Source organism: Rhodococcus sp. PAMC28707, assembly GCF_004795915.1.
In the GTDB taxonomy this organism is placed as follows: Bacteria; Actinomycetota; Actinomycetes; order Mycobacteriales; family Mycobacteriaceae; genus Rhodococcoides.
In genome coordinates this window covers 692,057-807,399 of the sequence record NZ_CP039253.1, presented here as the reverse complement: position 1 = coordinate 807,399, position 115,343 = coordinate 692,057, and the positions used below count along the sequence as shown (strand labels likewise).

Annotated in this window: 109 protein-coding genes, 1 pseudogene and 1 riboswitch (2 of these 111 running past the window's edge); of the genes and pseudogenes, 55 read left to right on the top strand and 55 right to left on the bottom strand. The window is 62.2% G+C overall.

What is annotated here, in order from left to right; all coding sequences use genetic code 11:
• On the bottom strand, positions 1-962 hold the start of the coding sequence (locus E5720_RS03725; RefSeq protein ID WP_136169527.1) for an SDR family oxidoreductase. The gene continues 1,036 nt to the left of window position 1, outside the view; 962 of the gene's 1,998 nt are visible here — the first part of the coding sequence; the start codon lies at positions 960-962; its stop codon lies off the left edge, out of view.
• 69 nt (positions 963-1,031) lie between these two features.
• Entirely contained in the window at positions 1,032-3,161 is a 2,130-nt protein-coding gene (locus tag E5720_RS03720; protein ID WP_168708272.1) for an MMPL family transporter, read from the bottom strand.
• Between the two features lie 127 nt (positions 3,162-3,288).
• On the opposite strand from E5720_RS03720, the gene E5720_RS03715 reads away from it, so the two are divergent.
• Positions 3,289-6,573 (top strand): error-prone DNA polymerase, encoded by a 3,285-nt coding sequence (locus tag E5720_RS03715; protein WP_136169526.1) that lies wholly within the window; start codon positions 3,289-3,291, stop codon positions 6,571-6,573.
• A 51-nt stretch (positions 6,574-6,624) separates the two neighbouring features.
• The gene (locus E5720_RS03710; protein WP_136169525.1) at positions 6,625-7,143 is read left to right on the top strand and encodes a metallophosphoesterase; all 519 of its coding nucleotides are present in this window, start codon (positions 6,625-6,627) and stop codon (positions 7,141-7,143) included.
• Here the strand turns inward: E5720_RS03710 and E5720_RS03705 are convergent.
• The 5 genes from E5720_RS03705 to E5720_RS03685 all read right to left on the bottom strand — a co-directional run bounded on the left by E5720_RS03705 (position 7,129) and on the right by E5720_RS03685 (position 11,661).
• Positions 7,129-8,055, bottom strand: a complete 927-nt coding sequence (locus E5720_RS03705) for a HAMP domain-containing protein (protein ID WP_247596152.1) — start codon at positions 8,053-8,055, stop codon at positions 7,129-7,131. The two genes, E5720_RS03710 and E5720_RS03705, sit on opposite strands and share 15 nt — an antisense overlap.
• A 115-nt stretch (positions 8,056-8,170) precedes the next feature.
• Complete coding sequence (gene ctaD, locus E5720_RS03700; protein WP_136169523.1) at positions 8,171-9,949, bottom strand: cytochrome c oxidase subunit I; 1,779 nt, start codon at positions 9,947-9,949, stop codon at positions 8,171-8,173.
• 122 nt (positions 9,950-10,071) lie between these two features.
• The gene (locus E5720_RS03695) at positions 10,072-10,548 is read right to left on the bottom strand and encodes a DUF6764 family protein (protein WP_136169522.1); all 477 of its coding nucleotides are present in this window, start codon (positions 10,546-10,548) and stop codon (positions 10,072-10,074) included.
• Between the two features lie 224 nt (positions 10,549-10,772).
• Positions 10,773-11,018 (bottom strand): hypothetical protein, encoded by a 246-nt coding sequence (locus E5720_RS03690; RefSeq protein WP_136169521.1) that lies wholly within the window; start codon positions 11,016-11,018, stop codon positions 10,773-10,775.
• 178 nt (positions 11,019-11,196) lie between these two features.
• Entirely contained in the window at positions 11,197-11,661 is a 465-nt protein-coding gene (locus tag E5720_RS03685; protein WP_210729955.1) for a tRNA (cytidine(34)-2'-O)-methyltransferase, read from the bottom strand.
• Between the two features lie 34 nt (positions 11,662-11,695).
• On the opposite strand from E5720_RS03685, the gene E5720_RS03680 reads away from it, so the two are divergent.
• From E5720_RS03680 to E5720_RS03670, 3 genes are read left to right on the top strand one after another with little or no spacing between them, the layout of a single operon-like run.
• Positions 11,696-12,304 (top strand): pentapeptide repeat-containing protein, encoded by a 609-nt coding sequence (locus E5720_RS03680; RefSeq protein ID WP_136169520.1) that lies wholly within the window; start codon positions 11,696-11,698, stop codon positions 12,302-12,304.
• 54 nt (positions 12,305-12,358) lie between these two features.
• Complete coding sequence (locus tag E5720_RS03675; RefSeq protein WP_210729954.1) at positions 12,359-13,228, top strand: bifunctional methylenetetrahydrofolate dehydrogenase/methenyltetrahydrofolate cyclohydrolase; 870 nt, start codon at positions 12,359-12,361, stop codon at positions 13,226-13,228.
• Positions 13,229-13,234: 6 nt separating this feature from the next.
• Positions 13,235-13,510, top strand: coding sequence for a DUF3017 domain-containing protein (locus E5720_RS03670; protein WP_136169518.1), 276 nt, complete (start codon positions 13,235-13,237; stop codon positions 13,508-13,510).
• A gap of 20 nt (positions 13,511-13,530) precedes the next feature.
• Here the strand turns inward: E5720_RS03670 and E5720_RS03665 are convergent, their stop codons facing one another.
• The gene (locus tag E5720_RS03665) at positions 13,531-14,670 is read right to left on the bottom strand and encodes a homoserine O-acetyltransferase (protein ID WP_247596151.1); all 1,140 of its coding nucleotides are present in this window, start codon (positions 14,668-14,670) and stop codon (positions 13,531-13,533) included.
• Positions 14,671-14,681: 11 nt separating this feature from the next.
• Positions 14,682-16,019: a bifunctional o-acetylhomoserine/o-acetylserine sulfhydrylase gene (locus E5720_RS03660; protein WP_136169516.1), complete on the bottom strand. Its 1,338-nt coding sequence runs from the start codon at positions 16,017-16,019 to the stop codon at positions 14,682-14,684.
• A gap of 159 nt (positions 16,020-16,178) precedes the next feature.
• Positions 16,179-16,305, bottom strand: a riboswitch (SAM riboswitch).
• Positions 16,306-16,649: 344 nt separating this feature from the next.
• Here E5720_RS03660 and E5720_RS03655 point away from each other — a divergent pair.
• The 5 genes from E5720_RS03655 (at position 16,650) to E5720_RS03635 (ending at position 22,644) form a co-directional block, all read left to right on the top strand.
• Positions 16,650-17,873, top strand: coding sequence for an NADP-dependent isocitrate dehydrogenase (locus E5720_RS03655; protein ID WP_136169515.1), 1,224 nt, complete (start codon positions 16,650-16,652; stop codon positions 17,871-17,873).
• Positions 17,874-18,158: 285 nt separating this feature from the next.
• Complete coding sequence (locus E5720_RS03650; RefSeq protein ID WP_136172425.1) at positions 18,159-19,310, top strand: MFS transporter; 1,152 nt, start codon at positions 18,159-18,161, stop codon at positions 19,308-19,310.
• A 102-nt stretch (positions 19,311-19,412) separates the two neighbouring features.
• The gene (locus E5720_RS03645; RefSeq protein WP_136169514.1) at positions 19,413-20,087 is read left to right on the top strand and encodes a response regulator transcription factor; all 675 of its coding nucleotides are present in this window, start codon (positions 19,413-19,415) and stop codon (positions 20,085-20,087) included.
• Positions 20,084-21,085: a HAMP domain-containing sensor histidine kinase gene (locus tag E5720_RS03640; protein WP_168708271.1), complete on the top strand. Its 1,002-nt coding sequence runs from the start codon at positions 20,084-20,086 to the stop codon at positions 21,083-21,085. Before E5720_RS03645 ends, E5720_RS03640 begins: the two co-directional genes overlap by 4 nt.
• 53 nt (positions 21,086-21,138) lie before the next feature.
• Positions 21,139-22,644, top strand: a complete 1,506-nt coding sequence (locus E5720_RS03635; RefSeq protein ID WP_136169513.1) for a DUF4173 domain-containing protein — start codon at positions 21,139-21,141, stop codon at positions 22,642-22,644.
• A 17-nt stretch (positions 22,645-22,661) separates the two neighbouring features.
• Here the strand turns inward: E5720_RS03635 and E5720_RS03630 are convergent.
• Positions 22,662-23,002 (bottom strand): annotated as a pseudogene (locus tag E5720_RS03630) (DUF2200 domain-containing protein).
• A 126-nt stretch (positions 23,003-23,128) separates the two neighbouring features.
• On the opposite strand from E5720_RS03630, the gene E5720_RS03625 reads away from it, so the two are divergent.
• Genes E5720_RS03625 through yhjD form a run of 3 tightly spaced genes read left to right on the top strand, consistent with a single transcriptional unit; the run spans position 23,129 to position 26,090 of the window.
• Entirely contained in the window at positions 23,129-23,935 is an 807-nt protein-coding gene (locus E5720_RS03625; protein ID WP_210729953.1) for an exodeoxyribonuclease III, read from the top strand.
• 45 nt (positions 23,936-23,980) lie between these two features.
• Entirely contained in the window at positions 23,981-25,021 is a 1,041-nt protein-coding gene (trpS, locus tag E5720_RS03620; RefSeq protein WP_136169511.1) for a tryptophan--tRNA ligase, read from the top strand.
• Positions 25,022-25,061: 40 nt separating this feature from the next.
• Positions 25,062-26,090 carry an inner membrane protein YhjD gene (yhjD, locus tag E5720_RS03615; protein ID WP_136169510.1) on the top strand — a complete coding sequence of 343 codons (1,029 nt, stop codon included), beginning with the start codon at positions 25,062-25,064 and terminating at the stop codon, positions 26,088-26,090.
• A 9-nt stretch (positions 26,091-26,099) separates the two neighbouring features.
• Here yhjD and E5720_RS03610 read toward each other — a convergent pair whose 3' ends face one another.
• The 10 genes from E5720_RS03610 to sdhC all read right to left on the bottom strand — a co-directional run bounded on the left by E5720_RS03610 (position 26,100) and on the right by sdhC (position 36,878).
• Entirely contained in the window at positions 26,100-27,401 is a 1,302-nt protein-coding gene (locus E5720_RS03610; RefSeq protein WP_136169509.1) for a D-alanyl-D-alanine carboxypeptidase family protein, read from the bottom strand.
• 90 nt (positions 27,402-27,491) lie between these two features.
• Positions 27,492-29,441, bottom strand: coding sequence for a 3D-(3,5/4)-trihydroxycyclohexane-1,2-dione acylhydrolase (decyclizing) (gene iolD / locus E5720_RS03605; RefSeq protein ID WP_136169508.1), 1,950 nt, complete (start codon positions 29,439-29,441; stop codon positions 27,492-27,494).
• Positions 29,438-30,334: a 5-deoxy-glucuronate isomerase gene (iolB, locus tag E5720_RS03600; RefSeq protein WP_136169507.1), complete on the bottom strand. Its 897-nt coding sequence runs from the start codon at positions 30,332-30,334 to the stop codon at positions 29,438-29,440. The genes iolD and iolB overlap by 4 nt, the downstream gene beginning before the upstream one ends.
• An 88-nt stretch (positions 30,335-30,422) precedes the next feature.
• The gene (gene iolC, locus E5720_RS03595; protein WP_136169506.1) at positions 30,423-31,382 is read right to left on the bottom strand and encodes a 5-dehydro-2-deoxygluconokinase; all 960 of its coding nucleotides are present in this window, start codon (positions 31,380-31,382) and stop codon (positions 30,423-30,425) included.
• Complete coding sequence (locus E5720_RS03590; protein ID WP_247596283.1) at positions 31,379-32,299, bottom strand: TIM barrel protein; 921 nt, start codon at positions 32,297-32,299, stop codon at positions 31,379-31,381. The genes iolC and E5720_RS03590 overlap by 4 nt, the downstream gene beginning before the upstream one ends.
• Before the next feature lie 11 nt (positions 32,300-32,310).
• Positions 32,311-33,318, bottom strand: a complete 1,008-nt coding sequence (locus E5720_RS03585) for a Gfo/Idh/MocA family oxidoreductase (protein WP_136169505.1) — start codon at positions 33,316-33,318, stop codon at positions 32,311-32,313.
• A 145-nt stretch (positions 33,319-33,463) separates the two neighbouring features.
• On the bottom strand, positions 33,464-34,243 hold the full coding sequence (locus E5720_RS03580) for a succinate dehydrogenase iron-sulfur subunit (protein WP_084349039.1): 780 nt from the start codon (positions 34,241-34,243) through the stop codon (positions 33,464-33,466).
• Position 34,244: 1 nt separating this feature from the next.
• Positions 34,245-35,996 carry a succinate dehydrogenase flavoprotein subunit gene (sdhA, locus tag E5720_RS03575; protein ID WP_136169504.1) on the bottom strand — a complete coding sequence of 584 codons (1,752 nt, stop codon included), beginning with the start codon at positions 35,994-35,996 and terminating at the stop codon, positions 34,245-34,247.
• A 16-nt stretch (positions 35,997-36,012) separates the two neighbouring features.
• On the bottom strand, positions 36,013-36,468 hold the full coding sequence (locus tag E5720_RS03570) for a succinate dehydrogenase hydrophobic membrane anchor subunit (RefSeq protein ID WP_136169503.1): 456 nt from the start codon (positions 36,466-36,468) through the stop codon (positions 36,013-36,015).
• Positions 36,468-36,878 carry a succinate dehydrogenase, cytochrome b556 subunit gene (gene sdhC, locus E5720_RS03565; RefSeq protein ID WP_136169502.1) on the bottom strand — a complete coding sequence of 137 codons (411 nt, stop codon included), beginning with the start codon at positions 36,876-36,878 and terminating at the stop codon, positions 36,468-36,470. The genes E5720_RS03570 and sdhC overlap by 1 nt, the downstream gene beginning before the upstream one ends.
• Positions 36,879-37,140: 262 nt before the next feature.
• Between sdhC and E5720_RS03560 the strand changes: the two genes are divergently transcribed.
• Genes E5720_RS03560 through E5720_RS03550 form a run of 3 tightly spaced genes read left to right on the top strand, consistent with a single transcriptional unit; the run spans position 37,141 to position 40,000 of the window.
• Positions 37,141-37,554 (top strand): cytidine deaminase, encoded by a 414-nt coding sequence (locus E5720_RS03560; protein ID WP_136172422.1) that lies wholly within the window; start codon positions 37,141-37,143, stop codon positions 37,552-37,554.
• The gene (locus tag E5720_RS03555; RefSeq protein ID WP_136169501.1) at positions 37,547-38,830 is read left to right on the top strand and encodes a thymidine phosphorylase; all 1,284 of its coding nucleotides are present in this window, start codon (positions 37,547-37,549) and stop codon (positions 38,828-38,830) included. Before E5720_RS03560 ends, E5720_RS03555 begins: the two co-directional genes overlap by 8 nt.
• Before the next feature lie 45 nt (positions 38,831-38,875).
• The gene (locus tag E5720_RS03550; protein ID WP_136169500.1) at positions 38,876-40,000 is read left to right on the top strand and encodes an adenosine deaminase; all 1,125 of its coding nucleotides are present in this window, start codon (positions 38,876-38,878) and stop codon (positions 39,998-40,000) included.
• Between the two features lie 7 nt (positions 40,001-40,007).
• Here E5720_RS03550 and E5720_RS03545 read toward each other — a convergent pair whose 3' ends face one another.
• Genes E5720_RS03545 through E5720_RS03525 form a run of 5 tightly spaced genes read right to left on the bottom strand, consistent with a single transcriptional unit; the run spans position 40,008 to position 43,373 of the window.
• The gene (locus E5720_RS03545) at positions 40,008-41,261 is read right to left on the bottom strand and encodes a primosomal protein (protein ID WP_136169499.1); all 1,254 of its coding nucleotides are present in this window, start codon (positions 41,259-41,261) and stop codon (positions 40,008-40,010) included.
• Between the two features lie 15 nt (positions 41,262-41,276).
• Positions 41,277-41,582, bottom strand: a complete 306-nt coding sequence (locus E5720_RS03540) for a YbaB/EbfC family nucleoid-associated protein (protein ID WP_247596150.1) — start codon at positions 41,580-41,582, stop codon at positions 41,277-41,279.
• Complete coding sequence (locus E5720_RS03535) at positions 41,579-41,902, bottom strand: hypothetical protein (RefSeq protein WP_136169497.1); 324 nt, start codon at positions 41,900-41,902, stop codon at positions 41,579-41,581. Before E5720_RS03535 ends, E5720_RS03540 begins: the two co-directional genes overlap by 4 nt.
• The gene (locus E5720_RS03530) at positions 41,899-43,077 is read right to left on the bottom strand and encodes a C40 family peptidase (RefSeq protein WP_136169496.1); all 1,179 of its coding nucleotides are present in this window, start codon (positions 43,075-43,077) and stop codon (positions 41,899-41,901) included. Before E5720_RS03530 ends, E5720_RS03535 begins: the two co-directional genes overlap by 4 nt.
• Complete coding sequence (locus E5720_RS03525; protein WP_136169495.1) at positions 43,074-43,373, bottom strand: type VII secretion target; 300 nt, start codon at positions 43,371-43,373, stop codon at positions 43,074-43,076. Before E5720_RS03525 ends, E5720_RS03530 begins: the two co-directional genes overlap by 4 nt.
• A gap of 97 nt (positions 43,374-43,470) precedes the next feature.
• Between E5720_RS03525 and upp the strand changes: the two genes are divergently transcribed.
• Positions 43,471-44,094 carry a uracil phosphoribosyltransferase gene (gene upp, locus E5720_RS03520; protein WP_136169494.1) on the top strand — a complete coding sequence of 208 codons (624 nt, stop codon included), beginning with the start codon at positions 43,471-43,473 and terminating at the stop codon, positions 44,092-44,094.
• A 53-nt stretch (positions 44,095-44,147) separates the two neighbouring features.
• Complete coding sequence (locus E5720_RS03515; RefSeq protein WP_247596149.1) at positions 44,148-44,993, top strand: DUF2797 domain-containing protein; 846 nt, start codon at positions 44,148-44,150, stop codon at positions 44,991-44,993.
• 7 nt (positions 44,994-45,000) lie between these two features.
• On the opposite strand, the gene E5720_RS03510 is transcribed toward E5720_RS03515, so the two are convergent.
• Together E5720_RS03510 and E5720_RS03505 are read right to left on the bottom strand one after the other, a co-directional pair.
• Positions 45,001-46,602: a phospho-sugar mutase gene (locus E5720_RS03510; RefSeq protein WP_136169493.1), complete on the bottom strand. Its 1,602-nt coding sequence runs from the start codon at positions 46,600-46,602 to the stop codon at positions 45,001-45,003.
• Complete coding sequence (locus tag E5720_RS03505) at positions 46,599-47,411, bottom strand: purine-nucleoside phosphorylase (RefSeq protein ID WP_247596282.1); 813 nt, start codon at positions 47,409-47,411, stop codon at positions 46,599-46,601. Before E5720_RS03505 ends, E5720_RS03510 begins: the two co-directional genes overlap by 4 nt.
• Positions 47,412-47,544: 133 nt before the next feature.
• Here E5720_RS03505 and E5720_RS03500 point away from each other — a divergent pair, with 133 nt between their 5' ends.
• The 3 genes from E5720_RS03500 to E5720_RS03490 are packed head-to-tail and all read left to right on the top strand — an operon-like array spanning position 47,545 to position 50,632.
• Positions 47,545-48,249 carry an enoyl-CoA hydratase/isomerase family protein gene (locus E5720_RS03500; protein WP_136169491.1) on the top strand — a complete coding sequence of 235 codons (705 nt, stop codon included), beginning with the start codon at positions 47,545-47,547 and terminating at the stop codon, positions 48,247-48,249.
• A 50-nt stretch (positions 48,250-48,299) separates the two neighbouring features.
• The gene (locus E5720_RS03495) at positions 48,300-49,472 is read left to right on the top strand and encodes a M20 family metallopeptidase (RefSeq protein WP_136169490.1); all 1,173 of its coding nucleotides are present in this window, start codon (positions 48,300-48,302) and stop codon (positions 49,470-49,472) included.
• A gap of 5 nt (positions 49,473-49,477) precedes the next feature.
• Entirely contained in the window at positions 49,478-50,632 is a 1,155-nt protein-coding gene (locus tag E5720_RS03490; protein ID WP_136172420.1) for a M20 family metallopeptidase, read from the top strand.
• A gap of 3 nt (positions 50,633-50,635) precedes the next feature.
• Here the strand turns inward: E5720_RS03490 and E5720_RS03485 are convergent, their stop codons facing one another.
• A complete protein-coding gene (locus E5720_RS03485) occupies positions 50,636-51,100 on the bottom strand; it encodes a gamma-glutamylcyclotransferase (protein ID WP_136169489.1) in 465 nt (154 codons plus the stop codon).
• A 172-nt stretch (positions 51,101-51,272) separates the two neighbouring features.
• Here E5720_RS03485 and E5720_RS03480 point away from each other — a divergent pair, with 172 nt between their 5' ends.
• The gene (locus E5720_RS03480; RefSeq protein ID WP_136169488.1) at positions 51,273-52,676 is read left to right on the top strand and encodes an NAD(P)H-quinone dehydrogenase; all 1,404 of its coding nucleotides are present in this window, start codon (positions 51,273-51,275) and stop codon (positions 52,674-52,676) included.
• 160 nt (positions 52,677-52,836) lie between these two features.
• Positions 52,837-54,018 carry a PLP-dependent aminotransferase family protein gene (locus tag E5720_RS03475; RefSeq protein ID WP_136169487.1) on the top strand — a complete coding sequence of 394 codons (1,182 nt, stop codon included), beginning with the start codon at positions 52,837-52,839 and terminating at the stop codon, positions 54,016-54,018.
• Here the strand turns inward: E5720_RS03475 and glpK are convergent.
• Positions 54,003-55,508 carry a glycerol kinase GlpK gene (gene glpK / locus E5720_RS03470; protein WP_136172419.1) on the bottom strand — a complete coding sequence of 502 codons (1,506 nt, stop codon included), beginning with the start codon at positions 55,506-55,508 and terminating at the stop codon, positions 54,003-54,005. The genes E5720_RS03475 and glpK overlap by 16 nt on opposite strands.
• A gap of 98 nt (positions 55,509-55,606) precedes the next feature.
• Between glpK and glpD the strand changes: the two genes are divergently transcribed.
• Positions 55,607-57,364: a glycerol-3-phosphate dehydrogenase gene (gene glpD, locus E5720_RS03465; RefSeq protein WP_136169486.1), complete on the top strand. Its 1,758-nt coding sequence runs from the start codon at positions 55,607-55,609 to the stop codon at positions 57,362-57,364.
• 43 nt (positions 57,365-57,407) lie between these two features.
• Here the strand turns inward: glpD and E5720_RS03460 are convergent, their stop codons facing one another.
• The 5 genes from E5720_RS03460 to E5720_RS03440 all read right to left on the bottom strand — a co-directional run bounded on the left by E5720_RS03460 (position 57,408) and on the right by E5720_RS03440 (position 66,171).
• On the bottom strand, positions 57,408-58,652 hold the full coding sequence (locus E5720_RS03460; RefSeq protein WP_210729952.1) for a cytochrome P450: 1,245 nt from the start codon (positions 58,650-58,652) through the stop codon (positions 57,408-57,410).
• Between the two features lie 82 nt (positions 58,653-58,734).
• A complete protein-coding gene (locus E5720_RS03455) occupies positions 58,735-59,994 on the bottom strand; it encodes a helix-turn-helix domain-containing protein (protein ID WP_136169484.1) in 1,260 nt (419 codons plus the stop codon).
• A 187-nt stretch (positions 59,995-60,181) separates the two neighbouring features.
• On the bottom strand, positions 60,182-60,724 hold the full coding sequence (locus tag E5720_RS03450) for a hypothetical protein (RefSeq protein WP_136169483.1): 543 nt from the start codon (positions 60,722-60,724) through the stop codon (positions 60,182-60,184).
• A gap of 79 nt (positions 60,725-60,803) precedes the next feature.
• Positions 60,804-61,613 (bottom strand): DNA-formamidopyrimidine glycosylase family protein, encoded by an 810-nt coding sequence (locus E5720_RS03445; protein ID WP_136169482.1) that lies wholly within the window; start codon positions 61,611-61,613, stop codon positions 60,804-60,806.
• The gene (locus E5720_RS03440; RefSeq protein ID WP_136169481.1) at positions 61,606-66,171 is read right to left on the bottom strand and encodes an ATP-dependent helicase; all 4,566 of its coding nucleotides are present in this window, start codon (positions 66,169-66,171) and stop codon (positions 61,606-61,608) included. The genes E5720_RS03445 and E5720_RS03440 overlap by 8 nt, the downstream gene beginning before the upstream one ends.
• A gap of 96 nt (positions 66,172-66,267) precedes the next feature.
• Here E5720_RS03440 and E5720_RS03435 point away from each other — a divergent pair, with 96 nt between their 5' ends.
• Complete coding sequence (locus E5720_RS03435) at positions 66,268-66,519, top strand: modification methylase HgiDII (protein ID WP_136169480.1); 252 nt, start codon at positions 66,268-66,270, stop codon at positions 66,517-66,519.
• A gap of 50 nt (positions 66,520-66,569) precedes the next feature.
• Here E5720_RS03435 and E5720_RS03430 read toward each other — a convergent pair whose 3' ends face one another.
• Both E5720_RS03430 and E5720_RS03425 read right to left on the bottom strand, forming a co-directional pair.
• On the bottom strand, positions 66,570-68,111 hold the full coding sequence (locus E5720_RS03430; protein WP_136169479.1) for an NAD-dependent epimerase/dehydratase family protein: 1,542 nt from the start codon (positions 68,109-68,111) through the stop codon (positions 66,570-66,572).
• Positions 68,108-69,337 carry an aminotransferase class I/II-fold pyridoxal phosphate-dependent enzyme gene (locus tag E5720_RS03425; protein ID WP_136169478.1) on the bottom strand — a complete coding sequence of 410 codons (1,230 nt, stop codon included), beginning with the start codon at positions 69,335-69,337 and terminating at the stop codon, positions 68,108-68,110. Before E5720_RS03425 ends, E5720_RS03430 begins: the two co-directional genes overlap by 4 nt.
• Positions 69,338-69,653: 316 nt before the next feature.
• Here E5720_RS03425 and E5720_RS03420 point away from each other — a divergent pair, with 316 nt between their 5' ends.
• On the top strand, positions 69,654-70,787 hold the full coding sequence (locus tag E5720_RS03420) for an acyl-CoA dehydrogenase family protein (RefSeq protein WP_136169477.1): 1,134 nt from the start codon (positions 69,654-69,656) through the stop codon (positions 70,785-70,787).
• 53 nt (positions 70,788-70,840) lie between these two features.
• Here E5720_RS03420 and E5720_RS03415 read toward each other — a convergent pair whose 3' ends face one another.
• Entirely contained in the window at positions 70,841-71,446 is a 606-nt protein-coding gene (locus E5720_RS03415) for a ribulose 1,5-bisphosphate carboxylase large subunit (protein WP_136169476.1), read from the bottom strand.
• A gap of 77 nt (positions 71,447-71,523) precedes the next feature.
• Between E5720_RS03415 and E5720_RS03410 the strand changes: the two genes are divergently transcribed.
• The 4 genes from E5720_RS03410 (at position 71,524) to E5720_RS03395 (ending at position 75,009) form a co-directional block, all read left to right on the top strand.
• Positions 71,524-72,708, top strand: a complete 1,185-nt coding sequence (locus tag E5720_RS03410) for an NAD(P)H-binding protein (protein WP_136169475.1) — start codon at positions 71,524-71,526, stop codon at positions 72,706-72,708.
• Complete coding sequence (locus E5720_RS03405; RefSeq protein WP_136169474.1) at positions 72,708-73,418, top strand: type II CAAX endopeptidase family protein; 711 nt, start codon at positions 72,708-72,710, stop codon at positions 73,416-73,418. Before E5720_RS03410 ends, E5720_RS03405 begins: the two co-directional genes overlap by 1 nt.
• A gap of 83 nt (positions 73,419-73,501) precedes the next feature.
• Entirely contained in the window at positions 73,502-73,939 is a 438-nt protein-coding gene (locus tag E5720_RS03400) for an Lrp/AsnC family transcriptional regulator (protein ID WP_136169473.1), read from the top strand.
• Positions 73,936-75,009, top strand: coding sequence for a YbhN family protein (locus E5720_RS03395; protein WP_136169472.1), 1,074 nt, complete (start codon positions 73,936-73,938; stop codon positions 75,007-75,009). The genes E5720_RS03400 and E5720_RS03395 overlap by 4 nt, the downstream gene beginning before the upstream one ends.
• Here E5720_RS03395 and E5720_RS03390 read toward each other — a convergent pair.
• On the bottom strand, positions 75,004-75,456 hold the full coding sequence (locus E5720_RS03390) for a MerR family transcriptional regulator (RefSeq protein ID WP_136169471.1): 453 nt from the start codon (positions 75,454-75,456) through the stop codon (positions 75,004-75,006). The two genes, E5720_RS03395 and E5720_RS03390, sit on opposite strands and share 6 nt — an antisense overlap.
• Before the next feature lie 59 nt (positions 75,457-75,515).
• Between E5720_RS03390 and E5720_RS03385 the strand changes: the two genes are divergently transcribed.
• From E5720_RS03385 to E5720_RS03370, 4 genes are all read left to right on the top strand, one after another.
• Positions 75,516-75,995 carry a DUF4188 domain-containing protein gene (locus E5720_RS03385; protein WP_136169470.1) on the top strand — a complete coding sequence of 160 codons (480 nt, stop codon included), beginning with the start codon at positions 75,516-75,518 and terminating at the stop codon, positions 75,993-75,995.
• Between the two features lie 78 nt (positions 75,996-76,073).
• Positions 76,074-76,703 (top strand): DUF2461 domain-containing protein, encoded by a 630-nt coding sequence (locus tag E5720_RS03380; protein ID WP_136169469.1) that lies wholly within the window; start codon positions 76,074-76,076, stop codon positions 76,701-76,703.
• 9 nt (positions 76,704-76,712) lie between these two features.
• The gene (locus E5720_RS03375; RefSeq protein WP_136172418.1) at positions 76,713-77,252 is read left to right on the top strand and encodes a nucleotidyltransferase family protein; all 540 of its coding nucleotides are present in this window, start codon (positions 76,713-76,715) and stop codon (positions 77,250-77,252) included.
• A gap of 60 nt (positions 77,253-77,312) precedes the next feature.
• The gene (locus E5720_RS03370) at positions 77,313-77,930 is read left to right on the top strand and encodes a class I SAM-dependent methyltransferase (protein ID WP_136169468.1); all 618 of its coding nucleotides are present in this window, start codon (positions 77,313-77,315) and stop codon (positions 77,928-77,930) included.
• Positions 77,931-77,997: 67 nt separating this feature from the next.
• Here the strand turns inward: E5720_RS03370 and E5720_RS03365 are convergent, their stop codons facing one another.
• Entirely contained in the window at positions 77,998-79,038 is a 1,041-nt protein-coding gene (locus E5720_RS03365; protein WP_247596148.1) for a hypothetical protein, read from the bottom strand.
• A gap of 538 nt (positions 79,039-79,576) precedes the next feature.
• On the opposite strand from E5720_RS03365, the gene E5720_RS03360 reads away from it, so the two are divergent.
• The gene (locus E5720_RS03360; RefSeq protein ID WP_136169466.1) at positions 79,577-80,554 is read left to right on the top strand and encodes a TIGR00341 family protein; all 978 of its coding nucleotides are present in this window, start codon (positions 79,577-79,579) and stop codon (positions 80,552-80,554) included.
• Between the two features lie 77 nt (positions 80,555-80,631).
• Here the strand turns inward: E5720_RS03360 and E5720_RS03355 are convergent, their stop codons facing one another.
• From E5720_RS03355 to E5720_RS03330, 6 genes are all read right to left on the bottom strand, one after another.
• Positions 80,632-81,336 (bottom strand): haloacid dehalogenase type II, encoded by a 705-nt coding sequence (locus tag E5720_RS03355; RefSeq protein WP_210729951.1) that lies wholly within the window; start codon positions 81,334-81,336, stop codon positions 80,632-80,634.
• Positions 81,333-81,761, bottom strand: a complete 429-nt coding sequence (locus E5720_RS03350) for a DUF1707 domain-containing protein (protein ID WP_136169465.1) — start codon at positions 81,759-81,761, stop codon at positions 81,333-81,335. The genes E5720_RS03355 and E5720_RS03350 overlap by 4 nt, the downstream gene beginning before the upstream one ends.
• A gap of 36 nt (positions 81,762-81,797) precedes the next feature.
• Entirely contained in the window at positions 81,798-83,591 is a 1,794-nt protein-coding gene (locus E5720_RS03345; protein ID WP_136169464.1) for an acetyl/propionyl/methylcrotonyl-CoA carboxylase subunit alpha, read from the bottom strand.
• A 147-nt stretch (positions 83,592-83,738) separates the two neighbouring features.
• Complete coding sequence (locus E5720_RS03340) at positions 83,739-85,214, bottom strand: condensation domain-containing protein (protein WP_136169463.1); 1,476 nt, start codon at positions 85,212-85,214, stop codon at positions 83,739-83,741.
• A 164-nt stretch (positions 85,215-85,378) separates the two neighbouring features.
• Positions 85,379-85,792, bottom strand: a complete 414-nt coding sequence (locus tag E5720_RS03335; protein ID WP_136169462.1) for a SufE family protein — start codon at positions 85,790-85,792, stop codon at positions 85,379-85,381.
• 2 nt (positions 85,793-85,794) lie between these two features.
• Positions 85,795-86,691, bottom strand: coding sequence for a sulfurtransferase (locus tag E5720_RS03330; RefSeq protein ID WP_136169461.1), 897 nt, complete (start codon positions 86,689-86,691; stop codon positions 85,795-85,797).
• 219 nt (positions 86,692-86,910) lie between these two features.
• On the opposite strand from E5720_RS03330, the gene E5720_RS03325 reads away from it, so the two are divergent.
• Positions 86,911-87,357 (top strand): flavodoxin domain-containing protein, encoded by a 447-nt coding sequence (locus E5720_RS03325; protein ID WP_136169460.1) that lies wholly within the window; start codon positions 86,911-86,913, stop codon positions 87,355-87,357.
• Here the strand turns inward: E5720_RS03325 and E5720_RS03320 are convergent.
• The 3 genes from E5720_RS03320 to E5720_RS03310 are packed head-to-tail and all read right to left on the bottom strand — an operon-like array spanning position 87,343 to position 89,901.
• On the bottom strand, positions 87,343-87,969 hold the full coding sequence (locus E5720_RS03320; RefSeq protein WP_136169459.1) for a nucleoside triphosphate pyrophosphatase: 627 nt from the start codon (positions 87,967-87,969) through the stop codon (positions 87,343-87,345). The genes E5720_RS03325 and E5720_RS03320 overlap by 15 nt on opposite strands.
• Position 87,970: 1 nt before the next feature.
• Positions 87,971-88,264 carry an acyl-CoA carboxylase subunit epsilon gene (locus E5720_RS03315; RefSeq protein WP_136169458.1) on the bottom strand — a complete coding sequence of 98 codons (294 nt, stop codon included), beginning with the start codon at positions 88,262-88,264 and terminating at the stop codon, positions 87,971-87,973.
• Positions 88,261-89,901 carry an acyl-CoA carboxylase subunit beta gene (locus E5720_RS03310; RefSeq protein ID WP_084346833.1) on the bottom strand — a complete coding sequence of 547 codons (1,641 nt, stop codon included), beginning with the start codon at positions 89,899-89,901 and terminating at the stop codon, positions 88,261-88,263. The genes E5720_RS03315 and E5720_RS03310 overlap by 4 nt, the downstream gene beginning before the upstream one ends.
• A 127-nt stretch (positions 89,902-90,028) precedes the next feature.
• Here E5720_RS03310 and E5720_RS03305 point away from each other — a divergent pair, with 127 nt between their 5' ends.
• The 5 genes from E5720_RS03305 to E5720_RS03285 all read left to right on the top strand — a co-directional run bounded on the left by E5720_RS03305 (position 90,029) and on the right by E5720_RS03285 (position 94,864).
• Positions 90,029-90,859, top strand: coding sequence for a biotin--[acetyl-CoA-carboxylase] ligase (locus E5720_RS03305; protein WP_136169457.1), 831 nt, complete (start codon positions 90,029-90,031; stop codon positions 90,857-90,859).
• Positions 90,860-90,952: 93 nt separating this feature from the next.
• Positions 90,953-92,212 carry an AI-2E family transporter gene (locus E5720_RS03300; RefSeq protein ID WP_136169456.1) on the top strand — a complete coding sequence of 420 codons (1,260 nt, stop codon included), beginning with the start codon at positions 90,953-90,955 and terminating at the stop codon, positions 92,210-92,212.
• A gap of 5 nt (positions 92,213-92,217) precedes the next feature.
• Positions 92,218-92,814, top strand: coding sequence for a PH domain-containing protein (locus tag E5720_RS03295; protein WP_136169455.1), 597 nt, complete (start codon positions 92,218-92,220; stop codon positions 92,812-92,814).
• A gap of 40 nt (positions 92,815-92,854) precedes the next feature.
• Positions 92,855-93,535, top strand: coding sequence for a response regulator transcription factor (locus E5720_RS03290; protein ID WP_136169454.1), 681 nt, complete (start codon positions 92,855-92,857; stop codon positions 93,533-93,535).
• Positions 93,536-93,538: 3 nt separating this feature from the next.
• Positions 93,539-94,864, top strand: coding sequence for a HAMP domain-containing sensor histidine kinase (locus tag E5720_RS03285; protein ID WP_136169453.1), 1,326 nt, complete (start codon positions 93,539-93,541; stop codon positions 94,862-94,864).
• 15 nt (positions 94,865-94,879) lie between these two features.
• On the opposite strand, the gene E5720_RS03280 is transcribed toward E5720_RS03285, so the two are convergent.
• On the bottom strand, positions 94,880-95,443 hold the full coding sequence (locus tag E5720_RS03280) for a GtrA family protein (protein ID WP_136169452.1): 564 nt from the start codon (positions 95,441-95,443) through the stop codon (positions 94,880-94,882).
• A 186-nt stretch (positions 95,444-95,629) separates the two neighbouring features.
• Between E5720_RS03280 and E5720_RS03275 the strand changes: the two genes are divergently transcribed.
• From E5720_RS03275 to E5720_RS03265, 3 genes are read left to right on the top strand one after another with little or no spacing between them, the layout of a single operon-like run.
• Complete coding sequence (locus E5720_RS03275) at positions 95,630-96,898, top strand: 5-(carboxyamino)imidazole ribonucleotide synthase (protein ID WP_136169451.1); 1,269 nt, start codon at positions 95,630-95,632, stop codon at positions 96,896-96,898.
• Positions 96,895-97,404 (top strand): 5-(carboxyamino)imidazole ribonucleotide mutase, encoded by a 510-nt coding sequence (purE, locus tag E5720_RS03270; protein WP_136169450.1) that lies wholly within the window; start codon positions 96,895-96,897, stop codon positions 97,402-97,404. Before E5720_RS03275 ends, purE begins: the two co-directional genes overlap by 4 nt.
• Complete coding sequence (locus tag E5720_RS03265; protein WP_210729950.1) at positions 97,404-97,799, top strand: hypothetical protein; 396 nt, start codon at positions 97,404-97,406, stop codon at positions 97,797-97,799. Before purE ends, E5720_RS03265 begins: the two co-directional genes overlap by 1 nt.
• Here E5720_RS03265 and E5720_RS03260 read toward each other — a convergent pair.
• Together E5720_RS03260 and E5720_RS03255 are read right to left on the bottom strand one after the other, a co-directional pair.
• Positions 97,796-98,503, bottom strand: coding sequence for a TIGR03089 family protein (locus E5720_RS03260; RefSeq protein ID WP_136169449.1), 708 nt, complete (start codon positions 98,501-98,503; stop codon positions 97,796-97,798). The two genes, E5720_RS03265 and E5720_RS03260, sit on opposite strands and share 4 nt — an antisense overlap.
• Before the next feature lie 20 nt (positions 98,504-98,523).
• Complete coding sequence (locus E5720_RS03255; protein WP_348769855.1) at positions 98,524-99,969, bottom strand: LCP family protein; 1,446 nt, start codon at positions 99,967-99,969, stop codon at positions 98,524-98,526.
• 303 nt (positions 99,970-100,272) lie between these two features.
• Between E5720_RS03255 and rfbD the strand changes: the two genes are divergently transcribed.
• From rfbD to E5720_RS03240, 3 genes are read left to right on the top strand one after another with little or no spacing between them, the layout of a single operon-like run.
• Complete coding sequence (gene rfbD, locus E5720_RS03250) at positions 100,273-101,145, top strand: dTDP-4-dehydrorhamnose reductase (RefSeq protein WP_136169448.1); 873 nt, start codon at positions 100,273-100,275, stop codon at positions 101,143-101,145.
• A 34-nt stretch (positions 101,146-101,179) separates the two neighbouring features.
• Positions 101,180-102,076 carry a glycosyltransferase family 2 protein gene (locus E5720_RS03245; protein WP_136169447.1) on the top strand — a complete coding sequence of 299 codons (897 nt, stop codon included), beginning with the start codon at positions 101,180-101,182 and terminating at the stop codon, positions 102,074-102,076.
• Entirely contained in the window at positions 102,066-103,151 is a 1,086-nt protein-coding gene (locus E5720_RS03240) for an NDP-sugar synthase (protein WP_136169446.1), read from the top strand. The genes E5720_RS03245 and E5720_RS03240 overlap by 11 nt, the downstream gene beginning before the upstream one ends.
• A gap of 5 nt (positions 103,152-103,156) precedes the next feature.
• Here E5720_RS03240 and E5720_RS03235 read toward each other — a convergent pair whose 3' ends face one another.
• The 3 genes from E5720_RS03235 to cofD are packed head-to-tail and all read right to left on the bottom strand — an operon-like array spanning position 103,157 to position 106,027.
• Positions 103,157-103,705 (bottom strand): NUDIX domain-containing protein, encoded by a 549-nt coding sequence (locus E5720_RS03235; protein ID WP_136169445.1) that lies wholly within the window; start codon positions 103,703-103,705, stop codon positions 103,157-103,159.
• Position 103,706: 1 nt separating this feature from the next.
• Positions 103,707-105,062, bottom strand: a complete 1,356-nt coding sequence (locus tag E5720_RS03230; protein WP_136169444.1) for a coenzyme F420-0:L-glutamate ligase — start codon at positions 105,060-105,062, stop codon at positions 103,707-103,709.
• Positions 105,059-106,027, bottom strand: coding sequence for a 2-phospho-L-lactate transferase (cofD, locus tag E5720_RS03225; RefSeq protein ID WP_136169443.1), 969 nt, complete (start codon positions 106,025-106,027; stop codon positions 105,059-105,061). Before cofD ends, E5720_RS03230 begins: the two co-directional genes overlap by 4 nt.
• An 821-nt stretch (positions 106,028-106,848) precedes the next feature.
• Here cofD and E5720_RS03220 point away from each other — a divergent pair.
• Positions 106,849-107,103, top strand: a complete 255-nt coding sequence (locus tag E5720_RS03220) for a WhiB family transcriptional regulator (RefSeq protein WP_136172414.1) — start codon at positions 106,849-106,851, stop codon at positions 107,101-107,103.
• A 26-nt stretch (positions 107,104-107,129) separates the two neighbouring features.
• Here E5720_RS03220 and E5720_RS03215 read toward each other — a convergent pair whose 3' ends face one another.
• Positions 107,130-107,618: a metallopeptidase family protein gene (locus E5720_RS03215; RefSeq protein ID WP_136169442.1), complete on the bottom strand. Its 489-nt coding sequence runs from the start codon at positions 107,616-107,618 to the stop codon at positions 107,130-107,132.
• Between the two features lie 75 nt (positions 107,619-107,693).
• Here E5720_RS03215 and E5720_RS03210 point away from each other — a divergent pair, with 75 nt between their 5' ends.
• From E5720_RS03210 to ahcY, 7 genes are all read left to right on the top strand, one after another.
• A complete protein-coding gene (locus tag E5720_RS03210) occupies positions 107,694-108,116 on the top strand; it encodes a DUF3499 domain-containing protein (RefSeq protein WP_186626909.1) in 423 nt (140 codons plus the stop codon).
• Between the two features lie 250 nt (positions 108,117-108,366).
• Positions 108,367-109,743, top strand: a complete 1,377-nt coding sequence (locus tag E5720_RS03205; protein WP_136169441.1) for a phosphomannomutase/phosphoglucomutase — start codon at positions 108,367-108,369, stop codon at positions 109,741-109,743.
• A gap of 68 nt (positions 109,744-109,811) precedes the next feature.
• Positions 109,812-110,987 carry a tobH protein gene (locus tag E5720_RS03200; RefSeq protein ID WP_136169440.1) on the top strand — a complete coding sequence of 392 codons (1,176 nt, stop codon included), beginning with the start codon at positions 109,812-109,814 and terminating at the stop codon, positions 110,985-110,987.
• On the top strand, positions 110,987-112,210 hold the full coding sequence (gene manA, locus E5720_RS03195) for a mannose-6-phosphate isomerase, class I (RefSeq protein WP_136169439.1): 1,224 nt from the start codon (positions 110,987-110,989) through the stop codon (positions 112,208-112,210). Before E5720_RS03200 ends, manA begins: the two co-directional genes overlap by 1 nt.
• Before the next feature lie 139 nt (positions 112,211-112,349).
• Positions 112,350-113,861: an amino acid permease gene (locus E5720_RS03190; protein ID WP_136169438.1), complete on the top strand. Its 1,512-nt coding sequence runs from the start codon at positions 112,350-112,352 to the stop codon at positions 113,859-113,861.
• 160 nt (positions 113,862-114,021) lie between these two features.
• Positions 114,022-115,218 carry an alkane 1-monooxygenase gene (locus tag E5720_RS03185; RefSeq protein ID WP_210730013.1) on the top strand — a complete coding sequence of 399 codons (1,197 nt, stop codon included), beginning with the start codon at positions 114,022-114,024 and terminating at the stop codon, positions 115,216-115,218.
• 65 nt (positions 115,219-115,283) lie between these two features.
• Positions 115,284-115,343: the 5' portion of an adenosylhomocysteinase gene (ahcY, locus tag E5720_RS03180; protein WP_136169436.1), read on the top strand. 1,461 nt of this gene lie beyond the right edge of the window; 60 of the gene's 1,521 nt are visible here — the first part of the coding sequence; the start codon lies at positions 115,284-115,286; the stop codon falls past the right edge of the window.

Genomic DNA, 115,343 nt, shown 5'->3' with positions numbered 1-115,343 from the left:
TTCTGGGTCGCTGCCGAGTCGAAGGTCGTCGGCAAGGTGAGATGTTCGAGCACTACCGGCGGTATGCCGAATCTGTCCAGGAGAGTGTTGCGTCCGGTGCGGACGATGTTGGCCTTCGGTGCTACGACGGCGGCAGCAACGGCCCCGGGAATGTCGATGACCTTCGCTTTCGAACCTGCGGCCTCGGAGAATGCGCGATACACCTCGTGCATCGACTGCGCTTGCGTATTGACCAGGTGGAACACTCGCTGATCGTCCTCGCCTCGGTGGATCAATTCCACGATCGCAGTGGCGACGTAATCGACCGGCACCAGATTGGTGGCCCCGATCTTCGGAACCGTGATGGGAAGCGCAGTAGGCAGTGTGGCCAACGCGGCGAAGAGGGGGAAGAAGAAGTATGGGCCGTCGATCTTGTCGATCGCCCCGGTTTCGGAGTGCCCCAGCACGACCGACGGACGATAGACGCGCCAATCGACCGAGGATTCACGCACGACCTTCTCGGATTCGAACTTGGTGCGGTGATACGCGGTTGGGAAGCTCTGTCCTTTGTCGAAGTCGTCTTCGGTGAATGTCCCTGCGTAATTTCCAGCAACGGCGATCGAGGAGATGTGGTGCAACCGGGCACCGGTCCGCTCGGCGAGTGCCACCACCGCACGGGTGCCCTCGACGTTGGTCGATGCTTGTTCGTCACCGGCGGTCATGTCGTAGATGGCGCCCAGGTGAACGATGTGGTCGATGCCGTCCGGGATGGCATCCAATCCAAGATCGGGTTCGGTGAGATCGCCGATCAACGGGTGAATCCGGGTCTTGTCGGCGAGCATGTCGACCTGCCGTTCGAGTTTCCCGATCGACTTCTGGCGAACCAACACGTGAATCTCGGCCGCTGGGTCGCGCTCGAGCAGCAGCGGGATCAGATTTTGCCCGAGGAAACCCGTACCGCCGGTGACAATGTAGTTCGACATGGACACAACTTACTCTGAAGTAAGTTGACGGGCCAGGTCGGTAGAACCCACCAGGGTGACCGGCGGCGCTCAGTGACCGATACCCACCTTCTCGTGCACCTTCTTCATCCACGCCGGAGCCCACCAGTTCGCCTCACCCATCAACTTCACCAGCGAGGGGACTAGCAGCATGCGGATGATCGTGGCATCGACGATGAGCGCGAGAATCATACCGAACCCCAGGAACCGCATGATCGACAATTCGGAGATGGTGAACGCGCCGGTGACGATGATGAGGATGAGTGCGGCCGCTGTCACGATTCTTCCGGTGCGCTGGGCGCCGATGACGACCGCCTCCTCCGTCGAAGCCCCGCCTGCGCGCGCCTCGACCATGCGCGACATCAAGAACACTTCGTAGTCGGTCGACAGGCCGAAGACCACAGCGAGGATGAGGACCACGAAGGTCGCCTCCAGTGGCGCGGGCGTCACCCCGAGAAGATCGGCGCCGTGTCCTTCCTGGAATACCCAGGTGAGAACTCCGAATGTTGCCCCCAGGCTGAGTCCCGCCATGAGGACGGCTTTGATCGGCAACACGATCGATCCGAATGCCAGGAAGAGCAAGATGAGCGTCGAGACGACCATGATCGCAATCATGACCGGAAGCCATGCGGCGATCGCCGCATTGCCGTCGTCGACGAGTGCCCGTGCGCCACCGACGAGCAACTCGGTTCCATCCGGTGGCGTCATCGCGCGCAGCCCTGCCACCGCAGCACTGGCTGCATCGGCTTCGGTACGACCGTCGCTCGGTTCACTGAAGATTGCTTCCAGAGCGACGATATCGTCTGTGGATCCGATGAACGACACTCGAGCGATGCCGTCGACGGATTCTGCTCGACGGGTGATGTCGGCTATCGGCGCGCCCTGGGGTTTGGCTCCATCGAGGCCCCGGAGTACGACCGTTGCGCTCTCACCCGAAGATTGGAACTCGGTGCCGAGGGTCTCGACGGCGACGCGAGCGGGATCGTCCTTGGGGAGCGCGGTGTAGTCGACCTCGCCGAGTGTGACCTTCAGTATCGGAGCCGACAGTACGAGAAGTCCGGCGATGATCACTGCCGCTACAATGCCTGGCTTGCGCATCACTCGGGTCACGACGCCGCCCCAGAACTTCTGGGCGCGCGCCTCACCTCGATCGGACGCGGTCCTGCTCCACGTCAGAGAATTGATGCGTGGTCCGAGGATCGCCAGCAATGCGGGCACCGCTGTCAACGACAGGATTGCGGCGCTGGCTACAGCGGCCATGGCCCCGAAACCGAGCGACTTGATCACCGGTTGTGGGAAGACGAGCATGCCGGCAAAGGCGCAGATCAGCAGCAAACCCGAGAAGACGATCGTTCTGCCTGCCGTCAGAACTGTACGAATCGCTGCATCGGCCGGTGTTGCACCGTCGCGCATTTCTTCTCGATATCGACTGACGATGAACAGCCCGTAGTCGATGGCGAGCCCGAGACCCAGAAGTGATGCGACGTTGATGGAGAACGAGCTGACTTCCGTGAACGAGGTAAGGGTACGCAGGATTGCCAACGCACTCAGGACACTCAGGATGCCGACGAAGACCGGGACGGCGGCCGCTACGACGCCACCGAAGATCACGATCAGCAGAACGAGCGTGATGGGGATGGCGATGGCTTCCGAGCGAACCAGATCTTCCTGGAGCGTTTGGCTGAAGGAGACCCCGACCACGGAGCCACCGGCGAACTGGGAGGTGACGCCCGGTACCTCGAGCTGCGGTGGGATCTCTCCGAACGTGGCGAAGGTGATGCCGGAGTCGGGGCCGAGAGTGACCGTCGCGAGTGCCTTCGTTCGGTCTTTCGAGACCAGGAATTGCTTCGTCCCGGTATCGGCTGTCCAGTAGGAGGTGACGTTCGCGACTGCGTACTTGTTCTGGAAGGCGTCGAGTACCGAGGTGACGTCCGGGGCGATGTCGTCGATGCTCTTGCCTTCGGGCGCGGTGTAGATGGCGACGATATCGGGGGTTTGCTGCCCCAATCCTGCGACGAGCTCCGAAACCTCCGCAGCTTCACTACCGGGGTCGATGAACCCGCCCTCGCTGAGCTTGCCGAAGACGCCGAGTCCCCATATTCCGCTCAGGGCTACGACCACCACCGCGATGGAGAGCACCCAACGCTTGTGGGAGACGACGAACGAGGCCCAACGATTCACATTCTTCTCCGGCTCTTTCGGCTGCTGTATGTCACGGCGAGCCTAACTGCCCCTCGAGGCAGATTGATTTGTGTCGTACCCACGAGGTCTAATGGAACATACGTTCGAACGAAAGTGAGGTGTCGGTATGGGATGGAACGACGGTCCGCCGACGTGGTCGGAAATGGAACGGGTGTTGTCCGGCCGTCCCTCACATCCGAAAGTCGTGGACATCGTCGGGGACGGTGGTGACAGTCCAGCGTGGTCACGCAAACGGGCGGCGTACGAGAAGACGATATCGAAACCTACGACGACGACGGCGTACGCGGAGCTACATGCGCATTCGGCTTTCAGCTTTCTGGACGGCGCCAGCCAACCGGAGGAGATGGTCGAAGAAGCAGTACGGCTCGGGCTCGAAGCCGTCGCCATCACCGACCACGATGGCTTCTATGGTGTCGTGCGCTTCGCCGAGGCAGCAAAGGCGCTGGGCATCAAGACCATTTTCGGCGCCGAGTTGTCGTTGGACACGACGATGTCGAGGACAGGTGAATTGGATCCGGAGGGTACTCATCTGCTGGTTCTCGCACGTGGGCAAGAGGGGTACCGACGGCTGTCGCGTGAAATTGCCGCAGCTCACCTTGCCGGGGGAGTCAAAGGAAAGCCCCGTTACGATTTCGACGCCCTGTCCGAGGCTGCAGGTGGCCATTGGCAGATTCTCACCGGATGTCGAAAAGGGCATGTTCGACGGGCGTTGGATGCCGGTGGCGTCGAGGCAGCAGGTGCGGCTCTGGCGGATCTGATCGAGAGATTCGGTGCCGGCCGAGTGACCGTGGAACTGACTCATCACGGCATCCCTGAAGACGACGAGCGCAACGATGCGCTCGCCGAATTGGCACGGAGATTCGGTCTTCCGATCGTTGCTACGACTGCGGCGCACTATGCGACTCCGCGGAGCGGGCGTTTGGCCATGGCGATGGCAGCGGTACGTGCACGCAGCAGTCTGGACGACGCCGCGGGGTGGTTGGCGCCCACGGGAGGTACGTATCTGCGATCCGGCGCGGAGATGGCTCGATTGTTCGAGCATCATCCCGGTGCGGTTCGTGGTGCCGTCGAACTGGGTCGAGAGTGTGCTTTCGATCTGCACCTGATCGCCCCACAACTACCGCCGTTCGACGTGCCTGCCGGCCACACCGAAGCCAGCTATCTACGTGCCCTTACGCTCGACGGTGCTGCGCGCAGATACGGCACACCCAGTGCGCACCCGGCCGCCTACTCGCAGCTCGAATACGAACTCGACATCATCGAGCGGTTGAACTTCCCTGGTTATTTCCTCGTGGTGCACGACATCGTGGACTTTTGTAAGACACACGACATTCTCTGTCAAGGAAGAGGTTCGGCAGCGAACTCGGCTGTCTGTTACGCCATCGGAATTACGAACGTCGATCCGGTGGCGAACAAACTTCTTTTCGAGCGTTTCCTTGCTCCGGAACGAGACGGACCTCCGGATATCGATGTCGACATCGAGTCCGACCGGCGCGAGCAAGCCATTCAGCACGTGTACGAGAAGTACGGGCGCGCGTACGCGGCGCAGGTGGCGAACGTGATCACGTACCGAGGTAAGTCCGCGGTACGTGACATGGCACGTGCGCTCGGGTTCTCGCAGGGGCAACAGGATGCCTGGAGCAAACAGGTCACCCGGTGGTCGGGCGTCGGAGATCAGGCAGACAGTGGCATTCCGAAGCCTGTTCTCGAACTTGCCCAGCAGATCGAAGGCTTCCCCCGTCATCTGGGTATCCACTCGGGCGGAATGGTGATCTGCGATCGCCCTATTGCCGATGTCTGCCCTGTCGAATGGGCGACGATGGCCAATCGTAGTGTATTGCAATGGGACAAAGATGATTGTGCTGCAGTAGGTTTGGTGAAATTCGACATGCTCGGTCTCGGTATGTTGTCGGCATTGCACTACATGATCGATCTTCTCGTCGAGCACAAAGGGCAACGCATCGACCTCGCGGACATCGATTTGAGTGAGAAAGCCGTCTACGACATGCTGCAGCGGGCCGATTCGATCGGTGTGTTCCAAGTGGAATCCCGAGCCCAGATGGCGACGTTGCCGCGGTTGAAGCCGAGTGAGTTCTACGACCTGGTGGTCGAGGTCGCACTCATTCGACCGGGTCCGATCCAGGGTGGATCCGTTCACCCGTATATCAAGCGCCGCAACGGAATCGAACCCGTCACATTCGATCATCCGTCGTTGAAGAAGGCTCTCGACCGCACGCTCGGAGTGCCACTCTTTCAGGAACAATTGATGCAGATGGCCATCGATGTGGCTGGATTCAGCGCTGCCGACGCCGATCAACTTCGTCGTGCGATGGGGTCGAAGCGTTCGCCGGAGAAGATGAACCTGCTACGTGATCGCTTCTACGATGGAATGCGAGACCTGCACGGCATCACCGGTGACGCGGCCGATCGAATCTACGAGAAGCTTTCTGCATTCGCCAATTTCGGTTTCCCCGAAAGCCATTCACAGAGCTTCGCCTCGCTGGTCTTCTATTCGTCGTGGTTCAAGCTTCACCATCCTGCCGCGTTCTGCGCAGGTCTGTTGCGTGCACAGCCGATGGGATTCTACTCACCGCAGTCTCTGGTGGCGGACGCTCGACGGCATGGAGTGCGTGTGCACGGCCCGGACGTCAATGCCAGTTCGTGGTATGCGGATCTCACTGCCGAGGGTCTCGAGATTCGTATGGGACTCGCTGACGTGAAGTACATCGGGCAGGATCTTGCCGAACGCATCGTCGACGCACGCACAGCAGGCGGTCCGTTCGTATCGTTCCTCGATCTCACGGGACGAGTCGAACTGTCCACTACACAAGCTGAATCACTTGCTACCGCAGGAGCATTGGGGTGTTTCGAGATCACTCGCCGGGAAGCGCTCTGGGCGGCAGGTGCAGCAGCAGGGGAGAGGGCGCATCTACTTCCCGGGCTCGGGGCATCCACTCGAGCGCCGGTATTGCCTGGGATGAGCGATCTCGATATGGCCTCGGCGGACGTCTGGGCTACTGGAGTTTCACCCGATTCGTACCCGACTCAATTTTTTCGTGAACAGCTGGATGCGCTGGGGGTGATTACGGCGAATCGTCTACTGCAGGTTCCCGACGGGGACCGGGTCCTGGTCGGTGGTGCCGTGACGCATCGGCAGCGACCGGCTACGGCTGCGGGGGTCACGTTCGTCAATCTCGAAGACGAAACGGGGATGGTCAACGTGGTGTGCTCGGTGGGATTGTGGGCCAAGTACCGGAAGTTGGCGCTGACGGCTCCGGCATTGCTCATCCGCGGGAAAGTCCAGAACGCCGAAGGTGCTGCGACGGTGGTGGCCGATCATCTGCAGCTCATGGACCTACGGGTGATGTCGAAATCCCGGGACTTTCGTTAGAGACCGGGCGGGATAATCTGACGCGATGACCGCACCTGCATTCGGTGAGATGTGAAACTGCTTCTGCTCGCGGACACCCATGTCCCCACTCGGGCTCGGGTGTTGCCGGAGCAAGTGTGGACGGCCATCGACGACGCCGATGTGGTGATTCATGCTGGCGACTGGGTCGATCTGACCGTGTTCGAGGAGATTTCTGCCAGGTCGAAGAGGTTGATCGCATGCTGGGGCAACAATGATGGTGACGATCTCCGTGCCCGGATGCCCGAATGCGCACGAGTCACGTTGGACGGGGTTCGGATTGCCGTCGTTCATGAGACGGGCAGCTCAGCCGGACGCGAACAGCGGATGGCAGCGAAGTACCCGAGCATCGATGTTCTGGTGTTCGGACACAGTCATATTCCGTGGGATACCGTGACGGACACCGGTGTGCGGCTGCTCAACCCTGGTTCACCTACCGACAGACGCAAGCAGCCGTTCTGCACCTATCTGACAGCCGAAATCAGCGACGGGATTTTGCACGACGTCGAACTGCATCGGCTAGATCCACGCCTTCGATCACGCGCTCGCTGACTCGGGGATGTCGCGCGCCTGATCCACCAGGTCGTGTACCAATCGGATGATGACGTCCATGTCCGACATGACTCCGGTACGCAACTCATCCTGCTCGGCAGGGGACAGGGCCGGTCCATCGTGTCCGTCGAGGGCCATCAGGACATCGATCTTTCCCCGAAGCGTATGCAACGGGCCCATCAGTTCCTCTGCCGCGTCGGTAATCAGACGGTTTTGGCGCGCACCGGATTGGGCAAGGGCAGCCAGCATGTCGTTGAAGCTCGTCGCCAGTGATGCAAGCTCGTCGTCACCGGTAACGGCGATCGGTTGCAAATCACCGGTGCGAGCTACCCGTTCGGTGGCGTTGCGCAAGCGTTTGACCGGACGCAGTCCGGTCCGAGCTACTGCTGTTCCGGCGATCCCGGCCAAGACGATGAGAAGGGTCCCGATCGCGACAAGCGCAAGCGTCAACTTGCCGAGTAACGGCGCATTGGACTGTAACGACTCTGCCACCATGACCGTTTCGCCCGATACGGTCCTCTTGGCCGACAGCATGTACCCGCGCACCTCGCGGAGCGATTGGTCGGTCGAGCCGGTTGCGACCGACTCTTCGGCGGCATCGAGAGTGCCGTCGGTGTTGGTGAACGGCCGAGATTCTGCGGTGAAGGTCACGAGTTCGCCGTCCGAGGTCACCAACGCAACTTTGATCGCTGGCCCGTCGGTCGTGCCGACTCCGAACCCGAAGAAGGTCGAGGGAACTCCGGACGTGGCACTTGCGATGAGCGCGTCGGCATTTCGAGACACTCGATCGGCCACCTGGGAGCGCAATGCTTGTTCGGTGACCAGGTAGATGGCCAGTGCGCTCACGGCAACCGCGAGTGCTGCCAGACTGATGATGAGAACCCGGATCCGGCTGTGGAGCGAGAAATTCAATTGCCGACCCCGAAGCGCCATCGCCGAACAGACGATGCCGTAGGCAGTGAATTCGACATCGCTGAAGTATTACTTCCAGTGCTGAGAACTGTCTGAGAGCAACTCTCCTCGGAGGTCAGTCCCCCGAGTGCTCGTCCTCGCCCGTTGCGATAGGTGCGCGGCGGGCCTTTTCGAGAACTTCGGTGGTCTGATCGCCATGACTGCCCGGGCCGACATGAGCCTCGGCGCGCATGCGCTCCACCATGTGGGGGTAGTGGAGTTCGAACGCCGGACGCTCGGAACGGATTCGCGGAAGTTCCGTGAAGTTGTGCCGCGGCGGTGGGCATGATGTGGCCCATTCCAGCGAGTTGCCGTAGCCCCATGGGTCGTCCACAGTGACGACCTCGCCGTAGCGATAGGACTTGAAGACGTTCCACACGAACGGCAGTGTCGAAGCGCCGAGTACGAACGCGCTGATGGTGGAGATGATGTTCAGCGTGGTGAATCCATCGGAAGAGAGATAGTCGGCGTAACGACGCGGCATGCCCTCGGCGCCGAGCCAGTGCTGGACCAGGAAGGTGCCGTGGAAGCCGAGGAACGTGAGCCAGAAGTGCCACTTGCCCAACCTCTCGTCCATCATCCGACCCGTCATCTTCGGGAACCAGAAGTAGATGCCGGAGAACGTCGCGAAAACCACCGTGCCGAAGACCACGTAGTGGAAGTGCGCCACCAGGAAATAGGTGTCGGTGACGTGGAAGTCGATCGGCGGGCTGGCGAGCAGGACACCGGAGAGGCCGCCGAAGAGGAAGGTGATCAAGAAGCCGATGGCGAAGAGCATCGGGGTTTCCAGTGTGACCTGACCTCGCCACATCGTGCCGATCCAGTTGAAGATCTTCACACCGGTGGGTATCGCGATCAGGAAGGTCATGAAGGAGAAGAACGGCAACAGCACCGCACCTGTGGCGTACATGTGGTGGGCCCACACCGCCACCGAGAGGGCACCGATGGCGATCGTTGCGTAGATCAAGGTGGTGTATCCGAACATCGGCTTACGGGAGAAGACCGGGAACACCTCGGACACGATCCCGAAGAACGGCAACGCGATGATGTACACCTCGGGGTGGCCGAAGAACCAGAACAAGTGCTGCCACAACAACACTCCACCGGTCGCCGGATCGAACAGATGCGCACCGAGATGTCGATCGGCCGCCACCCCCAACAGCGCGGCCGTCAACAGCGGGAAAGCAAGAAGAATCAGGATGCTGGTGACCAGGATGTTCCACGTGAAAATGGGCATCCGGAACATCGTCATACCAGGTGCTCGCAAGCAGATGACCGTCGTGATCATGTTGACCGCGCCGAGAATGGTGCCGAGACCGGCAATCGCGAGACCCATGATCCACAGGTCTGCACCGACACCTGGTGAGTACACCGCGCTGGAGAGCGGGGTGTACGCGGTCCAACCGAAGTCCGCTGCACCACCGGGGGTGACGAAACCGGAGGTAGCGACTATTGCGCCGAACAGGTAGAGCCAATACGAGAATGCGTTCAACCGCGGGAACGCCACGTCCGGCGCACCGATCTGCAGCGGCAGGATGTAGTTGGCGAAGCCGAACACGATCGGCGTCGCGTACAGCAACAGCATGATCGTGCCGTGCATGGTGAACAGCTGGTTGTACTGCTCCGTCGAGAGAAACTGCAAGCCCGGTAACGCCAGCTCGGCGCGAATGAGCAACGCCATCAAGCCGCCGATGAGGAAGAACGAGATGGAAGTCGCGATGTACATGATCCCCAACACCTTGGGATCTGTCGTCGTCACCGCCTTGTGAATGAACGAACCTTTCGGTCCCATTCGAGGTGGGAAAGGCCGCACCGCTTCCACAGTGGGGGTAGGTCTGGGCTCTACAGCGGTCACTGATCCTCCTGACGATGGAAGTGACAATAATCATAAACCGCTGGAGAAGGAGTTACTACCTTTCGTCGTAGATTGGGTCGGCCCGAACGCGCCTCGTGCGTGTACACGAGGCGCGCCAAGGGTCAACTTCCGAGGATGCAGAACTGTCCCGAGGCGAGGTTCAACGCGAGAGACAGTGGCCCGACGCAGTCGACGCCTGCAGCTTCGGCGGTTGCGCCGGAACCCCAACCGGCGATCGCGATGGTGGTCGAACCTGCGTCTGCCCAGGAATGTGCGATGCCGCCGCCGATTGCGCCCGCGTAAGATGTGCCGCCCGCGCGTGACGCGCCGAGGGCCGTTCCGAATCCCGTCGCGTAGGTGTTCGAGGTGCCACCGGTTTCGGCGACACTGACGGCCGTTCCACTATCTGCTGCCGTGGCGGTCGAACGCGATCCTTCCGCGGCCGTTGCCCCACAGCTCGCGGTTCCGTCGACGAGGATTTGATTGGCCGACGGTGGAGATACGCACGTCACCGGAGCTGCATTTGCGACGCCGGCTCCGGCGAATCCGGCAGCGACGAAGCCGCTGGAAACCGCGAGAACTGCTGCGGTACGGGACAATCGACTAGCCGACCGTGAAAGGCCCTGTGATGTCGAGGTGAACGATGCCGAGCGGACGAGCGAAGAAAAAGCGGAGAACAACAGGGGCTCCTTCAAGGAAACGAAATGGGTCGGTGCGGCACACCGTACCCCGGTTCTGGCCTGCGGTCATCAGTGAATTATCCCTACACCGTGTAACAATTCGGCACGCCTTTGCGGGCCTCGTTCGCTGTCGGGGAGTTGCCTTACGATCCTTCGACGAAGCGCACTCTGCTCGTCGCTTTGGTCGGGTTGTTCGTTCCCCTCGCCGGGTGCAGTGGGAGCAGTGGGGAAGGGCAGGTTCCGGCGTCGGATTCGACGTTCACGGCCTCTGGAGCAATGGATTTGTCCACTGTCACGGTCCAATTCAGTACCGAGGACCTCGCACCCTCACCGTGGCCGAACAACTTCTGGGACGGAATCGTCGCTGGATGGAATTCGCTTGTCGACACCGGGAGAGACTCGCTGGTGGCCCTCAGCGGGGCCATTTACGTGCTTGGGAACTCTCACAGTGAGTGCTCCGATCGTCTACGTCATCGTCAGGATCGTTTGCCGCGGCACCACCGAGAGGGTCGAACCAGAGGGTCGAGTCAGGGGAATGATGTCGAAGACGCAGAACCGACGTGACCGTCACACGCTCCCGGCGAATCCGTGTTGGCGCCATGCCTCGTACATGACGACAGCTGCCGCGTTGGCAAGGTTGAGCGATCGTCGACCCTCGATCATCGGAATACGCAACTGTTCGGTGACCAGCGGATCGCCGAGCACTTCCTCGGGAAGACCGGTCGGTTCGGGACCGAACAGCAACACATCACCCGGTAGGTACGACACGGCCGCGTGAAACTTGCTCGCATGCGCGGTATAGGCGAACACCCGTTCCGGCGCCAATGCCTCCCAGGCGGCATGCAGGTTCTCGTGGACGGTCACCGAGGCCAGATCGTGGTAGTCCAGTCCGGCGCGCTTGAGTTTGGGCTCGGACATGTCGAAGCCCAGCGGACCGACCAGGTGCAGTTCACATCCGGTGCCGGCGACGAGTCGGATCGCGTTCCCGGTGTTCTGAGGGATACGCGGCTGAAAGAACATGAGGCGAAACACCCGGCTTACTCTGCCATCAGCGGTACCGGGAACAATGGCAGAGGTGCACGAGAAACAGATTATCGGCGAGGACTACTCCGACGCGAGACTCGACCAACAGCAATGGGACGACCGTGAGTACGTGGCGTGCAACTTTCGAGACGCCGACCTGAGCGGCGTGAAGACCACCGCGGTGGTCTTCACGGAATGTGACTTCACCGGCACGGATCTGACCGAATCGGTCCATGTCAACGCGGCTTTTCGCTCCTGCACCTTCGCGCGGACCAACCTGCAACACAGCGTCTTCCGTCACTCGACCATGATCGGCTCGACGTTCGTCGATTGTCGGATGCGCCCGTCGACTTTCGACGAGGTCGACTTCACGTTGGTAGGAATGGGGGGAGCTGACATGCGCGGGATGGACTTGACCGACTGCCGCATGGTCGAGGCGAACTTGGTGAACACCGACCTGCGCAAGGCGATATTGCGTTCGGTGGATCTCAGCGGCGCAAGAACCGTAGGCGCCAAGATGCAAGAAGCCGATCTTCGCGGGGCCCGGATCGACGCACACCTCTGGATGTCTGCGACGGTGACCGGTGCCCGGATCGAGTTGACACAGGCGGTCGCCTACGCCCAGGCGCACGGGCTTTCGGTCGAGGGCTGACTACTTGCGGACCGGCGTCCGCTCCACCTGCCGGCACCTGGAACAATAGCAATCGTGACTGCGAAGATTCTGGACGGCAAAGCAACTCGAGACGAGATCTTCGTCGATCTCACTCAGCGAGTGACAAAGCTACGAGAACACGGGATCGTTCCCGGACTCGGCACGGTGCTGGTGGGCGATGACCCCGGCTCGGCGGCGTACGTCCGCGGCAAACACAACGACTGCGCCAAGGTCGGTATCACCTCGATTCGACGTGATCTGCCTGCAGACATCTCACAGGCGGAGCTCGACGCCGTGATCGACGAGCTCAATGCCAATCCCGAGTGCACCGGTTACATCGTGCAGCTTCCACTTCCGAAGCATCTCGACGAGAACGCTGCGCTCGAACGAATCGATCCATCCAAGGACGCCGATGGACTGCACCCGATCAACCTCGGCCGACTCGTCCTCGGCAAGCAAGCGGCGTTGCCTTGCACCCCACGTGGGATCGTCCACCTCCTCCGACGCTACGACGTCGCGCTCGACGGGGCCCATGCTGTCGTCATCGGTCGAGGGGTGACGGTTGGCCGTCCTATCGGTCTGCTGCTCACTCGCAAGAGCGAGAACTCCACCGTCACCCTGTGCCACACCGGGACCAAAGACTTGGCCGCGGAGGTTCGCCGCGCCGACATCGTCATTGCGGCCGCGGGTGTTCCCGGGATCGTCACCGCGGACATGATCAAGCCCGGTGCCGCAGTGCTCGACGTCGGGGTTACTCGAACGGATGAGGGACTGCGCGGGGACGTTGCGCCCGAGGTGGCCGAAGTCGCCGGTTTTCTCTCACCCAACCCGGGTGGAGTCGGGCCGTTGACGAGAGCGTTCCTACTTTCGAACGTGGTCGAGCGGGCCGAGCAGGCTCTCGCAACCACCACAGAAGCGGTCTGACCTTCGATGTGGTCCCAGATTCGCAAGAACCTGCCGTTCGTCATCGTGCTCGTGATCATTGCGGCGGCGCTCGTTCTCGTTCTTGCGGATCGGTGGCGCCGAGGTGCCTTCGTATTAGGTGTGGCGATGATAGCGGCCGCAGGCTTCCGGTTGTGCTTGCCGGAGAATCGCGTCGGCCTACTGCAGGTCCGAAGCAGGACCTTCGACGTCTCGGCTATGGCGCTGGTCGGGGGAGCGATCGTGTTGCTGTCGGCGTCGATCGATCCGCTCGGCACCGACTGAGTATTCGACCGGTCGAATACTCAGCTGGTGCGACCCGTCGACACGCGCGCATGCTTCATCGTCTCGCCGAGCAGTGCGGATACTGCGCTGGCTTCGGTCAGAAATCCGTCGTGGCCATCACGTGACTGAATGACCTCGAGGCCGCGGCATTCCGGGAGGCCGCGAGCGAGTTCCTTCTGTAGCCGCAACGGATAGAGTCGATCGGAGTCGACGCCGCCGACGATCGTCGGGACGGTTGCCATGGCCAAGGCCGCGTCGAATCCGCCACGCCCACGTCCGATGTCGTGCCGGTTCATGGCTTCGGTCAACAATACGTAGGTACTCGCGTCGAAACGGTCGACCAGCTTGCTCGCTTGGTGCTGTAGGTAGCTTTCGACCGAGTACCGTCCGCCCTGCCACGGATCTTCTTCACCTTGGCCGGAGTTGGCGAATCTCAGGTCGAGCTCGCTCTCGGTTCGGTAGGTCAAGTGTGCGATCCGGCGCGCTATGCCCAGTCCGACCCGTGGGGCCCGGCCGGTTCCGTGATAGTTGCCGCCCTGCCAGTCAGGATCGGACTTGATCGCCTCGATCTGAGTTGTCTGCGTACCGATTTGGTCGGCAGTTGCGCGACCTCCGACCGCGAGCACCAGAGCTGACGCGACGCGGTCCGGGTATCCGACTATCCACTCGAGGGTGCGCATGCCTCCCATCGAGCCGCCGACCACGGCTGCGCACCTTTCGATGCCGAGTACATCGGCGAGAGCTATCTCCGCGGACACTTGGTCGCGGATCGAGATCTCCGGAAAGGCACTGCCGTACGGGACTCCGCTCGAATTCAGCGAAGACGGTCCGGTTGTCCCACCGCAACCACCGAGCACGTTGGAGGCGATGACACACCACTCGTCCGTGTCGATCGGAGCACCGGGTCCGACCATCCCGTTCCACCACCCGGGCAAGGCATGAGCACCTCCGGCAGGTCCGGACACATGCGAGTCCCCGGTCAATGCATGCTCGACGAGCACCACGTTGTCGCGATTCGGGGACAGCTCACCCCAGCGTTGAACGGCGATGGTCACCTGTGGCAGTGACGCGCCGTTCTCGAGGTCCAGCCGACCGATGTCGATGTAGCCGAGCCGTCCGTCCGGCGCAGGAAAACCTGCGGCCGAACGGACGTCGTGCACTGAGCCGATGGTCAAGACGCCGCCGCAGCGAATCCGCGCTCGAGATCAGCGACGATGTCGTCGATCCCTTCGATGCCCACCGCGAGGCGCACCAGTCCCGGAGTGACGCCCGCCGCGATCTGCTCCTCGGGTGACAACTGCGAGTGAGTTGTCGATGCGGGATGAATCACGAGTGAGCGCACATCACCGATGTTAGCGACATGGCTGTGCAGGCTCAGTGCGTCGACGAACTTCTTGCCGGCGTCGATGCCGCCCTTCAGTTCGAAAGCGACAATTGCGCCCTGCCCCTTCGGTGCCAATTCCTGGCCACGTGCGAACCACGGGGAGGACTTCAGGCCTGCGTAATTGACGCTCACGACCTCGCTACGAGCCTCGACGAAGGCTGCTACCTTCTGAGCGTTTTCGACGTGGCGTTCCATCCGAAGGCTCAGCGTCTCGAGTCCCTGGCTGATCAAGAATGCGTTGAACGGTGCGACTGCGGCTCCGATGTCGCGAAGCAGTTGGACCCGAGCCTTGAGGGCGAAGGCCGGTGCACCGAGGTCCGCAAACACCACGCCGTGATAGCTCGGGTCGGGAGTGGTGAAGTTGGTGTGGCGCCCTTGGGTCCAGTCGAATGTGCCACCGTCGACTATGACGCCTGCGATAGCCGTGCCGTGGCCACCGAGGTACTTGGTGGCCGAATGGACGACGATGTCGGCGCCGTGCTTCAGCGGCTGGATGAGATACGGCGTCGCGACAGTGTTGTCGACGATGAGTGGAAGGCCGTTCTCGTGCGCGATCTTCGACACTCCGGGAATGTCGAAGATGTCGTTCTTCGGGTTCGAGATCGTTTCGCCGTAGAACGCCTTCGTCTTCGGCGTGATCGCGGAGCGCCATTGCTCGAGATCGTCCGGATCGGAGACGAAGCTGACGGTGATACCCAGTTTCCGCAACGTGTAATGAAAAAGGTTGTACGTCCCGCCGTACAAGCGCGGGCTGGAGACTATGTGATCGCCTGCTTCGGCGATGTTCAGAATTGCAAGAGTCTCGGCAGCTTGTCCGGAGGCCAAGAGCAGTGCCGCGACGCCACCCTCCAGCGCTGCGATGCGCTGCTCCACGGCATCCTGCGTCGGGTTCATGATGCGGGTGTAGATGTTGCCGGGCTCGGTCAGTCCGAAGAGCGCGGCAGCGTGGTCGGTGCTGTCGAAGGTGTACGACGTCGTCTGGTAGATCGGTAGCGCGCGTGCGCGTGTAACGCCGTCAGCGTTCTGGCCTACGTGGATTTGCTTGGTTTCGAAGCTCCACGACGCGGCGGGATCTTCGATGGGTGAGCCGGCGGCATCTACGACGTCGGGCGTGTTCTCGCTCATGGTGGGTAACTACTCCGTTTTCGGTTCAAGAGTGCGATTCGGCTGGGGCTCGGCGTAGCGAACCGGGCGGGGCGTATCGAAGCGACAACACATCGTGAACCTCCTAGGGGCTTGCAACCGAGCATGGCTGTGCTCGGTTGTTGGGTTCGCCCCTGGGCGAACCCGCGCTTGTTCTCCGACTACGCGAACGCAGTCGACTAACCAGGTCTTCTCACCCGGGGCACCCCACCGCGGTTGGAGGGTTGCCGGCCAGCAAGCCGGGGCTTTGACGCTGGCACTCATGACCTTCGCAGATCCTAGCGTGTCCTCCGACACGTGGAATAGCGACACCGGTGTGGATGCCGATCGGGCTGTGACCAGGGAGCACAGTGGTGGGCGTTCAGAGCTTCCCTGATAGGGGTACCAGCCGTGCCGGAGCGGTCAAGCAGTACGCTTGTCTTGTTTCCTCGCACGCTCACCGCACTACGCGCGCGGCGTATACGTTCGAGTCGAGTACACGCACTCGGCCCAGCATGGAAGAGGCGTACTACGGGTGGGACCGCTGATCGACCCACAACGTCGGTTCTGCGGCAACACTGACAGCTTCGGAAGACGAAAACGGCATACTTCCCAGGAGGACGCGAACCCCACATGTCCAAGATCAAGGTCGAAGGCAAGGTCGTCGAACTCGACGGCGATGAGATGACACGCATCATCTGGCAGTTCATCAAGAACAAGCTCATCCATCCGTACCTCGACGTCGATCTCGAGTATTACGACTTGGGAATCGAATCCAGGGACAAGACGGATGACCAGGTCACCGTCGATGCCGCGAACGCAATCAAGAAGCACGGCGTCGGCGTCAAATGCGCGACGATCACTCCGGACGAGGCTCGCGTCGAGGAATTCGGCCTGAAGAAGATGTGGCGTTCGCCGAACGGGACCATTCGCAATATTCTGGGTGGCACCATCTTCCGGGCACCGATCATCATCTCCAACGTTCCGCGTCTGGTTCCGGGCTGGACCAAGCCGATCATCATCGGCCGTCACGCCTTCGGTGACCAGTACCGCGCCGTCGACTTCAAGGTCCCCGGACCCGGCACCGTGACCATCACCTATATGCCCGAGGACGGCAGTGAGCCGATCCAGCACGAGTTGGTCAGGTTCACCGAGGAGAGTCTCGGCGGCGTCGTGCAAGGTCAGTACAACTTCAATCAGTCGATCATCGATTTCGCCCGTGCGTCGCTGAATTACGGTTTGCAGCAGAACTACCCGGTGTACTTGTCGACCAAGAACACGATCCTCAAGGCCTACGACGGCCAATTCAAGGACACCTTCCAGGATATTTACGAAAAGGAATTCAAGGCGGAGTTCGACGCTGCCGGACTGACGTACGAGCACCGCCTCATCGACGACATGGTCGCGTCGTCCATGAAGTGGGAGGGCGGATACGTATGGGCCTGCAAGAACTACGACGGCGACGTCCAGTCGGACACCGTCGCGCAGGGCTTCGGTTCGCTCGGCCTCATGACGTCGGTTCTGCTCACGCCGGACGGTAGGACGTGTGAAGCAGAGGCCGCACACGGCACGGTGACTCGCCATTTTCGTCAGCACCAGCAAGGCAAGCCGACCTCGACCAACCCGATCGCATCGATATTCGCGTGGACTCGCGGTCTCGAGCACCGCGGCAAGCTCGACAGCACTCCCGAGGTCATCGGCTTCGCTCAGGCATTGGAAGACGTCGTCGTCAAGACCGTCGAAGGTGGCCAGATGACCAAGGACCTAGCCGCGCTCGTCGGGGGAGATCAGGGCTATCTCTCCACCGAAGAGTTCCTCGGCGCACTCGACGAAAACCTGCAGAGGGCCCTGAAATAGTTCAGTTGCACAGCTGAGCACCTGCTCGGGTGAGGACAATCACCGGGCATGGACTCGGAAATAGAGTGCACGCGGGATGAGAATCGCAGAGGGGGACGTTCCCTACCGGGGGCGTCTTCTTCTTTATGTTCGACGCCGATCCGACTCCCATCTCGATGAAAAGGTTGTTCTGCTGTGACTGTCACCGATTCCGCGTTCGCCAAGAACGTCAGCGCTGTGCGCGGGCGGGTGTCGAACGGTCCGAGTGACGATCGCAGAACATTGTCCACTCGTCGACGGCTCGCGATGCTTGCCCTGTCCATCGGCGGCTTCGGCATCGGCACCACCGAGTTCGTGTCCATGGGTCTGTTACCCGAAATGGCAACGACCATGAACGTCTCCGAGCCGAGCGCCGGACATCTCATCTCGGCCTACGCACTCGGAGTGGTCATCGGCGCCCCCGTCATCGCAATACTGGCAGCACGCGTACCTCGCCGGGTGTTGCTGCTCGCCTTGATGGTCGCATTCACCCTCGGCAATCTCGGCACGGTCTTCGCGCCGAGTTTCTACGAGTTGATGGCGTCGCGTTTCGTTGCAGGCCTTCCGCACGGCGCCTATTTCGGTGTCGCGGCGTTGGTCGCCGCGCACCTGGCGGAGCCGGGCAAACGCGCCAAAGCGGTGGCCATGGTCATGATGGGTCTGTCGATCGCCAACGTCGTCGGGGTGCCGGTGGCCACGTGGGTCGGGCAGTCCTTCGGATGGCGCAGCGCCTTCGGCATCGTCACGGTCATCGGTGCCTTGACCGTCGCTGCGATCGTTGCGTGGATGCCACGCCTGAACGGAATGCCCACCACGCGGGCGATAACCGAGCTCGGTGCCTTGGGTCGTCCGCAAGTGTGGATGACACTGATCATCGCCGTCGTCGGTTTCGGCGGGATGTTCGCCGTGTACACCTACATCGCAACCACTCTCACCGACGTCTCGGGCCTGTCGAAGGTTTTCGTTCCCGTTGCGCTGATGATTTACGGGCTCGGCATGGTCGCAGGCAACTATGCGGGTGGCCATATCGCGGACCGCATGCTGATTCGGGGGATGTACATCTCGATGACCGCGATCGCCCTGAGTTTGTTCGGTTTCGTGTTCGCGGCGCAGAACCCGTACACGGCCTTGCTGTTCGTGTTTCTGATCGGCGCATCCGGTTCGTCGATGGTGCCTGGTTTGCAGACCCGACTCATGGACGTCGCAGCCGATGCACAGACTCTCGCCGCCTCGCTCAACCATGCCGCGTTCAACCTTGCCAACGCGATCGGCGCAGCCGTCGGTGGTGCAGTGATCGCTGCCGGCTTCGGATACACCGCTCCTGCGGCTGTCGGCGGTGTGTTGGCGCTCGGTGGCATGGTCGTGCTGACTGCTGCGGTCATGATGCAGAAGAAGTCCGACGCGAAAGCCGCGCTCTAGCCGAGACTCCGCCGGGCGGGTTGTGACTGTGCGGCGCGATCTTCACCGAACCTCCACATTTCCCGTCGTTCCCCTCCATAGCCGACCTCTAGGGTCAGGGGCATGAACCGCACAGTCCTGGTCGTCGACGACGAACCGACCATCTCCGACGCGCTTGCCGCGCGCCTGCGTGGTGAGGGCTTCGACGTCGTGACGGCTGCTGACGGTCCCACCGCAGTCGAGGTGTGCGCGAGAACTCGGCCCGACGTGGTGGTGCTCGACGTGATGCTGCCGGGCTTCGACGGGCTCGAGGTGTGTCGGCGAATTCAGGCACAGCGTTCGGTGCCGGTCCTGATGCTTACCGCGAAGTCCGACGAGACCGACATGTTGGTCGGCTTGGGTGTCGGTGCGGACGACTACTTGTCCAAGCCCTTCAGCATGCGTGAGCTGGTTGCCCGCGTTCATGCGCTCGTCCGGCGCTCGGAGCGCGTGATGGTCGACGAATCCGCTCCCACCCGTATCGGTTCCATTCGGATCGATCACGATGCGCGCCGAGTATCGGGCGCCGACGGTGAAATTCATTTGACACGAACCGAATTCGACATTCTGACGTATCTTGCCTCTCGCCCCCGGACCGCCGTCGGCCGTGACACGCTGCTGGCGGAATTGTGGGGATGGGAGGACTCGGCGAGTAGCCGTACCGTCGACAGCCATGTGAAGGCGTTGCGACGCAAGCTCGGTGGCGACCTCATCAGAACTGTGCACGGCGTCGGGTACGCGTTGGAGGTGCCGCGATGACCTCCGTGACCGACGCCTTCGTGTCGATGACGCGCAGGTTGCCGCGCCCGCTCGATCCGCTGGGTTCGTTCAAGTTGAAGGTGTCCTTGATCGTGGGTTTGGTGCTGGCGGCGGCAAGTATCACGTTCTGGTTCGGGGCGGGGTGGCAGTTTCGCTATGCGTTGTTGGCAGCACTTGTCATCTCGTTGGTGGCGACGCAGGTAGTGGCACACGGGATGACTTCGCCGTTGCGAGAAATGACCGTGGCGGCGGGGGCGATGGCGCGAGGAGACTATTCGAGACGGGTACGCGCGACTTCTCGGGACGAGATCGGGCAACTCGCTGCAGCCTTCAACACGATGTCGACAGATCTCGAAGCAGCCGAGAAGTATCGACGAGAGCTGATCGGGAACGTCTCGCACGAGCTGAAGACCCCTATCGCAGCGTTGCGAGCGGTACTGGAGAACCTGGTCGACGGGGTCAGTGAACCCGAACCGGCAACCCTGTCCGTTGCGCTGCGGCAGACGGAGAAGCTCGGTGATCTAGTGACCGAGCTACTCGACCTGTCGCGGTTGGAAGCGGGGGTCCTCACCCTCCACGCGGAACTCTTCGGGGTGTACGAGTTCCTGTCGGACACGACGAAGGGGCAACCCCGCGTGCACATCGACGTGGTGCCGCCGACCCTGTCGATCGTGGCCGACAAAGCGCGACTGACCCAGGTCGTGAACAACCTGGTGGACAATGCCGTTCGGCATGCATCGTCCGGAGCGGACGTCGCACTCTCGGTTCGACAGGTCGGTGGCCGACTTCTGTTCGACGTGGTCGACGACGGCCCGGGTATCGCACCCGAAGAACGGTCGAGGGTGTTCGACCGGTTCACTCGCGGTGGTTCCACCGATGGCGGCACCGGGCTGGGTCTGACGATCGCCCGCTGGGCGACCGAATTGCACGGCGGCACAATCGAAGTGCTCGATCGTAGTCCCGGATGTCATATCCGGGTATCCATTCCTTGTAACTGAAACGGAAATCAGCTCACCACCACCGCGGCTTACCAGTGCCGTGGAGCTCTGTCATGCCTGCAACAGAAAGAGGTCTACTCGTGATCATCGTAGAACAGCCCGAAGTCGTTGTGAAAAAGCAGAACTGGTCCCTATGGCCACGCCGAGTCTGGCCGGCACGCCGTTACGCGGCAGCGCCGCGCAATGCCTTGATCGGCGCGCTGGTCGTCGGGTGCATCGGTGCGGTCGTTCTCGGTGATCGCGGGATCGGCTACCCCATCACTGCCGTGGCGATCATCTTCGCGGCACTACGTGCATCGAAGGGCGCACCGACGCGGTGGCAGATGGTCGGCGCTGTTGGAGTCGTCGCCCTGAGTTCGATCGCCGCACTCCGTGCCGCGGAATGGCTCGTGACGCTCGCCGTCGTAATGGCCGTGCTCGTCGCCGGGGTCGTGCTCTCCCGCTCGTGGACGTGGACAGGGGTCGCTCTCGGTGCACTGATTCCCTTACTGGTGCCGGCCCGCGTACTGCGTTGGTGCACACGGGGATCGCGCAAAATCGACATGCGGGGATTTGCGCCTGGTCGAGTATTTCGCGTCGGCGCCACGACGGCCGTCCTGTTCCTCGTGTTCGCAGGTCTTTTCGCCGGAGCCGACCCGCAGTTCGCCGACGTCCTGTCCAGTGCGACACCGACAGTGCGATTCGACAGCGGGTTCGCCCGGATTTTCCTCTTCGCACTGGTTGCAGCGGGGACTCTCGCGGTGTCGTACGTCGTCGCCAATCCGCCCCGATTCGATGCTTTGGCTCGGCCGAGCGCCGGATCGCTCCGGCTGTGGGAGTGGACTGTTCCGCTGGGATCATTGGTCGTTCTGTTCACGATGTTCGTCTTCGTTCAGCTCCGAACCCTGTTCGGAGGGCAAGCACACGTCAGGACGACCGGCGGATTGACGAACGCCGAATATGCGCGCCAGGGGTTCTGGCAGCTTCTCGCGGTGACGGTACTGACTTTGCTGGTGCTCGCGGTCACGATCCGAAAGGCGTCCCGCGTGTCCGGATCCGACCGACTTGCACTGCGTCTGCTGCTCGGCGTGCTCTGTGTACTGTCCTTGGTGATCGTCGGATCGGCACTTCATCGCATGTCCCTGTACGAACAGCAATACGGATACACGACGCTGCGGGTGTTCGTCACCGCTGCGGAACTGTGGCTCGGGTCGGTGTTCGTTCTGTTGATGGCCACCGGAGTGTCGATGTCCGGCCGATGGCTACCCCGCGCGGTTGTGGGAAGTGCCGTCCTGGCCGTCCTCGCGTTGACAGTGATCAACCCCGACGCATATATCGCCCGGCAGAACGTGGATCGCTTCGAGCAGACGGGGAAGATCGACACGACATATCTTTCCCGTCTGTCCGCCGACGCCACCGAAGAACTCGACCGACTTCCCGAGCCGTACCGCAGTTGTGCGATCGGCAACGCGGTAGGAGCGCAGCGGAGTTGGAACGAATGGAATTTTGCCGACTCACAGGCCCGTCGAATTCTGATCGAACAACCGAGACGACAGTGCGCAACCCATGCAGTGCGGTGACATTTCGAAGCGCCGAACTATGCCCGTAGAACCTTCTCCATCGGCCGGCCCTTCGCCAACTCGTCGACCAACTTGTCGAGGAAACGAATCTTCTGCATCAGTGGATCTTCGACCTCTTCGACGCGCACCCCGCACACCTTGCCGGTGATCAGCGAAGAACCAGGTTCATCTCCGCGTCCGCGAAGAAGTCCTCGAACGTCGTCTCGGCGGCCAGATGAGCGTTCAACGCGGCTTCGTCGAAGCCGGTGAGCCACTCGATCACCTGATCGAGTTCGGCCTTGTTGCGCCCCTTGCGTTCCAACTTCTTCACATACAGCGGATACACGGCCGCAAAGCTCGTGGAGAAGATCCTGTGCATGTGTTCGAGTGTAGTTTCACGAGCTGGCGTTGCGGTTTCTCGAGAATTACCTCTCGAAGATCGTCGGTATGTGAAGCGATGGTGGCGGTGACGTGGAGTGTCGCTGGGCTCGGATACGGTGCCCACGTGCCTATCACCGTATCCACAGTCAACGTCAACGGAATTCGTGCTGCCACGCGTAAAGGAATGCTCCCGTGGTTGGAGGCGACCGACGCCGACGTGATCTGCCTGCAGGAGACCCGTGCGAACGACGGCGAGTTGACCAAGGCGCTGGCCCCGGCACTGGACGGCGGCTGGCATCTGGCGTCGGCTGAGCCGTCGATCAAAGGCCGTAATGGTGTTGCCATTCTCTCGCGTACCGCTCCGGACGCCGTTCGCGTTGGGATCGGCGCAGAGGAGTTTGCAGAGTCCGGCCGCTACATCGAGGCGGATTTTGCCGATGTGACGGTGGCCAGTCTGTATCTGCCGTCCGGTGAGGTCGGAACCGAGCGCCAGGATGAAAAGGAACGTTTCATGGCGGTCTTCGCGAAATATCTCGCGGAGACGGCGACGTCCGCGATCGCCGAGGACCGTGATGTCGTCGTGTGCGGAGACTGGAATATCGCGCCCACCGAACTCGATATCAAAGCGTGGAAGACCAACCGGAAGAAATCCGGATTTTTACCTGAAGAGCGCGAGTGGGTGGCCGCACTCCTTGCCCCGACGTCCCCGTGGACCGACGTCGTGCGCGAGCTCAACCCGGAGGTCGAGGGCCCGTACAGCTGGTGGTCGTATCGCGGCAAGGCCTTCGACAACGACGCGGGCTGGCGAATCGACTACCAGTTGGCCACGCCGTCACTGGCCGAGCGCACCAAAGACGCCGTCACCGAACGCGCCGAAGCATACGACCAGCGTTGGTCCGACCACGCCCCGGTCACCGTTCGCTACCGCTAGAACCTGCGCGAAATCCGGTTGTCACTACATGAAAAGATCGTGACCATGTCTGCTCCCGCCACCACCGATACACCGCAAGGACCGCGACAGCGCGTCCTGTCCGGAATCCAGCCGACTGCCGATTCTTTCCACCTCGGCAACTACCTGGGGGCAGTACGTCAGTGGGTGGCGCTCCAAGACGATTACGACGCGTTCTACTTCATCCCGGATCTGCACGCCATCACCGTTCCACAGGACCCGAAGGTGTTGCGTCAGCGGACTCGGATTGCTGCTGCGCAACTGTTGGCTGTGGGTATCGATCCGAAGCGATCCACCTTGTTCGTGCAAAGTCAGGTGCCCGAGCACGCTCAGCTCGCGTGGGTCCTCAATTGCATCACCGGGTTCGGTGAAGCCGGCCGCATGACGCAGTTCAAGGACAAGTCCGCCAAGCAGGGACGTGATCAGACGACTGTCGGGTTGTTCACGTATCCGGTTCTCATGGCAGCCGACGTTCTGCTCTACCGACCCAATCTCGTTCCGGTAGGGGAGGATCAGCGTCAACACCTCGAACTGACGAGAGATCTGGCACAGCGTTTCAACACGCGATTCAAGAAGACGTTCGTGGTGCCGGATGCTCACATCATCAAGGGCGCTGCCAAGATCTTCGACTTGCAGGAACCGACGGCCAAGATGAGCAAGTCCGGTTCCAATCCTGCGGGCATCATCAACATGCTCGACGACCCGGCTGTGTCGGCGAAGAAGCTTCGTTCGGCAGTCACCGACAACGAGCGCGAGATCGCGTTCGACCCGGAGAAGAAGGCCGGCGTGAGCAATTTGCTGGTCATTCAGTCGGCGCTGGGAGGCCGATCCGTGGACGCTCTCGTGGAGAGTTACCAGGGCAAGGGCTACGGCGACCTGAAGTCGGATACGGCAGAAGTGCTCACCGAGTTCGTCACGCCGCTTAAAGCCCGGGTCGATGGGTATATGTCCGATATTGCCGAACTGGACCGTATTCTCGCAGACGGCGCGGATCGGGCCAGGGAGGTAGCTTCACGGACATTGGCTCAGGTGTACGACCGCGTGGGGTTCCTGACTCCGCGCTCGTAACAGCTCGGGAGCACCGACCAGGCCAGAGACAGGCGAGAGGGTGATTGTCGTTCCCGACTTCACAGCGATACTGCAGCAACGCCGGGACAAGTGGCCGTGGCTCGACCATACGGTCAGGGCCGCACAGCGTTATCAGGCACAAATGGGCGACTACTACGCCGCCGGAATGACGTACTTCAGTGTGCTTGCGCTGTTCCCGCTGCTCATGGTGGCGTTCGCGATAGCTGGCTTCGTCCTCGTGGGGCACCCGGAGTGGCTGAACAGCATCAGTACTCAGATATCGGAGAGTATCCCCGGCAGCTTGGGCGAGACCGTCAATTCGCTCATCGAGTCAGCCATCGAGTCACGGGCAAGCGTCGGCATCATCGGTCTTTTGGGCGCGTTGTATGCGGGGCTGGGTTGGGTGGCGAAGCTTCGAGCTGCGCTGACTGCGATGTGGGAGAGTCAACGCGAGCAGGACGGTTTCGTCGCGACCAAGTTGAAAGATCTGGCGGCGCTCTTCGGTCTCGGTCTGGCTATCGTCGTTTCGCTCGGCTTGTCGGCGCTCAATGGCGGGTCGGTGATGCGGAGCCTACTCGAGTTCTTCAAGCTCGATAGTGTGCCGGGTGTCGGAATCTTCCTACGGGTCGTGTCGGTGCTGTTGGCGCTCATTGCGACGTGGGGCCTGTTCACCTGGGTGATCTCGCGTCTGCCACGGGAGCCGGTGCCGTTTCGTAGCGCCTTGATGGGCGGGCTGCTGGCTGCCATCGGTTTCGAGATCTTCAAGCAGATAGCGGCCATCTATTTGGCATCGGTGACCAGCGGGCCTGCCGGTGTGGTGTTCGGTCCCATCATCGGTTTACTCGTATTCGTCTTCACGACTTCACGGTTCGTGCTGTTCGCGACAGCTTTCTCGGCGACCACGAGTGAAAGCATGGCTATGGCATTCGTGCCGCCGCCTGACTCGGCGGTCATCACCACCCGCGTCGAGGTCAGCGACGGCCCGTCCCTCAAAGGCGGCATCGCCCTCGTCGGTGCGGGAGCACTCGCTGCGATAGGACTTACCGGGTTGCTCGGCCGTCGTAAATGACGGCCGGCCTCATCGGCGCCGGTTGAGTTGACGCGCCCCCAGCATCAGCCCGAGCACTACGAGTAGTCCGATCGCACCGATCCCAACCCGGACTGCCGTGTCGCCGCTCGTTTCCAGAGCGGACGCACGGGCGATCGACCCACCATCCGCCGGCGGAGCTGCAAGCGCAGGGACCGGGGCTGTCGCTCGAGTGCTCGTGACGTCGCCGACCGACTCAGGCTCCACCAGCGTGCCGACACTCGTCCCTGATGGAAGCGCAAATCCGTAGTCCAGCAGGCGTGCTGCTTGCTCCCAGGGCCGGATGGGTAAGACGTCGCCCTTCATGATCGTCACCGCCAGCCTTCTACCGTCCTTCTGTGCACCACCGACGAACGTTTGCCGAGCATCATCGGTATAGCCGGTCTTACCGCCGAGAGCGCCTTCGTAGTTGTAGAGAAGTTGATTGTCGTTGGACAGGATGAAACCCGGGCGATCTTGATCATCCGGGATGCTGGGGTCCTTGGGGAATCCTGGGAATTGAACGGTCTCGGTCGAGATGAGCGCAGCGAAGGTCGGATTTTCCAGTGCGGCACGGAAGAACAAGGCGAGGTCGTAGGCAGAACTGGACATCCCTGGTGCGTCGAGGCCGGACGGCGTTGCAGTGTGCGTGTCCAGCGCGCCCAGCGACTCGGCGAGCGCGTTCATCTTCTCCACCGCCGCGGCGTCACCACCCAATTGGGTCGCCAGAGCGTGGGCGGCGTCATTTCCCGAAGCCATCACGAGACCCTGCATCAGCTGAAAGTTGCTGTAGACGCCGTCTTTGCCGATTCCGACTGCGCTACCTTCGGCATTAGCGTCCTCTGCCGTCGCGACGACGACCTTGCTGAGGTCGAGTTCGTCCAGCGCCACCAATGCCAACAGGATTTTGATGGTGCTCGCGGGCCGATAACGGCCGTGTGGGTCCTTCGCGGCGATGACGTCGCCGGAATCGAGATCCGAGAGCACCCACCCGGTTGCAGAAATGTCGGCTGGAAGCGGAGGAGCGTCGTCCGGGGTGATGGTGCCACATCGGCTCAGCTGTGAGCCACCGACCGGGTCGGCAGGGACGGGTCGTGGGGCGGGAACAGTCTCGCCTGGCGTCGGTACCTCGGAGAGGTCGATTGCCGGAGGCGGTGACGTGGCGAACGGGCAGTCGTCGGTGTTCGGCGTCGTGAACGGTGGAGTCGTCACGGCCGGAGGCTCGGCGGCAGGCTGCGCGAGGGCAGGGCTGCTCGCGACGAACAGGGCAGCGGTCGTGGCGAGGGCAGCGGTCACCCGGAGGATCGTTCTCATCGCGAACCACGGTATGCGCTCCGATCGGCGAACCTGCGCCGACCCACCGAACGCCCCACTGCTGTTCGCCGCTGTATCGATTGCGCCGGGTCAGTTTCCTGACGGTCGGAGGAAAGGGCGCTGGATCTTCTTCCATTTCTCGTAGATTGCATGTGCGGCTCGAGTCGACTCGAGCGTCGAAGTGGCGCTGACCGGAACATCCCACCAGGATTCGGAATCGGGGGAGCCGACCAATGGGTCGGTCTCTACGTGGATGACGGTGGTTCTATCGCTCGCCTTGGCGGCCTCTATCGCATCGCAGAACTCGGCAGAGTTCCGCACGCGCGCCACCGCGACGCCCAAGCTTGCCGCGTTTGCCGCGAGGTCCACCGGAAGGACACCGCCACCCCGGTCGTCGCGATAGCGGTACGCGGTCCCGAATCGCTGAGAGCCGAGCGATTCCGACAACGAACCGATGGACGCGAACCCATGATTCTGCACCAGGATTACGATGATCTTGACACCTTCCTGTACGGCGGTGACCAACTCGGTTGCCATCATCAGGTACGAACCGTCGCCGACCATGACGAAGACGTCGCGGTTCGGCTCGGCCATTTTGGCTCCGATGCCGCCGGCGACCTCGTAGCCCATGCACGAGTAGCCATATTCGACGTGGTAGCCCTTGGGGTCCCGGACGCGCCAGAGCTTGTGTAGATCGCCGGGCATCGAGCCCGCGGCACAGACGACCACATCCGAAGGCCCGGACATCGTGTTCGTCAGACCGATGATCTGGCTCTGGTTCAGCGGTGCGGTCGGATCGTCGATCCGGTAAGCCGAAGCGACCGTTGCGTTCCATTCCTCGTTCAACGACGTTGTTCGCGTGCGATATTCGCTCGACACCTCGTAGTCGGCCAATGCGCCCGTGAGGGCCTCGAGTGCTTCGCGAGCGTCGGAGACCACCGAGAGTGCCCCCTGTTTGACCGAGTCCATGGACGCAACGTTGATGTTGACGAAGCGGACATTCGGATTGTTGAATGCGGTCCGCGACGCGCTCGTGAAATCGCTGTACCGCGTGCCGATTCCGATGACCACGTCAGCGTCGGTAGCCAATGCGTTGGCGGCAGTCGTGCCGGTGGACCCGATAGCGCCGACCGACTGTGGATGGTCGTACCGCAACGATCCCTTGCCTGCTTGGCTCTGACCCACCGCGATACCGGTCTGCTCACAAAACGCAGTGAGCGCGTCGGTAGCACCGGAGTAGACGACGCCGCCACCGGCCACGATCAACGGTCTCTCGGCCGTGCGGATCAGCTCGGCGGCTCGGGCGATGACCGACGGTTCCGGTAACGGTCGTCGGATGTGCCAGGTGCGCGGCGCAAAAAGTGACTCGGGCCAATCGAACGCCTCGGCCGCAACGTCTTGAGGAATAGCAACGGTGGCTGCACCTGTCTCGACCGGATCGGTGAGTACCCGCATCGCGCCGAGCAGTGCGCTCGGCAACTGCTCCGGTCGCCAGAGACGGTCGAAGTATCGAGACAGTGGCTTGAATGCGTCGTTGACGGTGATGTCACCGCTGGACGGGAGTTCGAGCTCCTGCAGTACCGGCGCGCTGACCCGCGTCGCGAAAGTGTCTGCGGGGAGCAGCAATACAGGCAATCGATTGATCGTCGCGAGAGCAGCCCCGGTGAGCATGTTGGTCGAACCCGGCCCGACGCTGGCGGTTACGGCCCACGTCTGCAACCGGTCCTTCTGACGTGCGTAGGCGACGGCGCTGTGCACCATGGCCTGCTCGTTTCGACCGAGGACGTAGGGCAGTTCCGATTCGGTGCCGGCTTCGGCGGCATCGATCTCGGCTTGCAGCAATGCCTGCCCGAGGCCGGCGACGTTGCCGTGCCCGAAAATGCCGAACGCGCCTGCGAAGAATCTGGTGCGGTGGCCGTCGCGTTCGACGAACTGGTTCACCAGGAACTTCACCACCGCCTGGCTCACCGTGAGATGAACCGTCCCTTCGGTGTTGTCGCACTTGTTCGCGGGGATCGGCACAGTGGGCACCACGGTCATGCTCCCTCGGATGCGGTGCGGGGTGTCGGGATTGACAGTGGAAGGCGGTTGTCGACGGCGCGATCGGCCCAGGTGCCTCGGATCCAGGAGTGCTCGGGATCGTCGACGATGTTCCAGGCGCGCACGGCACCCGCCCCGGCCATGACGTTGAGGTAGTACATGTCGTAGCCCGGCGCGGCGACCGACGGGCCGTGGTATCCGTGCGGCACCAAGACGACATCGCCGGTGCGGACCTCTTCGAGGACCTCGATAGGGCGATCTGTCGTGCCGTAGACGCGGTGATAGCCGAATCCTCTGCTTTCGCTGGGCCCTTCAGCGATTTCGAAGTAGTAGATCTCTTCCAAGGCAGACTCTTCGGCAGTGTTCTCGTCGTGCTTGTGGCCCGGGTACGAGGACCAGTTCCCGCCCGGAGTGATGACCTCGCACGCGAGGATCGAATCAGCATCGAAGGCGTCCGCTGTACTGAAATTGTGCACCTGACGGCTGCAGTTACCGGCCCCGCGCAGTTCGACCGAAACTTCCGCCGCAGGAACGTAGCGAAACGGCAACTTCGACGCTGCACGCGCGCCGCACAGTGCAAAACGCCCACCATCGACGCTCGAGACGGAGTACGAGGAGCCCTTGCCGACGTAGACGAAATCGGTGGGTCCGTCGAACACCGAACGTCGGCCCCGTAGTTCGAATGTGGTGCCGTCACTGGTCACGGCAGCAGATCCCGAAAGCGGCACGATCAGGATCTCGTCCCGCTCGGATAGCAGTTCCGCGGATCGGCCCGCAGCGAGATTCAGAATCCACAGGCTGGACTCGGTCCACCCCGCGGACGTCGGTGTCACGACGACGTCGAAGTCGCCGTGGCCGCCGGTGCCTGCGGCGATGTAGTACTCGGAATTCATATGTCATCTCACCACCTTTGGTGTGCGAATGGCGCTGACCTCAACATATGTATCGGCGGAGGATATCGAACCGGGTGAGCTGACGCGCTCAGACATCGAGAGACTCGGCAAGCGCAGCGACCTCGCTCGCGGTGGGCATCGCGGTGGAGCATTCGAGACGCGAAGCGACGATAGCTCCGGCCGCGTTGGCATAGCGAAGAATCATCTCCAGCGGCCAGTCTGCGAGGAGCCCGTGGCAGAGTGACCCGCCGAAACTGTCACCGGCGCCGAGACCGTTGACGACGTCGACGAAGTACGGCGGAACTGTCACCGTCTGCGACTTGGTCTTGCCGAGAACACCCTTGGCGCCCTGTTTGACGACTGCCAGTTCGACACCGAGATCGAGCAGTGCATCAGCGGCCTTGTGCGGATCGGTTTCGTCGACGGCGATCTCGCACTCTTCGATGTTGCCGACGGCAACCGTGACCTGGAGGAGCGCTCGCTGTACCTGCTCGGTTGCTGCCGCGGGTGACTCCCAGAACATCGGTCGATAGTCGAGATCGAGGACTGTCAACGGTGCTCGAGCTCGTGCCTCGAAAGCGGTGAAGTGTGCACTGCGGCTGGGCTCTTCGGACAGGCCGGTCACCGTGGACCAGTAGAGACGCGCGTTCGCCACGACGGCACAGTCGATGTCCTCGGGCCGGATGTGCAGGTCCGGGGCCGAGGGCTTGCGATAGAAGTACAGCGGAAAGTTCTCGGGAGGGAAGATCTCACAGAACGTCACCGGGGTGGCGAACTGGTGGTCGGTGACGACATAGCGAGTGTCGACGCCCAAACGAGCAAGTTCAGCGGAGACGAACCGTCCGAAAGGATCGTTGCCGACTCCTGAGATGAGCGCAGTTCTCGAACCCAGGCGCGCGGCCGCAACCGAGACGTTCGCTGCACTACCACCGAGAAATTTACCGAACGTCTTGACGTGTTCGAGGCCGACACCGGTTTGCAACGGGTAGAGGTCCACACCGCAGCGTCCAATGGCGAGCACGTCGATGGCACCGGCCGAGCTGGTCAAGATCTTGCTCCTGCGCGGTATGCGGCACGGTGACCAGGCCGCCTGCGCGAGTCGACGACGCTCCGCAGATACTCGGCGCAGGCGATCACTTCGGCGACCGGACCGGCGCCGGTAGGTTCGGACACGAGAACGGTGTCCTGCTCGAGCACGAACCAGCCGTCGTAGTCGACGTCGAGCAAGCCGTTGACGACTCCGGCGATATCGACGTCACCGGTACCCAACCGGGTGTACATCCCCTCGGCGACAGCGTCGGTATAGGTGAGCTCACCGCCGCGGACCCGAGCCGCGAGTGCGGAGTCGACATCCTTGAGGTGAACATGCGTGATGCGGTTCGCGTGCCCCTCGACGAGTTCGAGGGGATCGGTGCCACCGATCAGCAGGTGACCTGTGTCGAGGCACAAAGGAATCGCCGAACCTTCCAATACCCGGTCGACCTCCTCGCGCTTCTCGACGACCGTGCCCACATGTGGATGCAGAACGACACGAACCTTGCGCTCGGCACCCGCCTCCTGCATACGGTCGAGGTTCTCGAGCAACGTGTCCCACTGCGCATCATCGAGCTCGGGGCGCGAGTCGTAGCCGTCCAAGCCGGTCGCGGCAGCCAAGACGAGTACCTCGGCGCGGGAGGCGACGAACGCGTCGAGCAGTGGGGCAATCCCAGGAACCGGGTCGTGCTGAGCGTGATGCAGCAACACCGGCGCGAATCCACCGACGCACTCGAGATGATGTCGTTCCAGCGTTGCTGCAAGTTCACGTGGATCCACTGGCAGAAAACCCTTGGGCCCGATCTCGGTCGCAGTCAGCCCGGCGTCGCGCATCTCGCTCAGAACTCGCTCGGACGCCATCTGATATCCCCATCCGGGGACCTCGCAGACGCCCCACGAAATCGGTGCTCCGGCAATACGAATGTCGGCGATGTCGCTCGTGGTCACAGGCGGACCTCGTCTATTCGCACCGGGCGGTGCTGCTGTAGCGACAGGGTTGCGGCCTCCGCAATGAAAGCCACTTCGAGTGCATCGCTTGCGGTGCAGGGTGATTCGCGTCGGCCCACGATCACATCGACGAACGCGGTGAGTTCTGCCCGATACGCCGTCGTGAATCGGTCCATGAAGGAGGTATGGGGGATACCGCTGGGGAATCTCACGCCTACTTCCAGGTTGCGGACCGGAATCTGCTCATCCCAACCGGCGACGACGGAGTCTGTCGATCCGTGCACTTCGAGCCGACAGTCGTAACCGCGGGCGTTGTAGCGGGTGTTGGACACGACACCGATCGTGCCGTTGTCGAACGTGAGGATGATCGTGGCAGTGTCGACGTCACCGGCTACGGTGAACCGTGCATCACCCTGGTTGGCGCCCGCTGCGTACACCTCGATGACCTCGCGGCCGACGATCCACCGGACGATGTCGAAGTCGTGCACGCTGCAGTCGCGGAAGATGCCGCCGGAAACTGCGATGTACTCCATCGACGGGGGCGCTGGGTCCAATGTCGTGGAGCGGACGGTATGCAGCCAACCGAGATCACCGGAGACCACAGCGTCTTTGGCAGCGACGAAGGCGGGTGCGAATCTTCGGTTGTATCCGACCTGTACCGGGACGGAGGACATCGAGATCTTCTGCACGATGGCACGGCATTCACCGGGTGTCGCGGCAAGTGGCTTCTCGCAGAACACCGGAATTCCGGCGTCGACGCACGCGAGGACCAGTGATGCGTGCGACGGCGTGGCTGCGGCAACGACCACGCCGTCGACTCCCGATGCCAGCAGCGCCTGTGCGGAATCGACCGGCAGTGTGCCGAACTTCGCTGCGACAGTTGCCGTGAGGTCAGCGCGTGCGTCGGTGACGACGAGGCCGTCGACTCCGTCGAGTGTGCTCAGAGTGTCGGTGTGAAAAGCGCCGATCCGGCCGAGGCCGATCACACCGACTGTTACGCCCATGACGAGCCTTCCCTTGGAAAGTGTTCATGCCCAGTGTCGAAAGTATCAACTCGAGGGTAGATCTGCTGTCCGACCCGCAAACGCAAGAAAGGCGCATTCATACGATCGAATCGTATGAATGCGCCTTTCACGCGGTTGCGAAAATTTAGCGAGCGAAGAGCAGAGCCCGCTTGACTTCCTGGATCGCCTTCGTCACCTGAATGCCGCGAGGGCAAGCGTCGGTGCAGTTGAAGGTGGTGCGGCAACGCCACACGCCTTCGACGTCGTTGAGGATGTCCAGACGCTCGGATGCACCCTCGTCGCGGCTGTCGAAGATGAACCGGTGTGCGTTGACGATGGCGGCGGGTCCGAAGTAGCTACCGTCGCTCCAGAACACGGGGCACGAGGTGGTGCAGCAAGCGCACAGGATGCACTTGGTGGTGTCGTCGAACCGAGCGCGGTCGGCGGCGGACTGGATCCGCTCACGCGTCGGCTCGTTACCCGTAGTCATCAAGAACGGCTTGACGGCACGGAACGCGTCGAAGAACGGCTCCATGTCGACGATCAGATCCTTCTCGACCGGAAGACCCTTGATGGGCTCGATCGTGATGGTCAGCGACTTCGACGAATCCTTCGGAAGCATGTCGCGCATCAGCACCTTGCAGGCCAGACGGTTGACTCCGTTGATGCGCATCGCATCACTACCGCACACGCCGTGGGCGCAGGAGCGGCGGAAGGTCAGCGTGCCGTCGAGGTAACCCTTGACGTACATCAACAGGTTCAGCAGGCGGTCGGTCGGCAACGTCGGGACCTGAAAGCTGTCCCAGCGCTGTCCGTCGCCGCTCTCCGGATTGAAGCGGGCGATCTTGAGAGTCACCATGACCGCGCCGTTGGGAACGGGCGGCTGCGAGGACTGGTCTGCCTTGTCGAGAGTGGGGGCGCTCATATCAGTACTTCCGCTCCATCGGCTCGTAGCGGGTCTGCACTACCGGCTTGTAGTCCAGACGGATGTCGGTCAGCAGACCTTCGCCTTGCTTGTAGGCCATGGTGTGCTTCATGTATTCCGCGTCGTTGCGGTCCGGGTAGTCCTCACGAGCGTGTCCGCCACGTGATTCCTTGCGGTTGAGTGCACCGACGACGGTGACCTCCGCCATTTCGAGCAGGAAGCCGAGTTCGACTGCCTCGAGGAGGTCGCTGTTGTACCGAGCTCCCTTGTCCTGCACCGTGATGTGGTTGTAACGCTCCTTGAGGGCGCGAACATCCTTCAGTGCGGTCTCGAGTCGCTCCTCGGTACGGAACACCGAGGCGTTGTTGTCCATCGACTGCTGCAGTTCGGTCCGGATGTCGGCCGCACGCTCGTGGCCGTGATCGGACAATACGAGTGCGAGCCATTCTTGGACCATTTTCGCGGGCTCTTCGGGAAGAGGCGTGAAGTCGACCGAGTTGGCGTGCAGAGCTGCGGCGATTCCGGCGCGACGACCGAAGACGTTGATGTCCAGCAGTGAGTTGGTGCCGAGGCGGTTGGCGCCGTGTACCGAAACACATGCACACTCGCCGGCCGCGTACAGGCCGTGCACGATGTCGTCGTTGTTGCGCAGCACCTCACCGTTGATCTTGGTGGGGATACCGCCCATGACGTAGTGGCACGTCGGGTAGACCGGCACGGGCTCCTTGACCGGATCCACACCGAGATAGGTGCGGGAGAACTCCATGATGTCGGGGAGCTTCTCGTCCAGAACTTCTTCTGGGATGTGCGTGACGTCGATGTAGACGTAGTCCTTGTTGGGACCGCCGCCACGCCCTTCGAGAACTTCGAGAACCATCGACCGCGCAACGATGTCGCGGGGTGCGAGATCCTTGATGGTCGGGGCATAGCGCTCCATGAAGCGCTCACCGGATTCGTTACGAAGGATGCCTCCCTCACCGCGAACGGCTTCGGAGATCAGGATCCCAAGACCGGCGAGGCCTGTCGGATGGAACTGATGGAACTCCATGTCTTCGAGCGGGAGGCCCTTACGGAAGACGATGCCCATGCCGTCGCCGGTGAGGGTGTGGGCGTTGGACGTCGTCTTGTACATACGTCCCGAACCGCCGGTTGCGAAGATGATCGACTTGGCGTGGAAGATGTGCAGCTCACCGGTCGACAGTTCGTACGCGATGATGCCGGTGGCTACCGGGCCGTCTTCGGTCTCGGTGAGGCACAGGTCGAGTGCGTAGAACTCGTTGAAGAACTCGACGTCGTGCTTGACGCAGTTCTGGTAGAGCGTCTGCAGGATCATGTGTCCGGTGCGGTCGGCGGCGTAACACGCGCGACGAACGGGCGCCTTGCCGTGGTCACGGGTGTGGCCACCGAACCGGCGCTGGTCGATCTTGCCCTCGGGCGTGCGGTTGAACGGCAGGCCCATCTTCTCGAGGTCGAGAACGGCGTCGATCGCTTCCTTGGCCATGATCTCCACAGCGTCCTGGTCGGCGAGATAGTCGCCACCCTTGACGGTATCGAACGTGTGCCACTCCCAGTTGTCTTCCTCGACATTGGCCAGCGCTGCGCACATTCCGCCCTGAGCTGCGCCGGTATGCGAACGAGTGGGGTAGAGCTTGGTCAGAACTGCGGTGCGGGCGCGGGGCCCGGCCTCGATGGCCGCTCGCATGCCTGCGCCACCGGCGCCGACGATGAGCACGTCATAACGATATTCCTGCATGAATGCTTCAGTTCCCTTAGCTCGCCGAAATGTTCGGATCGAAGGTGAAGATGACGTACGTACCCAGTCCCATGATGAGAATCATGGACAGCACGAGCAGTGTCGTCAGCCAGAATCGCGTCGAATCCTTGCGTGAATAGTCCGCGATGATCGTCCGCAGACCGTTGCCGCCATGCAACTGAGCAAGCCAGAGCATGGAGAGGTCCCAGAACTGCCAGAACGGGCTCGACCAGCGGCCCGCTACGAATGCGAAGTTGATGCGGTGCACACCCTCGTCGAGCATCAGCATGATGAACATGTGGCCCAGGACGAGGACGACGAGCGCCAGCCCTGAGAAGCGCATGAACAGCCACGCGTAGAGCTCGAAGTTGCTCCTCGACTTACGGCGCGGGGAACGTGGGTTGTCCAGACTTGCCGGACGGTCGTAGATCCTGCCGAGGGACTTGGCCTCGGGTCCGTGTGTCATTGCCATCAGTGCCCGCTCGCTGTGAACATGTTGTAGAAGATTCTTCCTGCCCCCGGAACCATGACCGCGATCCATACCGCGGCGATGACCCACAACATCAGCTTCTGGTACTTCGGTCCCTTGGACCAGAAGTCCACCAGCATGACGCGAATACCGTTGAGTGCGTGATAGAGCACCGCAGCGACGAGACCGAGCTCCATCAAGCCCACGAGTGGGGTCTTGTAGGTGTCGATGATCGCGTCGTACGTTTCGGGGTTGACACGAACCATTGCCGTGTCCAAGACGTGGACGAACAGGAAGAAGAACGTCAACACGCCCGTGATTCGGTGTAAGACCCAGGACCACATTCCCGGATCACCGCGGTACAGCGACCGCTTTCGCTCCTTGGCCGGAGCGGCTTCCGTCGTGCTACTCATCGAGTGCAATGCCTCCAACGTCATTGATGGACGCATCGAGCCTGGGCCCCGGACTGTGACCGGCTCGATTTGTCTTACTCCGGCTCAACGGTTAAAGAAGAGCCTCCTTCTTCGAACTGTAATCCCCATGGAAACGCGGAACTAATTCGACTCGAGGTTCGTACCGACCCGAAAATCTTTGTTAGGTATGCCTTCCCAATTTTACGTGATGGGTTCAGTAGCGAGGCTGCACGTGACGAGTGTTCGTGATTTGATTGCAGGTATGCCGGAAATCGACTGGAAACCCTTGCGAGACAGCGCTCATCGGGTAATGAGGCAAGCCTATGCACCCTATTCGAACTACCCTGTGGGTGCGGCCGCGCTCGTAGACGATGACCGAATCGTGACGGGATGCAATGTGGAAAATGTCTCATATGGTTTGGGCCTGTGCGCAGAGTGTGGATTGGTCTCGAACTTGCATTCCACTGGCGGCGGACGTCTGATCGCCTTCACCTGCTGTGACAGTCGCGGAGCAAAGCTGATGCCGTGCGGCCGATGTAGGCAACTTCTGTTCGAGTTCGGTGGCGCACAGTTGATCGTCGACACCGACGCGGGCCCTGTGTCGCTGGGCGATCTACTGCCCTCCGCATTCGGCCCCGATGATCTCGCAGCGGGACGGGAGAGCGAGCATGTCTGACGCCGTATCGATCATCGCCGCCAAGCGCGACGGACACATACTGACCAAGCGGCAGATCGACTGGGTCATCGACGGGTTCACTCGCGGCACCGTCGCCGACGAGCAGATGTCCGCACTCGCGATGGCGATTCTCTGGCGCGGTCTCGACCGGAGAGAGCTGAGCGACTGGACGGCCGCGATGATCGACTCGGGCAGCAGGATGGACTTCTCCGATATCGCTCGACCGACCGTCGACAAGCATTCGACCGGAGGCGTCGGCGACAAGATCACCCTGCCGTTGGCTCCGCTCGTCGCCGCATGTGGAGCGGCGGTGCCGCAGCTGTCCGGTCGGGGCCTCGGCCATACCGGTGGCACCCTCGACAAGCTCGAGTCCATCGCTGGGTGGCGCGCCGATCTGAGCGCAGCGGAAATCCACTCGATTCTGGCCGATTCGGCTGTGGGCGCGGTGGTGTGCGCAGCGGGCGCAGACCTGGCGCCCGCGGACAAGAGGCTCTACGCACTTCGCGACGTCACCGGAACCGTCGAATCCATTCCCCTGATCGCCAGCTCGATCATGAGCAAGAAGATCGCCGAGGGAACCAGCGGACTGGTGCTCGACGTCAAGGTCGGGGCAGGCGCCTTCATGAAGAACATCGACGATGCTCGTGAACTCGCCACAGCCATGGTTGCTCTCGGCTCCGATGCCGGGGTGCGCACGGTCGCACTTCTCACCGCTATGGATGCCCCGCTGGGGATGACTGCGGGCAACGCTCTCGAAGTCGAGGAATCGCTCGAGGTGCTGAGCGGCGGCGGCCCCGCGGACATCGTCGAGCTGACGATCACACTGGCCCGAACCATGCTGACCGTGGCCGGTATCGAGGGAATCGACCCCGCGGACAAGCTTGCCGACGGCTCCGCCATGGATCGGTGGCGAGCGATGGTGGCCGCCCAGGGTGGCGATCCGGATGCGCCGCTTCCAGTGGCGAAGGAATCTCGGACCGTCACGGCAGAGCAGGACGGTTTCATCACCGAACTCGACGCCATGGCGGTGGGCGTCGCGGCCTGGAGGTTGGGCGCCGGACGTGAGCGCCAGGGCGAGCCCGTTCAGGCCGGTGCGGGGGTACGCCTGCATGCCAAGCCGGGGGATCGAGTTGTCGCCGGCCAGCAACTCGCCACGCTCTATACCGACACACCGGAGAAGTTCGACTATGCAACCGAGGCGATCAGTGCGGCCTGGAGCATCGGTCACTCCGCGCCCGGAATATCGCCCATCGTGCTCGATCGTGTCGGACGGTAGGTCGAGCCCAGGACAGCTCGGACTCGGCGGGCTACCGTTCACGGTATGAGCACCGCCGAGATTTTTTCGACACTTTCCGGCGGCGCGATGCCGCTCGACTCCAGTTCCATCAAGACTGCTCCGAAAGCGCTGCTGCACGATCATCTCGATGGTGGATTGCGCCCGCAGACGGTTCTCGAACTCGCCGATCAGTGCGGATACGACGGTCTTCCAGCGACCGATGGCGCGGCGCTGGGGGAGTGGTTCCGCAATGCCGCCGACAGCGGTTCGCTCGAGCGGTATCTCGAGACTTTTGCCCACACCGTTGCGGTGATGCAGACGCCCGAGGGTCTTTCGCGGGTAGCCCAGGAGTGCGCCGAGGATCTGGCCGACGACTCGGTCGTCTACGCCGAGGTTCGATTCGCACCCGAACAGCATCTCGAGCGGGGACTCTCGCTGGACGAGGTCGTCGAACATGTACTGGCGGGCTTTCGTGCCGGAGAATCTGCAGCGCAAGTGAAAGGCAAGCGAATTCGGGTGGGGTGCCTGCTCACCGCCATGCGACATGCCGCACGCTCGCGGGAGATCGCCGAACTGGCCGTACGGTTCCGTGACCGCGGCGTCGTCGGCTTCGACATCGCCGGTGCCGAGGCAGGGTTCCCTCCGAGTCGCCACCTCGCCGCGTTCGAATACATGCGAGCAGCCAACGCACACTTCACAATTCATGCCGGCGAGGCCTTCGGTCTGCCGTCCATTCAAGAGGCTGTCGCATTCTGCGGCACGGATCGGCTCGGTCACGGTGTCCGGATAACCGACGACATCACCGTCGCGCCCGACGGCACGGCATCACTGGGACTACTCGCCGCCTACGTTCGGGATACGCGGATGCCCCTCGAATTGTGTCCGAGTTCGAACGTGCAGACCGGAGCCGTGGAGAGCCTGCAGAAGCATCCGTTCGATCTGCTTGCCAGACTCCGGTTCCGTGTCACGGTGAACACCGACAATCGGCTCATGAGCGACACCTCGATGAGCCGTGAAATGCACAAGCTGGTCACCACATTCGGCTACGGATGGACCGATCTCGAGCGCTTCACCATCAACGCCATGAAGTCGGCCTTCATCCCGTTCGACGAGCGTCTCGAGATCATCGACGACATCGTCAAGCCCGGCTACGCAGTACTGATCGGCTAGCGGAACTTCACTCCTTGCGCAGACGACCCTCGAACTCGCGCTCGAGTTCACGCCACGCCTCCGACTCGACATGGAACGGGGCACTGGGCGCGAGCCTGTTCGGATCGGGCTCGAGAGTGTAGGACACGAACCAGCCCAGCGGGGTGGAACTCGCCAGTGCCGTTTCGACGGAATCGTCCTCCGCGAAGTCGGCTGCGTCGGTGAACAACTCCACTGCAAGATCGAGCTGATCCGCGTCGACGGCCGTGGGCCCGTCGGCCAGATCGTCCGCCAGTCCGGGAAGGACGTACACGTTCTCGTCGGTCACCTCGATACGGAGCGATCCGTCCACCGCGGCGGTCTGTACTTCGGCGTACGTACTCACCTTTGCCAGTTCGTGGTCATGGTCGTCGGCGAGGTAGCGAGCCAGTGCGCGTTCGGATCCGAAGACGGTGATGGCGCCTGCGCGGCCGAGGAAGATCGGATCGTCGTCGATGTAGCAGCGCAGTGTGTACAGCGTTTCGTCCGAGGTGATGATCCGGATCGGGTCGATGCCGACAGAGGTCCAGAAGCTCTCCTCCGCGGCTGCGTCGGCGATGGGATCCGGAGTTTCGTCGTCGGTCTCGTCGTCGTCATCGGTTTCGTCGTCGTTCGATACATCGTCGACATCGACGATGTTCTCCGCGGCCGCGAGCAGTTCCGCTTCGGCCACGTCGACGGCCGCGCTGTCGACATCGGGTGTCGTCACGACCGAGTCGATGGCGTCGATCACCGCACCCCAACTCTTCGCGATCGAGGTGCCGATCCGATCCCAGAGGTCCTGACCGTCCTTGCCCAGGTATGCCTCCACGCCCATTCCCACTGATCCCAGATGTGGGTTACCGGCGAAAAATGCGGTGACCGTGCTCAGTTCACAGACATCACCGAGGGTCTGGACCATTTCGAAGGTTGCCGCGAGCTCGCTGAGGACATCGGAGTCGGGATCCTCGGCGACCAGTTCGGGAACACCGACGAGGTCGAAACGGTGAAGATCATCGGGTTCGAGTTCATTGGCTGCGAGAGCCGAGACCACGGTCCACGAGGGGTGGTCGACGAGGTCGTTGTCGCTGTCGTTTCTGATGAACGCCGCGAGGTGCGCGACGGCCTCGAATCCGTAGAGGTCCTCGTCGCGTCCGAGGAATGCTTCCCACTCGTCGTCTCCTTCGTGCCACTCCGGAGCCCAGAGGGTGACGAAGTTGCCGCGGGTGAGACAGAGTTCGATCGGGATGATGTCGCCAGCCATGGCCGGAAGCCTATCTCAGGTCGCCGATAGTGAACTTCGCATCCGTTCGAGGATCCGCCGACGCTGGTCGAGTGCGTCGCGAGCAGCCGCGGCGGCGACTCCGGTGATGGACTCGGTGAGTTTCCGTGCGGACTGGCGAGAGAGATCTTCGGCCAATTCCAGACCCACCATGGCCCCGGTGCTGTCGACCGTCACACCGACCAGCCCATCTGCCGAATGCCTGGTGATACGCAGGTGTACGAGCCCCTCCGACGCGAGGTGCATGGTGTCCAGGGCGAGGTCGGCTCGGGACACAAGTGCTTCGACGGCGTTGTCGGTCATACCGACCTCAGCCAACTCGTCGGTGCAGGTTCTACGTCCAGTCGTCGATTTTCTTCAGCGGCTACCGTCGATGCCCGCGGCAGCCCGAGGCGATCGAGAATGTGGGCCTCCATACCGTCGTTTTCGAGAAGGGTGCGGCGCTCGGCTTGCGCGAGTTCGGTGGCACGCGCGCACAAGTGCAGGATTGTTCGGGCCAATTCTGTTCCACCGTAGTGGAATTCGCTTCGATCGACATGGATTTCCGTCGGGGTCCCACTTTCGGTGGCTCGGACGCGAACCGAGTCCGAGCGCGTGGCAGCAGTAGCCGAGATCTCGATCATTCGGTCGGCCTGTAGAAACCTTTGAAGCCCATACCGCTGTTGGTCGTTCGGATATCGCTGACCTGCACTGGATCTCCAGCTTCGACGAATTGTCCGTTACCGATCACCATGGCGACATGGCCGTCCCAGATTGCAAGATCTCCGGGCATGAGCTCGTCCTGGGTCACCGGGGTGCCGATATCTTGCTCCTGCGCCAGCCGGGGGAGCTCGACCCCCTGCTCCGCGTAGGCCCACTGAGTGAGGCCGCTGCAATCGAGGCCGCGGCCCGGTTCGGTGCCGCCCCACACGTACGGCGTGCCCTGTTGACTCAGTGCGTTTCGGACCGCGCCTGCTGCCTGTTCGTTCGGAGCCGTCACGACGCTTCCGTCAGGTAGCGCGACCTCGACGCCCGTGCCCTTCGCACCGACGTCACCGGGCTCTCGTGGTGTTGCGCCGCTGTACATCGCCGGCCCCTGATTCGGCATCGTTGCGGTGGGTGACGTCGTTGCGTTGGGTGAGGAAAGCAGGTTCGAGGCGCTGTCCGGGGTCATCGACGACGGGGGAGCGGACACCGATTGAGCGAAGTTGCGCACGAACTGGCCTGCAGGATCCGAACTCGCGGGTGCTGTCGGTGCAGGCCCGGCCGGTGGCGCTGCGGCAGGTGGTGTCGAAGCTTCGGTGCCTGCAGGGGCAGGTACCGAGGGCGGCGCGAGATAACGCCCGACCTCGGCTGCGTGCACTGCAAGCTCGGCTCGAACCCGCGCCACGACGGCAAGGGCGCGTTCCAAGTGCTCGATGGCTGCCGCGATGACCATCGACTGACCGGCAGGGGTGAACAGGACTGGGGCTGCCGCGACGGCAATGGACACGAACGACTGAAGTATTCCGTTCAGTTCGAGAATTCCGGTCTGGACCTTCTCACACGCTCGATCCACGACCGCAGCGATCTCGTTTCCGTGATCGGCAAGTGCGATGGCGCTCGTGTGGGCGGCCCCAGCCAGCTCGATTGCTGCTACTGCTGCGGGCCCGCTCCATGAACCTGCCAGCTCGGCCACAGCGTTCACCCCGATCCGCTCGACCGCATCCAATGCGGAGGAGGAAGAGCGAATGACGTCGGCGGGCCCACCGGTGGGAATCTCACCCGATCCGAAGGCGCCGAGGAGGTCGATGATCGGGCGAGTCAGAACGTCGATCACAGTAGGCGCCCGGCTGCCGCTGCGTCGGTTGCCTGATAACCGGCAGCCGAACCAGCGGCTGCGCTACCGATGCTGCCCAGTACTTCGGCCAGACGTGCCAACGCAGCGGTGTGGGCGGAGTGGGTGCCGGTGAATGCGGCGAGGAACTCACTGCCGATCGCCCCGAACACCGGCGTCAGGACGGCAGGACCGCAGGCTGTGGCCGCTGCGGCGGCGCTCGTCACTTGCGCGGACATCGTCCCGGCCGTCGCGGAATACGCGAGTATTCCAGCCGCTGTTGCCGATACTTCTGCCATCGGTGTTCCCCTCGGGACTGTTCTGCATCTGAAATGGATCTACACAGGTTTTGACGCAAGTGAGGCCCGATCGGTTCCCGCACTTATCCTTCTTCTCATGGATACACATGTCGTCGAACATCCCTTGGCTGCTGCCCTACTGACGACGATGCGCGACGAGCGCAGCGACAACGCAACTTTTCGGTCGGCGCTGCGCCAGCTCACCCACATGTTGGTGTACGAGGCCACCAGGGACGCCGCGATCACCACCTTCGAGGTGAAGACGCCGGTTGCTCTCACGCAGGGCACCCGTCTGTCGCAGCCGCCGCTGCTCGTGCCGGTCTTGCGTGCCGGGCTCGGCATGGTCGAGAAGGCGAGCAGCTTGATTCCTCAGTCCCGCGTCGGCTTCGTCGGAATGGCGCGCGACGAGAAGACCCATGAGCCGGTGCCGTACATGGAATCGCTGCCCGAGGATCTGTCGAGCACACCGGTCTACGTTCTCGATCCGATGCTTGCCACCGGTGGCTCGATGGTGCGCACCATCGAGTTGTTGGTGGAGCGAGGCGCGGCGGATGTCACTGCAATTTGCGTGGTGGTTGCCCCCGAGGGGGTCGCTGCACTCGAGAACTCGGGCCTACCGGTTCGGCTCGTCACCGCCAGTATCGACGATCGACTCAACGACGATGCCTTCATCGTTCCGGGTCTCGGTGATGCGGGCGACCGCCAGTTCGGTCCGCGCTGAGCACGTCACTCGTCCTCGGTGTCACCTGGCCGGCCAGTGAAGGCGACCCACGATTGCGCGTCGTAGATGTCCTCTCGCGTGAGGTCGATTACGTGGAACTGCGCGGCGGTCGTGTCGGGTTCGAGGCGCTCGGGCCGCAGCGGTGGTGTACGGGGCGAATCGCATTCCGCAAAGGGGCGCCCTCCGAGTACGTTCCGTGTCCCGAGCAGTTGCCGGTCGAGACAGGTTCGCAGTGCGAAGGGTGCGAGTCGAAGGACTCGTTTCGCTTCGTCCACACGATCCATCGCGGAGGCTTCGTCTCCCGTGAGCTCGAAGCCCATGTGATGCAGCCACATTGGTTGTACATCGCGACCTTTGCGAACGGTGTGCACAAGGTCGGCACCGCGGCCGACACCCGCAAATGGGGCAGGCTCGCCGAGCAAGGGGCCATGTGCGCGCGCTATGTCGCGTGGGCAGCGGACGGAAAGGTGGTTCGGGTACTCGAAGATAGGGTGACCGAGCAACTACAGGTGCGGCAGTCCGTGCGATCCTCGATCAAAGCTGCGGCGCTCGCACTGCCCGTCGACACCGCCCGTCTCGACGCTGCGACGGCAGCTCTGGCCGATAGAGTGCGGAACTCCATCGCCCCGCCGATCGGTGACGACACCTATCGCACGGTGGACGAATCATGGCAGGTAGCCGGATTCCGTGAACTCGCGACAGGCAACCGCGTCTCCTATCCGAGCGACCTCACGATCGGCCCGCACGGCTTCACTGTGCGCGCATGCATCGGACAAGCTGCGGTGGTGGACGTCGACGGCGCTTCCTACGTGGTGGACCTGCACGAGTTGAAGGGCCGTCGGGTTCGGTTCGGTGATTACCGATCCACGTTGCCTGCGGTTCAGTCCGCACTGTTCTAGAACAGGATCACAGGCTGGTCGCGAACTTCCTCAACGTTGCGAGTACAGCGTCGGCTTCGGCGCGCACGGCCGACAAGTCTGCGCGGTCGCGGACCGGGAGAACGACCTCGAGGTACGCCTTGACCTTCGGTTCGGTTCCCGACGGACGCACGATGACACGGATGCCGTCTCCTGCCAATTCGACGGCATCGGTCCGCAGGGGGCCGTCGTCGGCGAGGAGGTCGGTGACCGCGATGGAGGTGCCCGCCAGTTCGGTAGGTGGATCCGCGCGGAGCCGCTCCATCATGGTCGCGATCTCCGCGAGATCATCCACTCGGGTGGAGACTTGCGCTCCGGCGTGAACACCGAATTCGAGCGCCAGGTCGTCGAGGACATCGCTCAATGTGCGGTTCTCTGCCGCGAGCAAGGCGACGAGGTCCGCGAGGACGACAGCTGCCGAGATCCCGTCCTTGTCGTTGACGAAAGACGGGTCCACGCAGTGGCCGATTGCTTCCTCGTAGGCGTAGACCAGACCTTGGCCGGCGCGAACCAGCCACTTGAATCCGGTCAACGTACGCGCGTAGCGCGCGCCACGAGCAGGGGCGAGTACGGAGAGAAGTCGAGAAGAAACGATGGTGTTCGCGACCAACGAGTTCGGTGGCGCAGTGTGGAGTATGTGGTTGGCCAGCAGCGCTCCGGTTTCGTCTCCGCTGAGCATTCGCCACCCCGACGGCCCCGGCACGCCTATCGCGCATCGATCTGCGTCGGGATCGAGTGCAATCGCGACATCTGCCTTCACCTCGGCGGCAAGGGTCAACAGTTTTTTCGCTGCACCGGGCTCTTCCGGGTTGGGAAAGGCGACGGTCGGGAACTCGGGATCGGGCTCGAATTGATCGGCCACAACATGGACGTCTCGGAATCCGAGGCCGCGTAGTGCAGTGAGCGCGACGTCGCCCCCGACGCCGTGCAGAGGCGTCAGAGCAATCCGAATGTTGCGCTTCTGTGAACGGACCAGCGCAGGAAGTCGGTCCAGATATTGTGCGGTGACGCTCGATCCACCCGGTGAGACGAAGGTGCGGGGCACGTCCACTGCGGGACCGACGGCGGCGATCTCGGCCTCGATTTCCTTGTCGACCGGCGGGATGATTTGTGCACCACCACGGAGGTAGACCTTGTAACCGTTGTCGGCAGCAGGGTTGTGCGAGGCGGTGATCTGGACGCCGAGGTCGGCATCGAGCGAGCGGACCGCGAATGCGAGTACCGGTGTAGGCAGTGGTCGAGGTAGTAGAACTACAGAAAAGTCCTGTGCAGCAAAGGTTTCCGCGGCTGCAGCGGCAAAGGTATCCGATCCGTGCCGTGCATCACGGCCCACGACGACGGTCGATCCGCCCAGACCCTGCTTCTGCAGCCACGCGGCAATCCCCATCGAGGTGCGCACCACGACGGCGACATTCATCCCGTTGGGACCGGCTCGAACCTCGCCGCGCAGACCCGCCGTGCCGAAGCTCAACGGAGCGCGAAACCTCTCGCGTAGTTCGTCTTTCGGCAGTGAAGCCAATTCCGCACGCGTCGACGGATCGGGATCACCTGCGATCCACTCCGCGACCTGATTCGTCAATTCGGCCGTCACAGCGTCGACACCAGCCGATACAGAAATTCACCCATGCGCGAAGCTGCGGTCTTCCCTGCTGCGAGCACCTCTTTGTGGTCGAGGTGGTCACCGGTCATTCCTGCGGCAAGATTGGTGACGAGAGAAAGCCCGAGAACCCTCGCTCCGAGGGCCCGCGCTGCGATCGTCTCGTGGACGGTGGACATACCGACCAGATCGGCACCCATGGTGCGCAACATTCGAATCTCGGCGGGCGTTTCGTAATGTGGCCCTGGCAGCCCCGCGTACACGCCCTCTTCCAGTGAAGGATCGATGCGGCGCGCCAGTGCGCGAAGTTCCGGCGAGTAGGCGTCGACCAGGTCGACGAACTCGGCACCCGTCAACGGCGAGCGTGCGGTGAGATTGAGATGATCGGAGATGAGAACCGGTTGGCCGACGTCCATTCCATCTCGGATTCCACCCGCGGCGTTGGTGAGAACGACGGTGGTAGCTCCGGCCACGATTGCCGTGCGCACCGGATGGACGACTCGGGCCAAGTCGTGCCCTTCGTATGCGTGGGTACGGCCCTGCAACAGCAGCGTATGGGTGCCGTCGACGCTCACCGAGGTGACGGTTCCGGAGTGCCCGGATGCGGAGGGAGGAGTGAAGCCCGGAAGGTCGGCCATGGCGATGCTCGCAGTCGGGGAACCGAAACGATCCGCTGCGGCCTGCCAGCCGGATCCCAGCACGATCGCCACCGCATGAGTGGCGACGCCGGTGGCTTCCGCAATCGCTGCTGCGGCGAGCGCTGCAGCGCCCTGCGGATCGAGGGTCGGATCTGCTGCGTCGATATTCGTTGTTGCCACGGGGAGCAACCCTAGGAGATGCGCGACAGTTTCTGCAGTAGGCCATGCGTTGCCCTCGGCGGAGGCTCGGGCGGGCAGACCTTGACCGGCTGAAGTTACCGCCGGGTAGTATCCCTCCATGCCTTATCTCGAACATGACGGTGACGTGCACATCCTTTACCTCGGTGCGCAGGACTCAGCTCAGAACCCGGAGAACCGGTTTCATCCGGACTGGATCGAGGGCGTTCACGCTCTTCTCGACGAGGTCGAATCGATATCGGGGCCCGGGGCGCTGGTGACCACCGCGACCGGAAAATTCTTCACCAACGGTCTCGACACCGACTGGCTTTTTGCCAACCTCGACAAGATCACCGGCTACCTGGACCGGGTACACACGCTCTACACCCGCCTGCTCACGTTCCCGATGGCGACGGTCGCAGCTGTTCAAGGTCACGCGTTCGGCGCAGGGGCCATGTTTGCGACGGCCCACGACTTCCGGGTGGTCCGCGCCGACCGCGGCTTCTACTGCCTGCCCGAGGTGAACCTGAACATGCCGTTCACCGTGGGCATGTCAGCCCTGATCACCAGCAGACTCCCCAAGCAGACGGCCGTCGAGGCAATGACCACGGGTCGACGCTTCGGCGGAGCAGACGCCGTCGCAGCCGGTATCGCCGACGTCGCTGTTGCCGAGGACGCCGTGTTGTCCTCCGCTGTCGAGCGCGCTACGGCGTTGACGAGCACGCGCGGTGACAACCTTGCGGGAATCAAGCGCGCTATCCACGGCGATCTTCTTGCCGCGCTGAACACACCGACCGAAGAGAGTAATTTCGCCTTCGGCAAGTAATCGGCCGCGCTGAATTCAGCTGCGGAGAGCACTAGTGACAGACTGAGCCGGTGATCGCCGAGACCGATGCTGGTGTGCAGCGTGCTGCACCCGACCTGCTTGCGTTGTCGCACTCGATTCACTCCGAGCCGGAACTCGCGTTCGAAGAGCACCGCAGTGCAGCGAAGGTCTGCGACCTTCTTCGCGATCATGGCTTCGCCGTCCACACTGGCGTCGCCGATCTGCCGACCGCGTTCACCGCGACGTATGGCAGTGGCGAGTTGGTTATCGCACTCTGCGCTGAATACGACGCATTGCCGGAGATCGGCCACGCCTGCGGCCACAACATCATCGCCGCATCCGCTGCCGGCGCGGCGATTGCGTTGGCTTCGCTCGCCGAGCGGCTCGGCATCACCATTCGAGTACTCGGAACTCCTGCCGAGGAAAGTGGTGGGGGGAAAGTGCTGATGCTCGAACGCGGCGTCTTCGACGGTGTTGCCGCGGCACTGATGGTTCACCCCGGACCGATCGACATCGTGGGTGCAACATCACTTGCGTTGTCCGACATAGCCGTATCGTTCACCGGCCGCACCGCACACGCATCTGCAGCCCCCGAGTGGGGAATCAATGCCGGTGATGCGGTGACCATCAGTCAAGTTGCCATCGGCCTGCTGCGTCAGCACCTGGCGCCGGGGCAACAGTTGCACGGAATCGTGACCGAGGGTGGTCTCGCGCCCAACATCGTGCCCGGGCACGCCGAGCTTGCCTACTACCTGCGCGCGAACACCTCGGAATCATTGGCTGCGTTGACCTCGAAGGCGCATGCGTGTTTCCAGGCGGGTGCGATCGCTACCGGTTGCACCCATCGGATTCGCACCGTATCGCCGATCTACACAGAGCTGACACCCGATCCGTGGCTCACCGCCACCTATCGAGATGAGGTCGAGTCGATCGGCCGCACACCCCTGGCACTCGAGTTGGAAGGATCTCGCCCTCTGGGCAGCACCGATATGGGAAATGTGACGAAGGTTCTGCCCGGGATCCACCCGGTGATCGGTCTCGACTCGGGTGGCGCCGTCACGCACCAGCCGGAGTTCGCCGCAGCGTGCATCACCGAGTCGGCGGACACCGCCGTACTCGACGGCGCCCGATTGCTTGCGCGAACGGTGGTTCGTACGGCCCTCGACGCAGACACACGGAGCCGGTTGCTCGAAGGTGTCGAAGCACGGATGACGGCTCGATGACCGATCTGCATGCCGCGGTCGACGCGTGGATTCTCGACCACACCGCCGAGTTGTCGTTGTGGCGACGCCATATTCACGCGCATCCGGAGTTGGCACGGCAGGAATACGCGACAACTGCTTTCGTCGTCGGTCACCTGGAGGCCGCCGGTCTGTCGCCGAAGCTTCTCCCCGGTGGAACAGGTTTGACCTGTGATATCGGACCGAGTGGACCACTGGTGGGTTTGCGGGCGGATATGGATGCGCTCCCATTGCAAGAATTCACCGGGGCAACCTACGGCTCGACCGTTCCCGGAGTCTCGCATGCATGCGGCCACGACGCGCACACGACGGTGCTGCTCGGAACCGCGTTGGCCTTGGCGTCGCTGCCCGATCTGCCGTTCGGTGTTCGGTTGATCTTTCAGCCTGCCGAGGAGGTCATGCCGGGTGGGGCATTGGATGTCGTGGCGGCCGGTGCGCTCGAGGGCGTATCGAAGATCTTCGCCCTGCATTGCGATCCTCGGCTCGAGGTGGGCAAGGTCGGTGTGCGGGTAGGTGCCATCACGTCGGCGGCCGACACCGTCGAGCTTCGTCTGGACTCTCCTGGTGGACATACTTCGCGTCCTCACCTGACCACCGACCTCGTCTACGCCCTCGGCACGGTCATCACCGGCCTGCCTGGGATGCTCAGCCGCCGAATCGATCCGCGGACGAGCACAGTGATGGTGTGGGGCGCAGTCGTGGCAGGTCAGGCACCCAACGCCATTCCGCAGAGCGGCATGCTCACCGGCACTGTACGCACCGGTGATCACGAGACGTGGGCTCTACTCGAGCCCATGGTCGGCGAGATCGTCGCCGGGCTGCTGGCTCCGACCGGGGTGCGTTACGAGTTGCACTACAAGCGTGGGGTGCCACCCGTGGTCAACGACCCAGCAGTGACGCGGACATTCGAAAACGCTATTCGACGCGTCGGACCGGCAGCGTTGGCCGATACCGCTCAGTCCGGTGGTGGCGAGGACTTCTCGTGGTACCTCGAAGACATTCCGGGAGCGATGGCTCGGCTCGGCGTGTGGTCCGGTACCGGACCACAGCTCGATATCCACCAGGCCACATTCGATCTCGACGAGCGAGCGCTCGCCGTCGGTGTGAAGGTGATGACCGGTCTCGCACTCGAACCGAACTGAAGTTCAGCTGGAAGTGCCGGGCCCGACGTTACGACTGTTCCGTGTGCGCAGTCCACGGACGTACTCTGCGGGAGCACCGGCGATCTCGGCCGCCTCGGCCATGACTCCCAGGTAGCGCGCGGACGGTAAGCCGCCCTCGTAGGCGTCGAGTACGTACAGCCAGGCCAGCACGGGTCCGTCCACGGTATCGATGCGCAGCCGGACCTTGCGGTGTATTCCGAGTTCGGAACCCTCCCAGCGGTCGAGGCTTTCCTCGTCCTCTTCCGAGACGTCGTACAGCACCACGAACACCTGCGAATCGGCGTCCTGCGCGACCGTTGCCAGTGCACCTTCCCACCCGATGTCACCGCCGCCGAAGGTCAATCGCCAGCCGTGTAGCCAGCCAGTTCCCGACGACGGGGAATGGGGGCAGCGCTGAAGCATTTGCTCCGGATGCATGTTCGACCCGTAGGCGGCATAGATTGGCACGTCGGCCAGCCTAAACCGTCTGGTGAATCGGCGCGGCGGCGGAAGGCCCGAGCGGCAGGTTTCAGCAGGTGATACAGATGTTAAGTAATCCTTACCGATGCGGGGAGACGTCGACTGGAATACCGTTGGCACGTAACTGTGCATTTTTTGTGACAAACGTGGAAGAGGACAAATGACCCGGATCGTGATCATCGGTGGCGGACCCGCAGGGTATGAGGCAGCACTGGTGGCAGCGCAGCACGGGGGGACTGTGGCGTTGGTCGATTCGGACGGCATCGGAGGTGCCTGCGTTCTGTGGGACTGCGTACCGTCGAAGACCTTCATCGCCTCGACAGGTATCAGGACCGAGATGCGACGAGCGAACGATCTGGGTATCGCGATGGATCCATCGCAGGCGACGGTTGCTCTGCCGCAGATCCACGAGCGCGTCAAAGCGCTCGCGCAGGCGCAGTCCTCCGACATTGCAGCGCGGGTGCGCTCGGTCGGCGTCGAACTCATTTCCGGTCGCGCCGAAATGATCGACTCGCATGTCGGTATGGCTGCGCACCAGATTCGAGCGACTTCGGCGGACGGTTCGGAACGCGTACTCGACGCAGATGTCGTCCTGGTGGCGACCGGCGCGAGCCCACGGGTCCTCGCGGGCGCGGAGCCGGACGGAGAACGCATCTTGAACTGGCGCCAGCTCTACGACCTCGAGGCGCTTCCCGAGCATCTGATCGTGGTCGGGTCCGGTGTGACCGGCGCCGAGTTCGTCTCGGCCTACACCGAGATGGGCGTCAAGGTGACAGCAGTCTCCAGCCGCGACCGTGTGCTGCCGCACGAGGACGAGGATGCCGCGCTCGTGCTCGAGGACGCGTTCAACGAGAGAGGTGTCACTCTCGTCAAGCATGCGCGAGCAGAATCCGTCCAGCGGACCGAGAGCGGCGTGATCGTTCGCCTCGCCGACGGACGTACCGTCGAAGGTTCTCACGCGCTGATGACCGTCGGTTCCATTCCCAACACTTCCGGGCTCGGACTCGAGAAGGTTGGAATCGAACTGGATCGTGGCGGCTATCTGCGTGTCGATCGAGTATCGCGGACCTCTGTTTCGGGCATCTATGCCGCGGGTGACTGCACTGGTCTGCTGCCCCTCGCCTCCGTCGCTGCGATGCAGGGACGTATCGCGATGTACCACGCTCTCGGCGAAGGCGTCACCCCGATCAAGCTGAAAACTGTTGCCTCAGCGGTGTTCACGCGTCCCGAGATCGCGTCGGTCGGGGTGAGCCAGTCGGCCATCGACAACGGCGACGTGCCGGCACGTACCGTCATGTTGCCCCTTGCCACCAACCCGCGAGCAAAGATGTCGGGCCTCAAGCGCGGCTTCGTGAAGATCTTCTGCCGACCGGCGACCGGCGTCGTGATCGGTGGGGTGGTTGTCGCTCCGACGGCGTCCGAGTTGATTCTGCCCATCGCCATGGCGGTGCAGAACAACCTGTCGGTCAATGATCTGGCAGCGACGTTCTCGATCTACCCATCGTTGACGGGATCGATCACCGAGGCGGCACGGCAACTGATGCGCCACGACGATCTGGACTGATACGCAGGGTCGGTGGCAAATTTCTCATGATGTGAGAACTGAATGTCATTCCTCGAGCTGGAGTGGCACAGTGAAGTGAGCCGACCACCACCCGGCTCACTTCATGCCCCAGCGGATCCTCGGGTACTTCGCAATCCGCACTCGATCCTGGGGAAAATCAATGACTTCCGCTCTGCCCTCGTTTGCCCGGCGTCTCGATTCGTTGCAGAGTTCTGCGATTCGAGAGCTGCTCGCTCTGACTGCGCGAGAAGACGTGTTGAGTCTTGCCGGCGGTCTTCCGGCGACGGAGCTGATTCCCGCGCACCGCATTCGACAATCAGCTGAGGCAGTGCTGAGGACACCGTCCTCGGTGCAGTACGGCGAAACCTCCGGTTGGCGCCCGCTCCGTGAGATTATCGCGACCCGTGAATCATGCCCGATAGCAAAAGAAGTCACCTCCGACGAGGTGGTAGTCACGCACGGTTCGCAGCAAGCGCTCACCCTCCTCGCTCAGGCACTGCTCGATCCCGGCGCCGTGGTCGTCGTCGATGAGCCTGCCTATACCGGCGCGCTGCAGGTCTTCTCGATAGCAGGGGCCGATATCCACGCAATCCCAATCGGTAGTGCGGGAATGGACACCGACGAACTGGCCCGCAGGCTAGAAGCAGGTCTTCGGCCCACACTCGTCCACACCGTGAGCAACTTCCACAATCCCCGCGGCGTGACGATGTCGGATCTCGGCCGCAAACAGCTCGCCGCGCTCGCCGATCGCTACGGATTCTGGATCCTCGAGGACGACCCGTACGGCGAGTTGTGGTTCGACGTGCAACCCCCGAAGTCCATAGCTGCATACTCCGACCGCGTGGTCCGGCTCTCCAGTGCGTCGAAGATCATCGCTCCTTCGCTTCGGGTCGGCTGGCTGACCGCACCGGTGGCTGTGTGCCAGGCCGTCGAACTGCTCAAGCAGGGTGCCGACCTGTGCGGGTCGTCGATGACCCAGCAGATGGCCGCCGACATGCTCGACGACGCCGCGTGGCTCGAGCGCCACCTCGGGGTCCTGCGCTCGCAGTACAGTGCACGCGCACACGCCCTCGAGGGTGCACTGAAAGGCACCTTCGGTGACCGACTGGTGCTTTCACCCGCGAACGGCGGAATGTTCCTGTGGGTGGAGTTTCAGGACGGCACCGACACCACGGCGTTGCTGCCGCGAGCGCTCGATCACGGCGTTGCCTTCGTGCCCGGCCGTGCCTTCGCGAATTCTCCCCAGTACTCGGGCGCGGCCCGATTATGTTTCGCGAGTTCGTCTCCGGACGTTCTCCGCGAGGCCGTGCGGCGGTTGTCGGCCGCTCATACACTGTCGTAGGTGCGTTCCACAGCGCGATTCCACTTGTCGTACATTGCCTCTCGGGCATCGGATGCCAGATCGGGCTCCCAGGTCTTGTCCGCAGCCCAGTTCGCGACGATCTCGTCCTCGCCACTCCAGTAGCCGACGGCCAGGCCCGCAGCGTAGGCCGCACCCAATGCAGTGGTTTCGTTGACGACCGGCCGGACCACAGGGACGCCGAGAACGTCGGACTGGAACTGCATGAGGAGCTCGTTGACGACCATTCCGCCGTCCACCTTCAATGTCGTCAGCGTGACCTCGGAATCTTCATACATCGCGTCGATGACTTCTCGTGTTTGAAATGCCGTCGCTTCCAACGCTGCTCGGGCGATGTGGCCCTTGTTGGCAAAACGCGTCAGACCCGAGATGACACCGCGCGCATCGGGCCGCCACCGAGGCGCGAACAGACCGGAAAACGCGGGAACGAAGTACACGCCGCCGTTGTCCTCGACCCCTCCAGCGAGGCGCTCGATATCGGCGGTGCGCTCGATGATGCCGAGGTTGTCGCGTAGCCACTGCACGAGGGAGCCGGTGACAGCGACCGAGCCCTCGAGGGCGTAGACAGCATCCTTCTCACCGAGCTTGTAACAGACGGTGGTGAGCAGTCCATGTTTACTGTGCACCGGCGTCGTCCCGGTGTTGAGTAGCAGGAAGTTTCCGGTGCCGTACGTATTCTTGGCCTCACCTGGCGACAGGCACGCCTGTCCGAACGTAGCGGCCTGTTGGTCGCCCAGAATTCCTGATATCGGGACGCCGGCGAGCACACCCCGAGGACGAACTTCGGCATACACCTCGGAGGAAGTGCGGATCTCGGGCAGCATCGACATCGGAATCGCGAAGTCGGCGCAGATGTCCTCGCGCCAGGACAGTGTTTCGAGATCCATCAACAGCGTGCGAGACGCGTTCGTGACGTCGGTGATGTGCTTGCCGCCGTCGGCTCCGCCGGTGAGGTTCCACAACACCCAGGAATCCATCGTCCCGAAGCAAAGTTCGCCGGCCTCGGCACGGCTCCGAACGCCTTCGACATTGTCGAGAATCCAACGAATCTTCGGCCCGGCGAAATACGTGGACAGCGGCAGGCCGGTGATCCGCTGATAGCGGTCGGCTCCGTGGTCCCCGGCCAGCTCCCGACACAATTCGTCGGTGCGAGTGTCCTGCCAGACGATTGCGTTGTAGACCGGTTTACCGGTGGTTCGATCCCAGACCAGCGTCGTTTCGCGCTGGTTGGTGATACCGACAGCGGCGATGTCCTGCGCTTTGACATCGGCATTCCCCAGAGCGGCGCCGACGACTTCGCGAACGTTGACCCAGATCTCCTCGGCGTCGTGTTCTACCCAGCCGGCGCGCGGGAAGATCTGACGGTGCTCCTTCTGCGCCGAGCCGACCGGCTTACCGTCGTGGCCGAAAATGATGCAGCGAGAAGACGTCGTGCCCTGATCGATCGAGGCGATGAAGGTGCCGGAGGTCACATCGGTGCTGGTGTCGGAGGTCACTACGTTCCTTTGTTCGACTCGGAGGTGACGCGGGTATCGACCTCGAACGGTAGCCTGCAGAGGCGGTCAGGGAAATGGTCTATGTGGGGAGCGAGCTCGTGAGCAATCGATCGAACACCACTTTGCTGGGGCCTCAGGCGCGAGTCGATGCCTGGGAGCGGCTCGGATCCGAGTACTTCGACGTCATCATCATCGGCGGTGGCGTCGTCGGCGCAGGTGCTGCGCTCGACGCTGCGACTCGCGGTTTGAAGGTTGCTCTCGTCGAAGCTCGTGACTTCGCATCGGGAACCTCCAGTCGGTCCTCGAAGATGTTCCACGGTGGTCTGCGATACCTCGAGCAGCTCGAGTTCGGTCTGGTACGTGAAGCTCTGCACGAGCGCGAGCTGTCGCTGTCGACGTTGGCGCCGCACCTCGTCAAACCGCTGAAGTTCCTTTTCCCGCTGACGCATCGCGTCTGGGAACGTCCCTACATCGCTGCGGGAATCTTTCTCTACGACAGGATGGGCGGCGCGAAGTCCGTTCCGGCGCAAAAGCACCTCACCCGATCGGGTGCGTTGCGGATGACGCCGGGCCTCAAGCGCAAATCCCTCATCGGCGGAATCCGCTACTACGACACCGTCGTCGACGACGCACGCCACACGATGAGTGTTGCTCGCACCGCGGCACATTACGGGGCCGTCGTTCGTACCTCGACGCAGGTCGTGGGATTTCTGCGTGAGGCCGATCGAGTTTCCGGTGTGCGCGTGCGTGATTCGGAAAACGGAGCCACCGCCGAGGTACGTGGAAGCGTGGTCATCAACGCAACCGGTGTGTGGACCGACGAAATCCAGGCGTTGTCCTCGCAGCGCGGACGGTTTCGTGTACGCGCATCGAAGGGCGTACATATCGTGGTGCCGCGCGACCGCATCGTCAGCGAGGCCGCGATCATTCTCCGCACCGAGAAATCGGTGCTGTTCATCATTCCGTGGGGTGCACATTGGATCATCGGCACCACCGACACCGACTGGAAGCTCGACCTGGCGCATCCTGCTGCCACGAAAGCCGATATCGACTACATCCTCGGCGAGGTCAACACAGTGCTGGTGACGCCACTGACGCACGAGGACATCGATGGCGTCTACGCAGGCCTGCGTCCACTGCTGGCGGGTGAAAGCGACGAGACGTCGAAGCTGTCCCGGGAACACGCCGTCGCTCGCGTCGCGCCCGGCCTCGTGGCGATCGCGGGCGGCAAATACACCACCTACCGTGTGATGGCCGAGGACGCCGTCGATCTTGCCGCCGAGGACATCCCTGCCAGGGTTGCGTCGTCGATCACGGAAAAAGTTCCGCTCGTCGGTGCCGACGGCTACTTCGCCCTGGTCAATCAGACGCATCATCTCGCGAAGATGTACGGCCTGCATCCCTACCGGGTGACCCACCTTCTCGATCGGTACGGCTCGTTGATCGACGAGGTGCTCGACATGGCGAAGGGCAAGCCTGAACTCTTGCAGCCGATCACCGACGCGCCCAGCTACCTCCAGGTCGAGGTCGTGTACGCCGCTGCTGCCGAAGGTGCGCTCCACTTGGAGGACATCCTCGCGCGCCGAACGCGCATATCGATCGAGTACTCCCATCGTGGAGTCCATTGCGCGGGACAGGTCGCGGCTTTGGCTGCGCCCATTCTCGGATGGGACTCCGCGGCGGTCGATCGTGAGGTCGCGACGTACACCGCGCGCGTCGAGGCGGAGATCAAGTCGCAGATGCAACCCGACGACGAGTCCGCCGATGCACTACGCGTCGTCGCACCCGAGGCCCGTCAGGAAATCCTGGAACCGGTGCAGCCGAGCAAGTAGGGCAGCAGGCTCGCACTTGCTGCCAACGATGCGCGACTGGAACTCAGTGTTCGACCGGGCACCGACCTCCGTAGTCGACCTCGAACTCCTTGATGCCATTGAGCCAACCAGATCGAAGTCGCTTCGGATCGCCCAGCTTGGTGATGTCGGGCATGTGGTCAGCAATCGCGTTGAAGATCAGATCGATCTCGAGACGCGCCAAATTTGCGCCCACGCAGAAGTGCGCCCCGGTTCCACCGAAACTCAAGTGCCGGTTCGGGTCGCGCATGATATCGAATTTTTTCGGATCGTCGAAGACATCCTCGTCGAAGTTTGCCGAGGCGTAGAACATCGCAACTCGGTCGCCCTTTCTGATCTTCTGACCACCAAGAGTGGTGTCAGCAAGCGCTGTCCGCTGAAACGCGGTAATGGGAGTCGCCCAGCGAATAATCTCGTCGACCGCGGTGCTTGGGCGCTCGTTCTTGTAGAGCTCCCACTGATCGGGGTTCTCGAGGAAACCGATCATTCCGTGCGTGATGGCGTTTCGGGTGGTCTCGTTGCCCGCAACAGCGAGCAGGATGACGAAGAAGCCGAACTCTTCGGGGCGCAGTTCATCACCGTCGATTTCGGCATTCAGCAGCTGGGTGAGGATGTCATCGGCGGGACACTTCTTACGCTCTTCTGCCATTTGGTAGGCGTACCCGAGGAGCTCCATCGACGCGACCTGGGGGTCACCCTCGAATTCCGGGTCGTCGTAACCGGTCATCTGATTGGACCAATCGAAGACCTTTCCACGATCTTGTTGCGGGATGCCGATGAGCTCCGCAATCGCCTGAAGCGGCAGCTCGGTCGCGACCTGGGTGACAAAATTGCCTGCCCCTACGGTCAGGGCTTCTTCGACAATCGTCGACGCACGCTCGGACAGGGCGTCCTTGAGGCTGGCCACTGCGCGTGGGGTGAAGCCGCGAGCAATGATCTTTCGCAGCTTGGTGTGCTCTGGGGCGTCTTTGAACAGTAGAATGTGGCGCTGTAGTTCGATGGCCTCGCGAGGGATGTCGTCGTCGAACCGGACGATCGCGGTGTTTTCCCACGTGGAATATACGTCGTTGCGCGAGACCTCCCTGACGTCCTCATGCCGAGTAACAACCCAATACCCGTCGTCGTGAAATCCGCCGACGGTGGGTGGTTGTGGACACCACCAGACGGGTGCTGTTTTGCGTAGCTCAGCAAACTCCGCGTGCGGAATATGAGTGGCGTAGATGTCTGGATCAGTGGGGTCGAAACCTTCGGCAATTTTCGGTGTGGGCACTTCGCACTCCTCATTGGGGCTGATAGCAGTCAGCCTTCCAGTGAAACGACTGCTGCGGATTGGCTTACTTGGCCAAGGTTCCTCAATCTTTTTGTTCGGAGGGTACATATGTGATTGCGTTCGAGCCGAAGGTGTCGAAGCAATCGAGTGCCAGTTCGAGGTGAAGCGAGCGGGAGGTGATCCGCTGGCCGATGCGCTCCTCGATCTGTTGGATGCGGTATCGCACAGTGTTTTTGTGCACGGCGAGCTGGCTAGCGGCGGCCTCGAGATTTCCCGGGCATGACAGTACCGCGCGTAGCGTCTTCCGGAGTCGCGCGGACAGCTCGTCGTCCACCAAGAGCCCAGGCAATTCGCGTTCGATGAGGGTGTTCATCGCGTCGGGACGAGATACGAGCATCGAGACGAGTTCGATGTCTCGATAGCTGGTGACGGGTATTCGCTGTTGCGCCCGCATAGCGACTTCTTGCGCAGCCAGAGCCTCCCTGTGAGCTCGCCGGAACCCGTCGATGCCCTCTCCCGGCCTGCCCACCGCGACGCGCACCCCGGGCGGCACGAGCGTCGAGTCGATCGTGGGTTCTTCGTCATGCCCGGCCACCATCCAAACCCACAACCCCCGGGCCCCGGACGGGATGCAGAGGATCTCCGTCGCTGATGCTGACCGCGCCAGCCGCGATGCCAATGGTTCGAAGATCCGCGAGTCGATCGAGATTGCGTGGTCGGTGGTCCATAACACCAAGGCAGTATTGACGCGATGGACCGGGTAGCTCAGCTGTACCGATGCGACCTCAGCGTCGTTCAATGTGCCGTCCAGAATTTCGCGGACCGTGTTCACCCGCATCGAGAATGTGCCGCTGAGCAGACGTTCTCGTTCGCACGTGTATGTGGCGGCAAGTTCCTCGAGCATCGAATTTATGATCTCGCTCGTCTGCTTCCACATCATGACGACGAGTTCCACCTTGAAATCCTCCGGTACAGCGGCATTGCTGACGAAATCCGCCACAAACCGCCATACCGCTCGGTGACCGGCGTGGTACAGATGGGAGAGAACTCGCAATTCGAGTCCCCGGCGCGCGATGGTTCGGGCAAGAGAATGAGCTTCCGCAGCTACCGGAGCATCCCACAGGGCAGCGTTGTCGGACTGCCGAGCGGCAAGAATGTTGCGGAATTGGCTGCGAACAGCTAACTGTAAGTCCCTCCGAACATCTGCGTCAGTAGATAGCTCCGGGACGTCTGACCCCATGGATTGCGCGACATAGTCGACGAACCGTGCGATATCTGCGTGGGAGAGACTTTCGGCAACGTAACTGCGCATCCACTCTTCGGCCCGTGTTGCACTCGCCATTTTCTGCGCTCCCTCTGGACAATTGGGCCCCGATACCGCCGGCCTGCCCCCAGCATAAGGACTACTCGGGCTTGGTTTTCGAAGGCAGCCATCGGGGCGGATCAACCCTCGGAATCCGTAAATGGCACTGTGCGTCAGGAAATCTTGGAGCCGGTGCAGCCGAGCAAGTAGCGCGCTGTCTGTGCGGTCAATGGGTCAGTAACAACTTGAGTGCGACCACCGCGGTGGCTACTAACGCGAGCACGATGGATCCAAGAAACGTTCCACGAGTCGGCTTCTCGCCGCGGAGTCGACCTACGACGAAGTTCGTCGACGCAATTCTGGCGATGACTGTTACTTCGGCCATGATCTGACCGACTCCTGGATCGAGCAACCCTGCCCATCCGATCGCCAGGAGCCCCGCTGGGAGGACGGCCGCGCTCAATACCGGAACGGAATCCCGAAGTTGTTCGATGCGGGCGACCCTCGAGAGTTTGGCCCCGGTTCGCACGGTTTCACCGACGCCCTCGGCGAACGCGTGCGCGACGAAGGTGGACAGCGCTGTGCCGAGCACGATTGCCACACCTTGAAAGGTGTGATCGGCCGGTGACGTCATCGGAATGAGAGCCACGAGTATCAAGACATTGCCGTACACGTAGGCACTGATTCGACTGGCGGCATTGCCGGGACTCAGCGGGCTGCTACGTGAGAGCAGCGGTCTGTGCAGGAGGTCTCGCAGGTTCGGTGCCATGCCGATTGACAGTAGTCACTACCGGCGAGTGAACGGATAATTCCGATGCCGACTCACCGACACACAGTAGAGATCGCGCTCAGGGGGAATCGTGTACAACCGAGAATCGTGGCGGCGGGGGCTGGCAATACGGACAAAAATAGATCTGGCGTTCCTCCAGCGGGTTATCGCCGAGCAATCCGAACTCGATCGGTGTGCCACATCGCCTACACGGCTTCTTCTGCCGTCCGTATACCCAGAAATGGCGCCCCGGACGTCGATCACCGGTGGTCACCCGTTGATGTCGATCCTTGTTGGCCATGATCGTGCGAAACGACAGGTCGACGATCTTGCGTAGATCGCCTGCAGAACCGACTGGGGTCCGCGGATCGATACCGCGGAGAAAACAGATCTCGTTGCGGTACACATTGCCCAGGCCTGCCAGTATCCGTTGATCGAGCAATGCGGTTCCGATAGGCCGGGTCGGATCGGTGCCCAGATTGGCGATCGCGAGAGCCGCATCCCAATCCGATCCGAGTAGATCGGGCCCGAGGTATCCGACGACCTCGTCTTCGTCCTCCACGACGTCCAGTACACCCAGTTCGAATCCCACCGCGGAGGCACTGCCGTTCGTCAGAATCGCGCGAGCTTGGAACGCAGGCTTGCGCCACCTTTCACCGGGGGCATAGACCTGCCAGGTTCCTTCCATCTTCAAATGGCTGTGGATCGTATATCCGCCGACCCGAATGAGGAGATGCTTGCCACGTGAGTCCACCGAGTCCACTGTCCGACCCGTGAAATCGACTGTCGCGTAGCGAGGTACACGAATATCGCAACCCGTCAGTACCCGTCCGGCGAGCGCGTCCCTCAGCTTGTTCGCCGCCCGATAGACGGTATCTCCCTCAGGCATGAAGCTGCCCCCGCAGACGTAAGCCCCGAGGGGTCGCGGAGAAGCCTGCCTCGGTCAAGGTCTTGGAAAATGCCGTCCCGTGGATGTCGTGACCATCCACCCGTTCGACCAACAACTTCTCTACCCCGCCCCTCTTCACAGTCGCAGCGAGCGCACGGGCCGACGCTTCGATGACGGCTTCGTCGTCGGAGAATGTCAACACGGTCTTGCCACCCCGTTCGACGTACAGAGCAAGGTCGCCCTCATGGAGTACGACGAGTGCTCCCGCTTTCCGTCCTGGCCGATGTCGAGGCGAATCATCTTTCTCGTCGGGCTTCGGCCAGGTGAGCGCGGCACCATAGGGGTTGGCCGGGTCGCAGGCTGCCAGGACCATTGCGCCGGTCTTTTCTCGTTCGTCGTACGTTCGCAATCTATCGACGACATCGGAAGTGGAGAACTGCGCGCCACCGAGTGAATCGACGAAGTACCCGCGGCGGCTGCGGCCGGAATCCTCGAAGGTGGTGAGCACCTTGTACATCATTGCGAATCCGCCGGGCACCCCTTCGTTCATCACCGCACCTCGCGTGACCACGCCGTAGCGTTCGAGCAGCATGTCGGCGGTAGCGTGTGCTCGCACTGTCGGATCAGGTTCGAGCTCTGGGAGTCTGGACCAGCGCCCTCCTGCTGTGGGAGGCCCGGTCCGGGTCGGCAGCGTGGGCCGTTCGAATCGACGGTACGAGCGCAGACGCGGTGTCTTCCTCGGCGCTCGGTGGCTCGGCGCCGCGCGGGTCGTCGCGTTGAGGAGAGCGCGCAAGGGTGCGAAGGTGTCGTTGCTGAGTCGGCCGGCCCATACGAGTTCCCAGAGTGCGGCGTGCAGACTGTCGTCGTCGGTACTGCCTACCGTGTCCGAGAGCTGTCGGAAGAAATATGCGCCTCCAGCTGCGACCGCGTCCAACACGCACAGTTGTAGTTCGGAAAGATCCGATTCGGCGGGCGGAGCAAGAGTCAACGGGGCGGTCTCGGCCATGTGTAGACAGACCCAACCGTCCTTCGAGGTGATGGATCCGTGGCCGGACCAGAGCACCTCGCCGGTGGAGGTCAATTCGTCGAGCATCGCGGGGGAGTAGTCGCGGACTCGCGAAGCGAAAATGAGCGGCTCCCAGGCCGATGCGGGGATCGGTACCCCGGCGAGCTGCTCGACAACTGTTGCAACACCGTCGATTCCGTTGAGTTGCCGACTTCCGACGTGTTGCCACGCTGGGAGGAATCGGCCGAGGGTTGCGGTGCCGACCGGCTCGACCTCATGACGCGCCGCAGCGAGCGACCGTCTGCGCAGACGGCGTAGGACCTCGTTGTCGCACCATTCGCTGCCCGTCGTATCGGGTCGGAACTCTCCCTCGACGACTCTTTTGTCGGCACCGAGCGTGGTGAGAACACCGCGAGCGACCGCCGTCCCGATCCCGAACCTGGCAGCGAGGTCGGTGACCGAGAACGGGCCGTGGGTGCGCGCATACCGGCTCACGAGGTCGGTCAGCGGGTCTTCCACCGGTTCGATGAAGGCTGCCGGTGTGCCGATGGGCAGTGGAACACCGAGGGCGTCGCGCAACCGGCCCGCGTCTTCGATGGCTGTCCACCATGTTCGGCCTGCGAAGCTCACCTCCATCGCGCGCTTGGCGGCCCCGAGCTCGATGAGCCACTGTAGAGACTCGTTGCCTCTCGTGCGCGCGGCCACCTCCTCGACGGTCAGCGGCCCCAGCATTCGGAGTAGATCTGCGACACCCTCGATGTCCTTGGCAGCTCGGTCTTCTGCGAGTCGCTGCAGTTCGAGTTCGGTCGTCTCGATCACAGACAGATCCAAGAGCTCACGCAGCTCGACGCGCCCCAACAGTTCGGCGAGCAGGGTCGAATCAAGCGACAAGGCTTGCGCGCGACGTTCCGCCAAGGGGCTGTCGCCCTCGTACATGAACGCGCCCACGTAGTTGAACAGCAGGGAATTCGCGAAAGGGGACGGAGACGCCGTCTCTATCTCGACGATGCGGATCTGCCGTCGGCTGATCTGCGCGAGAATCTCTTCCAGTGCGGGCAAGTCGTAGACGTCCTGCAGACATTCGCGCACCGTCTCGAGCAGAATCGGGAATGTCGGATACTTGCGCGCGACGTCGAGAAGCTGGGCAGACCGTTGTCTCTGCTGCCACAATGGTGCACGTTTTCCGGGGTTGCGGCGGGGGAGAAGTAGTGCGCGAGCGGCACATTCGCGGAATCTAGATGCGAAAAGTGCCGAACCACCGACCTGCTCGGTGACGATGTCGGCAATTTCGTCACGTTCGAACACGAACAAGTCGGCACCGGGAGGTCGATCCTCGGTGTCCGGTAGTCGCACGATGATCCCGTCGTCGGACGCGGTCGGGGCAGCGTCGATGCCGTATCTTTCGATGAGACGTGCGCCGATCGCAAGTGCCCACGGCGCGTGCACCTGCTGGCCGTACGTCGAATGCAGAACGAGTCGCCAGTCACCCAGCTCGTCACGGAATCGTTCGACGATCATCGTTCGGTCGGTCGGGAGCTGGCCCGTCGCGTCCTTTTGTTCGTCGAGAAGCGCGACTAGGTTGTTGACCGCGTTGGCATCGAGACCGCTTCCGGTAAGCCGCTCGGACAACCCTTCTCGTTCAGCAGTGCTGCGGAGGAATTCGCCCAACGCCCTGCCCAGTTCCGCGGGGCGGCCGAGCCCATCGCCGTGCCAGAACGGCAGTCGCCCGGGCTGACCGTATGCAGGGCTCACCAGGACGCGATCGTGGGTGATTTCCTCGATACGCCAGCTGGTGGCCCCGAGGGCGAAGACATCACCCACGCGTGATTCGTACACCATCTCTTCGTCGAGTTCACCTACCCGAGAAGCCTTTTCGCCGACCATGTACACCGTGAACAACCCGCGGTCCGGGATCGACCCACCCGAGGTCACGGCCAGTCGCTGTGCGCCCGGACGGCCGGTAAGGGTGCCGGCATCTCGGTCCCAGACCAATCTCGGTCTCAGTTCGGCGAATTCGTCCGATGGGTAGCGGCCCGAGAGTAGATCCAGTGTCGACTCGTATGCGGAGCGGGGCAGAGTCGCGAAACTGCCGGTGCGCCTGACCGCGTCGAACCAGTCCTGCGCATCGATCGCTTCCAGCGCGCACGCCGCGACGGTCTGCTGAGCCAGGATATCGAGCGGATTGGCAGGAACGAAGAGCGACTCGATCTTCCCTGTCTTCATGCGCTCGACCGTCACAGCGCAGTGGATCAAGTCGGTTCGGTGCTTCGGGAAGAGCACTCCCTTGGAAATCTCACCGACCTGGTGGCCTGCACGACCCACTCGTTGCAACCCGCTGGCCACCGAGGGCGGGGCCTCGACCTGGACCACCAGATCCACTGCACCCATGTCGATACCGAGTTCGAGGCTGCTGGTGGCGACGACGCATCGAAGCCGACCGGATTTGAGATCGTCCTCGATGAGTGCTCGCTGATCCTTGCTTACGCTTCCGTGGTGAGCCCGGGCCAACAACGTTTCGGCGCCATGGTTCACCTCTGCGGGAGTGCCCATCTGGGATGCAGGTTTATGCGCTGTCTCGACAGCGTCACCCATCCGTTCGGCGTATATCTCGTTGAGCCGAGCGGTCAGCTTTTCGGAGAGACGCCGAGAGTTTGCGAAGACGATGCTGGACTTGTGGTCGAGGATGAGGTCGACGATCTTCTCCTCGACGTGCGGCCAGATGGACCCCTGCTGTGGTGCCGCTGACGCGGAACCGTCCGCGGGTTCGGTGACGCCGAGTTCGGTCATGTCCTCCACCGGTACCTGAACCGTGAGGTCGAACATCTTGGGCGACGGCGGCGCAACGATCTCGATGGGCGCGATACCGGTGAGGAATCGACCGACTTCTTCGTGCGGGCGGACCGTCGCGGAGAGACCGATACGTTGAGCGGGCTTCGGAAGCATCAGATCGAGGCGCTCGAGAGACAATGCCAAGTGGGATCCGCGTTTGGTCCCGGCGACCGCGTGAACCTCGTCGACGATGACGGTGTCCACTCCGACCAGTGACTCCCGGGCCGCCGAGGTGAGCATCAGGAAGAGAGATTCCGGCGTGGTGATCAAGATGTCGGGCGGGGTCTTGATCAGACTGCGTCGGTCCGCGGGGCTCGTGTCACCGGACCGAACGCCCACGGAGATATCGGGTGGTTCGAGCCCGAGGCGCTTGGCCGTCTGAGTGATGCCGACCAGCGGAGCCCGGAGATTGCGTTCGACGTCGACGGCCAGCGCTTTGAGCGGGGAGATGTAGAGAACTTTCGTGGTGCGGTCGGTCTGCGACGCCCGCCCGGCGAGCTGATCGATCGACCAGAGGAAAGCGGAGAGCGTCTTGCCGGATCCGGTAGGGGCTACGACCAGGGTGTGGCGACCACTGGAGATTGCCTCCCACGCTCCGGCCTGGGCCGCAGTCGGACTACGGAATGCGCCGGCGAACCACTCCTGAGTGGGCGCGGAAAACTTCGCGAGAGCAGGATCGCCCGACTTAGGCGTACCGGGCTGAGGAGAAGTTTTTCTGACCACTCGCTCATGATGCCCCCAGACACCGACAAGCAACCATCACCGCTGCCCGTCGACTATCGAGGTGTGAAGTCGGCCGGGTACGGGTACGGGAGGTTTATGTCCGACGACCAAGAGACAATGCAGATCATTTCCGCAAAACTCGATGCTCGACTCGGCCAACGCACCAATGGCCTGCAGAACGAGGTGCCGCCGGGGGCCAGCGCGCAGGCCGACGACGAGGACGGCGAACGAGGTCCACTCGGGCACGACTACCGCCTCGCGAACAAGTACGCCGAGGCCCTCGCTATCGGTCAACCGCAGTTGATCGACCGAGCCGAGTTCGACCGGCTCGTCGCCGAACACGGCTGAGCCTGGAGGCACCTAGCTTCACAGCACAGGTTCAGACAAGGGCGGAATGCTCACGCCCGAGGCAGTGCCGTACGAGAGGTCCGTGTGGCAAAAGGTGATAAGCCGCAGAGCTCGATAACTTCTTCCGCGGTCCGCGCCGTCGGGAATCGATCGCTGGCCGCCGTAACTCGGACACGCTTGGGCAGGAGCCCATCGAGACGGTTGCCAGGTGCTCCACGAAGCGCTCCGGCCATTGCCCTCACCCGGCCTACATTCACCTGTTGCTCGCCGACGTCGATCACGCGTAGCGGACCACCGAACTCGGCCCGCGCGTGGGCGGTGGCGGCGGCCACGGCCGCGTCGAACTCGGTCTGGGAGGTTCGGCCTCGGCGGCCGGTGCTGAGACCGTGACCGGGCAGGTCGAGTAACACGACATCAAGGCCGCTGGCGGCCAAGATTCTCGCCGTCGGCGTCAGGTATCGAGCGTGAAGCCCAGGACGAACCGGGATCACTACCGTCCCTAGGCCCGTGCTGCGATGCACCTCGCAATGCACGCTACCGATCCCGATGGGCAGTTGAACATGCTCGTGGTCGCCGCCGGAGATACCGATCGATGTCGAAGCGGGCTCGAGAGCGGACTCGCACGCCGCGTGTCGAACCAATGCATAGCGGGCACGAAGCAGTGGTTTGCTCTGCTGCAAGATCATGATCGCGGCGCACTCTCGTGACGACAGCGTAGGTGACCACCCGGTGGCGTCGTGCAGCGCGGTGGAATCGACCACCGGTTCACCGGCCGTGACCCACTGGCCGGAGAAGGGCGTGAGTCCGAGCCGAAAGGTCAAGTTCGCCAATCGGATTGCCGGGCGCTCAGGGACATCGAACAATATCTGTCCCTGCATGTCCGCCAGTTCACGCACCCCGGTCCAGTCTCGTGGGCCGACGTTGTACGGACCGTTCAAGTCTTGTTTTGTCGCGCGATGATAAGCGTCGGCCAGGTCGCGCTGATGCAAGAATTGATACGACGCGCGATCCGCCTGAGGAAAGGCACCGATCTTACTGGTGAACTGGTCGATTCCGTCGTTGGAGAAGTCGGGTCCGATGATATAGGTGGGCCGAAGCATCGATACGTTCATCTCGCCGGGGTGCCGGCGCAGCCACCATTCTGCGTAGTGTTCCACTTCTGCTTTGTCGTGAAAATAGTACCGATCGGGATCACCTGCAGGATAAGTATTTTCGTCCAACGGCTCGTCGTGGAGCTCCGCGCCGTACGCGTTGATACTGGAGGTGATTACCAATCTGCGCACACCGGCACGGTAAGCGGAGTCGAGGACGTTTCGTGACCCGCGTTGGTTGATGTCGTGCGTCTGAGATTTGTCGCGTAATTCTTCGACCACGAACGCCAGGTGCAATACCACATCGCACCCTCGAAAAATGTTCTCCAGATCGGGCGAGCGGATATCGGCCTGCACCGAGGTGAGCTTCCGATGCTCGAGGGCCAGTGGTCTGCGCGCTACCCCGATCACCGAACCGATATCGTCGTCGTCGAGCAACACGGGGAGTATTGCCGCCGCGAAGTCACTGGTCACACCTGTGACCGCAATGCGCAGTGTCACGACGGCAGCTCCGCGATACTTGTGGTGATCGTATCGATCGCCGTGCGGAGTTGCTGGTCGGTATGCGAGGCCATGACGCATAGGCGAAGCAGTGCACCGGATTTTGGAACGGCGGGGTGTAATGCGGCGCTGGTGAACACGCCCCGATCGAAGAGAGTCCGCCATAGGTTCATGGCAAGGAGGTCGTCGCCGATATGCAGCGACACGATCGGTGATGCGGTGTCTCCGCCTGGAACCGGTGATCGCGATCCGACGTCGAGTCCTGCGGAGGCAAGCCCGCTACGAAGAACCTCGGCATTTTCGAGGACGCGACGCGCTCGTTGCCGGCCCTCTTCGCTGCGTATCAGTTTCACCGACGCCAGCGATGCGCCCACCGCAGCGGGAACGCCGGAGGTCGTGAACAGGAAGGCTCGCGCGTGGATTCGCAACGAATCGAGCAGGTCCTTCGAGCCGGCGATGAAACCACCGGTCGAACTCGGACTCTTGGACAGAGACGCCATTCTGATATCGGTGCTCTCTGCTGTCTTGAACAGTTCGGCTGCACCGGTGAGTTTGTCACCGTAGATACCGACGCTGTGGGCTTCGTCCACCATGAGTGCGGCACCGTATTTGGTGCACAGGGCTGTGACCTCGTCGAGCGGTGCGAGGTCGCCCTCCATGGAGTACAGGCCGTCGACGATCACCAGGACTGCACCGTCTCCAACGACGGGCGCTTGCAGGCGCGCTTCGAGGTCACCCATGTCGTTGTGCGCGAATTTCCGAACGGTCGCGCCCGACAGTGCGCTCCCGTCGCGAATCGATGCGTGCGCGGCGGCGTCGACGACGATGACGTCACCTTTGCCGACGATGGCACTGATGGTCCCCAGATTGGTTTGATAGCCGGTGGTGAAGACCATCGCATCTTCGGTGCCGTGCCAATCCGCGATCTCGTTCTCGAGTTCGAGATGGAGATCCATCGTGCCGTTGAGTAGCCGACTTCCGGTGATCGCCGACCCGAATGTGTCGAGCGCGTGCTGCGCACCTTTCGTGATCTCGGGGTGATTGGCGAGGCCGAGGTAATTGTTGGACCCCAGCATGATCTTGTCGGACCCCTCCACCTGCACGATCGGTGCGGTCGCGGACTCCATGACGCGAAAATACGGGCTGACGCCGGACGCCTGCACTGCGCGCAGCAGATCTACCCGCTCGTCCCCGTCCAGTCGTTTTATCAATCGGTTGACGGTCATCGTCCTAATCTCCTCAGCTTTGTATGAATGTGCGTGTAAAAATAGAGAAATTTGGATCGATGGTCGCGAATTCGATAAGTGATTCGACGCAATTCTTCAGTTGGATGGGTGTCACGTCCATGAGATTAATTATTTGTACATTCCTGCTGGTCGAAGGCTCGGGGCAATTGAAACAAACTTCGTTCCTTCTTTGATGTGTGGGTGTTGTTTACTTTTCCTTGCATGTTTTGCCAGGTAAAGCCTGGGGTACAGTGCAGTTGGTTGCGAATTCGATTCACCTTTTTCCTTCATGCCCTGATAACTATTCTGGAGAAACATGACTGCATTGATGGTTCGAGAACGCGCAATCCTCGAAGAGTATTTGCCTGGTTTACTGGACTATTTGGACCGCACTCCACTGATGGACCTCGAAAGCAGTGACGGTTCAGCGATAGCAAAGTTCCGTGAGTGTGGAGGTACAGCGTTGGCGGTACCGAAGGCATTGGGGGGACTCGGCGCGAGCGCCCTGGATGCCGTGCGCGCTCAGCGGGCAATAGGCTCCAGATCGCCCTCACTCGGGGCGGCGACGACGATGCACCACTTGTCGTTGGCATCGCTGAACGAATTCGCCCAGGGTGCAACAGAAGACGATCGCGCACTCATCAAGGGTCTGGTGGAACAGCGAGCTATCGTCGCTTCCGGTTTCTCGGAAGGCACGCCAGGCGGCAGCGTCTTCATTCCGACGATGAAGGCGAAGAAGGTCGGTGACGTGTATGTCATCAACGGTAGTAAGAAGCCGTGCAGCCTCTCCGGTTCGATGGATCTGCTTACCGCCAGTGTCGAGGTCGAAGGGGTCGGGGACAGGGATGGTGAGCGGGCTGTGGCACTGATACCGGCCAACCTGGACGGGATGACCGTGACGCAATTCTGGGACACTCCGATTCTTGCGGGCGCCCAGAGTGACGAGGTGATTCTTCGCGACGTCGAGGTACCCGCCGATTTCGTGATGCTCAACAGTGACGACGACCCCGACGGCGTGCACGAGATGACCGGATACCTGTGGTTCGGGATGCTGATCACAGCCAACTACCTCGGTGCGGCCACGATCCTTTTGGAAAAGATGCTCGCTGCCGACAAGGGCGACTTCGAGGGATACACACGCGCCGCCGCCGATATCGAGACCGGAATGGCAGCGATCGAAAGCGTCGCGCGGGCAGTCGACGAGGGGGAGCGAGGTCAAGATATTTCGGTGCGTTTGCTGTTCTGTCGCATCGCAATCCGTGACGCGCTCGTGCGTGCGAGTTCGGCGGCCATCGAATCGCTCGGTGGTATCGCATTCATCAAGTCACCCGAGATCGCCTACCTTGCATCCGCGTTGCAGGCCTTCGCTTTCCATCCGCCGTCACGTCGGTCGATCTCCGAGACCCTCACCAAGTTCCACGGCGGTGACGAGTTCGCATTCGTGAAGTGAGCAATGCCCCTGCCGGCTGTCACAACACGGGGTGTGACAGCCGGCAGGAGGAATCAGTGGCCTTCCTCCTCCGCTTCCTCTGCCAGTTTCTCCTCGCCCCTCTTGCGTAAGAATTTGAAACCTGGGATCCCGATGACGGCGCGTCGGACATCCTTTGTCACACCGAGCAATTCGTGAATCTCCGGCGATACCGTGTCGAGTGTGGCCAAGATCGGAAGGACGCCTTTCATATGCTCGACGATTTCGGGAAGTTGGTCCACCATCGCGATGGTGGCGTCGACCTCCTGCTCGGACAGGTGGTCGACGAACTTTTGCGCGAACGGTGCCGCCTGTTGCGCCATCGGCTCGAACAGCTCGACCAACTCCAGTGCGGTCGCCGACGTTTTCGATGCCGTATCGACGACGCCTTCGGCGGAGCGAGTAGTGATCGCGGCCTCGATGACGATGAGTTGTGCGGCGGTGACAACCTCGTCGATTCGAGCGATGAGCGTCGTTACCTCGTCGAGCAACGTCTCGACGCGACCGGGAAGCTCCCACGCGAAGTTGGCGGTATCGCGGGCCCAACGCGCACTCGACAGCGCCACGTCTCGACCGAACTTTGCCGCAGTCAGACCCCCGAAGGGGACAGGAAGCCGAACGCCGGCCAGTACCAGTGCCATGACTCGACAATGCCACAGGTAGGCCGTCAGGCCCCGCTGCTGCGGCAGCGCCGATCCGATGTCGTTAGCCTCGAGTCATGAGAGTTCTCGTTACCGGTGCGAGTGGTTACATAGGGTCGAGGTTGGTCGCATCTCTGCTGAAGGCGGGTGACGACGTCTGTGCGGCGTCGAGACGACCCGAGGCACTGACTAGATTCGACTGGTGGCACGACGTCGACACCTGCGCTCTCGACGCGGGTGACCCACACTCGCTTCGCGAGGGTTTCGAGCACGCGGGCGACGTCGAGGTGGCGTACTACTTGGTACACGCGATCGGGCAAGCCGACTACCGTAGCCAAGATTTGACGTCGGCCCGGCAGTTCGCCGAAGCGGCTGCAGCCGCCGGTGTGCGCCGGATCGTCTACCTGGGCGGGTTCGTGCCGGAGGGCGAAGAGCTGTCGGAGCATCTGGCAAGCCGAGCAGACGTCGGGGAGGCGCTCTCGGTCGACGGCGTCGAGGTCGTGTGGCTCCGCGCAGCCATCGTGATCGGTGCCGGCTCCACCTCTTACGAGATGCTGCGCTATCTCGCCGACAGGCTCCCGGTGCTGCCGCTGCCGAGCTGGCTGAGCCACCCGGTGCAGCCTATCGCCGTCGACGACGTCCTGTTCTATCTCCAGGCGGCTCGCTCCACAGTTCCGCCTGGCTCGTACGACATCGGCGGCCCGGACACTGTGCCGTACCAAGATTTGTTGTTCGCGTATGTGGAGGCAGCAGGACTGACCCGGGTCGGGCTGCGCACCCCGGGCGTTCCTACTGGACTGGCCGGACGTGTCATCGGCAAGATCATCCCCATTCCAGATGCGCTCGCCGAAGACCTGGTCGGGTCACTGCACAACACCATGACGACTTCGGAGGATCGGATCGTCGATGTCGCCGGTGAGCCCGAAGGCGGTAGAACCACGATCGCCGATGCGATGCGTCGCAGTGTGCAGGGCCGCGTCGGCACCCCGCCCGGAGTGAGTGAACTCAAGGATCCACTGAGACTTGCCGTCACCGACGCAGCGTGGAGCGGAGGCGACGCGTCGGTGATCCGCCGCTACGGCGTGGCGGCCTCGTCGAAACCGACGTGGGACCTGTTCGAGTCCCTCGGCGCGCGTTCATTGTTGTACTCCTGGCCCGTCGCGGCGGTGGTGCGCACGAACCTCGATGTGGTGGACAGTGTTTCCGGCCGGACAAGATCGGCAATACGACGTCTGTTCGACGACAGAAATAGGGAGGCTTGATGGCGACGTGGCAGACGAGCGTGGTCGACGTTGTGAAGGCGGCCCTTGTAGAAAAGGTCGACCGGGACCACGAGGAAACCGACAAGGCATTTATGCGACGCCGGATCGTGGTGGTGATCACCCTCGTGGTCGGGGCCACGCTACTGGGACTTTCGCTTGCAGTCGAACCCGGCGACAGCGTGTTCTATGCGTTGACCCTTGGGTTGGCTGCAGCGTGGATTGTGGGTGGATTCGCCTCGGGCCCACTGCATCTGGGGCGAATTCGGATCAACGGTTCGATGCGAAGACCGATCGTCACCCCAATTCTCACCGGGCTTGCTGCAAGCGCAGTTTTCGTCGTCGGCGCTTTGATCGTGCGCCAGATCCCACCACTGGCAGACTTCACCGAGAATGTGCTGGCGCACGCGCGGTTCGGGTCCCTGGCTTTGATCGTGTTCATCACCCTGCTCAATGGGGTCGCCGAGGAGATCTTCTTTCGAGGCGCCTTGTTCGCGGCGATCGGTCGTCGAAAGCCGGTTCTGATCTCGACCGTTGTCTACACGGTGGTCACCCTGGCGAGCGGGAACCCGATGCTTGCGTTCGCTGCAATCACGCTCGGTTTCGTTCTCGCCCTGCAACGACGCGCATCCGGTGGCATCTTGGCGCCGATCCTGACCCACGTGATCTGGTCCACCGTGATGATATTCGCGCTGCCGCCTCTGTTCGCCTGACTCGAACACATCTCGTCACGTTTCAGTGGCCTTCTGTGCTGTCCAGTGGGTCGAGTCGGGTCGCACTGAGCTAGATTGCGCAGGTGAGTGAAAACCTCGACCGGATAGACCGGTTGATCATCGACGAACTGGTGGCCGACGGCCGCGCGACTCTGGCCACTCTTGCAGAGAAGGCCACCCTCTCGGTGTCCGCTGTGCAATCGCGTGTCCGACGCCTAGAGGCCCGTCGAGTCATCCGCGGGTACACCGCACAGGTGGATCCGGATGCGCTGGGGCGCCCGCTGTCTGCGTTCGTTTCCATCACGCCCATCGACCCCGCGCAGCCCGACGATGCACCCGCGCGTCTTCGCAATATCGCCGCCATCGAATCGTGCCATTCGGTGGCAGGGGAGGAGAGTTACGTTCTTCTCGTTCGAGTGGAATCACCGCGCAGCCTCGAAGGCTTACTGCAAGAGATTCGCGCAACGGCGAATGTTCGGACTCGAAGCACGATCATTCTGCAAACCTTCTACGACCGATGACGCCCAGCCCTGTCCGTAAGGTCGCTTCTGCCGTCCTGTCGTACGGGGTGGTCGGGCTCGTCATGTGGCTGCTCTATCGCACAGTCGGGAATTCGGGTGCGGTATCGGATGCGCTGAGTTCGATTTCGGTGGGCGACGTTCTCATCGTGAGCGTTTTCGGGCTGCTCTACCTGGCGTCGATGTTGTGGCCGATGGTCTATACGTTGCCCGGCCTGACGATCGCGCAGGCCGGCGTTGCACGGACGACATCGCTTGCGCTGGCGAACACGGTTCCCGAGGGCGGCACGGTCGCAACGGGTTTGACGTTCGGAATGTACCGATCCTGGGGTTTCACGTTGGCGGACAGTTCGACCTCGATTATCGCTATCGGCATCTGGACCAATCTGTCGCGGTATGTGTTGATGTCGGTCGCTCTCGTAATTCTTGTATTGTTCGGGACCACAACGGGGTCGGAGGTCTGGATTGCCGTCGGCACGTGTGTCGTCGTCACCGCGATCTGCCTACTCGTCGCGCTCGTGATAACCAACGATGCATGTGCTCGTCGCGTCGGCCGAGCGCTCACACGTGGCCGAAACGTGTTGGCACGACGGTTCGAGCGCATCGCTCCACGAGACATGGAGGAGGTCGTCGCCGACTTCCGCGAGCATCTGCTCGCCCGGGTACGTACCTGTTGGCGGTCGTTGACTGCGACGATGTTGCTCTCGCAATTGCTCGGGGCACTCACGCTCGGTGTGGCTCTTCGGCTGATGGGTACGAGCAGTGACGAAGTGGGCTGGGATCGGATCGTGGTCGCCTTCGGTGCCATGTCGTTGGCAGTGCTCCTCGCACCCACCCCTGGCGGTCTCGGGGTTGCCGACGCCGTTCTGATCGCAGTTCTCGGAGTCGGCATGACCACGACTCGACAAGGAGAACTGGTTGCGGCCGTGGTGTTGTTCCGGATGGCAACGTGGCTGCTTCCGATACCGCTCGGTCTGATCGCGTACCTCTATTGGCGATCGACGAAGAACTGGCGAGTCATCGTAGGTCGGCCGTCCAGTGCTCCCCAGCCGTCGAGTGATCCCCGGTCATGACGGTTCCGTCGGCGTGACGGCGCGTGCGTTGCCGTCGATCCGGAAGCTTGCGGCTTCGAGCGCGAGTCGCCGGACCTCGACGAGTGCGCGCTCGAGTACGACGGTTCCGACGAGCATCGTCTCGACCGCATTCGTGCGGTCCGGCATGGATCGGGCGTACTTCACTTCGGCCGCCGCGGTCCGCTCGGCGGTGTCGGCGGCACTGTCGAAGTCGGTGAGGGTAGTCGGAAAGTAGAACCGGCGCAGCGTGGCGCGAACATGTGAGATCGAAAGGCCGCCGATGTCGATGAGCGAGCGGATCAGGCGCAACCTTCGAACGTGCTGATCGCCGTAGACGGCCTGGTTGCCGGCTGTCTGCACACCAGCGGTGAGCAGACCCTCACGCAGGGAGTACTTGATCGAGGCGGCCGATACTTCGCTGCGTCGGCCGAGTTCGGAAACCCTCACTGGCCGGCCCTTGACTCCGTACCGTTATCGGACACGGAACGAGCGAAGGGTACGTGCCCATGGACCATCGAATACAGACCGGGCGATACACCGCACAAATCGACGGCGACTTCGTCGTCTTCCTCATCGGGATCCGTATCAACAAACTATGGAAGATTCACAAGTGGATCGGCCCTTTTCTGGCGATGCCTCGCATGCTGCGAGAGCTGAAACTGCACCCCGACAAGGGGCTGCTGGGTGCTCGGATATCGATGGGTGGACGCACTGTGACCGTGGTGCAGTACTGGCGTAGCTTCGATCAGCTCGAAGCGTTCGCAAAGAACCCGAACGATCCTCACCTACCGGCATGGAAGGCATTCAACCGGCGAGTCGGCGCCAGTGGCGACGTCGGGGTCTACCACGAGACCTACCTCATCGGCGTCGGCCGACACGAGTCGATCTACTCGAACATGCCCGTCATGGGATTGGCTGAAGCCGGCAGCTCGGTCGTAGTGGGTAAACACAGCGACACCGCGCGAGCCCGCATCACCCCCGAATGAACCGATTTTCGGCGCCGGGGGTGGCTCTGGATCGGTTCGCGGCAGAGCTGCGTCAGCTTTCCTCCTAGGATGACGAATATGGCTTTCACCGGTATTCCTTTTGCTGCGCTGGACTTCTACGAGGACCTCGAAGCGGACAACAGCAAGACGTGGTGGGCTGCTCATAAATCCGTCTATGACGAGTCGGTCAAAGCGCCCATGACCGCGTTGCTCGCAGAGCTGGAAGCGGAGTTCGGTGAAGGGAAAGTATTCCGCCCGTATCGAGACGTGCGATTCTCCAAGGACAAGACGCCGTACAAGACGCATCAAGGCGGGTTCGTCGCGAGCGGGCAAAGCCTCGGCTTCTACGTACAGATCGATCCAGCCGGGCTCTTCGTCGCAGGCGGGTTCTATGGTTCGACCACCGAGGGCATTGCCCGCTATCGAGAAGCGGTGGACAACGACGTACGTGGGGTTGAACTCGAAAAATTGGTGACGACCTTGACCGCGGCCGGATTCGAGATCGGTGGTGACCAGCTGAAAACCAAGCCGCGTGGATACGAGCTCGACCACCCTCGAATCGGCCTGCTCAGACACAAATCCTTGACGGCGTCGAAACATTTCGGATCACCGGACTGGCTCGAGACGTCCGCCGCGATGGTGCACGTGCGCGATACCTGGCGTGAACTCGTACCCCTGGTCGAGTGGGTGAGAGCGGTGATGGGCTAAGTGAAACTGTTGACGGGCGAGGCGATCGGGGTGCTGTTGGCGGCAGGTGCCGGCACCCGCTACGGATCACCGAAGGTACTCGCCGACGAAGGCCGGTGGCTCGACATCGCCGTGCGCGCCCTGCTCGAAGGTGGATGCGAGAAGGCGATCGTGGTGCTCGGTGCCGCCGACAGCGCTATGCCGGACGGGGCGATCGCTGTGCACGCTCACGACTGGCTCGTCGGGATGAGCGCCTCGCTTAAGGCCGGGCTGTCCGCGGCCGAGGGCTTCTCGTACGCGGTCGTCCATGTCGTCGACACTCCCGATGTGGGTCCCGAGGTTGTGCGCGCTGTCCTCGATGCCGCCCGGGTTTCGCCGTCGCATCTGGCTCGTGCGGTATTCGGCGGCACTCCCGGACACCCCGTGGTGTTCGGTCGTGAGCATTGGGACGAAGTGATTGCCACCTCGAGTGGCGACGCGGGTGCACGGGCGTTTCTGCGCAGTAGATTCGATGTCGTCGCCGTCGATTGTTCTCGATGGGCGACGGGCATCGATCACGACTACCGCTAGGAGAGAGTCGTGATCGAATTCTATTGCGAGAGGGGTGCTATGGACATCGACCATCTGGATATGACAAGAACGGCCTACGATGCGGTCGCGCACAGCTATGCCGAACTACTTCGAGATGAACTCTCACACAAACCACTCGATCGGCGATTGTTGGACACGTTTGCGGACATGTTGTTTGCCGGTGGAGGCACGCGAGTTCTCGACGCCGGGTGTGGACCCGGTCGGGTTTCGGAGTACCTCCACGGCCACGGGCTGACTACTCTCGGGATCGATGTGTCCCCGGCGATGATCGACATCGCCCGAAGAGGCTATCCTGCACTGCAATTCGACGTCGGTTCGATACTCGATCTGAACCTCGCAGGCGGATGCTTCGAGGGGGTAGTCGCATGGTATTCGATAATTCATACCCCGCCGAAGCTCCTGACCGTGGTCTTCGCCGAGTTCTGGCGGGTCCTTGCCCCGGGCGGATTGCTTCTACTCTCGTTTCAGGTCGGAGACGAGCGAGTACGGATCGAGCACGCTTACGGTCATGCCGTCGCGTACGACGTCTACCGTCTGTCTCCTGAGGAAATCTCGGATCAATTATCCGAGAGGGGATTTCAGGTGGAAGTTCGAGTAGTCCGTGCGCCGACGGGATCTGAGCTTCAACCGCAGGCATACATTATTGCGCGCAAGTAGAAGCGAACGAGGGTCCGATCGATGCCAGGTGGAGAGTTCCCGCCCGCAAACGGGCGGGAAACTCAGATCAGCTCCTGTACCGCAGGATCGCCGCGATCTGTGCGCCGTCGGGCATATCTTCGCTTCGAACGGCGGTCACCGTCGCGCCGGACAGCAAAGCGCGCCGGGTTATCTCGTCCACCACGCCATAGACCTGTGCGTCGTCGGCGCCCGTGAAGTGCACGTCACCGGTACCTGGATCGACGGTACCCGGGACGATGCTCTCGATGTCGACCATTACCGTGCTGATCGCGCCGTACGTGGCAGCCTTCGCGACGTCCGCAACATCGGTAAGTCCGCGGCCCTGCGACTTGCGCTCGTCGAAGAGTCGACGCAGGTCGAACAGTTGGTCGCGGTAGTGATTGTCCAGCACGGTGCGGGCAGCGTCCGCCAATGCGCCATCGCTGAGCGCTTGGGGATTGCCGTCGATGCCCTGTGGCAGCAGCCCCGGGTAGGTAGTGGTGCCGCGGTAGATCGATGCGATGGGGTCGGCCGCAGCGAGGATCAACGGAATGCCGCGACCGATCAAAGTGGTGCGCAGAGCCTGGTCGACAATGCGGGTGAATTGCCGAATACGAGTCATACGACTGTCCGGGTTGTGGGGCCTTCCACCGGGGCCGTATCCGCTGCGCTCGGGCTTACCGAGCTCGGACTCGAGGTCCGTCGGCAGGCCGGGCACCTTCACCTCCGCAGGTGGTTGGTCAGCGGAGACGTCGACCAGCCGCACGCCACCCTCGGCCAACGCCAGGACGAACGCAGTCTGCGGGAACGATGTGGTGCGGAGCATGGGCTTGAGGTAAAAGCGGTCGCCGGCGAATGTCACGGCCGTGAGACGGTTGGGCAAGCGATAACTACGGATGCGTTCGGTGGTTGCGTGAACGACAAGGGTGCGAGATTGGTATCGCCAGAATTCCGACCATTCGGTGAGCGCCTCGAATGAGTGCTCGATAGTTGCTCGCTCGGCGGAGTCTTCGATCTGCGCTAGTGCCGAGCGCACCTGGCCGGCAAATTCACGCTGCACGCGATCATGATCTCGTACCGTGTCTGCGGTCGGTGTGTAGATCGACACGCAAGTTCTTCCCTCGGTGGAAGCTAGGTCGATGATCTCTGCCTGGCTTGGTATGTCTGTGTGTAGCATCTTTAGCCCTTCTCTTGGAGAGAACTGACCGCCGGAAAGCTGTGGCCATCCCAACCGATGCGCAGATGCGTGTTCGCGAACTGCGTGCAGTAGGTGGGGCTGTGTACCGGCTTGTCCTTCGTGAGTGTCCCACACTCGGTCTCCAACTGGGGCTTTGTGAGGTACGTCGGAACGAAAACATGACCAGCAAGTCAGGATGCTCTCGTTGAGCTCGGCGACCGAGAACAAAAGTGGGACTCCACTTTCGGTGCGGCCGAAAGCGGTCACCGGCGTTGGGTGTTCGCCCCGCACGAAGAAATCCGATCGTGCGGGGTGGATCTCGACGCGCAGTGAGTGGAGGCGCACCCCGACCGGTTCTCCGTCACCGAGCAGGCAGGTTCGGTGTGCTCGGTTTTCGGTACGCACTCGCTGAAAGCGGGCTACCGTGTAACCGCGATCGCTGGCTTCTGTTTTTTCGAAAGGCTGGGAGATGCTTGCATTTTTGGTCCCGGACAGTCAGCGTCGAAGTCTCGACGAACTCGACGATCGGTTGGATCTCGCGGCCGGGGACAGTGGTGCAAAGCGGTCGGCATTCTGGATCATGCTCACCCTTTCCGGAATCATCGCAGTCGCGGGTGTGGTTGCAGACTCGACGGCCACCGTCATCGGGGCGATGATCGTAGCTCCATTGTCGACACCAATCCTCGGTGCCGGCCTCGGGATTGCCACCGGTCGTGGATCACTCGTGTTCAGGAGTGCGTTACATGTGCTGTTGGGGCTCCTGTTGGTCGTGGCGTTCGGATACCTGTTCGCGCAGGTTCTGCTCAACCCGACCAACGTGTTGACCAACTCTCAGGTTCTCGGACGCACCTCCCCGACATTGGCCGACCTCGTGGCTGCGATTGCCACGGGCTTCGCCGGATCCATTGCCATCACGCGTCGTGACGTCGGTGATGTGCTTCCCGGCGTGGCCATCGCAATTTCTCTGGTCCCACCACTTGCCGTCGTCGGCGTCTGCCTCGGATCCGGGGCACCATCACTTGCGCTCGGTGCGCTGGTTTTGTTCGCCTCGAACGTGGTTGCGATGGTGATCACCTCCACCCTGGTACTCGTTGTCGCCGGCTACGCCCGAGAAAGCCGCACCACGGAGTCGCCGCGACATGCTCGCGTATTTCTCCTGTTGGCATCAGCGCTGGTAGTCGTGGCCATTCCCATGGTGATCAATTCGCTTACCTCACTCTGGGTGCGTCAGATTCACGACGCGGCAGAGCAATGGCTCGCATCCGTTCCGGATGCTCAGGTCGGATCCGTCACCTGGCAGGCCGATACCGCGGTGATCGAAGTACTGGGCCCTCAGAATCTTCCGCCGATCGACGAACTCGAAAAATCGATCGACGCCCTGGTGCCGTGGAATCCGCAGATCGTCGTCGTCCACGCGGTCGGTAGCCGTATCGAAGCAGTGAAATAGGCCCAAGCGCGGTGAGGAATGGTCGACATCGACGCGTAAGCAGCATTTCGGCAATCTGATGGATACCGCGATGCATCTCAGCAGTGAAGAACCGTGGCCAATTCGGTGATCGAGTGCACGCTGTACGTCCAGTCCGACTGCGGAACAACGTCTTCCGTCTGCGAAGGCCCGTATTCCCGCGGTCGAGAAACGAAAGCTGTTCGAAATCCGCAATCTCTGGCTGCCATCAGATCACTGTTGTGAGCCGCGACCATCATGCACTGCTCGGGACGTAGGCCGAGGATGTCAGCGGTGCGGAGATACGCCTCGGGCAACGGCTTGTACGCGCGCGCAGGCTCTGCGCCGAGGATTGCATCCCAGGGAATGCCGGCGTTTTTCGCCATGTCCAACAGAAGCGAAATATTTCCGTTGGACAGCGGTGCAACGACGAACGTGGACTTCAGGCGGACGATGCCCGCTACCGAATCCGGCCACGGGTCCAAGCGGTGCCACGCGAGATTCAGAGCGAGAATCGAGGGTTCAAGAATTCGAACATCGAACTCGGAGAGGACTATTCGAAGACTCTCCAAGTGCAGAACATCGAGTCTGGTGAAGGGGCGCGCGCCGGAACGTACCTGTTCCATCGCCGGCTGATAGAGACTGCGCCACCGATCGGCGAAAGCGAGTGAATCTACCTGGGCTGCGGTGACCGCGGCGACCTCGCGGGCAATGCTCGTACGCCAATCCACCACGGTGCCGAACACATCGAACAACAGTGCTCTCGGGGGATCGATCCCAGTCACCGATCGCGCCGCCTGGACCGATTTCCACCGGTGACGAGTGCACCGACGAGTGGGATGAGCAGGAAGAACAACCAACTCTGGGAGACGGGGACGACGAAGAACAGGATCAGCGCAACGATCGGGGTCACCGCCATCGCTGTCTTGCGCCAGTCCCACCCGTCGGCGCCGTCCTGCTCGTCCGTGTTCGCGGGAGAAGTCGACTTTCTCAGGTCCAACGGAGTCGAGGCAGTCGGATCCAACGATGGCGAAGGAAGGTCGGTGAACACCGAATCCAGCTGCCCGCGTGTGTTGGCGGACGCGACCACGGCGCTCCGCTCGTCGAATTCGGGAAGGGTGAGCCGCCCGTCGCTGAAATGCTGGCTCAAAGCCGAAAGCGCCTGTTCACGCTCGGCCGTACCAACACGAACGTCCGGGTTGTCTGCCATGAGAACAGACTAACCCGGACGTCGGTGTGAATCGTGTTACTTCAGTTCGGCGAGCACCGTGCCCTGAGTGATGGCCGATCCCGGCTGCACGGACAGGCCGGTGACGATCCCTGCCTTGTGGGCGTTTACCGGGTTCTCCATCTTCATCGCCTCGAGGACAGCGATGAGATCGCCCTCGGCGACTTCCTGGCCCTCTTCGACGGCAACCTTGACGACGGTGCCCTGCATCGGAGCGGTGACAGCATCGCCGGATGCTGCGCCTGCGCTCGAGCCACCGCGCTTACGAGCCTTCGGCTTACGACGGATCGCACCGTCGGTCTCGGCGCCGCCGCCACCGAGAGAGAACTGGCCGGGGAGCGAGACCTCCACGCGACGGCCACCGACCTCGAGAACGACGGACTGCCGTGGGAGTGCCTCGTCCTCGTCGGCAGGCTCACCGGCAGTGAACGGTTCGACCTGGTTGTCCCATTCGGTCTCGATCCAACGGGTGTGGACGTCGAACTTCGTACCGTCGCCGATGAAGGCGGGATCGGAGACCACGGCAGCGTGGAACGGGATGACTGTCGCCAGGCCCTCGACCTTGAACTCGGCCAGCGCGCGACGTGAGCGTGCGAGGGCTTCCTCGCGGGTGGCACCGGTGACGATGAGCTTGGCGAGCATGGAGTCGAACTGGCCGCCGATCACGGAGCCGGATTCGACACCGGAGTCGACGCGTACGCCGGGGCCCGAGGGAGCGACGAAGGTGGTAACCGGTCCGGGGGCCGGTAGGAAGCCGCGGCCTGCGTCCTCACCGTTGATGCGGAACTCGAACGAGTGTCCGCGCGGCGTGGGGTCTTCGGTGATGGAGAGTTCTTCTCCGTTGGCGATGCGGAACTGCTGCAGCACCAGGTCGATGCCCGAGGTCTCCTCGGTGACGGGATGCTCGACCTGCAGGCGGGTGTTGACCTCGAGGAACGAGACGAGTCCGTCCTGGCCGACGAGGTATTCGACGGTACCTGCGCCGTAGTAGCCGGCTTCGCGACAGATTGCCTTCGCGGAGGAATGGATTTCGGCGCGCTGGGCGTCGGTGAGGAACGGTGCAGGCGCTTCTTCGACGAGCTTCTGGAAACGGCGCTGCAGACTGCAGTCGCGGGTGCCGGCGACAACGACGTTGCCGTGCTGGTCTGCGATGACCTGCGCCTCGACGTGACGCGGCTTGTCCAGGTAGCGCTCGACGAAGCACTCACCGCGACCGAAGGCGGAGATCGCTTCGCGGGTGGCCGAATCGAACAGCTCTGGAATCTCTTCGCGGGTGCGGGCAACCTTCATGCCGCGTCCGCCGCCACCGAAGGCCGCCTTGATGGCAATCGGTAGACCGTGTTCGTCGACGAAGGCGAGGATTTCGTCTGCGTCTTTGACCGGCTCGGAAGTGCCGGGGACCGAAGGCGCTTTGGCGCGGGCGGCGATGTGGCGGGCCGTGACCTTGTCGCCGAGATCGCGAATCGACTGCGGGGATGGTCCGATCCAGATCAACCCGGCGTCGATGACGGCCTGGGCGAATTCGGCGTTTTCGGACAGAAATCCGTAGCCGGGGTGAATGGCGTCGGCGCCGGACTTCTTGGCGGCGTCGAGGATCTTGTCGATCACCAGGTACGACTCGGCAGATGTCTGTCCACCGAGAGCGAAGGCTTCATCGGCAAGGCGCACGAACGGGGCATCGGCGTCAGGTTCGGCGTATACCGCGACACTGGTCAGGCCGGCATCCGCTGCTGCTCGTATCACCCGAACTGCAATCTCGCCGCGATTGGCGACAAGCACCTTGGTGATATGCGCGCTGGCGTGGCTGGGCACTGAGCCTCCTGTGGTTTCAAGTGTTCCGTGCGCGGCGTTTTACCAGCGCTCGGTTGCGGGCGTCACTTCGGAGTGTAAGCACAGTCGCCGGGACTTCCGAAACTGGATGGTGGTTACAGGGAGTGGACCCAAAAAAGCCGAAGGTACCTACTGATTGGTAGATGTCGGAGCGAAAGATGCGCAGTCCATTGCCGGGCCGCTGCTCACCATGGCGGTCAGCGACGCCGTCCCTGTGTCGACCACCTCGTCGAGGATTCGTCGCAGCACGCCGACGTAGCGGTGAACGTGCGCGGTTGCGATGTCGTTATTGGGGTAGCGCGCCGAGATGTTCACCCCGCGCGGTGTGCGGTTGATCCAGATATAGACGTCGTGGTCGTACTGCTTGCTGCGCAGTGCCCGGGCATTCCAGTCGTCCCACCGATCTGCCATCGGCGCGAAACGCACATCCATGAACGACACCACGAAGCGCGGCTTCGCAGCGGCACCCAGCGCGCGGAAGACTCGGTCGAGTGGGACCCGGGCCACCGGCTTGGTTGCCGTGACCTGCTGAGTAGCCCGCGCAACGATCGCACCGAACGATTCCGCATCCGCGATATCGAACGAGAGCGGGCACAATCCGACGAACCACCCGAGTGACGACGCCCAATGCGGTTGATCCCGAGTGTGTACCGGCGTGATGGTCCGGAACTCGGTCCGGCCGGTCAACTCCGCCCCGGCCATTGCCAACGCGGCCAGCAGTCCGGCGAACATACTGTGGCCGGTCTTTCGGCACGCGACAGAAAAGGAATCAGCCCGTTCGGTGTCGAGGATCCAATCGGTCAGCCCGCCCTGGGGAGTGTCACCGCTGCTCGGGTTACCGATGTCGAGAGGGAAGGCGGGTAGCTGACCGTCGCCGGCTTCGAGGAAGCGGCGCCAGGTCACCACGGCATCGTGAGTGTGCTCGAGTTCGGCGTGCATCCGGCGCTCGGACACCCCGAAGTCCAAGTAGCTACCAGCCTCGAACAGTGCAGCGGCTGTGCCGTCGACGGCCTGGGCGTACAACGCGGATATCTCGTGGGCAACCAGAACGGTGGACAGGCCGTCGATGATGGAGTGATCGGCGGCAAAGAAGACGGTCACCTTTCCGGTGTTCCGCGTTTCCAGTGGCTCTACTGTCACGAACGCATATGCGGGCCAGGCGAGAGGGGAGGTGTATTCGTCGAACAAGTACTGCAGATGGTCCAACACCTCGCTGGAGAGCTCACAGCGCTCCTGCTCTACCTGCCAGACCTCGACGGTCCCTTCAGCGGCAGTGACTCGGCTCAGCTCCCCGCCGTCGACATCGATGGCTGCGTGCGAACGCATCGACTCGTGGCGATCGATCCACGCGAGCACTGCACGTCGGAACGCACGCTTGTCGAGCGGTCCTTCGATATCGAAGGCAGCGCCCAACCAACTCTCCCGACCCTGACGGGGACTGTTCAAGCTGTCGCGCAGGTGCGACTCGTGCACATACGACGTAGGTCGGTCGTCCGGCTGCCAGCCGGCCAGGACCGGGGTGCTCGCGTGGGGGCCGACACTGGGAATCCACTCCGTGATGGTGCCTGCGGGTATGGCGTAGTCCGCCAACTCGGTGAACTCCATTTCGACAGCAACCAACTCTCACGCGGGATGAACAAACAACCACGGTGAGCGCATCCAGACCTGCCGAATCGCGCACACCGTGTCCGACAATGATTGTACCGACCCGTAAGTGTATCGATCAAGACGACCTCGACCAGCGGGTCGAGGTCGTCCTTACTCCAGTTTCATCTCACGTGTCGCTTGATGCGTGAGAGCATCGCCGACATTCCGCGAAGTCGCAGCGGACTCACGGCCTCGCCGAGACCGAGCGCAAGGTAGAAGTCATCCGGCACAGCGAGAATGTCCTGCGCCGAATGTCCGTCGAGACCCTGGTGAAGTATCGAGGCGAAACCTCTCGTCGTCGGTGCTTCCGGCGGGGCACTGAAATACAGCTTGACCGCGTCTCGATCCGCGCTGTCCACGGACAGAAACAGCGGCGACTGGCATTCGGGCACCGGCTCCATGGCTGCCTGTTCCAGATGCTCGGGCAACCCAGGGAGCTCACGGCTGAACTCGAGGAGCAACTGAAGCTTGTCCTGGCCCTCGACCGCCGCGAAATCCTCGACGATCTCGGCGAGCGACTCCGGCAACTCGGCCATGATCAGGCCTTCACAGGTGCGGAGCCAGGCTCCTCGCCGCGCACAATCGGAACCCGAACTGCATTGCCCCATTCAGTCCACGAGCCGTCGTAGTTCCGGACCGATTCGTGACCGAGAAGATGCGTCAACACGAACCAGGTGTGGCTCGATCGTTCGCCGATTCGGCAGTACGCGATCACCTTCTCACTAGCGACGTAGTCGGCATAGATCTCGTCGAGCTCTGCCCTGGTACGGAAGCGACCGTCCGGGGCCGCAGCCTTGGCCCAGGGGATGCCGACCGCGGTAGGTATGTGGCCGCCGCGCAGTGCCCCTTCCTCCGGATAGTCGGGCATGTGGGTACGTTCTCCGGTGTATTCCGCCGGTGAGCGCACGTCGATGAGCGGAATCGTGCCCAGGCTCGTGAGGACATCCGCAGCGAATGCTCGTATAGGTGCGTCGTTTCGCTCCACCACCGGGTATTCCGAAGCCGGATACTCGGGGACGTCGAGGGTTGTTTCGCGGTTCTCGGCCAGCCACGCGTCTCGGCCACCGTCGAGCAACCGGACATCCTGGTGTCCGAACAAGGTGAATACCCACAGTGCGTAGGCGGCCCACCAATTGCTTTTGTCGCCGTAGATCACGATGGTGTCGTCGCGAGAGATGCCCTTGCGGCCTAGCAGAGCCGCGAACTGATCTCCATCGATGTAATCCCGCGTGATCGGGTCGTTGAGATCGACATGCCAATCGATCTTCACCGCACCCGGAATATGGCCGACGTCGTAGAGGAGCACATCCTCATCCGATTCGACGACCCGGAGGCCGGGAGTGCCGAGATGTGCGGACAGCCATTGAGTGGACACCAGTCGATCTGGGTGCGCATAGTCGGAAAACGTGGGCGTGGGGTCTGCTGCTACGGGCACTTCTTCTTCGCTCCTAGGAGTGATCGAATCGATCTGACTCTGTCGATCCTAGGCGCTCGGTGAGTCGAGGGAGCAGCGCTCGGAGTGCAGAGCGGCCCGTGGACACCCGTCGTGCCCGCAGAGGGCAGGTGAGATCCGACCCTCACTGCTGGTGAGGCTATTCTCACTTACCGATTCTTTCGGTGGCCTGCAGGGAAAGTTTCGAGAAGGGGAGTGGACATGGCAGTAGTCGTGTTGTTCGGTTCGGAGACCGGTACAGCCGAGGAGGTTGCGGACAAGATCGCCGAGGTGATGACCGATCATGACGTCGACGTGCGTGACATGCTCGAATACGAGGTATCCGATATCGATACCGACGACTTTCACGTCATCATCTGTTCTACCTACGGCGAAGGCGAACTGCCGACGGGAGCAGGCCCCTTCTACGACGCGCTCGTCGAGGACGGCCCGGATCTTTGCGGGCTCAGATTCGCGATGTTCGGACTGGGCGACCGCGTGTACGAGGACACATTCAACCGCGGCGGCGAGATCATCGCCGACAAGCTGGTCGAACTAGGCGCTCAACAGGTCGGCGAGCACGCCCGGCACGACAGCTCCTCGAACGTCAAGCCCAAGGTGCAGGCTGCCGAGTGGGCCCGCGACATCACAGCTCTATTGATTCCCTGAATCGGCCCACAGCTCGGACAACGACGTGCCGACATCGGCCAGAAGTCGACGGACGAGCGGTAGCCCGATCCCGATGACGCTGGACGGATCCCCCTCGATACGGTCGACGAACCAGCCCCCGAGGCCGTCCAGCGTGAAGGCGCCCGCCACCGACAACGGCTCTCCCGACGCGAGATACGCCTCGAGGTCGGCGCTCGACGGTTCACTGAAGTGGATTTTCGTCGAACTACACCCGGTCGCGACTGCGACCGATCGCCCGTCGACGACTCGAACGACAGCGTGGCCGGTCAGAAGATCACCTGATCTGCCTGCCATGGCAGCCCACCTACACCGTGCCACATCGACGCTGTGAGGTTTGCCCTGTAGCTCGTCGCCGATCGACAACATCGAATCGCACCCGACCACCACTGCGTCGTCGAACTCGGCGAGTACTGCCTCTGCCTTGGCGAGTGCCAAGGTTACGACCACATCCTCGGGTACCGGATCGGGTCCGAGCGCTGCGGTGAGCGCGTCCTCGTCCACCCCGGACACCCGCACGACTGGGTCGATCCCCGCCTTGCGGAGAACTTCGAGCCGTGCTGGCGACGCCGAGGCGAGAACGAAACGAGGCACTCTAGTAGCGCTGCGAGGCGCCGTACGAGTACGGCGAATACGGCGCGAACGTCCGATGCTTCGAGGCATGAGAACCCCACAGCTCCGGTGGACGTGAGTCGACGGTCGCTGCAGTCGAACCCGCCGCAGCGGTGAGGACCACGACAAGTGCCGCGATGTCCTGGTCAGACGGATTGCCCTTCACCACTCGGATCACATCGTTGACCGTAGAGGCCGCCGACGCGTCGTCCAAGCCTGCAGACTCGATCAGATCCGTAGCTTCGGTGATGTCCGATTCCTTTGCCGGTGCGCTCACAGTGGAATGTTCCCGTGCTTCTTGGGCGGCAACGTCACCATTTTGCGCTCGAGAAGCCGCAACGCAGCGACAATCTGGCCACGCGTATGGCTCGGAGGAATGACAGCGTCGAGGTAGCCGCGCTCGGCCGCAATGTACGGGTTGACGAGCGTGTCCTCGTACTCCTGCTGCAACTTCAACCGCAATGCATCGACGTCCTCGCCGTTTTTCGCGGCCTCGAGGAGTTGCTTGCGGTAGACGAATCCGACGGCGCCGGATGCACCCATGACCGCGATCTGAGCCGTGGGCCACGCGAGGTTGACGTCGGCACCCATGTGCTTGGAGCCCATGACGTCGTACGCGCCGCCGTAGGCCTTGCGGGTGATGACGGTGATCTTGCCGACCGTCGCCTCACCGTAGGCGTAGAGCAACTTCGCGCCGCGACGAATGATGCCGTTGAATTCCTGTTCGGTTCCGGGCAGGAAGCCAGGAACGTCGACGAGGGTGATGATCGGGACGTTGAAGCAGTCGCAGGTTCGTACGAAGCGAGCCGCCTTCTCGGAAGCGTCGATGTCGAGAGTGCCCGCGAACTGGGTGGGCTGGTTTGCCACGATGCCCACCGAGCGACCGTCGACACGTCCGAAGCCGACGATGATATTACGCGCGCGGCCTTCCTGGACTTCGAGGAACTCGTCGTCATCGAGGATCCGGCGGATGACCTCGTGCATGTCGTACGGGGTGTTCGGGGAATCCGGAATCAAGGTGTCCAGTTCGAGGTCCTCTGCAGTGAGGCTTTCCTCGATGCCGCCGACGATCGGATCCGACGGCGCCAGGCGGGGCGCGTCGGCGCGGTTGTTGCTAGGTAGGTAGGACAGCAGATCGCGGACGTAGTCCAACGCGTCCTGCTCGCCGGACGCGACGTAGTGCGCGACACCGGACTTCTCCATGTGGGTGTGCGCGCCACCGAGTTCTTCCATGGTGACGTTCTCGCCGGTGACGGTCTTGATGACGTCGGGGCCGGTGACGAACATCTGCGAGGTGCCGTCGACCATGACGACGAAATCGGTCAGTGCGGGGGAGTAGACGTGTCCGCCGGCAGCAGGCCCCATGATGAGCGAGATCTGCGGGATGACTCCGGAGGCCTGGACGTTGCGGTGGAAGATTTCGCCGTAGAGGCCCAGGGAGACGACACCCTCCTGGATGCGGGCGCCTGCGCCTTCGTTGATGCCGACCAGCGGGCGGCCGGTCTTGATCGCCAGGTCCATGACCTTGACGATCTTTTCGCCGTAGATCTCACCGAGGGAACCGCCGAAAACGGTCGCGTCCTGGGAGAAGACGCAGATGTCGCGCCCGTCGATGGTGCCGTAGCCGGTGACTACGCCATCGCCGAAGGGGCGGTTGTCGGCCATTCCGAAGTTGACGGACCGGTGACGAGCGAGCGCGTCCAGTTCGACGAACGAACCCTCGTCGAGTAGCGCGGTGATGCGCTCCCGGGCGGTCAGCTTGCCTTTCGCGTGCACCTTCTCCACTGCAGCTTCACCACTGGGGAGCATCGCGGCTTCCCTGCGACTTCTGAGATCGGCGAGTTTTCCCGCTGTGGTGTGGATATCGGGCTTGGCGGCCGAACCCTGTGCAGTTGCGTCCTGAACACTGGTCATGGGGGATCACTTTAACCACGACTGTGATGGGTGTCCCGACCGAGGTGCGACAAGCACAGTCGACGAACAAGCCTACTGGCCGGTACGCCGACGGGGCACGTTCGGTATGGCCATATGCTCTTGGGTCATGTGGACCAATCTCGACCGCCCCCCGCTCGATGTCGCGGCTCTTCGTCGAGCTCTTGTCGATGGGCCGCAAGCGTCCTGGTCGAGGCTCGACGTGGTCGAGCAAACTGGTTCGACCAACGCCGACCTCATTGCGCGCGCCGACGGGCTCGCCGATCGCACCGCGCTTGTCGCCGAGCATCAGGACAGCGGACGTGGCCGTCATTCACGGCCGTTCTCCGGCGCGCCTCGATCACAGATCCTCCTGTCGGTACTGATGAAATTTCCAGGAATCGATCCGGCCGTCCTCGGGTGGCTACCGCTCCTGACCGGAGTCGCCGTAGTCGACGCGCTGCGAACGGTGGCGGCTGTCGACGCTGCCTTGAAATGGCCGAACGACGTCTTGATCGAGGGGCGAAAGGTCGCTGGAATTCTCGCCGAAGTGGCTACCTACGGTCCGCATCCGGTCGTGGTGGTCGGAATCGGGCTGAACGTGTCGATGACGACTGAGGAATTGCCCGTCCCGACGGCCACATCGCTGGTGCTCGAGAGTGCGGTCGTGGCCGATCGTGACACCATTCTGCGCGCAATCTTGCGTGGAATCGGTGCCGAGGTCGATTCCTGGAAGAACTCCGGTTGGAACACCGAGCATCTCGCTCAGCGATACCGCGAGCGGTGCGACACGGTGGGCCGGAGAGTTCGCGTCGAGATGCCTGGGGATCGAGTGTTGGTGGGGGAGGCGACCGACGTCGATGTTCACGGCCGCATCGTCGTTCGCGACGATGAGTCCGGGCAATCGGTCGCGGTAGCGGCCGGGGATGTCACGCACCTACGCGCGGTGGATCCTGAGTAATCGGTGAAGCCGCATCATCCGTGACGGATGATGCGCCTTCGACAGATGCGATGGGATCGTGCTGAGCAGATGAACAACTGCGGAGGGGCACTCATGGAACCGCGACATGCATCGGATGCGACGCCGTCGAGTGTGTCGGAGTCGTGGTCGCTCCCGCGCGGGGTGATCGTGTTGCTGGGGCTTGCCTCACTCGTCGTCTGCGTCGCCGGAACGCGTGCGTTCTCCGGCGTGGTGGGGCCGACGTTTCTTGCCTTGATGCTGACCGTCGCGGTACATCCGTTTCCAGAGTGGCTGCGACGCAGGGGTTTTCCGGCATGGATCGCAACGATCATCGCGATTGTTCTCGTGTACTCCATTCTTCTCGTGTTGGTATTGGCACTCGTCGTATCGACCGCCCGGCTTGCGACGCTGTTGCCGACCTACGCCGATGAATTCGACAGTCTCGTCGACAGCGTTCGGACTCTTTTGTCGAACAACGGAATTGGGCAAGACCAGATTCAAAATTTGATGTCGAAAATCGATGCGGGCACGGTGTTCGGGGTGATCGACAGTCTTCTCGTGGACGTGCTGGGTATTTTCTCCAACTTGCTTTTCGTCCTCGTGCTGCTGTTGTTCATGGCGGTCGACGGCAGTTCGTTCAGTACTCGGATATCGACATTGGTCGGTACCCGGCCCGATATCGCGGGCGCATTCGTGTCCTTCTCTACGGGCACTCGTACTTATCTGATCGTCTCGACGATCTTCGGCTTGATCGTTGCCGTCATCGACGCAGGTGCACTGTGGGCAATGGGTATCTCACTTCCAGTGTTGTGGGGGCTGTTGTCGTTCATCACGAATTACATTCCCAACATCGGATTCGTTCTCGGACTGATTCCGCCCGCTCTGCTGGCACTGTTGCAGGGCGGGCCCACTCTGATGATCGCGGTGATCGTCGTCTACAGCGTCGTCAACGTCGTCATCCAGTCGATCATTCAGCCGAAGTTCGTCGGTGACGCTGTGGGACTGTCGGTCACGCTGACATTTCTCTCGCTCGTGTTCTGGTCCTGGGTTCTCGGTCCGCTCGGAGCAGTCCTCGCCATTCCGTTGACCTTGATGGCCAAAGCGTTGTTGGTGGACATCGATCCAGCAACCAGGTGGGCGGACATTCTGATGTCCGCTGGTGACGGCCGGGCCACCGATGCGGCACCGGACCCCGCCGATCTCGAGGCCGCTGATCCTGAGGTCGCTGATCCTGAGGCTGCTGATTCCGGCAGTGAGGAAGATGTCGGTGGCGCCGCGGATTCGGATGGTGATGAGGACGCAGCTCTCGTGGCAGGATCGCCTCGTACGAGTAAGGATCCGGCCGAGGAGTGAGTCGCATGGGGTATCCGGAAGATGCGTTGGCAGACGAGGAAGAACTGCTTTTGCATCATCACCCGCATTGGAAGAAGCTGGTGCTACCTGCGTTGACATTCATCCTCGTCACCGCTGTCGCAGGTTTCGTGATCGGCCTCTTCTCGGTAAAGCTCGACGGTTCGAGTGCCACCGTCGCATCGATTGTCACTGCAGTTCTGTGGGCGATCGTCGTCGCCTGGCGGTGCATTGCCCCCCTCATCGGCTGGAAATGCACGCACTTCATCGTCACCGACCGCCGAGTGCTCATCCGGCAGGGCGTCATCACCCACTCGGGAATCGATATCCCGATGGGCCGTATTTCCAATGTCCAGTTTCGGCACGGACTGATCGACCGCATGCTCGGTACCGGAACCCTCATCATTGCTTCGGCGTCGGACGACCCGTTGGAGTTCGACGACATTCCACGCGTCCAGCGGGTTCACTCGCTTCTCTACCAGCAGGTATTCGAAGCGCTGGAGATTCGCCGGGACGACCGTCCACGGTTCGACGACGGAGAAGTCTCGTACGAGGAGTCCTCGGACTCGGCGAAAAGAGGATGGCGCGCGGGGAAACGCTGGTAATCGAAGCGTTCTCACAGAAACGAACCGTAGGGTTGCGCGGGTGACCGAAGTGCTGCTTGCAGAAGACGACGAAGCAATTGCTACCCCCCTCTCGCGAGCGCTCGGGCGTGAGGGGTACACGGTGACGGTCGAGCAGACCGGTCCAGCTGCCCTCCAGCGTGCCCTCGACGGGAACTACGACCTGCTGATTCTCGACCTCGGTCTGCCGGGGATGGACGGCCTGGAAGTCTGTCGGCAGGTTCGCGCCAACAGCTCCGAACTTGCCGTCCTGATGTTGACGGCGCGGACGGATGAGGTGGACTTCGTGGTCGGGCTCGACGCCGGCGCCGACGACTACGTAGGTAAGCCGTTTCGACTCGCCGAACTCATGGCCCGCGTGAGGGCCTTGCTTCGGCGGCGCGGTCCCGGTGAGGACACCCCGATCGAGGTCGGCGGTATCAGGCTCGAGCCTGCAGCCAGGCGAGTGCTGGTGAACGGAACCGAAATCGCATTGGCGAACAAGGAATACGAGCTGCTCAAAGTGCTCCTCGACCATGCTGGGCAAGTCGTCTCCCGCGAGACGATTCTCCGGGAAGTATGGGGCGACGCGGAACTCCGCGGCTCCAAGACACTCGACATGCACATGTCATGGCTGCGCCGGAAGATCGGTGACGAGGGATCGGTTGCCGAGCGCCGCATCGCCACCGTGCGCGGAGTCGGGTTCCGGATCAACAGCGACTGATCGATGCGCCGTCGCATACTGCAGTCCATCCTGGCAGTCGTCCTGCTGACCGCTCTACTGCTCGGTCTGCCCCTTGTTTACACCGCCTGGCTATGGGTGGAGGATTTCACTCGCGACGACCTTCAACGTCGGCTCGATCGGATGGCATCGGAAATCCTGTCGCAAGAGGGGGACCGAGGCATCGTGGAGGGTGTCCTGGACATCGGCTCGCTCAGGTTGGCGGTCCCAGAAGGTGGACGTCTCGTCGTGGTGTTTCCGACACCACAGGATGCCGCGTCGAGGGTGGACATCGGTGAGAGCTTCGTACCCGCCCCGTTGGTGGAATCGCTGTCGTTGGGAACTGCAGGATCGCTACGGCTCGAAGTGCCGTCTCACGATATGCGAACCTTGCAGAAACAAGCTGTCGGTGCAGTGGCCCTCGTGGTGTTGGCATCGATTCTGATTGGAACCGCAGTGGCCGTATTGACCGCCAATCGTCTGGCCGATCCGCTGCGCGACGTCGCACGACGGGCGCAGCGACTCGCCGAGGGAGACTTTCGTCCCGATCCACGACGGCACGGAATTGCCGAGCTCGACCGGGTCTCGGAAGTCCTCGACTCGGCGACGGTCGAGATCGCGGGCAGACTGCAACGCGAACATGCGCTGGTCGCCGACGTATCGCACCAGCTGCGCAGTCGGCTGACGGCCGTCCGGCTTCGGCTCGACGAACTATCTACGCATCCAGATCCCGATGTAGTCGCCGAAGCCGATGAAGCGATGGCACAGGTGGACCGCTTGACCCTCGCGATCGACGAGTTGGTGCGTTCGTCCCGTAGCGACGGAGCAGCAGGCGCCGAGGATGTAGCTGTCGTCGCGGAACTCAGCGGAGTCATCGGGGAGTGGCAGCGAAACTTCGAGGATGCCGGCCGAACACTGGAACTCGAAGGTGGACCGGGACTCAAGGCATCGGTAACGGGTTCGAGATTGCGCGAGGCAGTCGCGGTCCTGGTGGACAACGCACTCTCGCACGGCGGCGGCAAATGCACCGTCGCAGTGCGGCTGATTCCGGCACTGGACACGGCCGAGCGGCGGCGCGAGCCGCTGGTCTGTATCGAGGTCTCGGACGAGGGCAGCGGCGTCAGCAACGAGTTGGCCCCGCATATCTTCGATCGCGGGTTCTCCGGCGCCGGATCGACAGGCGTGGGTCTCGCTCTCGCACGAGCACTCGTCGAGGCGGACGGTGGAAGGCTGGAACTGCAGCGACGCAAGCCAGCGATGTTCTCGGTGTTCCTGCCTGCGTCACGCGAAGAAGCCAGTGCCCCGTCGCCACGGGCTCGCGAGCCACGCTGAGCCCACAGGAGTAGGTCAGCTGTGGCCGAGTTGCTCCTCGGCAGCTTCCGCGGGCGTCGGATCGTAATCGGTCGATCCCGCCGCAGCGCCTCGCGCATTCTCGTCGGGGAATGCGAACTTTCGTAGCGCCCAGAACCGGAATATCATCTGTAGAAGATTGCCGATGATGTAGTTCAGGATGAAGTCGAGAACCAACACCATCGTCAGGCTGTTGTGCCCTTCGCGGATGTCGAACAAGTTGTTCGCCACCCACAGCGGGGCAGCCGCCAGAATGACACCGATCCCGCTGATCGTGAAGAACAGCAAAGCCTCGTGATGGCGCTCGCGGCCACCACGATTCTTGAAGGCCCACTCTCGGTTGAGGATGTAGCTCAAAATGGTCGCCATCACGCCCGAGATGATCTTCGCGACGACAGGCTTGGGCTCGAGGATGGTCAGACTCAGCGAATAGAAGATCACCAGGTCGAACACCATCGTGGTCCCACCGACGATTGCAAATTTGATCAGCTCGGTGTGACGAATCGCCAGCACCCGTAACGGACCGGGAAGGCGATGAATCAAACTGTCGATCGAGGGCACAACGAAGGAGTCTACGAAACGAGATGCCCAATCGGCTAACCGGCGCGCAGATCATCAGCGATTTCTCAGTGAAGGAAGTGGGATTTCTCAGTGAAGGAAGTGGGATTTCTCAGTGAAGGAATTGAACAGGCCGCTCGAATCCATTCCTGACTAGAGGGGGTCTGCTGGCTGTGGAATCTGCCCCGCATGACACGATATGAAGCCGTGACAGGTCTATCTCCGCGCCCCACCACCCCCCGTAGTTCGTCCACCGGAATGCCGGTAGTGGCGATGATCGGCGGAGGCCAGTTGGCGCGAATGACGCATCAGGCCGCAATTGCGCTCGGCCAAACCCTACGAGTCCTCTCCGCAGGCGCCGATGAGCCGGCCGCGCAGGTCACCGCCGATGTCGTACTCGGACACCACGACGACCTGAACGCCCTCCGCGCGGTCGCCACGGGATCCAACGTCGTCACGTTCGACCATGAGCAGGTACCGACCGAACATCTCGAAGTCCTCGTCGCGGAAGGCGTCAACGTACAGCCACCGCCGTCGGCGCTGATCTACGCACAGGACAAGCTGAAGATGCGTCGGAAACTGGGTGAGCTCGGGATTCCGATCCCGAAATTCGCCGAGGTCACCTGGGTGGGAGATGTCACAACTTTCGGCGACGCCCACGGGTGGCCGGTGGTAGTCAAATCCATCCGTGGTGGATACGACGGACGCGGTGTCTGGATGCCGAAGGATGCCGACGAGGCAGAGGGCATCGTGGCGCGTCAACTCGATCTCGGCGTCGCACTGATGGTCGAGGAGAAGGTCGAACTGCGACGCGAGCTCTCCGCCATGGTCGGTAGGTCCCCGTTCGGACAGGGCGCGGCGTGGCCTGTAGTGGAAACGGTTCAGCGCGACGGGCAATGCGCGGTGGTCATTGCACCGGCAGGCTCGCTCGACGACGATGTGGCCATCGGCGCCGAAAGAATGGCATTGGGGCTTGCCGCCGAGCTGGGAGTCGTCGGCGCAATGGCAGTCGAGCTGTTCGAGACCGTCGACGGCGCCATCCTCGTCAACGAACTCGCGATGCGTCCGCACAACTCCGGGCATTGGAGCATGGACGGATGCCGAACTTCGCAGTTCGAGCAGCATGTTCGTGCGGTACTCGACTACCCACTGGGTGATACGACGCCGTTGGCGCCGGTCACGGTCATGGCCAACATTCTCGGGGCACCGCAGGCCCCGACGATGACGATGGACGAACGGCTTCATCACCTCTTCGCGCGGATGCCGGACGCCAAGGTGCACCTCTATGGCAAGAGCGAGCGCGAAGCCCGCAAGATCGGCCATGTCAACGTACTCGGAGCACCGAACGGGCAAGCATCGGACAAGGCGTACGTGGCCGCTGTCCGGGAGAAAGCAGAACGCGCGGCACACTGGATGTCGCACGCAGAATGGACCGACGGATGGGACCCGCACCAATGACCGAACCACTGGGCCCTCAGGTCGGCCTCATCATGGGCAGCGACTCCGACTGGCCGACGATGGAGGCCGCAGCGGACGCATTGGCCGAATTCGGGATTCGCTTCGAGGTCGGTGTCGTCTCGGCGCACCGCACACCCAAGCGCATGCTCGACTATGCGACGAGCGCGGCCGAGCGGGGGCTCAGCGTGATCATCGCCGGAGCCGGTGGAGCAGCTCATCTGCCAGGTATGGTCGCTTCGGCTACGCCGCTGCCGGTCATCGGTGTACCTGTTCCCTTGAAGTACTTGGACGGTATGGATTCACTGCTGTCGATCGTGCAGATGCCCGCTGGTATACCGGTTGCCACGGTGTCGATCGGTGGCGCCCGCAACGCAGGGCTCCTCGCGGCTCGCATTCTGGGCGCCTCTGACCCCGAGCTACGGTCGCGAATCGAGAAGTTCCAACGAGACCTCGAGGCAATGGTGCTCGACAAGGACGCGGCGCTGCGCGCCAAACTCCTCGGGTAATGCGTTTCGCGCCGGTGTCCGCATTGTCGATCCAGCGGCCGGACACTCGTACTCGGGGGCGCGCGGTATCCGTCCTCACCTACCTTGCGCTCGTCTACGCGACGTTGTGGCGGGCCGAGATCGCCTTCGATGGCGAGCATCGGCTTTTCGTCTGTCGAGGAATGCACGCTGGGTTCGGTCGCGGAGGCACGACCATCGGTGCCGCTTACCTCACCCGCGCCAACATCTCGCGCAGTGTTCTGCGCCATGAGGCGGTGCACGCAGATCAGTGGGCTCGATACGGGCCACTGTTCGCGGTTCGCTATCTGGTGGAGGAACTACGGAATCCGGGCGCAAAGAATCGTTTCGAGATCGAAGCAGGCCTCGACGACGGTGGATATGTGAGCAGGTCCTAACCGAGTGTCTTGGTGACCTTTTCGGTAGTGGTGCGGCGGTCGGTCTTCGTCGGGTCCGGGTTGCTCACTTGCACGAGCGAGCTGCCTGAAACCAAAACCGACAACAGTCCATCGATCAATTCCTCGGTCGTACCCCACGGCAACGACGAGAGCACGCGGTCTCCGGTCTGCAACGAATGTGCCTGAGCGCGGGTGCGTGCCTCCGCCAAAACTTCCTCGACCGATCGTCCGTCGAGAGCAGCGCCAGCGCCAGTCGGCCGAAATTGGTCTCCGTGCACGCGTACCGAGGTTGCGTAGTCGGTCACTCCGATAGGAAGATCGGGAACCGGTTTGCCGAACGCGTCGAGCGAGAGGGCAAGTATTTCGGGTATGTCGCCGGCCTCGTCGATTCGAGAACCGTGCACGAGTGCGAGCTCTGCCGTGTCGTCTGCGGTGAGGACGACCTCTGCACCTGCCCACCACGCACCGAGCAGGACGGCCGCGCTCTGCCAGTGGGCGGGTAGTAGAACACTGACCTTGGCACCCGGTGCGAGACCGAACTCGTCGCACAACAGGTTGGCGGTCTTCGCAGCCCAATTGGCGAGCGTGATCGTCGATACCTCGACCCGTTCACCCGTCTCGTCGTCGTAATACGTCACTCGTGGACCGGCGGGGTCGGTCGCGAGTATCGGATCGAGCAGTTCCTGCGTCAACGTTGAGGCCACAGGCGCAACCCTAGCGGAGCTCAATTGACGCAGGCAGGGCCCGCCGAGCCTGCGTCGATCGGCGGTGCAGGCGATTCGCCTGCACTGCTCGCGAGCGTTTCCTCGGTGGTTGGGGATGAGGTGGTCGGGGATGTGGTGCTGCCGTCTGCGCCGGGGCCGGAGTAGTCCGAGGCCAGTACCACCCGAACGGTGTCGCGCGGCAATGTGTCGTCGGAGGCCACTTCGAGCCCGCCGAGAGCAGTTGCCACCGATCGCGCTGCATCACTGTCCGGATCTGCCGCTTGAATCGTCGTGGTGGAGACCGAGGATCCCTCGTAGTTTCCGACCGAGCCGCTCGTGTATCCGAGTGATCCGAGCGACGCTGCCACACCGTTGGCGAGTCCGTCGATTCCGCTGTCGTTGGCAACATCTACCGTCACCGACGACGGATCGACGGTGGGAGCGTCGGTTGTCGGTGCAGAGTCCTGCTCGTCGGCAGATCCGTCGAGAAGCCCCTCGACGTAGGTCTTCACTGCATCGGGATCGACCTCGACAATCGATTCGCCGTAGTCGGTCACACCGTTGATGTCGACGGCGGGGATGGTCTCGAATTTGACCTTACCGCCCGCCAGATCCTGCAAGCGGGTCGCGAATTGTATTATGTCCCAATCGGAATCGAGGACAACTGAACGTTGGACCGCGGAGCTGAGCTGGCTCAACTTGCTGGGGTTGCTCAACGTTTTCGCACTCAGCACACTCCGCACGAGTGATGCCATGAATACCTGCTGACGCACGATTCGGTCCAGGTCGCCTCGCGGAAGATCGTGTCGTTGCCGGACGAAACTCAACGCGTCCGCACCGGACAGTGTCTGCTCCCCGCCAGGAAAGTTCGCTCCGGACAGCGGCTCGTCCACAGGGGCATTGAGGCATACGTTCACGCCACCGACAGCATCGGTCAGCAGTACGAAACCGAGCAGACCCACCTCGGCGTAGTGATCCACGGTGACCCCCGTCAGATCGGCCACCGACTCGATGAGCGCCTCGCGTCCGGCTTCGGTCGACTGTGAGTCCGCGTCCGTATCGGCCACACCTTGTTCGACTAGTTCGAGGCGCTTGTTCTCCTTCGTTGCGCCGTAGGCCGCGTTGATCTTGGACTTTCCGATTCCAGGAACCTCGACGTACGCATCCCGGGGTATCGAGATCGCGGTTGCCGAAGAACCGTCGTTCGGTACGCGAATGAGCACGATCGTGTCGGTGTTCGATGCCACCTCGTCACCGGCGCGCAGTGAATCGAGCTCGCTTTGCGTCAGCGCATTGCCGTGCGCGTCGGTGCGGCTGTCGGTGCCGACCATGAGGATGTCCACGGCGCCGTCGGAGCCACCACCCAGACCGAGGCGCCCTGCAGTAGCGATGTTCGAGCGAAGGTCGTCGACGCTTCGCCAAGCGAACCCTGTCACGACCAGCACGAGAACGGACATGGCCGCGATCACTATCCGAGGAACTCCTGGCCTCTCGGTCGGCATTCCGTTTTCAGGTTTGCCGACCGCATTCTCGTCCTTGCTGGGGCGGTCGCTGGGGTACGGCCGCCGAGTGCGCCCCCGAGCAGTGCGTTGCCCAGGGTCGCCACGTCGCGCTGAGGACCGCCGCTCGCCTCGCGATCCGTCAGACTCTCGTTGCACCTGGTGACCTCTCCACTTTTGTTCTACGCATTTCTCGCCCCGACCAGTCAGGTTACTTGTGAAATGTCACCGTCTCGCTCAAGCTGGGGCGGCGTGCCACACTTTGCAACTGTGGCGAAAACTCTTGTGACCGGAGCGGGCGGACAGCTCGGCCGGCAGATACTGCACCTTTCGAACAACAGCAGCATTGTCAGCAGCGACACGACGATCGGTGTGACCAGCGCAGAGCTGGACATCACCGACGCGAGAGCAGTTGCCGACGCCGTCGAGCCGGGCATGGTGGTGATCAACTGCGCCGCCTACACCGCGGTCGATGCTGCCGAATCGGACGAAGCAGCGGCGTCGAAGGTCAACGCAGACGGTCCGGAGAACCTGGCGATTGCATGTGCACGAGTCGGCGCGCGCCTCGTGCACGTCTCGACCGACTATGTGTTCGACGGCACCGCGACTTCCCCGTACCTACCTCAATCCCCGACGGCCCCGCGCAGTGCTTACGGACGCACCAAGCTGGCCGGTGAGGAGGCTGTCCTACGGGTGTTGCCCTCGGCAACGGTCGTGCGTACGGCCTGGGTCTACACCGGAATCGGGTCGGACTTCGTCTCGACGATGCTGCGCCTCGAACGTGAGCGAGACACCGTGTCGGTGGTGAACGATCAGATCGGATCACCGACCTACTCCCGTGATCTCGCGTCCGGATTGCTCGACCTCGCTGCTTCGCCGTCGAGCGGACGACCGATTCTTCATCTGACGAATACCGGGACAGCAAGCTGGTACGAACTGGCCCGTGCTGTTTTCGCCGGCGTAGGTGCAGACCCGGAACGCGTGTTGGCTTGCTCGAGTGCAGAGTTCGTGCGCCCTGCCCCCCGGCCGTCGTACTCGGTGTTGTCCGCTGATGCCTGGACAGCTGCCGGCCTCACCCCCCTGCGGCCGTGGCGCGCAGCACTCACCGATGCGTTGGGTGAGGTCCGTGCCGGCGCGAGGTGAGGCAATTCCGGCTTCGCCGGTTAGTCTGGCCCGCGTGAGTTCCAAGCTGGCCGTCGTCACGGTGACCTATTCCCCCGGGAAGTATCTGGATCAATTCCTCTCCTCCCTCGCTTCGGCAACAGAGGAGGTACCCCTCGTCATCATGGCCGACAATGGGTCGACCGATGGAAGCGTCGAGGCCGCGGACGCGCGCTACCCACATGTGAGGTTGTTTCGAACCGGAGCCAATCTCGGCTACGGCGGGGCCGTGAACCGCGCGGTAGCCGAACTCGACGACGCCATCGAGTTCGTTGTCGTCGCCAATCCCGATGTGCGGTGGCATCCCGGATCTCTCGATGGTTTGCTTGCCGCGGCGGAGCGATGGCCTCGTGCGGGAGCGCTCGGGCCTCTCATCCGCGAGCCCGACGGCACGAGGTACCCGTCTGCTCGCACAGTTCCGGACCTGACCTCAGGTGTCGGACATGCTGTCCTCGGCAAAATCTGGCCGGGAAATCCGTGGACGCAACGTTATCGGCAGGACAACGAGGCGGTTACCGAACGCGCTGTCGGATGGTTGTCCGGATCTTGCCTTTTGCTTCGTCGTGCCGCTTTCGATTCCGTCAACGGGTTCGACTCCCGTTACTTCATGTATATGGAGGACGTCGACTTGGGAGATCGACTCGGAACCGCCGGATGGCTGAATGTCTACGTGCCCGACGTGGAAATCACCCACACCAAAGGCCATGCGGCAGGACGACATCCAGAGTTGATGCTGCCCGCGCATCACGCGAGTGCGTACAGGTTTCAGGCAGACCGGCACCCCCATCCGTGGCAGGCTCCCATACGATGGGTTCTGCGAGCGGGCCTGGCGGTGCGCTCGAAGGTGGTTGTGGCTGCGGCACTTCGACAGCGACAGATCGACGAGAATAGAGAGGCCGACCATGTCAGCTGAAACCCGCTCCAATACAGATGCCGTAATCCTTGTGGGCGGCAAAGGAACTCGCCTTCGGCCACTCACGCTGTCGGCACCGAAGCCTATGTTGCCGACTGCCGGGTTGCCTTTCCTGACGCATCTGCTCGCCCGTATCAAGGCCGCAGGAATCAATCATGTGGTCCTGGGGACATCGTTCAAAGCCGAGGTATTCGAGGACTACTTCGGTGACGGCTCGTCGCTCGGTATCGAACTCGAGTACGTCACCGAGACCGAGCCCATGGGGACCGGAGGCGGTATTCGCAACGTTCTACCGAGGTTGCGGGCAGACAATGTCGTCGTGTTCAACGGAGACGTCCTCGGCGGAACCGACTTGACCGCCGTCCTGGACACCCATGAGCGGACCGAGGCCGATGTGACGCTGCATCTCGTGCGCGTAGGTGATCCTCGTGCCTTCGGTTGTGTTCCCACCGATGCCGACGGGCGAGTGACAGCGTTCCTCGAGAAGGCTCAGGATCCGCCGACGGACCAGATCAATGCTGGTTGCTACGTATTCAAGCGTGAGATCATCGAGACCATTCCGGATGATCGACCGGTATCGGTGGAGCGGGAGGTGTTCCCAGCCCTTCTCGCCGACGGCCGACGCGTCTTCGGCCACGTGGACAGTGCCTACTGGCGTGACATGGGAACCCCGGAAGACTTCGTTCAGGGCTCGGCGGATCTCGTGCGAGGCATCGCTCCATCGCCGGCGTTGAAGGGCACGCGAGGCGAATCCCTCGTCCATCCCAGCGCGGGCGTTGCTCCGGGTGCGCTACTGATCGGTGGCACTGTCATCGGCCGTGGCGCCGAGATCGGTGCAGGCGCACGTCTCGACGGTGCGGTCGTGTTCGACGGTGCGGTCGTCGAAGCCGGTGCAGTCGTGGAGCGTTCGATCCTGGGATTCGGTGTACGTGTCGGACCGCGCGCACTGATCCGTGATGCCATCATCGGGGACGGAGCCGACATCGGTGCCCGCTGTGAACTGCTTCGTGGCGCCAGAGTGTGGCCAGGGGTCAAGTTGCCCGACGGTGGAGTCAGGTTCTCCACCGACGTCTGATGCCGCTAGCGCAGTAGCGCGAGTTCGACGAGATGGGTGATCGTGTCCTTCTCGGCGGTGTCGGGAAGTGCGTCGACGGGCCACCAGCGCAGGTCCGTGGATTCCGCACTGCGGACGGCCTGGGCCCCGGCGGGGGCGCGCACCAGGAACCGCAGGTCGAGGTGCCGGGTGGGCTTGCCGAGTGAGCATGTGATCGGATGCGTGTGCGCAGACAACAATGCAGTGTCGATGTCGAGATCTTCGATCCCGGACTCTTCCCGAGCTTCACGCAACGCGGCGTCGACCACCGTGTCGTCGGATTCCTCGCAATGGCCGCCCAGTTGGATCCACCGGCCCACCCGCGGGTGCAGGGTCAGAAGGACATTGCGACCCTCCGCGTCGAGAACCAGCGAAGATGCGGTGAAGTGCCCTGCTTCGTTGGCGCGCAGGCAGGCGTCGACATTGCTGTCGATGAAGGCGAGCATCGTGTGGCGGAGCGAATCTTCGTGCCACTGGCTCGTCCGCCACTGCTCCAGCACCGTGGTGGCGGAATGTCGAAGCGTCCTCGAACTCATCTCAGATCTCCAGCAGTTCGTCACCCAATGGGTGTGGCTTCCGTACCTCAGTAGGACTGTCAGGGTGACCGATTGCGATGGCGCCCAAGGCTTTCCAGTTCGAAGGCACGCCCAACTCGGTGCGCACCAAGTCTGCAGCGAAAATTGTCGAGCCGACCCAACAGCTACCGAGTTCTCGCACTGCCAGCGCCACGAGTAGACCTTGCACCGCGGCGCCGACGGCAACGGTGAACATCGTTTCTTCGGCTCGGTTTCGGCGCTCGTCGGCGTACGTGTGTGCCCCATCGGGCACGCAGAAGGGGATCACGATTTCGGGCGCGTCGAACAAGATGCCGCCACGCGAAGTTCTGCGCTCTATCTGCTCATCGGTGTACCCGTCCGAGCGGAGGTCCTTCCGCCACTTGTCCTTCATCTTGTTCAACAGCTGGGTGCGCACAGCCGGGGTGCGAACCCACACGAATCGAACCGGATGGGTGTGATGCGGCGCGGGAGCAGTCAGTGCTTCGGCGACGGCGCCGCGTATCTCCTCGGGATCCACCGATTCGCCGGTGAAGGATCGAACCGAGCGGCGAACGAGAAGAGCCTCTCGGCGCCCCCTGTCGATCGACTCGGTGGTACCGAGCCAGAAAAGGTCTTCCTCGCCGCTGCGCACCAAATCTCTTGCGCCGGTGCCATTGTCGACCGGCTTCAGACCCCGCACGACGGCAACCGGAACGGCACCGAGCTTCCCCTTGACCAGATCGCCTGCAGCAGCGATCTCGTCGGCGACAGCGACTTCGGTCACGATCAACTCGTTACCTTGGGCGTCCTCGGCGCCGGCATAGCCATGGATCACGGCAAGACCGGCCGAGCCGATCGCGGCATCGATCTGGCCGATACGCCACGCGCGACCCATGGTGTCGGTGATGACGACTCCTACGTCGACCCCGAGCGAAGACGCCAGTGCTGCTCGTATGGCGGCAGCGCTTGCATCCGGATCTCTCGGGAGAAGAGCCAACTCGGACCGATCGACGTTGGATCCATCGATTCCAGAGGCGGCCTGCACTATGCCGAGACGATTCTCGGTGATCAGTGTTCGGCCTTTGCGAGCAACGATCCGAACTGCTTCCTGCTCGACCAGCAGTCTTCGCGCGGCATCTCGTTCTTCTGGATCCAGTGGTGCGTCGACCAGTCGACCTTCGGCCTTGGACACGATCTTGCTGGTGACAACCAATATGTCGTCGTTGCGAATCCACGGTGCGCACGCGGCTATCGAGGACGCAACATCGTCGCCCGGCCGAAACTCCGGTAATCCGGTCACGGGGATGATCTCGATGCTGCCGCCAGGAGCATGGTCGGTTGGAATCGGCTCGGTCACAGCTCGAGTCCAGCCGCACGAAGTGCCGCTGCGGCCATCAGCGCCGTCGTTTCGGGGTCGGTCATCAGTAACGGCACGCTGTGTACGTCAACGCCGGGAATGGTGGCCTGATCGGTCGAATGGATCAACCATGCGTCGAGGATTCCGGTGTCCGATCGTGCGCCGTAGTGACGTCCGACGGCCTCGGCGGAAGTCTCGACACCGATGACGGTCAGACATTCGTCTGCCATCCCGCGCAACGGCTTTCCGTCCACCACCGGCGACAGGCCGACAACCTTGGCCGACGTCGTACGTAGCGCACTGCGGATTCCGGGGACAGCGAGGATCGCTCCGACGCTTACCACCGGATTGGATGGAGCCAGAATCACGGCGTCGGCGCCGGCGAGGGCATCGAGGACCCCGGGCGCTGGACTCGCTTGCTCGGCACCGATATTGGCGAAGCTGTGTGTCGGGATCTGCGCTCGGTAGCGAACCCACCACTCTTGGAAGTGGATTGCTCGCTGAGTGTCCCCATCCTTTTCGTCCGGGTCGGTGACGACGACGTGGGTCTCGCTCCGGTCGTCGGTCACCGGCAGGAGTCGCACGCCTGGCTTCCATCGATTGCACAACGCCTCGGTCACCGCCGATAGCGGATATCCGGTCCTGAGCATCCGACTCCGGATGAGATGTGTGGCAATGTCTCTGTCTCCGAGCCCGAACCAATCCGGGTCGGCCCCGTACGCGGCGAGTTCGTCACGCGCGTGCCAAGTCTCCGCGATGCGTCCCCAACCACGCTCGGTATCGATTCCGTCACCGAGGGTGTACATACAGGTGTCGAGGTCGGGGCAGATGCGCAAGCCGTGCATCCACACGTCGTCTCCGACATTGACGATCGCCGTAATCTCGTCGTCGTCCCCGAGCAGTGTTTTGAGGCCCTGAAGGAACCGGGCTCCGCCGACTCCACCGACCAAGACAGTCACTTTCACAGATTCAGAGCCTAGGCTCTCGGTCGAATCGATCGGTCGGCGCCCGTCTCCTGAGGGGCGCGGATGCGGTGAAATCCGGACCCCGTCCCGGTTTCGGCCCGTTTTTCGGGGCGCGACACGCCGACGACAGGCCATTATTCGGGGAGAGGGCCGATTCCGGTCTGGAGATGGTATTGCAATAACCCGTATCGGCTTGACCGCAACCTACTCCGGCGTGTCTAATCACATTTATGTCATTCCCCGATCATCAGGCGAGTTCGCTTGGAGTGACCCTTGATTCGAACACTCGTTCCCATCTTACGTCAAGTATGCAGAAGCGTGTGTTAGAAGTCGATGGTTGGGGTATGGGTACGAATATCGGCGCGGGGCAAGGTATTCGGAATCGACCGGAAATTTCTGTGCTATCGAATGGTGAGGAGGCTGAAGCGATGTACGACCAGTACGAGGCACGTGAACACCGGGGCGAACCCCAGGCTCACCTCAGCGTAGTCAGCTACGCGTCGCAAACCGATTCCCGAGCACGCGCGGCACGAGGCGACTGCGGGAACCGTATGAATGACAAGACTTTTGCGGCACATGTAAAAGGTGGCCGCTCGGATACGTTTGCTGTCGATGTGGCTACAGCGGACGTGGCGCTCGGCCTCGATGCTGTGGTTTCCGGGGCTGACGATGCAGACGATCTGGACGATATCGATTCAGGTTCAATGGATTCCAGCGCTGCCGCTGTCGATCGCGCTTCCGAAGATTTCGTGGACGAGGACGACGCACTGGGGGAGGGAACCGCTCTGCCAGTTCGTGTTCCGGAGAAGCCGTTCTTGAGTATGGTCGCGGGATTCGATCGAATGTTCGAGGAGATCGAAGATCAGTGGCAAGAGCGTGCGCTTTGTGCGCAGACCGATCCCGAAGCATTTTTTCCCGAGAAGGGTGGGTCGACTCGCGAAGCAAAACGCATCTGCCTCGGTTGCGATGTCAAGGGCGAATGCCTGGAGTACGCGCTTGCCAAGGATGAGCGTTTCGGGATCTGGGGAGGACTGTCGGAGCGGGAGCGTCGTCGGCTCAAGCGGGGTATCGGCTAGGTCGAGCTACGTGCCGGGTCCTTCGGCTAACGTTCTTCTTCCATGCTCGGGTCGATGGTGTCGGGGTCGACCCCCAAGTAGGTTGCAACCTGTTCGACAAGCACTTCGTAGAGAAGATCTTCCAGATCCTCCGGGTGCTTGGCACGTCGCTCCAAGGGGCGCCTGAACAACACGATCCGTGCGCGTGTGGATTCGCCGCGCTTGTCGATGCCCGCCGGCACCAGTCTGGACAACGGAACGGGCCCCTCTGCCACCACCTCGGGAGGCCACGTGACCGATTCGGGATCTATGGCCCTGATTTTGGGTACTTCGTCGACTGCGATGTCCAGCCTCTCCAACCGCTCGTGCCACTTGTGGTCGATGCGAGCGAATGCCTCCAGCACCACGCGGTCGAATTTGTCGGCTCGCGATCGGTGCCCCGGAACATTCGAGGGGAGCACCGGGCCGCGAACTCCGCGGCCGCGACGGTCAGCAGATCGGGATGTCGGTTGTCTTCCGGAGCCAGTTCGAGCCATGCCCAAGGTTATCGCCCGCCCCTTCGCGGTGTGTCGGGCGGCGTGCAGTCGGAGTCGAGGGATAGTCTCTTGATCGTGAGATCACTGCGTGGATGCTGCAGGCCCGGGTGTAGCCGTTCGGCCGTCGCGACGCTCACGTATGTCTATTCGGATTCGACTGCTGTCGTGGGACCACTTGCTACTGTCGCCGAACCCCACTCATGGGACCTGTGCGAGGTACACGCTGTGACCACCACTGCGCCCAAGGGCTGGGAAATGGTGCGCTACGAGGGTGGCTTCACCACGACGACCCCCGACGAGGACGACTTGACGGCCCTGGCCGAAGCCGTTCGCGAAGCAGGCCGCGGCGATCGCGTCCGACGCGAGGACACCGAGTCGACGAACCGAGTTCGAGAACGCGACATCCGCGCCGACGTAGTTGGAGATCGTCGGACTTCGGCGCCGGCTCGGACAGGCCGACGGGGTCACCTACGGGTGCTTCCCGATCCCACGTCCTGAATGCAGGTCAATCCCCGCGTCCTACCCGGATATTCGGCCTTTTGTTCCGTTCGATATTCCACCGTTGTACTCGTCGATTGTTTCCTTCCGTTCGGTCGCATGGGGTCGGTCACAACTGGTCGGTTTTCTCGCGCTCGACGCATCGAGTTGTGACAGATTCGACTCGAGACTTCGATGTCCGAAGTGCACGGGCTGGGCCGCAGTGGCTCGCCTCTACCGCTCATCCACCGAAATTCATGAGGAGTCGTTCGTGGCACGAACTGCCGAGTCCGTCAATGCAGTCATCAAGGCCTATGACGTACGAGGGGTGGTGGGCGAGCAGATCGACGCAGGCTTCGTGCGAGACGTCGGCGCATCGTTCGCGCGATTGGTACGAGAGAAATCCGTCTCCCAGGTCGTGGTCGGCCACGACATGCGCGCATCTTCGCCGGAGTTGTCGAGGGCATTTGCGGACGGAGTCACCTCGCAAGGCCTCGATGTCGTCCACATAGGACTTGCCTCGACCGATCAGCTCTACTTCGCATCGGGCGTTCTGGATTGCCCTGGTGCCATGTTCACCGCAAGCCACAATCCTGCCGAGTACAACGGCATCAAGCTGTGCCGCGCGGGAGCGAAGCCGGTAGGACAGGACACCGGCCTCGGCACGATCAAGGCAGAGTTGGTCGACGGTGTTCCGGAACACGATGGGACACCGGGAACCACCTCGGACCGTGATGTTCTGGTCGAGTACGCCGCTTTTGTGCGTGACCTCGTCGATCTGTCTCAGGTATCCGGTGTGAAGATCGCTGTCGACGCCGGAAACGGAATGGGTGGGCACACCGTGCCTGCTGTATTCGATTCACTGCCGGTCACCATCTACCCGCTCTACTTCGAGCTCGACGGAACCTTTCCCAACCACGAGGCGAACCCGCTCGACCCGAAGAATCTCGTCGACCTACAGAAATTCGTACGCGAGACCGGTGCCGATATCGGATTGGCATTCGACGGTGACGCGGATCGATGCTTCGTCGTCGATGAACTCGGAAATCCGGTCTCCCCTTCGGCAGTCACCGGTCTGGTAGCCGAGCGCGAGCTCGCCAAAGAACCCGGCGCGTCGGTGATTTACAACCTGATCACCTCCCATGCGGTTCCGGAGTTGGTGACCAGACTCGGTGGTAAACCCGTGCGAACCAGGGTCGGCCATTCGTTCATCAAGCAGCAGATGGCAGAGACCGGTGCTGTGTTCGGCGGTGAGCACTCCGCCCACTACTATTTCCGCGATTTCTGGGGTGCGGACTCCGGAATGCTCGCGGCGCTGCATGTCCTTGCAGCTCTCGGCGCTACAGATCTACCGCTCTCGGAGTTGATGAAGTCCTACGAGTCGTATTCTGCGTCGGGGGAGATCAACTCGACGGTCGACGATGCCGTCGAGCGCACGAATGCAGTGCTCGGCGCCTTCGCGGACCGCACGGTATCGGTCGATCGGTTGGACGGTGTCACCATCGATCTCGCGGACGGCGCCTGGTTCAATCTCCGGGCGTCCAATACCGAACCGCTGCTGCGCCTCAACGTCGAAGCCCGCAGCATTGAAGATGTCGATGCTTTGACCTCCGAGATATTGGGCATAGTGCGAGGACAACTGGAATAGTGGACTACGAGACGCTCGCACTCGGTCGGTGAGTGGACGTCGGTATGGAAAGGACGGTGCAGACAGCCATGACAGCTCCGTCGTCTCTGCTGAATTTGGATGACACAGCCGCACTCGCCGCCGCCGATACCGACGGGGCCCTGCGCAGCGCCGCATTGGCAGGTGCGCAGGTCCGTGCGACGTATGCAGCCGTCGAGGAGTCCGTATCCGAACGGCTCGGCGATCTTCGCCCTCGCAGCGTTGTTTTCGTCGCGGGTGAAGGTCGCGCAGGTCGGGCCGCGTCCATGCTCATCGCCGCCATCGGTGCACGCATCGGTTTTCCGCTGGTGCATGTCGCGACGACGCCGCTGTGGGTAGGTCCGCTCGACGTAGTCGTGCTCTCCGGCGACGACGCCGGTGATCCACGGCTCGCAGAATCGACATCCGCAGCCGTTCGCCGCGGCGCCGAAACTGTTCTCGTCACCCCGGACGAGGGACCGCTACGCTCTGCGGCGGCAGGCCGCGCTGTGTTCCTTCCCCCGAGGGTCGCTGTGCGCGAGCACAACACGTTGATGCGTTACCTGGCTGCTGGGACGGCAGTTCTCGCCGCTGTGTCCGACGGCGCCTATCGGTCCTTGCTCCCCGACTTGTCCGAAGTTGCAGATCTTCTCGACGCCGAGGCGGCTCGAGATCATCCCTCGCACGAGGTTTTTCACAACCCGGCGAAGTCGCTTGCCGCTCAGATCTCGGGCAGCAGGGTTGTGCTGTCCGGTGCGGGAGCAGTCGACGTCGAATTGGCCCGACACGGTAGTGAGGTTTTGCTACGGGCTGCAGGTGTCGTGGCCGGGGCGAGTGAGCTTTCCGATGTCATCGCCGCCGTCGTGTCCTCCGGTCGCACGAGCGGTGCAGCACCCGTCGAATACGATGCCTTCTTCCACGACGAAGAGTTCGACGGACCCCGGCCAGAACAGGCGATTCGAGTGGTCGTTTTGGCATCCGATTCTTTCGCCGCGTCGGCCGAGCGTCGGACGGCTGCGCTACCGGACTCGGTGGTGATCACGGCGGGCTTACCCGAGTTCGATCGTGGGAGCCTCGATTTCGGATCGACATCGGAGTCCGTGGACGGCGCCGGAGGTTATCGGCGCGAAGGTCGGGACGGTGCAGGAAACAACCCGCACGCGGCCGGTGAACTAGGGGCGACGGCAGTATTGGCGACGCGGCTGGAAATGGCTGCCGCGTATCTACATTTGATGGGCGGGAAATAGTGCAACCACTGCTCGGTGCAGTCAGGTCGTATGCGTGGGGATCGAGGACTGTTCTTGCAGCTTTGCAAGGCAGGCCCGTTCCGTCCGAACATCCGGAAGCCGAGATCTGGCTCGGGGCACACCCCGCAGATCCAGCACTGATCGACGACGGCACCTCGACGCGGTCGCTGCTCAGTGTTATCGATGAGAACCCGGCTCTCGAGCTTGGCGCCGATACGTCTGCGACCTACCTGGGGAGGCTGCCCTTTCTGTTGAAATTGCTTGCCGCCGATGAACCCCTGTCGCTGCAGGCTCATCCGAGCGCGACGCAGGCTGCCGAGGGATTCGCGCGCGAAGAGTCAGCACGGATTCCGATCGATTCGTCGTTGCGGAACTACCGCGATGCGAGCCACAAACCTGAGCTGATCGTTGCGTTGACCGAGTTTCACGCACTTGCCGGATTCAGGTGTCCGCGGCGAACCGTCGAGTTCATCGACGCGCTGAACGTGGACGCTCTGTCCGGGTATCGATCACTTCTGGCCGACCAGCCTGACGATGCTGGATTGCGGACAGTGTTCACTTCCTGGATCACCTTGCCCGGACCTGCCCTCGATGCATTGTTGCCGCTGGTCGCCGACGGGTGCATCGAGTATCTCTCCACCCGGGCACAGTCCGACGGCGGCAAATTCATCGCGGAGGCAAGAACACTTCTCGAACTCGGAGAGTCCTATCCGGGTGATGCGGGAGTGCTGGCGGCGTTGCTGCTCAACAGAATTACCTTGACCCCCGGCCAAGGTATTTTCCTCGATGCGGGCAACCTCCATGCCTACCTGGCCGGTACCGGTGTAGAGATCATGGCGAACTCCGACAACGTGTTGCGCGGTGGCCTGACAACCAAGCATGTGGATGTACCGGAACTTCTCCGGATTCTGGATTTCCAGCCATCGGAGGTGAAGGTCCTCGAAGCGGAGCCTGACATGAGAGACACCGTCGCCTGTTACGAGACACCAGCGCCGGAATTCGCGTTGAGCCGCGCCGCGTTGTCGAACGGTTCTTCGGTGAAGTCGGACAGCGACGGGCCGTCGATCGTCCTGTGCACCAAAGGACGGGTCGTTGTTGACGACGGCGACCGCGAGTTGATGCTCGAGCAAGGTTCGGCTGTGTGGATATCTGCGGCTGATCCTGCGTTCACCGCCGCGGCGCGATGGGGAGACGCCGAGATATTTTTCGCGACCGTCGGGTAGCCTTTCGCCCGATGCCGGAACCGTCCGTGTAAGAGCTCCATTCCCCTAGGGTGTTACCACAGGGGCCCCAAGTGGCGTGTGAACGACTCGCAAGCCGAATACCGTCAGTGACCCGATCTCGACAGGTGGAACACACGCGATGACCGAAGATCGGCCGAAGAAGGCTCTGCGAACGACAGGCCTGTTCAGGACCAAGTCCGTAGAGCAGTCCATGAAGGACACCGACGAGCCGGATACCAAACTCCGGAAGGATCTCACTTCGTGGGACCTCACCGTGTTCGGTGTGGCTGTCGTCATCGGGGCCGGGATCTTCACGCTCACCGCGCGCACCGCAGGAAACGTTGCCGGTCCCTCGGTGTCGTTGGCATTTCTTCTCGCTGCGGTCGCGTGTGGGCTGGCCGCCCTCTGCTACGCCGAGTTCGCCTCCACCGTCCCGGTGGCGGGAAGCGCATACACCTTTTCGTACGCGACTTTCGGCGAGTTCGTCGCATGGATCATCGGGTGGGACCTGATCCTCGAGTTCGCGCTGGCGTCATCGGTGGTAGCGAAGGGATGGTCGCTGTATCTCGGTGAGGTCATCGGGTCGGCATCGCCGATCGTGAAGATCGGTTCGCTCGACTTCGACTGGGGTGCGTTGGTGATCGTTCTCATCATCACAGTCCTACTTGTCAGCGGTACCAAGTTGTCGTCTCGGGTGTCGCTGGTGGTCACCGCGATCAAGGTCGCTGTCGTGTTGCTCGTGGTGGTTGTCGGCGCGTTCTACATCAAATCGGAGAACTACTCGCCTTACATTCCTCCCTCCCAGGGTGGCTCCACCGAAGAGGGCATTCACCAGTCGCTGTTGTCCTTCGTCACGGGCGCGGGAAGTAGCACCTTCGGGTGGTACGGGTTGCTGGCTGCTGCCAGCCTCGTCTTCTTTGCCTTCATCGGGTTCGACGTGGTCGCCACGACCGCGGAAGAGACCAAAAACCCGCAGAAGGCTTTACCCCGTGGAATTCTCGGGTCCCTAGCCATCGTGACCGTCCTCTACGTTGCGGTAACGCTCGTGCTGACCGGGATGGTCAATTACACCGAACTCGCTGGTGACGACTCCACTCTGGCTACGGCATTCGAACTCAACGGCCTCGATTGGGCAAAGAACATTATTTCGTTCGGCGCACTGGCCGGATTGACGACGGTGGTCATGGTTTTGATGCTCGGGCAGACCCGCGTGCTGTTCGCGATGTCGCGTGACGGTCTCGTCCCACATTCGTTGGCACATACGGGCTCCAGGGGTACCCCGGTGCGAATCACGCTTCTCGTCGGCGGCGTGGTGTCGGTTCTCGCCGCATTCTTTCCGATCGGCACCCTCGAAGAGATGGTGAACATCGGCACACTGTTCGCGTTCGTCCTCGTGTCGATCGGCGTGGTAGTACTCCGGCGGACGCGCCCGGACCTTCCCCGCGGATTCAAGGTTCCCTTGATGCCGCTGATTCCGATTCTGGCGGTGGCCTCGTGCGTGTGGCTGATGGTCAATCTCTCGGTCGAGACGTGGATCAGGTTCGTCGTCTGGATGGCAATCGGCGTCGTAATCTACTTCGCCTACAGCCGGAAGAACGCAGACAAGACGATCCGCGCGCGCGAAGCGGCCAACGAACGCGACTCGAAATAGCGCGCAAGCGCGCTCGAAAATCCCTTTACGGGGCAGTAGGTATGTTATAGGCTCCCCGAACAAACTTTGGGTCGAGTTTCAGGGGGGGTGTGGGTTGAGCCAGATCGGTCGCAACTGCGCGGTAGTGAACGAGGTCCCTGGCGGTAGCGTCCTTCCCGACATACCCCCAGGCCTCGAGCACGACGGGTCGAGAAGCAGGCGAGGCTACAAGCGGTATCTCTGGCTGCTCGGTTTGCTTGCGCCCGCTTCGGCTTTGTTGCCTTCGCAACTGGTTTTGTGGACCGGCATGCCGATATTTTGGTGGAGCGGTTTGATGGTCTTCTTCCTGCTCATTCCGGTCCTCGACAAGGTGGCGGGGGAAGACGGCGACAATCCGTCCGATACCGACGTCTCGTCGATGCAGGAAGACAAGTTCTATCGATGGTGCACCTATGCGTTCCTGCCCATTCAGTTCTTCACATTGTTGGTCGCGTGCTGGATGTGGGCTTTCGGAGATTTGACGATCATCGACAGCATCGGTCTGGCCGTCACGGTCGGCCTCGTCGCCGGAACTGGGATCAATGCAGCACACGAGTTGGGCCACCGGGTCGAACAGCACGAACGTTGGCTTGCCAAAGTTGCCTTGACGCAGACCTTCTACGGGCATTTTTTCGTCGAGCACAACCGGGGACATCACGTCAGAGTGGCAACGCCCGATGATCCAGCCAGTTCACGGCTCGGGGAGAATCTGTGGGCATTCCTGCCTCGCAGTGTGGTCCTCGGATTGATATCGGCGTGGCATCTGGAAACGCAGAGGTTGGCTCGCGAGAGCATCCGACCTTGGAGTATCCGAAACAATCTTCTGCATTCATGGTTGATGAGTGCGGTGCTGTTCGCGCTGCTGGCACTGGCATTCGGCCCTGCAATTCTGCCGTACCTCGTGCTGCAGGCGGTCGTCGGTTTCTTGTTGTTGGAAACAGTCAATTATGTCGAGCACTACGGATTGCTTCGGGAAAAGAACGCGCGGGGGCGTTACGTCAGGTGCTCACCACGGCACAGTTGGAACAGTGACCGATTGTGCACGAATATCTTTCTTTATCACCTGCAGCGGCACAGTGATCATCACGCCAATCCGTCCAAGCGCTATCAGGTTCTTCGTACCTGCGACGAGGCACCACAGTTGCCGGCCGGATACGCCACGATGGTGATGATGGCGGCGTTCCCACCGTTGTGGCGTCGGGTCATGGACCCGCGAGTGATTGCGCACTACGACGGCGACGTGAGCAGAGCAAACATCCTTCCCCGTAAGCGCGAGAAGATTCTTCGGACATACACAGCGCCCGGATGCGCGACGGCCCGGATGACCAAAAGCAGGTAGCGCGAACCCTCGGCGCGCAGACCCGATAGCCTGAATGAGAACTTCACGCAATCAGGAGAGGCAAGATGACCACCTCAGTAACGCCGGATGATCGTTCGGCCACAGGATCGGCACTCACCGCGGAC

Coding starts and splice junctions, on each gene's coding strand:
- E5720_RS03715 (WP_136169526.1), top strand. CDS start 3,289: ATGGGATGGAACGACGGTCCGCCGACGTGGTCGGAAATGGAACGGGTG.
- E5720_RS03680 (WP_136169520.1), top strand. CDS start 11,696: ATGGCAGAGGTGCACGAGAAACAGATTATCGGCGAGGACTACTCCGAC.
- E5720_RS03670 (WP_136169518.1), top strand. CDS start 13,235: ATGTGGTCCCAGATTCGCAAGAACCTGCCGTTCGTCATCGTGCTCGTG.
- E5720_RS03660 (WP_136169516.1), bottom strand. CDS start 16,019: ATGAGCGAGAACACGCCCGACGTCGTAGATGCCGCCGGCTCACCCATC.
- E5720_RS03655 (WP_136169515.1), top strand. CDS start 16,650: ATGTCCAAGATCAAGGTCGAAGGCAAGGTCGTCGAACTCGACGGCGAT.
- E5720_RS03650 (WP_136172425.1), top strand. CDS start 18,159: ATGCTTGCCCTGTCCATCGGCGGCTTCGGCATCGGCACCACCGAGTTC.
- E5720_RS03645 (WP_136169514.1), top strand. CDS start 19,413: ATGAACCGCACAGTCCTGGTCGTCGACGACGAACCGACCATCTCCGAC.
- E5720_RS03640 (WP_168708271.1), top strand. CDS start 20,084: ATGACCTCCGTGACCGACGCCTTCGTGTCGATGACGCGCAGGTTGCCG.
- E5720_RS03635 (WP_136169513.1), top strand. CDS start 21,139: ATGCCTGCAACAGAAAGAGGTCTACTCGTGATCATCGTAGAACAGCCC.
- trpS (WP_136169511.1), top strand. CDS start 23,981: ATGTCTGCTCCCGCCACCACCGATACACCGCAAGGACCGCGACAGCGC.
- E5720_RS03610 (WP_136169509.1), bottom strand. CDS start 27,401: ATGAGAACGATCCTCCGGGTGACCGCTGCCCTCGCCACGACCGCTGCC.
- iolD (WP_136169508.1), bottom strand. CDS start 29,441: ATGACCGTGGTGCCCACTGTGCCGATCCCCGCGAACAAGTGCGACAAC.
- iolB (WP_136169507.1), bottom strand. CDS start 30,334: ATGAATTCCGAGTACTACATCGCCGCAGGCACCGGCGGCCACGGCGAC.
- E5720_RS03585 (WP_136169505.1), bottom strand. CDS start 33,318: ATGGGCGTAACAGTCGGTGTGATCGGCCTCGGCCGGATCGGCGCTTTT.
- E5720_RS03580 (WP_084349039.1), bottom strand. CDS start 34,243: ATGAGCGCCCCCACTCTCGACAAGGCAGACCAGTCCTCGCAGCCGCCC.
- sdhA (WP_136169504.1), bottom strand. CDS start 35,996: ATGCAGGAATATCGTTATGACGTGCTCATCGTCGGCGCCGGTGGCGCA.
- E5720_RS03570 (WP_136169503.1), bottom strand. CDS start 36,468: ATGGCAATGACACACGGACCCGAGGCCAAGTCCCTCGGCAGGATCTAC.
- sdhC (WP_136169502.1), bottom strand. CDS start 36,878: ATGAGTAGCACGACGGAAGCCGCTCCGGCCAAGGAGCGAAAGCGGTCG.
- E5720_RS03560 (WP_136172422.1), top strand. CDS start 37,141: ATGCCGGAAATCGACTGGAAACCCTTGCGAGACAGCGCTCATCGGGTA.
- E5720_RS03555 (WP_136169501.1), top strand. CDS start 37,547: ATGTCTGACGCCGTATCGATCATCGCCGCCAAGCGCGACGGACACATA.
- E5720_RS03550 (WP_136169500.1), top strand. CDS start 38,876: ATGAGCACCGCCGAGATTTTTTCGACACTTTCCGGCGGCGCGATGCCG.
- E5720_RS03545 (WP_136169499.1), bottom strand. CDS start 41,261: ATGGCTGGCGACATCATCCCGATCGAACTCTGTCTCACCCGCGGCAAC.
- E5720_RS03540 (WP_247596150.1), bottom strand. CDS start 41,582: ATGACCGACAACGCCGTCGAAGCACTTGTGTCCCGAGCCGACCTCGCC.
- E5720_RS03535 (WP_136169497.1), bottom strand. CDS start 41,902: ATGATCGAGATCTCGGCTACTGCTGCCACGCGCTCGGACTCGGTTCGC.
- E5720_RS03525 (WP_136169495.1), bottom strand. CDS start 43,373: ATGGCAGAAGTATCGGCAACAGCGGCTGGAATACTCGCGTATTCCGCG.
- upp (WP_136169494.1), top strand. CDS start 43,471: ATGGATACACATGTCGTCGAACATCCCTTGGCTGCTGCCCTACTGACG.
- E5720_RS03500 (WP_136169491.1), top strand. CDS start 47,545: ATGCCTTATCTCGAACATGACGGTGACGTGCACATCCTTTACCTCGGT.
- E5720_RS03480 (WP_136169488.1), top strand. CDS start 51,273: ATGACCCGGATCGTGATCATCGGTGGCGGACCCGCAGGGTATGAGGCA.
- E5720_RS03475 (WP_136169487.1), top strand. CDS start 52,837: ATGACTTCCGCTCTGCCCTCGTTTGCCCGGCGTCTCGATTCGTTGCAG.
- glpD (WP_136169486.1), top strand. CDS start 55,607: ATGGTCTATGTGGGGAGCGAGCTCGTGAGCAATCGATCGAACACCACT.
- E5720_RS03455 (WP_136169484.1), bottom strand. CDS start 59,994: ATGGCGAGTGCAACACGGGCCGAAGAGTGGATGCGCAGTTACGTTGCC.
- E5720_RS03450 (WP_136169483.1), bottom strand. CDS start 60,724: ATGGCACCGAACCTGCGAGACCTCCTGCACAGACCGCTGCTCTCACGT.
- E5720_RS03445 (WP_136169482.1), bottom strand. CDS start 61,613: ATGCCTGAGGGAGATACCGTCTATCGGGCGGCGAACAAGCTGAGGGAC.
- E5720_RS03435 (WP_136169480.1), top strand. CDS start 66,268: ATGTCCGACGACCAAGAGACAATGCAGATCATTTCCGCAAAACTCGAT.
- E5720_RS03425 (WP_136169478.1), bottom strand. CDS start 69,337: ATGACCGTCAACCGATTGATAAAACGACTGGACGGGGACGAGCGGGTA.
- E5720_RS03420 (WP_136169477.1), top strand. CDS start 69,654: ATGACTGCATTGATGGTTCGAGAACGCGCAATCCTCGAAGAGTATTTG.
- E5720_RS03415 (WP_136169476.1), bottom strand. CDS start 71,446: ATGGCACTGGTACTGGCCGGCGTTCGGCTTCCTGTCCCCTTCGGGGGT.
- E5720_RS03410 (WP_136169475.1), top strand. CDS start 71,524: ATGAGAGTTCTCGTTACCGGTGCGAGTGGTTACATAGGGTCGAGGTTG.
- E5720_RS03405 (WP_136169474.1), top strand. CDS start 72,708: ATGGCGACGTGGCAGACGAGCGTGGTCGACGTTGTGAAGGCGGCCCTT.
- E5720_RS03395 (WP_136169472.1), top strand. CDS start 73,936: ATGACGCCCAGCCCTGTCCGTAAGGTCGCTTCTGCCGTCCTGTCGTAC.
- E5720_RS03385 (WP_136169470.1), top strand. CDS start 75,516: ATGGACCATCGAATACAGACCGGGCGATACACCGCACAAATCGACGGC.
- E5720_RS03380 (WP_136169469.1), top strand. CDS start 76,074: ATGGCTTTCACCGGTATTCCTTTTGCTGCGCTGGACTTCTACGAGGAC.
- E5720_RS03370 (WP_136169468.1), top strand. CDS start 77,313: ATGACAAGAACGGCCTACGATGCGGTCGCGCACAGCTATGCCGAACTA.
- E5720_RS03360 (WP_136169466.1), top strand. CDS start 79,577: ATGCTTGCATTTTTGGTCCCGGACAGTCAGCGTCGAAGTCTCGACGAA.
- E5720_RS03350 (WP_136169465.1), bottom strand. CDS start 81,761: ATGGCAGACAACCCGGACGTTCGTGTTGGTACGGCCGAGCGTGAACAG.
- E5720_RS03340 (WP_136169463.1), bottom strand. CDS start 85,214: ATGGAGTTCACCGAGTTGGCGGACTACGCCATACCCGCAGGCACCATC.
- E5720_RS03335 (WP_136169462.1), bottom strand. CDS start 85,792: ATGGCCGAGTTGCCGGAGTCGCTCGCCGAGATCGTCGAGGATTTCGCG.
- E5720_RS03325 (WP_136169460.1), top strand. CDS start 86,911: ATGGCAGTAGTCGTGTTGTTCGGTTCGGAGACCGGTACAGCCGAGGAG.
- E5720_RS03310 (WP_084346833.1), bottom strand. CDS start 89,901: ATGACCAGTGTTCAGGACGCAACTGCACAGGGTTCGGCCGCCAAGCCC.
- E5720_RS03305 (WP_136169457.1), top strand. CDS start 90,029: ATGTGGACCAATCTCGACCGCCCCCCGCTCGATGTCGCGGCTCTTCGT.
- E5720_RS03300 (WP_136169456.1), top strand. CDS start 90,953: ATGGAACCGCGACATGCATCGGATGCGACGCCGTCGAGTGTGTCGGAG.
- E5720_RS03295 (WP_136169455.1), top strand. CDS start 92,218: ATGGGGTATCCGGAAGATGCGTTGGCAGACGAGGAAGAACTGCTTTTG.
- E5720_RS03285 (WP_136169453.1), top strand. CDS start 93,539: ATGCGCCGTCGCATACTGCAGTCCATCCTGGCAGTCGTCCTGCTGACC.
- E5720_RS03275 (WP_136169451.1), top strand. CDS start 95,630: ATGACACGATATGAAGCCGTGACAGGTCTATCTCCGCGCCCCACCACC.
- purE (WP_136169450.1), top strand. CDS start 96,895: ATGACCGAACCACTGGGCCCTCAGGTCGGCCTCATCATGGGCAGCGAC.
- E5720_RS03265 (WP_210729950.1), top strand. CDS start 97,404: ATGCGTTTCGCGCCGGTGTCCGCATTGTCGATCCAGCGGCCGGACACT.
- E5720_RS03240 (WP_136169446.1), top strand. CDS start 102,066: ATGTCAGCTGAAACCCGCTCCAATACAGATGCCGTAATCCTTGTGGGC.
- E5720_RS03235 (WP_136169445.1), bottom strand. CDS start 103,705: ATGAGTTCGAGGACGCTTCGACATTCCGCCACCACGGTGCTGGAGCAG.
- E5720_RS03220 (WP_136172414.1), top strand. CDS start 106,849: ATGGTCGCGGGATTCGATCGAATGTTCGAGGAGATCGAAGATCAGTGG.
- E5720_RS03215 (WP_136169442.1), bottom strand. CDS start 107,618: ATGGCTCGAACTGGCTCCGGAAGACAACCGACATCCCGATCTGCTGAC.
- E5720_RS03200 (WP_136169440.1), top strand. CDS start 109,812: ATGACAGCTCCGTCGTCTCTGCTGAATTTGGATGACACAGCCGCACTC.
- E5720_RS03190 (WP_136169438.1), top strand. CDS start 112,350: ATGACCGAAGATCGGCCGAAGAAGGCTCTGCGAACGACAGGCCTGTTC.